We start from the raw sequence: 93,090 nt of genomic DNA on the forward strand, positions 1-93,090 counted from the left end.
TTCATATCAGTACAATATTTCACAAACTTTTTTAAAGTCCCCCATTGCTGAATATTTGAAAAGCCCTTTTAGTTATGATATCTCCCTTGTCAAACCAAAAAATTAATTTTCCATGCAATATTACATAATTGATAAAAAAATACCAATACTTCTTATAGAATATAAAATTAATCTTAAAAAGGAATTGATTATATGGATAATAAAAAGGCTGCAAAGTTAACTGCGGGTGAGTTAGCACACTGTTGGGAACAGTTTATGAATAATAGTATGTTAAATGTTGTTTTGGAGTATCTTACCTTAACATCAGAACTAGAAGAAGTTAAATCTCTTTGTAGTGAGGCGGGTTCTATTTCTAAATCTGCTGTACAATTTTTTGAATCTGTTCTACGAAGTGAAAACTATCCAATCCCCAAAGGCTTTAACATTAAAGATGATTTAAACCCAAATGCCCCTAAGATGTATACGGATGTTTTTATACTATTTTATTTAAATAATATGTCTAAAATTGGAATGTCCTTAACAAGTATGGCACTATCGGATTCAGTAAGGGAGGATGTCCGTAATTTTTTCCACGAACAATTAAAAAACTTTTCAAGTTTATTTGAACGTACAACAACTATTCTATTGGAAAAGGGAGTATTTGTAAGACCTCCTTCAATTACCTCCACTCATGAAACAAACCCAATTGCAGATAAAGGATTTTTGGGTAACTTCTTTAATGATAATAGAGAATTAACGGCAAGAGAAGCAAATGAGCTACACAAAAATGTTTTTATGAATTATATTGGTAAAAACTTATTAATTGGATTTATACAATCTACATCTAATCACAAATTAATGAGTTTATTGCAACATGGAAAAGAATTATCTTTAAATATTATAGACAAATTAGGTGATATTTTAGTTCAAAATGATTTGCCTATTTCAATGACTTGGGATACGAATGTTTTGGATGGTAAAACATCTCCTTTTTCAGATAAATTAATATCTTATCTATTAGACCAACTTAATCGTGATGGTATCGCCAGTTATGGGTATAGTGCAGCAGTAAGTATCCGAAAAGATTTAAAAACTACATATGCAAAGATAATTGCAGATGTGTATCAATTTGAAGAAAATATAAAAACCTTTATGATAAAAAATGAGTGGATGGAGAAACCTCCTGTTGCACTAAATAGGGATAAGCTTGCTCAAGACTAAAGAAAAATAAAGCTACCAAAGTACGGTAGCTTTATTGTTTTTCAAAGGAGTATTCCAAATCTCCTTTAAGAAATGTTGAGTGTACCAGATATATGAAAGCCATTATTTCACTAACCTGCCCCGTTAGCCACCCATGCAGCAGGGATACACCACAAAGAATGAAAATGGTGAAGAACTGTCAATACTGAAACTGATCTTAATCCAGTCACGCCCTCCTCTTTTTTGACGATTGAGCAGGGTCTTCTTAATTATTGCCTTTTTTCATGTCTAAAGGAAATATATTTTCATGGTCGTGGAACAAAAAAGGATCGCCGAAACTATCCCTGTCCTTCAACTCTTGCACTCTTAAGTGAAACAAGGTTAACACTTGCACACCATTAAATGATTCCCATCAGGATCTTTGAATTTAAACCAATGGTTATGCTCAACACCAGTTGTTAATTCGACATTTTTACCCCTCATATACACATATGCTTGTTCAATATTGTTAGTGTTTAAATGAGAAGGTGGAGTTTTGAAAATATTATCCTCTGAATAAATTTTGCTATCTAAAACAATTCCAGTTCCATTCATAGGAATGATATATAAATGACCATATAATATCTCACCATCTGCTGGTAACCCTAATATGTCACAATACCAATTACGTGCTTCTTTCACATTACTTACAGGGATAAAAATGGTTCCGATTTGATTTAATATAGGGTTCATTAAATTCCTCCAAAATGAATTTATTATACATAAATTAATTCGCTCCTAGTCACATATTCCCTTCTTGTTCAATAAAACGACAGATGTTAAAAAAACTCTATTATCTTTAGTTTTTGTACCTAACCAGCGGAAAACAAATTACTGATAATATTATCGTTCTTCAAGAAGCCCGGATAGGGCTTCTTTTTATAATGGAACCATGCTATCGATTTGGTTTGTTGGGAAAGGAAGATTTTCAATTTTTTTCCTTATCACAAAACTTTGGTATAGTGTAAAAAAGGTGGGAGTTGATAGGATGTTTTTCTTGGGACTGTTCCAGCAGTTGCCCGTAAAAATTTTAACGGTGGCACTCCTGATAATACTTATGGTTTATTTGATCCGCAAATCCATCAAGCTTTTATTTGACAAAACGAGCTTCTTGGATGTAAAGCGGGAAGAGACATTGATGCATTTCGCCAACCAAGTGACAAAGGTATTGGGACTTGTATTCTTCTTTATTTATGTGCTTAGCCATTTCTTCGAACTGGGAAAGCTTGTCACTGGTTCGGTAGTAGTGGCCGGTGCCTTGGCATTGATCCTCCAGCATATCATTCGCGATTACATTATGGGGCTGACCTACTTGTTTGAGCGCCAGATCCATCTTGGGGATTATGTCATCATCAATGGAAACCGTCAGGGGAAAATAGAGGAAATCAGTATGCGTCACCTGAAGATCCGCCAGTATGATGGATACCTCTATACGATCTCCTATAGCAGCATCATGGAACTTCAGAACGGGAACCGGGGAAGGCGCCGGGTGAACGAAAGCCTAGTCCTCAACTATAAGCAAAATCCGGACGATGCATTCAAGGTGATGGAGGAAGTGGCACAAACCTGCAACGAGAAATACGGAGAATACTTGTTGAAAGATGAGCACAATATTCCTGTGGAGAGTTTCAAATTCAACCAAATCACAGAACTGAACGTGGATTTCAAGGGTCACAGGTATTCATTATCAGGTCTTGTGAAGGAAGCAGATTTCGTGGAGGCTGGCAAAAAGGTGAGGTATGAACTGGCGGTGGCTGCCTACAAGTACGACTTGAAGATGGCAGAGAGCCTTAACACAAGCGATTAAAGCTCGTAATAAGCAAGAGATTTCATATTTCTTGCTTTTTTTCTACTGTTTTTATGTATACAACAAGTGAAGCTTTGTAAGGTAACTATCCTGTCCTTTAGTAGCAGCTTTTGAGACATCCGTTAATGGATCGCGGGCTTAATCATTTTATTAAGAATAGTGGCAATTTTTTATTAAGAAAATTAAAATTAAAAATAATCATAGCTTTGTTTCAAATATCTACATAAAAGGAGTTAGTATTAATGGATTTACAATTAAAAGGTAAAAATGTACTCATTACTGGGGGTTCCAAGGGAATTGGAAAAGCCATAGCCAGTGCCTTTATTGATGAAGGAGCCAATGTCACCATTGCTGCCCGTGGTCTTGATTTTTTAGAACTGGCAAAAACAGATTTAGGCGGCAAGGTATCTATTTATCAAGCCGATCTTACCAATGAAGACGAACGGGAAAACTTAATTCAAATGTTTATCGAGCAAAACGGTACGATTGATGTCCTCATCAACAATGTCGGTGGAAGCAATGGAGCCAAAGCGACAGAAACCGAAATGGTTCTTTTTTATCAAGCAATGGAGTTGAATTATTTTTCAGCCGTCCATTTAAGTAAATTAGTTGTTGAACATATGAAAAATCAGCGTTCAGGTTCGATTATTAATATTACCTCTGTTTATGGAAGAGAAAGCGGCGGAAAAGTTACCTACAATAATGCAAAATCTGCACTCATCAGCTTTACGAAGTCGATGGCTGACGAAGTGATTCCTTATGGTATCAGAGTCAACAGCATTGCCCCTGGAAGTATTTTGCACGACACTGGTAACTGGATACGGCGTATGAACGAGGATCCTGAGGGAATCAAAGAATTTGTAAAAAAGGATATTCCTGCTGGCCGCTTCGGCACTCCGGAAGAAATCGCGAATGTCGCAGTATTTCTGGCCTCAGAAAAAGCTTCCTGGATTGTCGGAGCCAGCATAAACGTCGATGGCGGACAATCGAAGATGAATTTTTGAGTCAACTCCCCTATTATTCTATTTGAGTGGTGTGTTTAAAAGGAAAGGATAAAAATATTGACAGAATTGCTGAAGAAGTGTTGAAGAAAACTAAGCAGCCTCCCCTTTTTAACTGGGGAGGCTATTAATCATATTCAAAACACTAGTAATAGAAATGCTATACAGAACAGCCTAATTTAGATAGTGACAACCCTCATAACATCTTTATACGAATATATTATCAAGAAACGAAAATGAATAAGGAGGGACAGTATTGTATTATCATCAATCTTCATCATCAAGTCCCTGTCCAAAGTATCATCTCTACTCGCTTCCTAGAACAATATCCGTTATCCCATATTACTATCCTTATACACCATGTTACCTACGTTCAATTGAAGAAATGTGGCTATGTTATAACAATATCCTACAAAGAGGATTTGCAGGATACCCCGAATTACTCAGCCACTCCACACCGCAAACTAATGCTTACGAAAATTATGAAGCAATTCAACCCCACTGGGAATCGTTTAGGTGGTTCCCTCCAATGCATTATATGGAAGATCCGAAAGATACGGCAAAAGCAACCATTGAAGATAAATGGAAATCGTTAAATGGTGCTCCGGGGGCTGCAATTTCTTATGTGGAAGAGATAGAGCCAGGTTATCGAATCCGCTATCAGAATGGTGCTATTTATACTAAGAAAGCAAGAGGACCTGCTTATTGGGTTTATGGTGCAATCAATGAGAAGTATCATGCATTAGGTGGAGTCGGGAGCTGGCTGGGTTGGCCTGTTACTGATGAATTACCAATAAAATATGACGAGGGGAAAGTAAGCGGTTTTGAGCATGGTGAGATCTATTGGTGGCCCGGGACAGGTGCTATCGAAATCGATCAAGTAGTGTTGACTTATAAAGGGATTCATTGCTTTGATCCTACTAGTGGACCTGGTTCTGACGAGGTTTATGCAACCATTAGCGTAGCAGCTCCTACTGGAATGGCCAATGAACCTGTAAATGTTTCAACATCCCTGACTAAACTTTACACAGATGTTGACAAAGGTGAAAGTTTTCCGGATCATATAGAACTCTATCGTGGGAAACCTTATGGTTTAAACATAACATTTGTTTTAATGGAACACGATGAAGGAGATCCAAATAAGTATTATCAGACAGTCCATTCGACTGTTTCTACTGCTGCCGCAGCCGCAACTTCAGGAGTAGCAGCGTTAGGCGGTCCACTTGTCGGAGGCGCTGCAGCCCCTATTTTGAAAGCACTTGTAACACCTGTGGCAAAAGGGATAAACAGTCTACTGGGCACAGGAGACGACTTAATCGGACAGTCAACGATTGTTCTTCCATTAAAGGACCTCGTTCAGCTTTCGGCAAGACCAAACGAATACGTCCTTAAAAATCAAATCCCCTACAAGATAGAGACGCCTCCACTCACCGGTCAAGGTTCTTCGTATAAAGGATATTTTAGTTTAAGTCGCGCTTAAACTTATTCGATTTTTCTTTAAATCTGAAGTGGCTTGGTTATAAAATGGGATTATATGTTACGTAATTAGAAATCCTCTAGAAAAATTCTTTTAAAAAAACAATGCAGCCCTCCCTTTTTAACCGGGAAGGCTTGAATTCTTTAAATATAGAAACTCATGACAACTCCTCCGGGAACCCTGCAAGTCTTTTTGCGTAAAGCATATTTGAGCGTTTTATTTGATAAAACAGCTGCTTGTCATTAATATGAAGAGCAAACAAAGGAGTGGGGTTTAGATTATTTATTTCAATGATCCACACCTTTCTTGAGGTGTCTATACCAATATCAATCCCTAAATTCCCGCAGTGTACACCGCACTCTTCGATACATTGGACGGCCTCATGTGCTATACGAGAAATTTCTTTACGAAATCTAAAAACTTCCTCATCAGAAATATCAAATATTTTTTTCAAGGTTATTTCACCGATTTCTGCAGTACCACCTGCAAACATATTTGTTACGATACTCCCTTGCTGTCCATATTTCGCTACCAAACACATGTCTTCCCAGTTGCCAGACTGGTTTTTGACCATGACAATACGGAAATCAATTTTTTTCCCATTATTTGATATTAGGTCTAGAGACTGCTGCAAAATAATCTTTTTCCCCTTGAATTTGCTTTTTAAAAATGCACCAAGATCATAGACGTTAGAAAACATCATATCATGAGGCACACCTGAATGGTGATATTCTAATTTCAAACCGTTTTCGCCATTTTTCGTAACCTTGTAAATTCGATTCCCCAGACTTCCACTAACCGGTTTTACAAAGATCTCATTGTATAAACTTAAGAGGGTTTCAAGATCTTGCGGTGTATGAAAAATCATGGTCTTAGGCAAATGAGAATCTAACTGTGGTTCATGACTTAACCATTTATACATCTCCCACTTGTTAAATACATAACTATTAAAATAGCGATTACCGAAAACCGTTTGAAAGTGATTTCTCCAATCTTTGTTAAGATAGATGATTTTAAAAACAGAGGCTGGATAGGAAAAAATTCCTGCTTCCCATTTTTTTGTATCAGGATTAAATATATATCCTTCCATTGTATATTGAAGAGGATTGATGCCTTCTAGTGAAAAAGCGATGAAAGCTCCTCCGATGTGGTCGTAATCAAATAAATAGTTGGATAAATACTGTACCCTTTCATCCAAGCTGCTCTTCTTTGCTGTTATAAGGATTCCGATATAAGGACCTATCAATATTTCATTTTGTTCTCGCCTAATTTCAAAATGGCAATTTAAAGGTATTCTTAAGGAATCAATGATGCCAACAGATAATTTTACTTCGTTTTCATTCAACACAGATGATGTTTTTAACTTAATTTCTATCGCTTGAATGCCAAAACGGATAAACCATTTTTTTTCTGCTGATAAGCTTTGATGATTTGCTACATCCGGATGTACGGTCAAACAGTCTTGATCACTTAGGTCTGGTATGATTGTAATTTTTGGATTCAACCCTATCCCCCCAGCCAAAACCTGCAATTGATGCTGAATAAAAAATAAGATCGCATTGGGCTTCCCCAACCGAAATGGGAATTTCTTTCCGACCAACTATCCGGGTCTTTAATTCATTTGTCATTCCAATCGAAGTATAGTGAATATTTTTTGATGTTTCAAAAGATTCCACAGCACCTCGCTCACCTTTCATAAAATTTTTATTGTACAGCCTTTTCCGTGACAAAATTATTCATTAAGTAGTCTGGAAAGCTACAGACATTTCAAAAACGGCAGCTTGTCCTATCGTCAATTCCATGTGTTCAAGAATATCTATGAGAAAAAAACTATTCTTGTAGTCTCCCATTCACGAATCGATAATTTTTTCCTTTAGTTCTTTAAATGTGTCTTGAACCATGACACGGTGAGGGATTTTAAGGAGTAAAATAGAATCCTGGTTTAAATAAGGCAGAAGAATTTGATAGATTTCCGTCCCCGTGTTACAAAAGTAAACTTTACTTGGATCCATTCCAAGTTCCAATGCTCTACTTGCAATTTCCTTTGCTTCTTCTCCTACAACGATTAGTATATCTACTTGCGTTTCCACTGCTTTCTCACCCATCTTGGCGTACTCTTGCTCGGCGTAAGTTCCAATACCCAACTGTGGCATATAGCCCAAAAGGGCAATTTTTCTTTTAGTGCCTGCCATTTCTTTCAGTACTTGAAGGGCTGACACCATCGAAAGAGGAGTTACATTCCAGGTATCATCAATGACAGTAGAACCTCCCATCCCATTTCTAAACTCCAAATGTTCGATTACTTGATTAAATGTGGCTAATTGTTCAATTGCTTCCTTTATATTTACTCCTGCATTCCAAGTTGCAGCAAGAGCGGCAAGAGCATTATACACATTATGTTTGCCGAATCCGGGTAGAAAGACAGGATAGGTTTGATTTTGATGATGGAGTGTGAAACGTATGCCTTTAGAGTCATAAGTAACATTCGATGCACGAAAATGACATCCTTCACCGAAACCAATATATTGAATGATGTTTGCAAACTTACTAATATCTAATTTTTTAATATTCTCATCATCCGCATTTAATATGAGCGTGCCCTTTTCCGGATCCAGATCATGAAGGATTTCTGCTTTGGCTTCCAAATAGCGTTCTGGAGTTTTACAACCTACCAAATGATAAACGTCAATATTTAATAACACTCTAATTTTCGGACGAAAATATTTCAAATAGAAAAGAATATCCCCAGGGTTAACAACCGCCATTTCAATTACAGCTGCACCTGTATTCTCATTAATTTTAAGTAGATAGCGGAGATTTCGATGGCCGCCGTTAAAGCTTTTATAGGTGGATTGAACTTTAAAGCGGTTTTCAAGAATATGTTTGATCATTTCCTTCGTGGTCGTCTTACCGCAAGTCCCCGTTACTCCAATTATGGGAATATCGAAAAGACCTCGGTAATAATCAATGAACTTCCAGAAAGCAGCTTTAATATCTTCTACTTTTACAACAGTAATTCCATCTCCGAGCTGGGTAAAATCGTTTGGTCTTTCTGTTACAACAACAAAAGGCGTGTATTTTTGTAAAAGCTTTGAGCTAATTTTTGATTTTTTATATAAATCGATTAACAGTGTATTAGGACTGACTTTGGAAGGTCTCGTTACAACATTTTTTATGAGAAGATTTCCATCTCCTTGCAGCCATAATCCATCAATATGAGAAATAATCTCTTTTAGATAAAGAGCTTTCATTTCCCGCTCCTTTCTTCTATTAGATACTTTGACAGACCTGTTGATCTATCATTCTATATTAAAGATATTCGAAAAAGATTGATTTTGCTTGGACTATTGGCTTGAAAATTACCCTATTTGTTTTCTTTTACTAGTAATAGAGCAGGCTAGTATTTTTTATTTAATAGAAAATATACAAGCAGCAATTAGAAGAATTGGAGATAGTGAACAAGAACTCGGAGACTATCGAGGCGCTAGTGGCAAATAATAATTATCACACCAGTAATTGGGGGAAGGTTCAGACTCATTTCAAGCGAATATCTTTCAAAAGGGATACTTTTTATGGGCCATGAGAACCGTCCCCACTGTACTACTTTAATTTAATGCCAATAAATTTCAGTTCCGTCATTTCTTCTTTAGCATATTTAATTTCTTCTCTGCCTACACCACTTTGTTTTACACAACGTAAGGCAAGATTATCCTGCCGGTAGGTAGAGATATCGTTAATCCAAACACAGCCAATTTCTAATTGCTCTGCTACCCTGATGGCTCGGTCAATATCCTGGGTGAATACACCAGCTTGCAAACCGTAAATGGAGTAATTGGCATTGAACTAATCCATCCCTACACTCTTGGCTTTTTTAAAGGCTTGAATAATGAGAAAAAATATAAACAATATTGGTATATAAAAATATAGGAAGCCAGAGGTGACAAATGTCATCAAAGTCCCTATATCCTCAACATCCATTTTACTTTTGACATTAATAACCATGAAATGAACGATAATAATTGATATCCATAATGACATTCTAGGTTTAAATTTAAACGATTCTTTCAAAACTCGAATCGCCCCCCACAATGCCATACAACAAGGAGGAAGGATTACTAAAAGCCATAAAAAAATATAGATATATTCAAACCTTTCGATAAATGGTAAGCGGATAATTTTTGACATCATAAGGGTTGGCCAAGTAACATGATCAAGCTGCCCATGACTAAAATAAGCAAATGTTATGATTGTAATAAATAAATATAAAATGGTTGTATACGCTTGGGAAATGTGGGCCCATTTTTGAGAAATTTGATTATTTTTAATAAAAGGAAAATAAATAAGTAAAAATTCTGGTCCTGAGTACATAAGGATACATTCTTTTGCTGATACAAAATAGTCATTTAAGCTGTGATTAAAAACGGGTAATAAATTCGTCCAATAAGCATATTTGATTGGGAAATATAGCGTAAACAGAAGGAGCGAAGGGATTAACATCCCCCAAAAACAAATACCGGTAATAACCCTAAAGCCTCCAATAACTAAATATGAAATCACCAAAATCATAATGAGTGATAAATACCAAATAGGGGTAAAAGGAAAAACCCATGTAACCAGAACTGATAAATAGGACCTAATTATAGTGGAAACAATTAAAAGCATATAGCCATAAAAAAAAATGTTTAATACGTTTCCTAGCCATTTCCCAAATAATTGTTGATGTAAGGACATAATATCTCCATTATTTGATTTCTTTAATAAAAAATACAGCAGCCAAATAATGAGATGTAAACTGATTCCAACCAATACAACAGAAACCCATGAATCTTGTTCTGCTCCTTTTATTATTTTACTTTGAAAATTCAACAAGCCTACACCGGTTTGGGTACTGTGTATGAGAAAAAATAAAAAAAAGGGAGATACTGTTAAACTTGCATTTAATTGTTTACTCATGGTCAATCACCTTTTCTTTTTACTCGCCCATCCCTGCATGAGATAGTTCTATTTTTAAATTGATATCCAATGCAATAGTTGGGTACACCTTTTCATAAAACTCCTTTTCGTTCCATTTTTTTGAATACGCTCTTGCTAAATCACCTATACCTAAAGGATCGACTTGATGTTTTTGAAATTTTACAAATAGCTTTTCAAAATCCTTTTTCATTTGTTTTTCCATTTGTTTTTTTAATAATATGTTATTTTGTTTTTTCCTTAAATCTAACCAGTCTGGAAAATCCTTTACCATTCCGTTTACTGTTATATTGAATGTCACCTTTGATTTCGAATCTTTGTTAATAATTGATTTTTTGTTTTTTCCATATAAAATAGCTAATATTGCTGAATCCTCCGACTGCCCCTTATGTATGTTAAATTCTGTTTGTCCTCTAATAACCCTTCCTCTTAATATTTTATATAAAAAGCTTTCTTTTTGATTTAAGATTAGTCCAAGTCTGTCTTTTTTTAACACGGCCAGCCCGTCTACCTCAATGTCACCCTTTTGATTTATCTTTAAATAGGGTATGGAGGGGTCTCTTCCCGCTCCATAGAAATCAAATAAAAAACTTTGCAAAGTTGGAATGGGTACATTTTGAGTTCGATAATTTTGTTCAATCAATTTATAAGAATAGTCGCTGTTTCTATCTTTATTTTTCATTAAAAATTCTCCTGCTGGTTCTTCTGAAACAGCTATTAACATATTGCTTCCAATCAAAGGATCCCTGCAAACAGTCTTAACAAAATAAGACACCCCATTTTCAGCTAGTTCTTTTCCAAAGATTAAAAGGTTCAACTTTCCAATTTCTATCGGTTTAGGAGATTGTGCATTTATAGATTGTTTTATTAACTGGGATTTCCTTGCTTTCCCCTGTAGAATAGTGCTCCCACCTTTTTTTTCGTCTCCCGTATAATCAGAATAAAGCACAGTTCCAACATACTGGTTATCAACTTTGTCAAAACCTAATACTTTAGGAAGTTGCACATCATCGATAATTTTTTGCCGTGGAAAAGAGCAGCCAGGAATAATCAAAATGAGAGGCAAAAGAGCACAAAAATACCTTATATTTTTTCGCTTTTGACTATTCATTATTAATATCATCCTTATCTTGATTTGGTGTATATCTTTTTAGTGAAAGAGGTCTTAAAAATCTGCTTCGTGTATTTGTAAACTGATATGATGATCGAATAAAACTGTCGCGAAAGTTCTTTATTCTAAAAGGAAATAGAGGGACCATATATGGATTCCCCAAGGATTTAAGCTTTAATAAATGTCCTAACAGAAGAACAAACCCTATGATAATTCCAAAGCCGCCCAAAAATGCTGCAAATAAAATAAGAGGAAACCGGATGAGACGAATTGCATTTGACATTTTAAAGATAGGAGTTGTGAAAGAAGCAAGTGCTGACAATGAAACAATAATAAGTAAAACATTACTTGTTAGAGCAGCTTGGACAGATGCCTGACCGATTACAATACCACCTACAATACCCAGTGTTTGCCCAATTTTTGTCGGCAAGCGTGCCCCCGCCTCTCTCAACAATTCAATGGTAATTTCCAAAAAAATAGCTTCCCATACCGGAGGAAATGGAACATGAGCTCTTGAACTAATAAGGGGTTGCAATAAATCATCAGGTACAACTTCATAATGAAAGGTTAATATTGCAACATATATTGGTGTAGCAAACAACGAGAAAATAACACTTATAATGCGAATGATTCGAAAAAACGACCCAAGTACCCAATTAAGATAATAATCTTCGGGAGAAATGAAAAAATCTAAGATCGTTGTTGGCCCAGTAATAATGTAAGGGGATCCATTCGATAAGATCGCAACTTGCCCTAATACCATCGCATATATAACCCTGTCAATCCGCTCAGTAGATAAAAAAATAGGAAAGGGAGTATTTGAATTGTCTGAAATGATTTGATCAATTTGGGAATTATCGAAAATAACATCAAAATCGATATTCTTCAATCGCTGTCGAACAGTTTGAATATATTCCGGATTGGTAATACCATCCAAATAAGCAATAACTACTTCTGTTTTGGACATTGTACCTATTGTTATTTCCTCAAAAACTAACTCTGGAACTGCTATTTGCTTTCTTAACAGATGAAGATTAATACCAATGTTTTCTACAAACCCAACTTTTGGGCCAATAACACTAAATTCATTTTCAGTATCATTATTTTCTCGATACCCAAGATTCGTATTTTCTATATTTATCGTCAAAAAATCTTCATTGGAACTCTTGAATTGAAGAATAACATAGCCTTTGATTAGCCTTTTCTCAATATCGAGCGGATTACTTGTAACATGAACTTCCTCAAAAGGAATAAATTTTTTTATATCATTAATTTTACTGATTTTCTTTATATGTTCTTGAATTGACGGAAGAAGGAGGTTATTTATTTTCTTTGGATCTACCATACTTTTATAGTAACTAATTGTAATATCCTGTTCTTCAGATAATGTAAATTGATGGAAATCACTCGATTTAGCAGCTTGTTGAAAAATAGTATTTATTGACTTTGTTTCGTTCTCAGACTTTTGACTATTTAAAAACCGATCTATAAACTTGAAAGACATTTGAATCACCAAATTGATTTGTATTTTCAATTTATTGTTATAAGAAGGAGGAAGGTTCAGACTCATTTCAAGCAGATATCTTTCAAAAGGGATACTATTTACGGGTCATGAGAACCTTCCCCACGATCTACTTTAATTTAATGCCAATAAATTTCAGTTCCGTCATTTCTTCTATGGCATATTTAATTCCCTCTCTGCCTACGCCACTTTGTTTTACACCGCCATACGGCAAATTATCCTGTCGGTAGGTAGAGATATCGTTAATCCAAACACCGCCAATTTCTAATTGGTCAGCTACCCTGATGGCTCGGTCAATATCCTGGGTGAAGACACCCGCTTGCAAACCGTAAATCGAGTCATTGGCATATCCGATGACTTCCTCTTCTGTATCAAACGGAATGACTGATACGATCGGTGCAAAAACCTCTTCTGCGATGATTTTCATATTGCGATCAACATTAGTCATGATGGTTGGAGAAAGAATGGTCCCATTTCTTTCACCACCAACTTCTATTTTCGCGCCATTTTTGACTGCGTCATCAATCCACATCTTAGCCCGCTCTGCTTCTTTCTCAGTGATCATGGGCCCGATATCGGTGGCTTCCTCCATTGGATCCCCAATTTTCAATGCCCTTGTTTCATTGATAAACTGATCCAAAAATGACTGATAAACATTTCTTTGTACAAAGATTCGTTGAGCATGGATACAAACTTGTCCTGAAAATGAAAAAGCTCCAGTTACTAATCTTGTTACAGCCGTTTGTAAGTCTCCATCTTCGAAAATGATATTAGGGGAATTGGAGCCTAATTCAAGGGTTACTTTTTTAAAGCCGGCGGTTTCGCGAATTTTCTTTCCGACTCCTAAGCTTCCTGTAAACGAAATTTTATGGACTTTTTCATGTGTGACAAGAGGTGCCCCTACCTCTCCCGTTCCCATTAACAAATTTAAAGCCCCGTTCGGAAGGCCCGCTTCCTGAAATAACTTGACTAATTTATAACCCGACACAGGTGTTTTCTCAGCAGGTTTGAAAACAATCGTATTGCCTGCAGCAATCGCTGGTGCAATTTTATGCAAGGACAGATTCAGCGGAAAGTTAAAGGGAGTAATGGCTCCCACCACACCTAATGGGATTCGTTTCACAAGCCCCATTCGATTTTCCCCGCCAATGGCTGCATCCATTGCCAGAACTTCTCCGGTAATATTTTTGGCAAGTTCCGAAGCAAACCGGAGGACTTGAACGGAACGATTGATCTCATCTTTGCTATATTTGATTGGTTTACCAGCCTCTCGGACAATTGTGTCTATTAAATCCTCCGGCTTTTCCTCTAATAGGTCGGCAGCTTTCCGTAAAATATCACTTCGTTGATGAGCAGGCATTTTCTTCATCGTAGAATGAAAAGTTTCAAAGGCATTTTCTACTGCATCATTCAGATCGGTTTCCGTCGCTAAAGCTAATTCCGCTACTTTTTCTTGGTTGTGGGGATTTTTTACTTCAAGTGTTTCCCGATTAGGTTCATTTCGCTCTTGACCATTAATAATCGAACCGAGCCGCATGTTGATCCTCCCTTTCTTAGCATTGAAGATGACTTAATTTCTCGGTTAATTTCATGTTTTCACTATAATCAACTGGGCAATCAATAAAGACTGGTTTGTTCATGGCAATGGCTTTTTCTAATGCAGGTTTAAGTTCCTCTGCGCTGTTAATTTGCAAAGCTTCAAATCCGTAAGAAGAGGCAAGCTGCACAAAGTCAGGATTTCCAAATTTGATATGGGAAGGACGGTTAAACTTTTTCAACTGATGCCATTCAATTAACCCATACCCTTCATCTCTCCATAATAAAACAATAATAGGGAGATTCAATCGTTTGGCTGTTTCTAACTCCGCGCCGGTCATTTGAAAAGAGCCATCCCCGCAAACCGCTACAACGGTACGATTCGGCTCGGCAAGCTTCGCCCCTATTGCTCCAGGGACAGCAATCCCCATTGATGCCAGACCATTAGAAATAAGACAGGTATTAGGTTGATAGGTATGGAACATTCTCCCGATCCATACTTTATGTGCCCCCACATCTGAAATCACAATATCCTCTTCTTTTAAAACAGCCCGTAAATCGGAAATAATTTTCTGAGGTTTGAGCGGGAAGCTAGTATCGTCACTAAATTGCTTCAGCTCAGTCAGTGCCTTATTCCGAACGTTCAATACCCATGAATTATTCCTTTCTCTTGGGGAAAGAGCCTTATGTAACTTTTCTAAATTCTGTTTGATATCTCCTACTACATTTAGTTTTACAGGATAATGTTGATCAGTCTCTGCTTCTTCTGTATCAATGTGTAAAATGGAGGTGTCGCCATTAGGATTCCATTTAAAAGGAGCATATTCTGCAATATCAAAACCAATCGCGATAATTAAATCGGAATGATTAAATCCACAAGTTATGTAATCATTCCCGCCAATACCTGCTGTAAGTAAACTTAAGTCATGGGTCCAGGGAAGAGCTCCTTTTCCCATGAAAGTATGGACGACAGGGATATTGATTTTTTCCACTAAATCCCGTAATTGATCGGCAGCATTTCCTCTCGTTATCCCGTTCCCAGCTAAAATAATAGGGTGCTCAGCCTGTTCAATAAGTTGGGCTGCCCCATTAATGACCTGATCCCCTGCTTCTGTTAAAGTATGGACTGTTCCCATTAATGGAGTTCCCTGGACCTCCATTCCAGCAACATCATTGGGGAGATCGATGTGGACAGCACCTGGTTTATCTTGAGTCGATACTTGAAATGCTTTACGGACTGCCTCAGGTATGATTCCTCCCTTTTTTATTTGTGCATTCCATTTTGTTACAGGTTCATAGATATGAATTAAATCATAATACTGATGACTAATTTTATGCTGCCGGTCTAAACTAGCTTGGCCGGTAATTGCTACAATCGGATTCAAATCCATGTTGGCATTTGCCACGCCTGTTAAAAGATTTGTTGCGCCAGGCCCTAAGGTGGCTAAGCATACACCCGGTTTTCCCGTTAACCTTCCGTAGGTCCCTGCCATAAAAGCTGCGCTCGTTTCATGTCGGGTTACGATAAATTTAATCGTTGAATCCAGTAGAGCATCCATTAGATCGATGTTTTCCTCGCCTGGTATCCCAAAGATATATTCTACGCCCTCTTCCTCTAAACACTTAACCATTAATTCAGCTACCTTCACTTTTAAACACCCTTTACAATGGATTGATACACTTCTTCTAATGAATAAACATGATCTCTTTCGTCTTTGTAAACGATATGTTCAGGTTTAAAATGCACTGGGGAATCCAAACCAGCTGCGGCAGCCAGGCGGAACAACCCTTTACGCATACTAATTAAATAATTTGCCGTACGAAACTTTTTCTCATCAATGACAAGCGCCTTTTGTAAATCGGGATCGGTTGTTGCTACACCGACCGGGCAAGCATTTGATTGGCATTTTAAGGCTTGGATACAACCTACTGTAATCATAAATCCCCGTGCAATATTGACGAGATCCGCCCCCATCGCAAGAGCAATTGCGACTCTATCTGGTGAAAAAAGTTTACCTGAGGCAATGATTTTCACTCGATCACGGACGCCATATGATAAAAGGGCATTGTTTACTAATGGCAGAGCAGCTTTAATAGGTAATCCAACACTGTCAGCCAGTTCCTGATAAGAAGCACCTGTACCGCCTTCACCACCGTCTACGGTGATAAAATCGGGGCCTTTTCCGGTTTCTTTAATGGCTTTTGCCAATTCATCGGCTTCATGCTTACTTCCTATAACGCATTTCATTCCAACCGGTTTTCCTGTTTCCTCACGAATCCGTTCCATAAAATTAAATAAGGACGGAAAATCACTAAATTCTTTAAAACGATTAGGGCTGTCGATTGATTTAAATGGTTCTACCATCCGGATTCTTGCGATTTCCTCTGTTACTTTTTCGCCATCAATATGACCGCCGCGTGTCTTTGCCCCTTGAGCTAATTTAAGCTCAAACGCTTTAATTTCAGGAATTTTATTTTTCTCTCTTAATGCTTCCCAGCTGAAATTTCCCTCTCTATCTCTTACCCCAAATAATCCGGGTCCGATTTGCATAATGATATCTACGCCGCCTTTTAAATGATGTTCTGAAAGCCCGCCTTCACCTGTATTCATCCATGCCCCCTTCGCTATAGCTAAGCCTTTGGAGAGTGCGGTAATGGCATGATCTCCTAATGAACCATAACTCATGGCGGACATCCCAATTTGTCCTTTTACAATGAAAGGGTGCTTTAAATTTTTTCCAATCACGATCGCATCCTTATCGTCTAATAAATAGGCGGATGATTCATTTTCCTCTAACACTTCTTTTTTCTGTGTAAATAAAGGTTCTTTTATCAAGAGGTAACGATTCGTCGTTACTTTTGTCTCTTGGTCCATTTTTAATTCCTCTGTTAATTTAGGAAACATGGAATTCCGAATATAAAAACCAGCTTCTTCAAAATCCCTTTGTGAACCATATCCAATCACATTACGTTTATACTTTGCTTGTTTTACAATATGTTGAAAATCGGTTCGAGAAAAAGGTTTTCCATCTTTGTTACTATCAAATAAGTACTGACGAAGCTCTGGTCCAATTGTCTCCAAAAAGTATCTTGCACGTCCTAAAAGTGGATAATTACGAAGAATTGGATGCTGTTTTTGCGTTCGGTCGATAAATAATAAATACAATCCTACCACTAGTAAGACCAATACAAACAAAACTAATAAAACAAATACAATGATGATCATAACGTCGGCAATATTCATTATCATTTCCTCCATAAGTAAACACTTAATTAATATTAAAATGGGATTTATAATGATAAGATTCTCTTTATCGGGAAATTTATCCTAAACGATATATGTACATGAGGATTGAACTTGTTTTTCAAAGGGATCTCAACCAGTTAAGAAAATATGAGCTAAATGTAAAGAGCCTGACCTCCAGGTAAAGTATTACCACGCCAGAGTTCAGGCAGTCTTAGGACAGTAGGCCAGTAGAACGGTTCTAGTGGCCTCAACCTGTATTCGGTATCTCACCTAAAAGTCCTAAAAATTCAACTTACACTTCCTTCGAATTGAACATCCCAATCATCGGTTTCATCGTCTGTTTCACAATCATCAACATCTGAATAAAGGATGGAATCAACTGCTATTCTTTTTATTTTCATGTTCTCCAATCACCATCCCCCCTAATTTGTTTATGGTATTCGTATGCATGTCCAACCCATTTTGTAAGGGGCAAGGGTTTAGAAATTATTTAAATATGTTTTCTTTCTTGAATAGATATACTAAAGAAATCATCGATTAAGGAGGAATTTGTCATGTTAATTGAAATGTGGACTGATTTTGCTTGACCATTTTGCTATCTTGGCAAAAAGCGTCTGGATGACGCTATTCAGAAAATCGATTTTCCTGTTGAAGTCGTATATCGCTGCTTTGAATTAGATCCGTCCACTGAACGAGATGTTCCATATAATGTCTACGAAAGTTTGTCAAAAAAATATGGGATGAGTATCAATCAAGCAAAGGCAAGCTGCCGCAATACGGTACGCATGGCTCGGGAAGCTGGATTGGAATATCACTTTGATAAAGTCATTTTAACCAATACCTTTGATGCCCATCGCTTATCGATGTTTGCTAAAAAGCATGGTCAGATGAAGGAAATGACCGAACGTCTCCTGCGTGCTTATTTCACCGAGGGCAAACATATTGGTGACCATGCCACCCTTGTACAGTTGGCGGAAGAAATTGGATTGGACGGCTCGGCCGTAAAAGAAATGCTGGCAGGTAAGGAAATGAGTGATGCTGTTTACGGAGACGAAAATCAAGCACAGCAATACGGGATTCGAAGCGTACCTTTCTTCCTAATTAACAAAAAGTATTCGCTGACCGGGGCTCAGCCTCTCGAAACATTTGTCCAGGCTTTCAAACAAGTCATGCAGCAGGATGGTCCCTTCACAAACTTAGACAGGCAAAGCGGTGCCACTTGTGATGATGACGGTTGCGAGATTCCCGAAAATTAAACCATAAAACTAGAAAGCGCCTCCATCCGGCGCTTTCATTACGAAATCACCATTCGAGCGGTTTTGTTAAGATCCATTTTCCAGGCTGCCTGACGAATCCCATTTTTTTATTTACAGCCAGCATTGGAAAATTAATGGATGAATTATTGGCTCTCATGCGTGTATAGCCCGATTCAATGCAAAGTTTGACGGCTTGTAATTTCAATGCATATGCGATTCCTTGGCCCCGCATATCCGCTACGGTCCCTGTAAAGGAATTATACATCTCCTCATTCTTCACCCGTTCATTCATGAGCGTGATGCCTACGAGACGATCATTTTGCGCTGCTAAAATCACGTTTTCTGAAGGAACTGATTTTAATAATGACGCAACTGTTTCCTTTTCTATTTCTGCCGAATTGCCATAGGAAGCTGGAACTTCTTTTGCTATAGATCGAAACAATTCGCATATTGTTTCAAACCTTTCTTCGCCTGGATAATAATCTATGGATTTAAAGGAAAAACCCTTTTCTTCATATGTTTTTAAAGTTTCCTCCACATCCGAAAGGTCTTGAGAAGTGAGATCCAAAACAGATTCAAAAGCGATTTCCTGCTCAGTAAACCCATGCCGTTCTGCCCATTTTTTCGATTCAGGATTGGTTTCATTCACAAGAGTAGATATACCTTTAGGTTTAATATCTTGTATGTACTGCCATAAAACGGATTCAAGAATCCGGCCAACCCCCTGTTTCTGGCATTGCATATCTACAACGATTCTTTGGAAAAGGAAACCAGCAGGAGCTATAGGTGAGCCACTAAACATAAAAGCAAAACCAGTCAATTTATTATCCCGTTCAAGCACAACTTGTTTTACAACCTTGGCCTGTTTTTGTGCAGTAAGCATTTGTTTGAAAAATTTTAAATCAATCGGTACGCTCTCATATTGGTTATTTAGCTGCAAAACCGTTGGTAAATCTTCTTCAAGATTCAATTCACGGATTACTATTTCCATCCCTCATCACCTACTTAAAAGTTTGTATAATTATAGTTTCAAAGTAATACAAAAAGACCATTATGGGATGATAAAATTAATAGGAAAGGCCTTGGGCGGGTTCTCTTAAGGGGTCATCAGTAGTTTTGCATATGAAAAAGGCCCGACTAATGAATGAGAGCTAGTCGGGCCTTCAGATTTTTTTCGGCAAGAGCTTTTCACTATCCCTTGTATGCTTCCTGTAATTTTACAAGATCAAATTTCTTCATTTCAAGAAATGCTTTCGATACGCGCGCAAGCTGCTCCGGTGTGCCCTTGCTCATCATCTCGTCCATCTCAGTTGGAACAATCTGCCAGGATAGGCCAAACTTATCCTTCAGCCAGCCGCATTGCTCGGCTTCAGGAACTGCAGAGAGCCTTTCCCAGTAGTAATCAATCTCTTCTTGTTTGTCGCAGTACACCATAAAGGAGAGTGCCTCGTTAAAACTAAATTTGTGCTCATGCGCACTATCCATTGCGGAAAACCACTGATTTTCTATGCTAAAATCAGAGAACATGATTGTTCCTTCTTTGTCTGGTGCCATGCCTTTAGGGTAGCGGGCGAGAAGTCCCTGCTTTGAGTTTTTAAATACTGATAAATAAAAATTAATAGCCTCTTCCGCCCTGCCGCATTTATCACCGACAAACAAAAGTGACGGAACGATTGCAGGCCGCTCTTCACCTTCTGGATTGGTTAGGATTAACTGCCAGGACAAACCAAACTTGTCCTGAATCCAGCCAAACTTCTCACTAAACGGATATTTATCAAGCGGCATTAAAGCTGTGCCGCCTTCGGACAATTTGTTCCAAACCTCATCTAGTTTATCGCCCGCGTTTTCTTCTCGCGATGGGTCAAAATTAACAATGAAAGACACCGACGGATTGAGCTTGAAATAAGGCCCTGCACTGATGGCCATGAACTTCTGCCCCCAAAGCTCAAAAGTGACTATATCGGAGTCGCCAGATGGTGTGTCATGGATTGTTGTCTCATTCGTAATTTTAGAGTCCGGGAATATAGAGGCGTAAAACTCGGCAGCTTCTTTTGCCTCCTTGTCATACCATAAATGCGGAACGATTTTTTGAATTGTTTTGGACATAGATATTCCTCCATCATTTTGTTCGATAAGAATGGGACCAACATTCCATTTTTTAACGAAACAAATTATCATTTCATTTTATTTTACCATTTTCATCCACAGAATTCATAGAGACGGTTCCTGTTGCCTAGACGAATCTTATTTAAGCCATGAGAACCTTCCCTGTGGCATTGAAATGCTCACCAAAAAGAGTGTACCAAAAATGGTACACTCAAACGTTTAGAAATATTTTAAATCTCCTATTCGGGGATTCCCACCTTATTTTTCCGTGTCAAATATATATTTTCCTACCCAAGCTGCGATTACACCGCCGACAATTGGGGCGATGATATATACCCACAATTGAGATACAGCATCACCGCCAGCAAATACCGCTGGTGCAAGGCTCCGTGCCGGGTTTACGGACGATCCAGTCAATGGAAGGCCAAATAGGTGAACTAATAACAACGTTAATCCAATGACAAGCCCCGCGAAAGATGCATTTCCTTTTTTACCAGTTACGATCATAATCACTAAAATAAAGACGAAGGTTAAAACAGCTTCCACTAAAAAGGCTCCTGATGATTCAAGATTGGCAAAGCTGGTTTGACCTAGATTATCTATAGACATGTTCGATAATTTTAAAAAGGTTTGTAGTAGTGCTGTTCCTAATATCGCACCAATGACTTGTGCCACAATAAACCATAAAAGTTCCTTGGCATTTATTCGCTTATTGACAAACATAGCAATGGAGACAGCAGGGTTTAAGTGGCATCCAGATATGGTGCCAATGCTGTACGCCATTACGAGTAAGGACAATCCGAAGGCGAGGCCAATACCAAAAATGCCGATTCCATCCACTCCGCCGCCTAAAACAGATGTTCCAGTTCCGAACAAAATCAGTACACATGTGCCAATCAATTCAGCAATCCCCTTTTTAACCATAAAATTTCCCTCCTCACAAGTGGTGAAAACGCAATTTTGCAAAGAATTGGGTCATTTTTCCAGGGTTAGACATGGCCTTACCGGATACTAAAGCCGTATGAAACGTTAAGCTGCCAGCTATTGTTTTTTCCTTAGAGCTCTAAGTTAATATGAATATATGTCAAATATGGGCCAAATAAGACTTTCTAATCAAGATTTAATCCTGATATTAATAACCAGGATAGCGATTCCACCATTCCTCTGTATTTTGATGCCCTGTAAGTAAATCATCAGCAACTTTGAAGATGATATTATTCAATTCAACTTTCTCTACCCAGTCTACTGGAATTTTACTTAGTCCTAAATATGCACCCAGAATATTCCCTGTGATGGCACCGGTACTATCACTGTCCCCATTATGGTTAACTGCAGCTACAATTGCTTTTTTAAAATCATTCTCGTATTTCAAAGCACAATATACTGAAATTGCCAAGGCTTCTTCCCCCACCCAGCCTTCTCCAAGTAGGGTAATAGCCTCAAAATCAGAAAGTTCACTTTTTACAAGATCCAGAGCTTTCTCTAGAATCCTTGTACATTCCTCATGGTGTTCTTTGTTTTTCAGTTCTTTGATTGTTAGTTTGACGGAAGTATGAATATCTGCTCCTTCAATAATTGAAGCGATTATACTGGCAAATGCGCCTGCTGATAAATAACCTGATGGATGTCCATGAGTTAATGCTGCACAATCAGCTGCCATATCGAATGCTCTTTCTTTCAGGCAAAACAGACCGATCGGCGAAACTCTCATGACACCTCCACACCCTTTACTATTATTAATGGGTTCTTCAATGGTCCCATGTTTTCTGCTGGAAAGAGCTGATAAACATGAATTACCAGGTGCTCTCCTTGCATGGAGCTCTTCAACACCAAGAAGCCAGCCATCATAAATCCATTCGTATTCATCAATTCTTGGGTAACCTTGTGTCAAAAGCCACCTTTGATAAGCAAAGAAAACAACAGATGGCGGATGACAGATTCCTTTTCGAATGCCTCTGGTTTCTGCTCTTAAGATTCCTTCCGCAGTGAAAAGTGTCATTTGCGTGTCATCAGTGATTTCGGCTTCCCCAGACGATAATATTTGCAATTCTTGAATCCCTTTAGGTCCATAACGATGCACAATTTGGTCATGTTTATTAAATTCAACTGGCCAGCCTAAAGCGTCACCAATGGCTCCGCCGATTAGACATCCTCTAAAAAATTCTTGCGTTCTTTTCATATAAATCCCTCACTTTCAACCATGCATTTAGTACCGAGTACAATTTTGGAGTCAAATTTCGTAAACTTGGGTAATATTCTTAACCTATTATAAACAAATAAGGTGCACCAAAAATAGCACACCCCTCCTATATAAAAAATATTAAATTTTGATAAATGTTGTAATAAAGGAATTCTGGAATAGCCTTCATAAAATCCAATATACATATGATAATGAACTACCTAAATGACTCGTTCAAAAATTACATCTACTAATTTGCGTGTTTAATATTTTATAGATAAGGAGTGTTCCCAATGAATAATTTTTCACCTGTAAATGGATGGCTGCATTTTACCAATCAACCGAAACAATCTCCCGATATAAAGAATAAAAGACGGTTCGATTTGAGTTATCAAAATGCTATTGAAGAGGATCTTGGCCATGGTTTCAAACGTTATACTTGGAGACCTGGTGTCCAGATAAATAGTCATGAATATCTAGACTTTCGATTAGTAGTTCGAGATTATGAAAACGTTATCACTGCGGGATACTTAACGAATCCAATGGAACATATCTTTTCTTTACAAAATGGCCCAAAAGAGCCGAATGTCATGGTTTTAATCCTCCACAATGCTTCAAACGCAGCTTCAGAAGTTTCCCTTTGGCTCGTGGTTAAGGGCTAGATAGTAACATTTTCAGGTTTAATTTAAACGGACTCCTTTAAATCATTTTTTTCTCTTCTCCATCCCATACAGTGTAAAAAGCAGGAAGGATTTTTTCCTTCCTGCTTTTTATATATTAGAGTAAGCTTTAACCTCTATAAACACTATCACATGTAGCAGGTTTTGGTTCATAAAAACAATGTTCTTTAAATTGTCCAGATTTTGGTTGATCGTACCAAGTTGGAGGACATGGAGCATGTGGATTAAAATACCATAATGCGAATTTCGCTGGGTGATCTCTCCAATAGTCCAGATTCTGTTGTGCTAATCTTTTTTCAGCAGTTCTGGCTCTTTGATAAAATACATTCCCTTTTTGAACAGCTTCAAAGGAAAAATTTCCTCCTTGTACTTGAAAAATAACTTGGTTAACTGTTCTTAACCCTTTAAAGTCTAAACAATTTGCTACAAGACGATTTACAATGACATTTCCAACATATAACATTCCCTGTTTTCCTTCACCTTCGGCCTCTGCTCTCATCATCCGTGCCATTAAGTCAACGTCCGAAGTTCGGTAATTTGCTCTTGGCATTTTATCACCCCAAAAATATTGTATGAAAAATAGCCTACAATGTTGTCATTGTTTAAAAAATAAGAAATGCATAAGGACTTGCGCATTTTTTTATGTAAAGATACACTTTCATTGTTTATGCAGAAATATCAATACAAATTTTGAAAGAGGGTTTGATTATGAGGCAGATTAGAAACATTTATTGTGTTGGCCGAAATTATGTGGCCCATGCAAAAGAATTAAACAATGAAGTTCCCACTTCCCCTTTTCTATTTTCAAAGCCAACTCATGCCTTTATAGAAGCCAATGGCCAGGAAATTTATCTGCCTGGAAATCGCGGATCTATCCATTATGAAACAGAACTTGTGATCTATATTGGAAGAAAACACGATAAAGGCATGAAGGCAGATGAAGTGATCGACAGAATGGGAATTGGCATCGATTTTACCCTACGAGATGTTCAATCTGAATTAAAGAAAAAAGGCTACCCATGGCTGCTTGCCAAAGGGTTTCCTAATTCTGCTGTTGTGAGTAAATTCATTGAATTTCCTGAAATTAATGAATTAAAGGACAAGGACTTTACGCTTATTAAAAATGGCGAAATGGTACAACAAGGAAATATTAAAAATATGATTTTTGATTTGCAGACAATCGTTGATTTCACCTCCGATCATTTTGGCTTGGGTGAAGGTGACATCATCTTTACGGGAACACCAGAAGGAGTCGGCCAAATTTTGGATGGTGATCAACTGTCATTAAAATGGGATAACCAAATTCTTGGGGAATGTGTGATTAAATTAATCCATGGGAACAGTTCTCTCGGCTTCAACTAATCTGATTTAAGCCATTGGAACCGTCCCTGTGGCACCGAAATTTTTCTATCCATCCCCCTACTTTCATGGTAGAATCATAACGTTGTGAAATTTTCTGGCGGTGATTTTCCATGAAAGGTTCTGTTGTTGTAAAACAAAAATATAAGTTATCTGTATCGTTTCGTATTTTAAAAAAAGACCTGGTCTTTACCATTTCCATCATCCTTGCAGCTGCTAGTTGTTTTACTCAGACTCCAAAAATGGAGTATATTAATTTTCATGTTTTGGTCTGTCTTTTCAACTTAATGCTGGTTATTAAGGCGTTGGAAGAGCTTAAGATATTAGATAAATTGGCGATTAGCCTTTTAAATAAATGCAAGAACAGTAAATCTATTTCAGCGATCCTGATTTTGCTGTGTTTTTTTAGTTCAATGATTGTCACAAATGATGTTGCGTTACTGACTTTTGTGCCCTTGACTCTTGTCATCAGCAAAAAGACTAAAATGCCTATGATGGAGACGGTTATCCTCCAAACAGTCGCTGCCAATATCGGCAGCAGCCTGACACCAATGGGAAACCCGCAAAATTTGTTTATCTATTCCTATTTTGGTCTTAAGCCGATACCCTTTTTTTCAACCGTCCTATTCATGGCTATTCTTGGCGTCAGTTCTCTCTATTTTTTTATTCATAGGCTTCAGGGGAATGAGCTAAAAGTAGATCTTACTCCAGTTTCGATAGCTGATTGGAAAAAAGCATTGGTTTGGGGATTGGTACTCGGCGTCATTATTGCCTCTATTTTTGGAATCATCCCTTATCAAATCGCATTCATAATCACATTGTTGATTTCATTTTTATTAAACGCAAAAGTTTTACTTAAAATTGATTATTTGCTGCTAGTAACCTTTATTTGTTTTTTTATTTTTATAGGAAATATCTCTCATTCAGAAGCCGTACAAACATTTGCTGGTGCAAGCTTAAAGAACCCTGCTTCTGTTTATTTCAGTTCGATATTTTTCAGCCAAATGATCAGTAATGTACCTGCCTCCATCCTGCTAGCAAACTTCACAATGGATTGGAAACCTTTGTTACTTGGAGTCAATATTGGCGGGCTTGGAACGATCATTGCTTCTCTCGCTAGTGTCATTTCTTACAAACTGTTTATACAGTCCCATCCAAGCGAGGCCAAGCAATATTTAATCAAATTTAGTATTTATAACTTTTCCTTTTTGGCTATTTTCGCACTTATTCAGTATGTAATCTTGAAATTACTAAACATTATTTAACAAACGGTATCCCCGTAAAATGAAGGGCCGCTATTCCTGATTTAGGATAGCGGCCCTTCATCATTATTGAATATCAGATAAAAAAAATTTACTTTTTTTAGCAATTGGAATATGATATAAATGTGATATCACTTTCATATCACTTTATTTTGGGAGGGAAGCTTATGAGAGAAAAATCCGTTTTTAAAATGAATGGTTTTGCCGCACTAATCCTTGCACTATTGTGTATTATTTTCGGAGTTTATTTACTGGTAACGGGAACAGATATTCCTGGAAAAGTTGGTGGAGTATTTGTCGTTCTTTTAGGTCTCATTATTGCGACAAGTTTAACCGTTGTTCAGCCAAACGAAGCCAAGGTATTAACTTTCTTTGGAACCTATCTGGGTGTCATTAGAGACCAAGGGTTATGGGCAACCATTCCATTCACCTTCAAACGAAGTGTTTCTTTACGTGTTACCAATTTTAACAGTGAGAAGCTTAAGGTCAATGATTTAGAAGGAAATCCAATTGAAATTGCTGCTGTTGTGGTCTATAAAGTGAGAGATGCCGCAAAAGCCCTGTTTGATGTGGAAAACTATAAAAATTTCATTCAAATCCAAAGCGAAACCGGTATTCGTCATATTGCCAGCACCTATGCCTATGATTCGTTCGGAAGTACAGAGAACACGCTGACCCTTCGCCAAAATAGTGATGAAGTCGCAGATGTACTCGTATCGGATTTACAAAAAAGACTAGAGGTTGCGGGTGTCGATGTGATTGAGGCACGGATCATGCATCTTGCGTATTCTTCGGAAATTGCCTCTGCCATGCTTCAACGGCAGCAAGCTCAAGCTGTTTTATCAGCACGAAAAGTCATTGTTGACGGTGCCGTCGGTCTTGTCAAGGCTGCTATTGACCAGCTCGCGGAACAGGAAATTGTAGAGTTGGATGAGGAGAAAAAAGCACAGATGGTGAATAACCTAATGGTCGCCATCGTTTCTGAGAAAGGAACGCAGCCCATAATCAATACAGGAAGCATTTATTAAGGTTGTGTAATAAATGAGCAAAAGAAAATCATTTCCGCTTCGAATCGATCCTAAATTATATGAGGTTCTGGAGAAATGGGCGGAAGATGAAATCAGAAGTGTTAACGCCCAAATCGAAGTCATCTTAAAAGAGGCAGCCAAAAAGGCAGGAAGATTAAAAAAAGAATAACCCTAAGCCAAGGGGACGGTTATTGTGGTCTTAAATAAAAAAATTTAAGCCATGAGAACCGTCCCTTTGGATTTACATAATATGTAATAATCGAGTATTTTTCCTAATTGGAGGGATTCATTTATTAAAAAAATTATTATGAACGAAGCGATTCAATCAAAAGTAGTGAGACTCGTATCAGAAAGCGGTCAACAAGTGTTACCTACCGTTAAAGCGCTTAACATGGCGTTTGAAATGGGATTAGACCTTATCCAAATCAGTGAGGCTGATCCTCCGGTTTGTAAGATTTTAGATGCTGGAAAATACAAATTTGATTTACAGAAAAAAGAAAAGCAAATCAAACAGAATCAGCAAACAATCGAAACAAAAGAAATCCGTATGTCAATAGCGATTGGCGAAAATGACTTTCAAACAAAGGTAAGAAGCGCCATCTCCTTCTTAACAAAAGGTTATCATGTAAAGGTAAGCGTCCGTTTTCGCGGAAGGGAAATCACGCATACAGAAATTGGCGAAGAACTTCTCGCTAATTTTTGCCAAGAGGTCAACCACTTAGTGAATTCAAAAACAAACGCTACATTACAAGGCCGAATATTATCGATTTTGTTAAAACCATAAAACACATGCACAAATTCATAAATCAACAAAAAAATGCGAGAGTCATTTGACCCTTCGCATTTTTGTTTTTTCTTTAGCAATTTCTAGTTTTTATCACTTTAATATTATTACTTAAATATGCCCAATTCTGAGGTGCAGGCAGACTGATTTGCCAATAAGTTGTGCCGGCTAAATGGTAAATATCAATAAGGTTATACTTTTCAATATAGCTTCGAATGTCTTCAAACCAAACGACATGCTCATTCGTGCCGCTCCAATAACGATACCATGGTGATTTAGCCGAATCATCAAATTGAATATGTGCTCCATTTAAGATCGCCTGATTTTGAGCAGCCAGCACTGATAATCCCTTCGTTTCCTTTGTAGTGACCACTTTATCATACCCATATAACGCCATAGCGATTAGCATTTTACCTGGAGTTATTTTGGTTAGCGCGTAGTTAATCACTTGTTCTACCCATCCAACTGGTGAAATCGGATCGGGCGGGCCGCCCGGATAGCCATAATCGAGCGTCATAACCGCCATAAGGTCAACTGCATTTCCAATGGCCGCATAATCATATGCTCCGACAATCCGATTGGTCGGTAAATCCGCTGCTTTGGCGTGAACGTTTACTTGTAAAATTAGTCCGCCCAATTGTTTCTTTAATTCTATTAAGAACAAATTAAAATCGTTGCGATTTGCCGGAGGGATAAATTCAAGGTCAAGGCTTACACCGCCAAACCCTCTAGTTGTTGTTAGATTGACGATGCTTGCCACTAAGTTCTGTCGATAAGTTGAATTTCCCAGTACGATTCCTGCCAGCTCCGCACTAAACCCCTTGGACGTAAAGTTTCGAATCATCAATAATGGAGTAATGTTTACTTGATTGCATTTAGAAATAATGGCAGAATCGTCGGTTTCCAAAAAAGCAAAACCCTTATCAGTAAAAGAATAATTCACAATCGCTAAATAGGTTAACTGACTGGATAATGAATCTAATATCGAAAGGGTTGTCGTCTCTGCTGAAGGTACCAAAAACCCTAGAGTAGTAATTTCCAAATATATGGATGATGGTATGTTTATAATCTGGCCTACCCGTAGGTGATTGAGATCTATTCCCGGATTAGCAGCGCTCATCAATGAAAGATCAGAGTTAAATGCTTTGGCTAATTTCCAAGGGTAATCGCCCGTCTTTATTCGATAAGCACGGATTGGCAACGTACTGTCTGGAATATAAAGAGCAAGACCAGGAACAAGAGCTGTCGATGCTAACCCGTTTACACTAACAATTGAATGAATTGATACATTATACTGCTTGGAAATAGACCACAGATTTTCTCCTGTACCAACAACATGGACAGACATCTAGTCACCCCTCCCCTATATTAAAGAATTTATGCCATTTAATCGTTATTCAGAATTTATTCTAATATTTCCAAGACGCATAGTTTCTTCATGAAGACAAAAATTGATATAAAAAAGTGACGAAATTGCAAAAAACGGCTTCAAAAATCATTTTTGAAGCCAAAAATGAGCGTTTTGGTTCAAAAAGGGCCTCAAAAATGATTTTTAACGATTCGAATTACTTGGACAAACCCGATATCGTAGAAATGCCGGAAATGTTGAATTGCCTCACATTAGACGGCCTAAATCAATGTGGTAAGGGTGACTTAAGACTATGAATTTAAAATCTGGTAACATCAAAGAATTTGAAAAATTTTCGCAGTTCAAAAGTTTGAAGGAGTTTAATCACCAAATGGAAATGTGGCTGCTCGATCATAAGAAAGACTTTTCAAAGGGTGAATTAATAGGATTAAAAAGATTAATACGGTTCTCTGCCAAAATTCCAGGTGTGTGTAATGCAAAAATCGGAACCATTTTAAGGTCGATTAATCAAGAATACAAAGAAAACATCCTTTCTCGTTCGACTTTTAAACGGATGATTCTTAAAGGTAAACAAATCGGGATTTTTACTATTTATGAAACTGAACGGAAAAACGGTTCGCAATCAAGCAACCTCTATGTATTCAATCGTTATCCTGCTTGTGAACCACCTAAACAAGAAACGATGAACCGCCATAAAGAAACTATTAATCTTTTAAAAACTGAAAAAGATCAAAAGATAAATAAACGTATAGAAGGACCGTCTGAATTGGACCACACCTATGTGAGTAACCGTGTTCCACAGCCTTTTGTGCAATTGGTTAAATGCTTCTTTCCAGAGGCAAAGGTAATCGAAGAATATTGGAGGATGGTCCATTTGATTGCTAAAAGCTATGAGCTAGACCATACAACCGATCTAATTGTTGATCTCGCCATCCAATCCTTCAAGCAATTAATCCGAAAACTAAAATTTACAAATGTCGTTAGGAAGCCGATTGCCTACTTCTATGGAATCTTAAACGAGAAGGTCTTTCAGTATTATCATAATAGGCTGAATGAAATGCGCAAAACAGGACTCATCGGAGGAAGACCACTTCGTTTTACTTTAAATGGCGAATTCCTAGAGTATGATTGGTTGAATCAATGACTTTTTGTTAAAAATAAGGCCATGGGGAAGGTTCTAATGTTCCTAAACGAATATCATTTGAACCATGAGAACCGTCCCTCTGGACCCCTGGATCGAAAGGTAGGTTATTCCGATGATGCAAATTGAATTGTATGGTACGGTCTTTTATGATCCTTCAACAAATGAATGGAATGGATCAGGTACTGGTTGGTGGATTGAAAAATCGGAGAAAAATATTGCAAAGATCACGTTTGAGGAAGCGATTACGTTTGATCCGCGAACACCGTCAAAAACGAATAATTACAGTTTGTCCATAAGTAATATCAATGATAATGGAAAGGTAGATTCGTATTGCGTCGATGAGGATGGGTTTATTCTTCGCTGGGAGGATTACTCGAATGACACCTGCATCGCTTCTTTTCAAGTCATAGGAACAAAAGTCAGTTTCGTCCCCAATGACAGGGCTCTTGGAACGGATGAAAGCGTAGCGGATATCTACGCTGCTGAGCTTCTTTTTAGTTATGAAGCGAAATATGGTGTTATTTCACTGATGGGTTCAGGGTCCATTTCCTCTAAGGAGATTGCAGAAAAGAAGTTACATATCTTAAACAGCCATGCTGAAAAATTGCAGACCGCCATTGAAAAGGACCAAGACCCCTTCAATATGAGACTGCTTCAGGGTAAATTGGAAAGAACAAAGATTAAAATAGAACGGCAACATCGAATCGTTGAGAAAAGTGCAAAATATTGGGATTCGGCACTAAAATTCGGAGAATTGTGGGGACATTATTCTGCTAATGAACAAGAAAAAGCTCTTGGGGGCTGTTATATTCCTCTTTGTACTGGGGGCGGCCCTGGTATCATGCGTGCAGCCGCACAAGGGGCACGAAGCCAGCATGCCCATGTGATTGGGATTGACTGTCAGTTCGGTGTTGACAATTTTTTCAATTTAAAGGATACCTATTCTGTCCATTCCAATCAGCGTCTAAGGATGAATAATTTTTCGATTAGAGAAGGAGTTCTAATCAATTACTCTCATGTCATTCTGTTTTGGCCTGGAGGTTTTGGGACTGCCTGGGAAGTATATGAAACTCTATCAAAAATTCAAACAAATCACCTTCGAAGACATCGAACCAAGGCTATTTTTGTCCATCCCGAGTATTGGGAGCCGTTCTTTAAATGTATCGACCATATGCGTGAGTATGGTGCGATTAATACCTATGGAGATCGGATTAAGATACCCGGTGTAGATGACCAGCTGCCCGATGAAGCCTATTTGGCCGAAGTGGCATCCGGCCCAGAGGAAGCTTTTGAAAAAACAAGAGATTATATCGAGCAACTATACCGAAAAAATCAATTAACATTAAAAGCTTGAATATCGAAGATTTCTCGAGGGAATCAGAAAACTTCTATTCTGATTCCCTCGAGGTCCCTTTTATATTGCTCATTTGGCAGACACATACCCAAAATCAAAGTCAAAACAAACCTGATAAAGCTCTTCAATTTCTTCTTTAGCAGGTACCCGTGGATTGTTCCCAGGGCTCCCGCTGGCAATAGCATCGGCTGCCATTTTACTAATGAATCTATCAAATTTCTGTTTATCGATTCCCCACTCTTTCAGGTTAGGAATGTTCAATACCTTGCAAAGTTGCTTAACAGCTGTCACTGCCACCTCAGCTGCAGCTCCATTTGACAGGCTTTTTTCAGGTTCAAAAATCCTGCCCAAATCTGCTAATCTTTCAATACATGATTCCTTGGAAAATTCTAATACAGCAGGCAGGAGCATGGCATTTGAAAAGCCATGGGGAACATGAAATAGTGCACCAATCGGTCTGGACATACCATGGACTAAAGACACCGAAGCATTAGAAAAAGCTATTCCCGCTTGAAGCGCACCTAGTGACATGGCTTCCCTTGCATCAATATTTTCTCCATCCTCATAGGCAGTTACGAGATTATTGACGATTAATTTCATGGCGGATAAAGCCAATACATCCGTCATTGGATGGGACTTCCTTGAAATATATGCCTCGATAGCATGACTAAGAGCATCTACACCCGTTGCCGCCGTTACATGCTGCGGCGACGGAACTGTTAAAATCGGATCTACAATGGCAACCGACGGCATAAACGCCGGCTGTTTTATCATCATTTTGACATCGTTAGAAGTGTTCGTGATAACAGTTACATCTGTCGCCTCCGAACCCGTCCCTGCCGTCGTAGGTATGGCAATATGGGGAACGGGTGCTACATCCGCTGCCATTGCACCGTTCATATAGTCACCAATATACCCATTATTAGTGGCCAGAACTGCAACGGCTTTTGCTGTATCAATACAGCTTCCGCCTCCAAGGGAAATGACCAAATCACAATTTTCCACTCGAAAAAGCTCCAATGACTCTCCTACAAATTTGTCCGTTGGTTCCGATTTAACACCCAGAAAGACTACACTCTCAACATCATTCTCAGAAAGCATTTCCTGGCAAGCATGTACAAATCCAAGTTGATGGATGATCGCATCGCTAACGATAAGAGCCTTTTTCCCTATTTGGGATGCCTGTTTGCCAATCTCTTTAAACGCGTTTCTACCATAAATAATCACATGTGGCGCTCTAAAAAATTTAAAAGTGTCCAATCAAAGTCCCCTCCCAAAGTCAGCCTATTCTATGCAGGCCCGTTTTATGTATGGTACATAATAGAATCATAGAGAAAGAAAATGGCCTGTTTAATACCATATTAATGACCAAAATTACTCGAATCGTTTTTTGTGGCCTTTTCAGGTTAGGCTGTTATTGTCTTTCCTTTTCAAAACATAACTGACTGAATAGTGACCAATAAACACCCCAGTTCCTCCTTAAGAGCAAATTAATTATCACTTTATCCCCATTATATACCAATATGGAAATGTGTTATGATAGTTTTATTAGTAAGATGACGTTAATATTCTAATTAAGGAGTGTTATGTATGGTCATTAATAATAAGGTGCAATTTTTTACTGATATCCTAGAATCTGGGGGTATGTCCATTTATATTTGGGGTGAGGATGACACTCTGATTCCTGACACAATTGAGGTTGGCTGGTCATCGATTGATGACGCATCACAAAAAATCACCTCAGTGATAGGCCATATTTTCTTAGAAGAAGGCGAAACCAAGGAGCAAGTCCTGACAGAGCTCGAAGAAGCATACGATATTGCTTTCTGTTCATTCAACAACATTTAAGGAACTATTTGTCTAATAACTAGCAATCTTTTGGTAGTTAAGGACTAGATATAAAAATCTTTATCCAATTATTAAACCTCGTTGAAAAAAGTTACACTTTCCCAACGAGGTCTCATTTTTGCTCATTACATATTATATAATTACATTGCTATTTCAAAAACTTCCAACTCTTCTTTATGGAGTTTATCTCTTTTCGATTTTCCCATCTTTATCGCGGGCAAACCTTCCAGCACCAAGCTCATTGACAGGATCAAGTCGGCCCCATGGCCAGCCGCCGAACTGTGTTCTTCGAAACTCGCTAAATGCATCACGAATCTCCTGTTCGGTTGTCATGACGAAAGGACCATATTGCACGACCGGTTCTTGGATTGGTTCACCTTCGAGAACCAGGATATATCCCTCAATCGCTCCATTTGTAATCTCGATTTCCTGGTCACCTGCCAGTTTAACACGGTGAGAAAATGGAATAACATTACCGTCTATATTAATTTCATAACCTTGATAAAAATATAAATTTCTGTTTAATGTTTCCGATACAGATGGCAATGTGAAAGTGGCGTTAGGCTCCATATGAATGAGATAAATGCCCACATGGTGGTTAGAGTCTTTAGCCCAAGATGCATCGGTTGGCTCTAAACTACTCTTCCCCTGCAATCTCCCTGCTATCAGTTTCACCGTTGATTTCTTCCCCATTGAATTAACTGACTGGATTTCAGGTATATCCTCTGCCCACAGCATTTTATAATCTGGATCAGCCGACTTATTTTTAGCTGCGAGGTTCAGCCATATCTGAAATAGCTCTAGCGGGTTGCCTTTATCTTGATGAACTAGCGGGAACATTTCCGTATGCTGGCAGCCCTTTCCGGTTGTCAGCCATTGCACATCGCCATCTCCATAACGCCCCGATGCTCCCATGGAATCAAAATGATCGACAAAACCTTCTAAAACTACTGTTACTGTTTCAAATCCGCAATGAGGATGTGCAGGGAACCCTGGAACCGTTTTTCCATGATACATCCGAAAGCCATCACGTAACGTAAAATCTTCACCTAGGTTCCTTCCTTCTAATGAAGTGCTTGGTCCTTGCATGTCGTTTCCTGGCGGATAAGCATCTTTATGATACATCGTTGCGAGGAACGGATCCTCCGTTTGCCATGGAAAACCCAGCTTTTGTATTTTTAAAACATTTTTGTCTGACATACTCTTCCTCCATTTTATATCGTAAAAGTATTACTCCATAAAATGCTGCTTCATGGAGTTCAATTCAGAAGAAAGCTCCATAAACCATTCCTTATCCCCTGTTGCTAATGCCAAGTCGATGAGGAATTGAATTTGAGTCTTATTGGTCACATTGGAAACAGGTAGTGCTTTAAGCTGTTTATTTAAAAAAGGAATTGTTTTTCCTATCTTTTTATTATTATCACTTGTTACCACAGTAACCTTTACTGCCCCGTCCGGAATATCCGGTAACAGTGAATCAATATATCCAATGATTAATTCACCATCCAGTGATTCACCCTTAATCCAATCACCTGGTTTTAAAAACATACCTATTCACCTTCATTTATCTGTAATTTTTTTTATTACATTTGCCATAAAAAAGGATGCAGCCATACTATTCGGTCATAGCCGCTTTCTAACAAGATCAACAACCTCTTTAATTGTATAATTCATTAAATATTCGCCCATATGTTCTTCAGCACCTAAGAAAATGCTGCAGAGGACTCTTTGCATGTTCGCGCCGACAATGCATTGTTCATTTGAATCAGGACATTTAGGCTGCAGAGCACCTTCTGAGGTAATTTTATATATATCCCAAAGATTTACTTCACTTTGATCTAGCGCAAAAATAAAGCCGCCGCCAGTTCCCTCTTTCGATTTAATGAATCCATGTTTTTTTAACAAACTTAACACTTTTCGTATACGAACCGGATGCACTCCGGCACTTTCGGAAATAGCATCACTTGTTGACATTCGGTCCGGCTGAAGCGCAAGATAAGTTAAACTATGAATGGCCAGGGTATAATCACTATTCATGGCTTCCTCCTTAAAATCACTTACATGTATTGTCTGCATCTTATTGAAATATTAGTCAACGACTGTAATACTAAACATTACAGATTAATTAGTCAAGCATTTAGCTCGGTTATACATTCCATTGCTTTTTGACTTGTTCTTCTGCAATGCGTTTAATATTTTTCCAAGTCGTATCTTTTTCCACAATAACGTTGGTTTGATAATTTCGATCTTTATAATGAACTGTAACGAATACTTCAATCATTTCTTACTTCCTCCTTTTAAAAACCAGATTAATTAGCGAGTCTTTGTAATTCCGTATTCAAAAATGTACGAAGCTTACGGGGCAGAAAGCTGCGAATTTCGTCCTCGTTATACCCTACTTGTAATCGTTTTTCATCTAGGATAATAGGCCGGCGCAACATTTTCGGGTTCTCAATGATTAATTGATAAAATTCATTGAGCGGCAGAGATTCCAGATTTACATTTAATTCCTGAAAAGCCTTTGAGTTAGTCGAAACAATTTCACTAGTCCCCTCTTCCGTTAAGCGGAGAATTGATTTTATCTCATCGACTGTGAGCGAATCAGATAAAATGTTTCGTTCGATATATTCAATTTGATGCTCTTCAAGCCAAGCTTTTGCTTTTCGGCATGACCCACAACTTGGTGTTGTATACAGAGTTACCATATTTTAACCACTCCTTAAAAATAATTTGGCAAACACGCGAGACAAAGTCTATTTTCATATATATACCCGAAAATTTAGTGATTAAACCTGATGTTCAATGCAATATTTTATTAATTGTAATAAAAAACCTTACAGTTTCTATACTGTAAATTTAAACGTTACAGTTGAAAAAGTCAACTGTAAATTTTTGTTTTACAGTAAAATTTTGCAGCGAAGCATAAAAAGCAGGTAACTGAGCTCATACGTGCCCAATACCTGCTCTTCTTGAAGCTCACTTTAAGAATCGAAATGTAAAGATTCCGCCCTATTTAATAAAAAGTCTGACGGATCTTTTCCATACAAATACAATCGATGCATCGGTCTTGTCATTGACACATATAGCAATTTGATGTCTAGGTCTACTTGTGAGTATGGTTCTTCCAGGCATACGATTAAAACGGAATCAAACTCCAACCCTTTAGATAAATAAGAAGGTAAAATAACAATATGTCCCTTCTTCATTTCTTCTCTTTCTTCTAATAACTGAATCGGAAGCTGACTATTTTCAAAGAGCTGATGGATTCTTTGACACTCTCTATCAGTACGTCCAATAATCGCAATGGAGTGAAGCTCTTCCTCTTTAAGTGAGGCTATATCTTGTTCGACCTGCAGCCTTATCTGTTCTTGATTCGTGAGGTCCATCTTTTTAAACAGTGGTTTTTGGCCATGACGAATGACGGGTTCGACCTTCGGCAAGTCTTGGTCGATAAGTTTCAAGATATCATTTGCCAAATTCATAATTTCAACGGTTGTTCGGTAGCTTTTTTGTAAGGCTTGATAATTCGCATTCGGGAAGATATCTTTCAAAACTGGTGTCCAGCTATTCATTCCGCGATAGGAATGGATTCCTTGAGCCAAATCCCCGACAATGGTGAACAGGTCTGTATCAAAGCCTTCTTTTAATGCGGCAAATTGAAAATAGCTGTAATCCTGCGCTTCATCAATGAAAATACTGCGCATCTTATATTTTTCATCGATCCCTTCCAATTTTGCCTTCATATAAAAGATCGGGGCTAAATCTTCAAGTTCGTAGGCGTCTCGCACAAAAATCGTCTGACAATATTTACTTAGCAGCTTGCATTCTTGTTCTGTAAGCGTAGTGGAATGCTTGTTGAGCATTTCGGGAGAAGACATTAGTTCCTTATACAAAGTAAAGATATCTTTCATGACAAACGCTTCCATATATTTTTTGACAGCTACCTTTGACTCCTGCTCTACCCTCTTTATCCTTTGTTCTTTCTTATCCATTAGGTTAACCACTTTTTGTTGTCTTATTTCCGGATCTAGTCTCCTGCTATAAACAAACTTCTCAAGTGCTTCTTCATATTTCTTGTTAAGGTTTGATAACATGATGGATTTTTTCTTTTTTAAATCACTTTCTAAAAATGTTTTTATTTTCCCAATCCGTTTATAGATTGGTAAATAAGTATATTCTTTTAAAAATAGTGTTTTGAGCTTTTGAGCCTTCATCAGAACGGATTTTTCAACGATGAAATCCTTGCTTGGAGCAAGATTTAATTCCAATTCATTCACATAATTTTTGATTAATTCCTTAAATTCGAGCGAACCTTTGAAGCTTGAAACCCATTTGATGGACTTATTTTTCCCGGTATCTTCGAGTAGCTTCATCAGCTTAGAATTAGGAGAAAATAGTTTTATTTTCTGGCCAAGGCAGCTTCTCATAAAATCAATAAAGGTGGTTTGATTAATCTTGTTGACTCCGAGTTCCGGCAGGACAGCAGATATATAATTAATAAATAGTCGGTTTGGTGCGAGTATCATTAATTTTTCTGGAGGAAATTGATAACCTAAGGAATAGAGAAAGTAGGATATTCTATGGAGTGCGATTGTTGTTTTCCCGCTTCCGGCGGCCCCCTGCACGATAATCGGGTGTTTCAATGAAGCCCGGATTACTTCATTTTGCTCATTTTGAATGGTCGCCACGATTTCGGTTAATCGATTGTCTGCTTTGCCTGACAAGGATTTCTGCAAAAGTTCATCATGTGTCGTTAAATCGATGTCCCTGATTTCTTTTAATAAACCATTGACAATTTCATACTGCCTCTTTAATGCTAAATAACCAGTTTGCGTCTCCCCATAAGCTTCATAAGACACTTCACCCAGCCGTCCGTCATAGTAGACATTGGCAATCGGCGATCTCCAATCGACGATAATGGGCTGCTGTGTCACTCGGTCGAACAAGGACACCTTACCTATGTACAACGATTCTTCCTTTTTCGTACTATCGCTTGTAAAATCAATCCTTGAAAAATAGGGTTTGCCAATTATGCTTTCTAACCTTTTGAGTTCACTTTCCGCTAATTCAAGGAAACTTGCATTCGCGAGGAGATCGGTATAGCTCGTACTGCTATCCTTAGAATTCAGCTCGGCAAAAGATTGTTTCATATTTTCAACGAAAAATTCCTTATTCCCCTTCGAAATGTCTAAAACAGTTCGGATATACTCCTTAGTAAACTCTAAACGTTCTACTTCTGCTTGATAGTCTTTATGGTCACGGACAGACACATGATCCTGGGCGCTCATCCTATTCACTCCTCACCTCTCAACTCAATTTTACAAGCATGGGATATTAAGATTAAACAAAACTTTTATACTAGTCAAGTTTTAGACAGGGGGACAGTACTTGGGCTTGTGGCCAAGCCTCTCTTGTTGAACCACGAGAACCGTCCCTATAGGATTAGCGTATGTTATTAATGTAAGATAATTAATTAAAATGAAGGAGGAAACATATATGGGAAATAGAATGGGCCATGATTTTGATGGTCACTGTGTGTGTGAGGTCGTTCGGACCATAAATGACATACAAAACAATGCTGTTAGTCCAACGGAATGTACAGGGTGTTCTAGTTGCTTTAATGAGCCGCTTGGTTCATTAGTATCACCAACAGAAACTGAACCGTTCGATACTCGTGTTTTTGTTTTATCAAATGCTGATGGTTCTCCGTTTCATGCATTTTTTAGTGGTGAAAACGAAGCATGTGTATCCATCTTCTTCCGTGTAGAAGAAGTCTTTGATAACTGCTGTGCTACCCTTCGAGTCTTAGTACCTGGTAATGGCGACAAAGGCAGATTTTGTCCAGTCTATCTTGTGTCCAGCAAAGGCAGATGCTGTATCGATCTTAGAAAAGTCTGCGAAGTAGATCAATTCATGGCAAGCAACGACTGTGTTACAGTGGATTTAAAATGCTTCTGCGGTGTCCAATGTATTGCCGATGTTTTTTTAGATATTTGCGGCTAACATTATTATATTTGAAATTTGCCTCAGCATTAAACCTTCATTTTTATACCCCATTTTTAAAAGGTGCGCCATTTTTGGCACACCTTTACACCACACATATATCAGCAGTATCCTCTTTTACATATTTTTCATTTAGTTAAAAACTCCTAGCTAAAACGAGTAAATGGTCGCGGTTTGATTTGGACAAGGCCTGAATATACTCTAAGTGATTCTAAAATTTTCCAAAATGGAACTTTTACCACTATTAGGTTTTAGAACAGGAGGTCATAAATGATTGTATTTGAACGGGTAAATAAGTTTTATGGAGATTTTCACGTCTTAAAAGATATAAATCTTACCATCCATCAAGGTGAAGTAGTTGTCGTAATTGGTCCATCCGGTTCCGGAAAAAGTACGTTGCTGCGCTGTATCAATCATTTGGAAACCATCTCGGAAGGGAAGCTCACCGTAAATGGGATATCTGTAGGAGATAAAAAAACAGATATCAATCAGCTGAGGCGTAATATCGGCATGGTTTTTCAGCATTTTTATTTATATCCCCACAAAACGGTGCTTGAAAATATTACTCTAGCTCCCAAAAAAGTATTGGGTCAATCCGAAAAAGAAGCGAAGGAAACAGCCAAACATTATCTAGATAAGGTTGGGATATTAGGTAAGGCGGAAGCCTACCCATCCCAGCTTTCCGGCGGCCAGCAGCAGCGTGTAGCCATAGCCCGCGGCCTCGCCATGAAACCGCAAATCATGCTTTTCGACGAACCTACCTCGGCACTGGACCCCGAAATGATTGGTGAAGTCCTGGATGTAATGAAAACACTCGCCAAGGAAGGCATGACGATGGTCGTGGTCACTCACGAAATGGGCTTTGCCCGGGAAGTTGCTGATCGAATCGTCTTTATGGATGAAGGGAGAATTTTAGAAGAAGCAGTTCCGGCTGAATTTTATGAGAATCCCCGTGAAGAACGGGCTCGCCTATTTCTCAGCCGTATTTTAAATCATTAATGGGAGGGAAATGAATTGTTCAAAACTAAACATTTCGTAAAATTGGTGTTGGTAACCATTGTGGCTGCCTTATTTCTTGCTGGCTGCGGAAAGGACAAGACCACTTCTGGTTCCAGCAAGGATGTACTTGCCAAGATCAAAGAAGATAAAAAAATCGTGTTTGGCGTTAAATATGACACTCGTTTGTTTGGACTGAAAAATCCAAAGACTGGTGAGGTCGAAGGATTCGATATCGATCTTTCCAAAGCACTGGCAGAGGAAATGTTTGGTAAGGATGTTAAGCCGGAGTACGTTGAAGTGACTTCGAAAACGAGGGTAGGCCTCCTGAATAACGGCAAGGTGGATGCAGTTGTCGCCACGATGACCATTACGGAAGAACGTAAAAAAGAAGTGGATTTCACTGACGTCTATTTTGATGCCGGTCAATCCCTGCTTGTAAAAAAAGGCAGCAAGATTCAAGGCTTGCAAGACTTGAAAAAAGGCACGAAGGTGCTGGCGGTGAAAGGCTCAACTTCTGCAATCAATATTCGTGAGAAGGCTCCTGAAACCACTGTCCTCGAATACGAAAACTATGCTGAAGCTTTTACAGCTTTAAAGGCTGGTAAGGGTGATGCCCTGACTACAGATGATTCCATCCTTTATGGTATGGCCGAAGAAGATCCGTCCTTTGAACTGGTTGGAGGAACTTTCACCGAAGAGCCATACGGGATTGCGGTTAAAAAAGGCAATCAAGAGCTTGTCGATGCGTTGAATAAAGCATTAAAAAGCCTGAAGGACTCTGGAAAATACGATGAAATTAAAAATAAATGGATAAAAAATTAAGAGTCTTTTGCTAAAGTGTGTTCTATTTTATGATTCGCTGATAAACCCTCAAAATCCGCTGATAAAGTGGTTTGATTCGCTGATAAACCCTAAGAATTCGCTGATAAACTTTCAAAATTCGCTGATAAATTAATTTGACGCATCAATAAAGTGTAATTTTAAAGAAGTAATTGCTAATTTTAGGAGATTATTTGCTGTAAAAAACTAATTTCTTTACGAAAATAGCCAAAAAACAATGATTTATACCCGGTTTCTCGTTGGGATGGGGAGTCGTCTGCTTGCAACGGAACTTCCCTTCCTGATTTATGAGGAGGAGATCGATTGCTGGATTTCACGATATTAACGAATCATCTGGATTCCTTTTTGGAAGGCTTAAAAATAACCCTTATTTCTAGTTTAATAGCTTTACTATTCAGCTTTATATTGGGAACCCTTCTGGCGATCATGCGAATTGCCCCCATTAAACCCCTTAACTGGCTGGGGACGGCCTATATTGAATTTATTCGTAATATACCTGTACTGGTTATCGTGTTTTTCACCTATTTAGCCGGAAACTTTGGAGGAATGATTGCAGGAACCATCGGATTAACCGTCTACACGGCCGCTTTCATTGCTGAAGCCATCCGGGCCGGAATTCTGTCAGTACCTAAGGGACAAATGGAAGCCGCCCGATCGACAGGCTTGAGTTATGGTCAGGCCATGAGATGGATTATACTCCCCCAGGCTATAAAAATCGTTATCCCTCCCCTTGGCAACCAATTTATTAATTTAGTAAAAAATTCATCCTTGTTAGCTGTTGTCGCAGGCGGCGATTTAATGTATCAAGGGGATTTAATATCGGCTAAAACATACGTCACCTTTGATACTTATATTTTTGTAGCCTTATTTTATTTAGTTTTAACCATTCCTTTAAGTCTTGGCGTCAGATTTTTAGAAAAGCGCCTGGCTAGAAGTAATTAAGGAGGTTTAGTGATGGATTTTCTAGCCCCTTTCATGGAAGTCTACAGGCTCGATAATTTGAAATTTTTGCTAGAGGGTTTTGGGATCACTTTAAAAGTTGCTGCCATTTCTATTCTGCTCAGCTTCCTTATTGGCGGTCTTATTGGCACGCTTAGGTATATGCAGATTCCAGTCGTTTCTCCTTTATTTGCTGTGGTGGTTGAGACGATTCGAAACCTTCCCTTGCTGCTGATCATATTCTTCACCTATTTTGCCTTGCCTGAAATCGGGATTGAAATGGAAATTTCTACTGCAGCGATCGCAGCATTAACGGTTTTTGAATCAGCCATGCTGTCAGAAATTATCCGAAGCGGATTGAACTCAATAGAAAAAGGCCAGATTGAAGCAGGACGTGCTTCAGGGCTTAGCTACCTCCAGACCTTACGTTATATCATCATGCCCCAAGCTCTGAAAAGAATGGTCCCCCCTATTGTCAGCCAATTTATTTCTCTGCTTAAAGATACATCGTTAGCAGTCGTCATCGCGTTGCCGGATTTATTGCACAACGGACAAATCATTTACGCCCAAAAGGGATCTTATGTAATACCTGTTTTTCTTCTTGTTGCATTTATGTACTTTATTGTAAATTATGGGTTGTCACTTGTTGCGAGAAGGTTAGAATTAAAGCAAACATAACAAGTCCGGCTCCTATATTGGGCTGGATTTTTTCGTATTGCAAAAAATAAATAATCCTTTGAAATCAATCTTAATATACATCTTATACGATGAAGAAAAATAGCAGAAAGGATGAGAAAATGATTATTCGGGAACGGGAACATAGCTTTATCATGATCACCCAACATGACCATGCCAAAATATCAGGGGAAATTGCGCAAAATTGGAAGGATTCTTATTTTAATGGCGTCGAAAGAAAAGCGGAAGTGGTGCTCGGCATTTATGAACATGATCGAGGCTGGATTGAACCAGATGCCGCTCCTTTATGGTATAGCAACAAGCAAAAACCGCACTCATTTATAGATTTCCCCCTTGACTTAAAAGTTTCTTATTACAAAAAAGGGATCAATGAAGTCGAAAAAATGAGCAAATATGCCAGTCTACTTTGCAGTTTACATTATGCCTCGTTTCTTCAATATGAAGAGGATCCAATCGGAGTAAAATTTGTAGAGGACGAAATCACCAGGCAGCTGCACTTATTAAAACATTGTGGGATATTAGGAAAAATGAGTAAGGAAAAGCAGTTACAGTACCATCTAAACATCTTAAAATTCTGTGATAACCTCTCACTATATATTTGCTTAAACGAACCCGGAGCAAAAAAAGAAAAAGAGCATCCCTTTTATCATAACGGCATCTCACCTTCTTTCTCGTTTGCCAAAAATAAGCCTATCCAGGTCAAATGGTCTGATCAAGAAACGGTCTCGCTCTCGGTGTCTCCTTTACAAAAAGAAGTACAAGTGCAATTACTATATAAGGAAGTTAACAAAGAAGATATATTGGCGAACGGACTATTATCAGCCTATTCAAAAACCCCCTTTTCCTATAAAAGTGTGACGTTGGCGGCTGGTGTAAACTAAGAAATGCCGCCCTTAGTTGTGTTGATCAATCACATACTCAGCCTTTTGATGCCGCGAAACAAATTTATTATTCGTAACCCAGAAACGCCAAGGATAATCCCTGGCCTCACCTGAATTATCAATTCCAATCCGTTTCCCAGCGGATATGCTTTCCGGACAAAAGCCTTTGGCAATATATAATGGTGAAATAGTCAATGGGTGTCCATAGTCGGCCATTGTAATTCCCAATGATTTTGTCAGTTTACCGGGCCCGTCCGTCAGTTTTCTCACATCATCAATGCCTCTCCTGTTTTTCATCAGATCGATGCCGTTTACGGGTTCAAGGGCCCGAATCAAAACGGCTTCAGGATTTTCTTCTCCTCCACTGACTACATTGAAAAGGCAATGTGTATGCATTAAATAAGTATAGGCAAGGCCGGAAGGATGGAACATGACCTCCGTTCTTGCAGTCCGTCTGTTATTAAAGCTGTGCGCCGCCCGATCACTTGGACCGATGTAGGCTTCAGATTCTACAATATATCCAGCCGCTATCCCCTCATTCGTTTCTTTCACAAGGAGGCATCCGAGCAATGCCTTTGCCAGTTCAAGTGTAGGCTGTTCAAAAAACGACTGCGGTAATGGAACAATTTCTTTAGCCAAATCTCCCAAATTGGATACCCCCACAAAAATGATTGAACATAGGAAATAAATCGTATGGTATGAATTTACCATTTTATTATTAAATTTCAATTTCTTAGTCGATTGTCAAAAAAATTGTTATAATATAGCACAAATGGAAGATGTTCGATGAACCGTCGATTTCTGTAGAAAAAGGAGAAAAGCAATGATCTGGTTAATTATTTCTACACTATTACTTGCTGCATCGGCTGCCTGGTTATGTTTTACAGTAAAAAAAGAAAAAGCTAAACAAAAAGAATTGAGAAACAACCATTTCGAAGAGCTTACTGCTATGAGGGAGATACAAAAAGCATCTATGGAAACGGCCGCAGCCACCTATGATGAGAAAGTCTTCCTTTTGTCTGAATCCTACCAACGTGAAATGGAAAAGCTGATGATTGAAAATGAAGAGATCCGAAAAAATTATCGAAACCCTGGGGAAATCAAAACCCATCAACTACTAGAAAATTTTAAAAATGATTTAATTCGAAAAAGAATTATTCCGCCAGATGAAATGATTATCATGCCAAATATTTTTATCCCGGAAGGTAACGGAAGTACCAAGCAGATCGATCACCTTATACTTTTATCAACTGGTATCTATTTAATAGAAACCAAACACTGGAAAGGCCATATTGTCATGGGATTAGATCGGATGGGCAGCCACAAGTTTTCTTTCTTAACAGATTTAGTAGACCGTGAAAAAGAGGAGACGCTCATCTTTGATAAAGGTGATTCGGGAGAATTAACCGTAAGAACATTAGATAACCCCATTTGTCAGATTCAACAGACAGCCGTCCTCCTATCCAATTATTTACAAAGTCAAGAAATTAAAACATGGATCAACACTTTGGTGTTTTTTAATCACGATGAAAAGGAAGTTCACGATTGGTCCGATAACAGCATCGTAAAGCGGATTACGAATCAAGAGCAATTACAACAGTATTTTATTCATGAACTCACATCCCGAGATAGAATATACGGAGCTTTTCAACTTAAAAACATAAAGGATATTCTCGAAAAAGCAAATTATATTTAACTGGTAACCCACTAGTGTCTGGTCATAAAACTTGTTTTAAAGAATATCTATGTTAATAGGAAACGTAAGTCTTAACTTTTACATGGAGAAGCCAGAGGAATGAAACTCACTTAGGTTAGGAGGGGAGCTAGGATAAGCCTTGAGGTTATGATCCAGTTGCTGACACTTATAGTGATGATCATTGGGCTGGCTGTAAAAGACAACAATTAAGACTTGACACCGCAAAAAACGAACCACTGTAATGGTGAGTTCGTTTTTTGTTTTTAAACTAACTAATAACTATTTAAGAAAATAACAAATGAGCAGAAAAAATAACTGTGGTTACTGTCATCATACTGAATACTGTAGATAATAATACGGTTTGTGCTGCATATTCAGGATGATTTCCATACTCCAGTGCAAACAACGAACTATTTCTTGAAGTTGGAAAAGAGCTCGCTATCAACAATGACTGTGCAGTAGTCCCCTCCAGATGTAATGTTAAAATAATGATGAACGCAATACATGGTGACAAGATTAACCGTCCAATAAGGCTAAGGACTAAAGGGAGCGAAAAATTCCTTATTTTTAGGAAAGCACTTTGTGCCCCAAGCGTAATTAGTGCGATTGCTAGAAATGCATTTGAAGTATTTTTAATAGGAGTCCAAATGTATTCTGGAATTCTTATTGAAACTGCATGGAGAAAAACTCCGAACAAAAATGCGTAGAAGACAGGATTTTTCAAAAATGCTTTTATCGCTTGAAATTTTGCCTTATCAACCGAAACGGAATTAAATAATCCATATGTATAGGTTAGTAGATTTTGAAAAATCATGACCACTACTTGGATTGATAGTCCAAGAGGATTTTGCTGAAAAACAACCTGACTGACGGGTAATCCAAAGTTCCCCGAATTGCTAAGGACTACACTGTTTTTAAAGGTAGCTGACAGACTGCTCTCTAATTTCGCCATTTTAGATATTCCTGTGCTCACGATCATTAGACAAAGACTTTGTATGATAAGGAAACTAAGAATATCCAGGAGAGTATCTCCTCTTATTTTACTCTGATATACATTGGAAAAACTCACAGCAGGCATAAGTAAATAGGAATTTAATTTAGATAAGGTATTCATGTCTAATTTAAATTTTCTATGAAGAAAAGCTCCAACTCCAATAAGAGCAAATATGGGTAAAATAACATTTAAAGTTATATGAAATAAAAGGCTCATAAAATCATCCTCTCCATTTTAAGAATAATAAGGGTCAAATATTTGAATAAAGATGCAATAGTCATTGTTATATTTTATGGTAAATGCTATGTCATACTGTCCACTGGTTTCTCCGGAAATCTGTTTGATGCCGCAAAGCGGCAGACAAAAGTATTTTCCTGTTTTCGGTTCGCTGAATGTTATTCTCCCAGCCTGGATATGAATTTTTGCTTTTTTAATGTAGCTCGTAAAACTAAATCCTACGGTCCCTTCAATTTCATCCTTTAGGATGGCATCGAAATCTTTCCCTTCATGTTTCATTAAAAATGAAATCAATTTCTTTGAATTGCCCTCCAATACCTCTCACCTCTCATCCATTTCATTTTAAAAACAATATCCAAACAGTTGAAATACCAATAAATTATCGATATCTATTCAAAAAAGGAATGACAACTTTTCTGGATTTGCTCAAAGAAAAAAAGCCTGAGCATTTGCCCACGCTTTCTTAAATAGTAGATTTAAAATCCATTTTTTTCACAAATTCTACAAACTCATTTATTACCTTAGTCTCAAGCGATTTCTCATGATAGAACATCCATGTTCTTCTTACAATAGGATTTCCTTTTTTATCTTTTAGAATGATCCGATTAAGGTTTTGAAGATCCTGTACAAGAACACTAGGAAGTATTCCATATCCCAAACCGTTCACTACCATTTCCTTGCATGTATCGGCTTTATCCACTTCCATGCCAATAAAAGGTGTCTTTGAAAATTGCCCCCTCCACCAATTATCAATCATGGTCTTTAATAAAGCATCTGTTTCATATTCAATTCTCGGTAATGAAGGCAGGTCACGCAGTTCAATTTTTTCTAAAGATACGATACAGAGATTTTCTTCAAAGAGTAGAATTTTTGAATCTAACCACTGATAGTCACCACGGACCATCCCAATATGAACATCTCCATTATAAACAAGATTAAACACATCCCTGCTCCATCCAGTTGTAACTTTATAATTTACTTTTGGGAACTGTTCACGAAAAAGCTTTAAAAGGTGTGGCAGCTTGTGCCTTGTTATGTAATTTGATACCCCTAATCGTAAGGTTCCGCTAACCTCTTCATCCATATTAGATACTGTATCCTTAATTTGTTGGAGACGATACAGCATTTCCTCCGCACATTGAGCTAAATATTCTCCTTGGGGTGTAAAGTGAACACCTTTTGTTCCCCGTTTGACAATTTCTGCTTGATATTCCTTCTCTATTTGTTGAATTTTTTTCGTTAATGATGGTTGGGATATATATAAACTCTCAGCCGTTTTCGTGATATTCTTTTTTTCATATAGCACCTTTAAGATTATCCAATCCTGTTCATCCATTTGTTTTATCCCCTTCATTACTTTTGAATTAACAATTATCATTAAATTACTAATAGATTAACATATAATAAACAAGAATAAGGATTAATAACCCTAATGGTAAATTGGAAATAGATTTATGTTTTACGTACCAAATTAGCTTGTTATAATGGTGTCTATGAAATACATAGGAGGATACCGCAATGACCACATTTGAAAAGTTAAAGCCCATTATCGCAGACCAACTGGGTGTGAATATGGAGGAAATCAAACCAGAATCATCATTCAAAAATGATTTCGTAGCTGATTCGCTTGATATGGTGAATCTGACAATGGAAATTGAAGATGAATTCGCGATCGAAATAAGTGACAAAGTTGCGAAGACGCTTCAAACGGTTGGAGATGTCGTAAACTTTATTAATAACCGTAAGTAAAATAATGAAGGCGGATAGTCCCATGTACTGTAGACAAATGTAGTGCAGAAGGCATCCGCTGAATCCTTTTACACAAACTTCTACTATCACCACATTAACCCCTTCGATATTTTTTCTATCCATTAAGCTATATCTTAACCCAATAATAAAAAGAGAAAAAGTTAAGAAATCCGTAATACCGTTCTCTTTTTTTTGCATAAGATAATATTAAATATAAAAACTATTAAATTCTTTACGTGAAATTTAGGACAACCTCTTTTCAACTTCTGCTATTAAATTATCATTTTGGAGGTGTTAGGTTGGACGAGGAATGCATTCTCCCTTATGAAGACACCATTTTTTGTATACACTGTGGACTTCCAATTGACTTTGGTGAACCTTATTTCATCTATGTAGAAAAGGATGTAAAAGGTCATAAGGTTTATTGCTGCGATGAATGCTCATAATAAAAATGCTTTACCTTAATAAAGTGGCTTTACGTCACTTTTTTTATTTGAGGCTAGAATTGTACAAAATATATTGAAGATAATTTTTTAAAAATGAGGGAATGAATTTGAATGAAAAACAATTAGCTGGCGAAGAAGCAGTTCGCTACATTAAAGATGGAATGACTGTGGGATTGGGTACTGGTTCTACAGTTTATTACAGTTTGATGAAGTTGGGAGAGCTAGTAAAGAATGGGTTAAAAATCAAGGGTGTTTCTACCTCCAAATCGACAACAACATTGTGTGAACAGCTAGGAATTCCCTTATTATCGATAAATGAGATCGACAGAATTGATTTAACTATCGATGGAGTAGATGAAGTAGACCACAAATTTAATGGAATTAAGGGCGGCGGCGGCGCACTGCTGTTTGAAAAAGTTGTTGCTTCTATTTCAGATAAGGTGATTTGGGTTGCTGATTCAAGTAAGGTATCACAAAGTATCGGACATTTTCCTTTGCCCGTTGAAATCGTTCCCTTTGGATATGTTCATGTACTACAAACGCTGGAAAGTCATCAACTTCATCCTCAATTAAGAATGAAGCAAAATGAAATCTACAAAACGGATAGCGGGAATTATATTGCAGACCTGCACTTGAAGGCAATAGAAAATATGGAACAATTAAGTTCATTTTTAAAAAATATGACTGGAGTAGTTGAACACGGTTTGTTTCTAAATGTTGTTGATACATTAATTGTCGGGGATCATGATCATGTAAACATAACCAGTGTAAAATAGAAATTTCGTTATCCAACTTCAATGAGTTTTGAAATATTTGAAACTCCTTTGTATTTTATACGTATACTAATAAAATCTATTTTTTAAAAACATATGGAGTTGGTTTATGTTGGAAACGACTGATTTTTTAAAGGCAGAATTAAAGAAGATTGAGGATTGGGAGAACGAGCAAAAGGATTTATGGTTTTGGGAGAAAATTGGCCGTCTGCCCTTTAAGCTGCTGGATAAAATTACGCCAAAATTCATACAAGAAAAAATTGGATTGGCGATTGATGAATTAGGAAATTACATACAAACGGGCGGACAATATTTAGTCAAGGAAGAAAGCATTCTAAAGAAGTTCTCCCCAAAAGAATCTTTACCTGGGCAGGAGCTGCTGCGAATTGAGGACCTGGACCAGGTTTCCCTCAGCAAAATGGATGAGGTTGCAAATGAAATCAAAAATTCACGGACAAAATTTGCAACCATCCAAGGAGCAACAACAGGGATTGGCGGGCTTTTTACTTTAGCGATTGATGTTCCTGTCCTTTTAGGATTATCCCTTAAAGTATTGCAGGAGATGGCCATTAGTTACGGATTTGATCCTAAAGATAAGGCGGAAAGGATCTTTATTGTAAAATGTCTGCAATTTTCGTCCTCCGATATTGTTGGGAAAAAGGCTATTTTAGAGGACCTTTCTTCCTTTCAGGAAGAGAACCGGAACAATCAAATGATTTCACAATTACAGGGATGGCGCGAAGTTGTGACTACCTATCGCGATAATTTTGGCTGGAAAAAGCTTTTTCAAATGATCCCGATTGCCGGGATGGTATTTGGTGCCTTTATTAATCGCTCTTCCATTGGTGATGTTGCCGAGGCTGGTCAGATGTTATTCAGAAAGCGAAGAATATTGGAACGGATTAACCAATTAGAAAAAGTCTAATGATAAAAAGGGTCAATTCTATCAAATGAATTGCACCCTTTTTATTTATCCAATATTGATTCATTCGGATTTTTCGTTTGGATCCTCCTGATAATGCTCATTTAAATAAGAGTTCTCTCCAGTTGCAAAATTCACCGAAAGTAAACTCATTTCCGGATCAATTCCATATAGTCCTTTAAACTCTTTATTGACCATTTCACCACTTTGAAATTGTGGGTATTTTTCATTATCCTTCATTTGTTCACCTCTTTTGATTATTTTTATACTATTGTCTGCGTTTGTTGGAATAACATTCTTCTAAAGTGATATTTGGGATTTTTTATAGCCATTAACAAAATCTTCTACGGTTTCGATTTCGTCTTCAGTTAGCACACGTCCCACATCATTTCTTTACGCTTCCAATATTCTCTGTTTAACTCCTTCAAAATTATCTGTGTACCTTGCAATCGTTCTGAGCATTCGGACCTCTTGATCGAACTCTTCCTTTGAAAGCGGCTTCCAATGGGAAAGAATATACGTTTCAGCATCAAATGTCTCCAGCTTATCTAACAGCTCAAGCGTTCCTTGAACCGTATAGTTTCGTTTTGGTGAAAAAATATCAGGATAAATGGAGTCTCCGAGAAATAAGATTTTCTCTTCTTTTATATAAGCGACAACAGAATCTTGAGCATGATTCCCGCCGACATGCTGCAAAATGCAGGTCACATCGCCAAGGTCTACTTCCATTGTGCCTTCAAAGGCTACAACTGGCAGGGTAATCACGATATTACGATGCTCAGGAAACTCCTTCTTTATAGCCGACGCACAAAATTCAATTTCAGTACCCTTTTTTACCCTTTCATCTATAGCATCATCAGACCAGCTAAGTGGAAGCAACTTCTCAATCTCCCCTTTCGTTTGCCTCGAAGCAATCGAAACAGCCCCATTTAAAGCCGAAAGACCAAAAATATGATCCCAATGCCAATGAGTCAGAACTACCATGTTCGGTTTCGAAACCTGCTTTTTATAAAGCTCCTTTAAAAAATAATCAGCGTGCGCTTCTGAATTTCCGGCATCAATCATTAAATTTTTATGTTTTCCGACGACCATCCCAAGAATTGGCCGATCTGTCTCGGAAACTGGAGTCATATACCAAAATCTCTCGCCAATTTTCTTAATCGATTGCATGATATGGTCCCTCCCTTATTTTTTCATTCTCCGTAAGTAAGATCGTATGATTACAATTGCTGCTAAAGGAAGGATCAGCCAGAGCCAATTAAAGGATGGGTTATTCTCTTCTTCATATGTGTCGTCATCAAAACTTGTATAATCCTCATTAGAAGATGCTGTTTCGATTACTTCTGTCGCACCTGTATTCGGTTGATCTTCATTAAAAGTAACGGTTTCTGAATTTGAATCTTGAACTGGCTCCTCATCTGGTATTTGTACGTCCATACCTTCTAAATCCGCTAACGTATAAACGTTCCCTTGTTCATCTTCATATGTTGGTTCATCATCGTATGAATCATTTAAAAGTAATACAGTCGATCCGAAAAGAAGCGTTTTGGATAGCACATCTCCAGAAAAATACCGTGTTGCTTTTGGATATTTTGTCGTGAGTGAAGAATAAGATGGCGGATTTGTTGTTGTGTTCTTTGTACTGCTGCTTGAGGTCTGCTTTGTAGGTGAAGAAGGCGGAGCAGAAATAGACGGTTTGGAAACACTTGAACCGGATCGACTAGTACCGCCTGAACGTGTTTTTGCTTCCGGAAAGGTATTGCCAAGTATAAAACTCAAGAAAATGGCCGCAAGTAAACTAACTATAACTTTTTTCATAAATTTTCCCCCAGTTACTAATATTTACAATATTTAATACCTTATTTTAACATTTCATTAATTTAGTAGATATATTTAATTATTAATAAGGAAACAATTTTAATATATAAATTGAGCCTTCACGGACACTCTAAATAGCGCTCCTTCGGGCAATGAAACCACCTTTCATTTACCTTAAAGATAAAAATTGTCCTCCCTCGGGCAATGAAACCGCCTTTCATTTACCTTAAGGACAAAAATTATCCTCACTCGGGCAATGAAACCGCCTTTCATTTACCTTAAGGACAAAAATTATCCTCCCTCGGGCAATGAAACCGCCTTTCATTTACCTTAAAGACGAAAATTCCTCACTTGCGGGCAATGACCCATAGACAGAGCCCTTGCTACTCATTTTTCCTTCGTTAACGGCACTCTGAACTCACCACACTGCCCTTCTCCCTTTTTTTACAGCCATCTCGGACACTCTAAAGTTCCCCCATCGCCAAGAACAAATAGAAAACCATAATATAGATGAAGGCTCTATTTCTAAGGAGGAAAAATTCTATTTAAAAAGAAATAGATATAAAGAAGTCATATTAATAAGGAGTGTTTTACATTGGATCAAGCAATTCTTACATATCTATCGGAAAACAGAGAAAAGCATTTAGCGGAATTGAAGGAGTTTTTGGCAATTCCGAGTATTAGCTCGCTTCCTGAACATAAGGATGATGTTCAGAAAGCAGCCAATTGGGTTGCGAAGTCACTTCAAGAAATCGGGATGGAAAAGGTTGAAGTCCATCAAACGAATGGCCACCCTGTAGTCTATGGTGAATGGTTAAACGCTGAAGGAAAACCGACCGTTCTGATTTATGGCCACTACGATGTTCAGCCTGTTGACCCGCTTCATTTATGGGACAGCCCGCCATTTGAGGCGGATATTCGCGATGAGAAGCTCTATGCGCGCGGGGCTAGTGATGACAAAGGCCAGGTGTTCATGCATCTCAAAGTGTTGCAAGCTATTTTTAAAACAACAGGAACCCTGCCAATCAATGTTAAATTCCTAATTGAAGGTGAAGAAGAAATCGGCAGCCCTAACCTGCCTTTATTCGTTGAGGAAAATAAGGAATTATTATCGTCCGATGTGATTGTTATTTCTGATACGAGCATGTTGGAGCGCGGCAAGCCAGCTATTTGCTATGGATTAAGAGGCTTATGTGGAATACAAATTGATGTAAAAGGTCCAAAAAGCGACCTCCATTCTGGATTATACGGGGGCATGATTCAAAATCCTATCCATGCTCTAGTGGGGATTGTGAATTCGTTCCGCAACGAGAAAGGACAAATCACAGTGGAAGGCTTTTACGATAAAGTGGCGAACTTAACCCCTGCCGAAAAAGCGGCTTATGAATCACTCGGGATTACCGATCAGTCTTTTATTGATCAACTAGGTGTTCCTGCAATGTTTGGAGAAGAAGGCTATACCACCTTGGAAAGAACTTGGGTCCGGCCGACACTAGAAGTGAACGGCATTTATGGCGGCTTTCAAGGTGAAGGCATTAAAACTGTTCTCCCAGCGGAAGCACATGCCAAAATCACCTGCCGACTCGTACCTGATCAAGATCCTGATGAGATTGTCGAACTCCTGCAAAAGCATGTACAATCCCATACCCCACCGGGAGTAACGGTCAATGTGTCTCTTTTTGACAAAGGCGCCGCATATGTTACACCATTTGATCATCCGGCCATTCAAGCTGCCAAAAGAGCTTATGAAAAGGTGTATACAGTTCCCACCTCCTTTACACGTGGAGGAGGATCGATTCCAATTGTGGCCGCTTTCGATCAAATTTTAGAAAAACCAGTAGTGTTGATGGGATTCGGATTGCCAGACGAAAATTTCCATGCACCGAACGAGCATTTCAACTTAGAGAATTTCGATAAAGGAATGGAAACACTATCTTATTATTGGTATGAGCTTGAACAATCACTATAAAAAGCAAAAGGGCTGCTCCATGGGAGATGGCCCCTTTTTTATCAAAACTATCAAAATAAAAAAAAGCCAACCCTATGGTTGACCCTTGTGCAAAATTAAAAGGTATGTGCTAAATCCTTTGCCCGAGCAATCGCATTTGCTTTAATTTCTTGTGCTTTATCCGGCATAGCATTTTGTCCCTCTACAAAGATTCCTTCAAAGGATGGAACTCCAAAGAATTGCATTATCACATTTAGGTAACGGTGTCCCATTTCCAATTCAGCAGCAGGACCTTCAGAATAAAATCCGCCGCGAGCTTGAATATGGAGCGCCTTTTTATCTGTCAATAAACCAACTGGACCTTGTTCTGTGTATTTAAACGTTTTACCAGCAACAGCTACTGCATCAAGATACGCTTTCATGACTGGCGGGAATGAAAAATTCCAAAGCGGGGTTACAAATACATATTTATCGGCTGCAATAAATTGCTCCGATAATTCAGAGAGTCGGCCCACTTTTGCTTTCTCCTCTGAAGAAAGTTCCTCGAAGCCTTGCCCTGATCGAAGTTTCCCCCATCCGCTGAACACGTCAGCATCAATATGTGGAATATTTTCTTTAAAAAGGTCAATATGCACAATTTCATCAGTTGGATTTACTTCTTTATATGTTTCAATAAATGAGTTTCCAACTGCCATACTATATGACTGAGCGTGATCATGCGGATGAGCCGTGATGTACAATACTTTTGTCATTTCTATCCAATCCCTTCATAATTAAATAACTATCATATTAGTTGCTATAGCAACTACAAGACCTGCTCATTCTAACAAAAAAATAGTTGCATGCGCAACTATTTTGGCTCAATACATTTCATTTCCACATTTTGTCTCATTTTTAACAATACTTGTTTAACAATTTGTTGTTCTTCATCTGAAATACCTGCACACACGGTACGGTTGAATTCTTCCGCCAGCGGTTTGATGATTTCACCAAGTTTTTTGCCGTTTTCAGTGAGAAATACATGAAACGAACGATTGTCAATTTCATTTATATGTCTAGTGATAAACCCTTTTCTTTCAAGATTGCATATCATACGGGCAACATTGGTTTTATCTTTTTCGAGCTTTTTGGCAATTTCATTTTGTGTCAACCCATCCTGTTTCCAGAGGAGCAGCAAAATTAAATTTTGTTCAGGCGCAATATTTAACGGTGCTAACTTGGCTTTGATATAACTAGTTAGGGACAGGTCTGTTTGATGAATCAAAATACTTAAAAAATCATTAAATACAACTTTCATGTAAAAGCCCCTATCATTCCATATGAACTAATTTTATTGAAATGAAAATATCCTGTCAATAATTGGAACAATTTTTTTTAAAAAAACGCCCCTTACATAATGTAAAAAACGTTGATCAATTGATTTTTGGAAACCTTTACATTTTCCGCAGTTTTTCAAGTATCTCTTGAGCTCTGTAGCCCACTTCAAAATCATAAAGCTCTGCTTCCTGGCCATTTACTGCTTTTACTAACTCGTCAATTAAGCGATTGGGTTTTGTTTCAACAAACGAAATGGCATTAAGTTCTCCTCCATTTTTTCCCCCACTTAATTCACCCCAGTTTTCTAGTGACAATATTCCTTCTGATCCAAAGGCAGTAAACCCGATATGTTCCTTACCGGCAATGTGACTTAAGCCTTCGATTAAAACCGGAGTTCCATCTTCAAGCTCACCCGTTGCGATCACACCAGTCTCACATTTTTGCGGATCTTCTGGCAATTCTAAGCGGGTTTGGATTTTTTTGATTCCGCCAAATAACTTTAAGGTTTGTTGGATAAAATGGACACCGACCTCTAGAACAAATCCCCCTTGCTCTCTCTCGCCTACCCAGTCATTTTTTTGCCACAAACGCGGCCATTCTGGAAAATGCATGGTGAGTTGTAATCGGCGCAGCTTGCCAACGTAATTTTGGCCGATAAGTTCCGCAAATTTAGAGGCGGCTTGCTCATAATTAAGCGGGAAGTTCATCGCATGGATGACACCTGCTTCTTTTGCAGCTTGAGCCATCTCTTTTGCTTCATCCAATGAGTTTGCTAAAGGCTTCTCACATAAGATGTGCTTTTTCGCTTTTAGGACATCCATCACAATGGGATGATGAAATTTCGGAGGTACCGCAATATAAATAAGGTCCACTCTTTGATCAGCAATTAAGCCCTGGTAGTCAGTATAAGCTTGAACTCCACCAAGCGCATTAGATGTTTCTCTAACTAGGGATTCTAACCGATCACAAACAGCTGTAATTTCAACGTCGGGATGTTCCTTGAATTTTTTAATTAAGCGTTGACCAATGGCTCCTAAGCCAATAATTCCGATATGTAACATGAAAATTCCTCCCTTTTTATCCTACATTATACATTATTATCAATTATAAAATCGCTTTCTCGTGAGTAATTGCCTTTTTTAAAACAACAATTATTGCAGAGTACAATAAAACATTTATTCTGCCGTACAAACATTTCTAGCATTCTCTAATATCATATATTAATAATTTATAAAGGTGGTGATGAAAGTGTGGGATCGAAATTGGAAGAAATCAACAGCGGCATATGGATATGTTACACTTACAGGTTCTGAACCGATATTAGTAAGACCAGGTGAAAATATCCGCTTTAATCAACATGGCGCATTGGAAAATATAAGATTTTCCGAACAAAAAGGTTCTTTAACCGTCTTGGAATCTGGAGACTATAAGATAGAGTATACTTTACTATTAGATGGTCCCGCTTCCACTTCGGTTTATGGTATTTTCCTGAATCATCCATTGGTCCAAGAAAATCTTACTAACTTTGGCATTACAAGACAAGTAGATAATGCTACTTTAATGCTTGTAGGACAAGCGATTATCCATATTCCCCAAAATTCAACCCTCCAGCTTAGAAATATAGGTTCCTCAACAGATACCCTCTTAACTATGCTTGCTGGCCAAAGTATAAATGCGGCTTCCTTATCGATTGTGAAGCTAAGTTGAAAAACACCTCGCCACTTTCATGATGGCGAGGTTATTAAATTAAAAAAATTGTAATCAGAATTTCAAGGAAATGTAACCTAAATATGGGATAATCACTATTTCAAGGGGGTTTTTATCTTTAATTCAACCTAGGTGGTGCAAAGTTTGGAACGGACGAGAAAGAAAAGAAAAAGAGTTAAATGGGGTAGAGTGTTTGGTGCCCTGCTTTTATTAGGGATCCTTGCAGCCGGTATTTTTCAAGTATTTCAATACATTGAGGGAACCATGCAGGTGATGAACCAACCACTTCAAAAAAAGGAGGAAAAACCTTCAATTCAAGCAGAGAAAAAGAATTTAAGTTCCATAAATGTTCTATTATTAGGAAGTGACTCACGGGGTGAAGATCATGCCCGAACGGATACCATTATGGTTGCCCATTATGATCCACAAACCCATAAAATGAAACTTATTTCTCTTATGCGTGATATGTTAGTCACTATTCCTGAACATGGACAGCAAAAATTAAATGCGGCTTATGCTTTTGGAGGTCCTGAGTTATTAAGCGAAACCATTAAAGAAAATTTAGGGTTAGAAATTCAATATTATGCGATGGTCGACTTTAAAGGATTTGAAAAAGCAGTCGATCTCCTTGTTCCCGATGGGATTGAAGTAGACGTACCGCATGAGATGTCTGATGGTATAGGAATGACGTTAAAAGAAGGTAAACAAACACTACATGGTAAAGAATTGCTTGGATATGTCCGTTTCCGGCATGACAGTTTAAGTGATTTCGGACGGATTCAAAGACAGCAGGAAGTGGTCTCAAAATTGACTGAACAAGCTGTCGGTCTCCATAGTATTCTAAAACTACCTGAACTCATAGGACTTTTGAATAAATACATAGATACAAATATTGATAGCTCCACTCTCCTGTCGATGGGGAAAGACTTGTTCACGAAGAAAGGCAGAAATATAGAAACTTTGCGCATCCCTGAAGAGGGCAGTTTTCAAAATAAAACTATTGATGATCTTGGTGAAGTATTAGACGTGGACTTCCAGCAAAATATAGAAGCTCTTACCAAATTTTTAGAAGTTGATAATAGTGTTGTTTCTCAATGAATCACATCAAAAGACGGCACCCGATTCACGGGATGCCGTCTTTTGATGTGATTCGAGATGAATTCTTAATAAAAGTGTTCTCCTTGGGATATATGAAGAATGTTATAAATTACTCCATCAATTTTTGTTAACCCGCCTAAATCACTCAAAAAGTAAAAGACATCATACTCCCACTTATCCGGGTTATAGATAACTAAATATTCTGCATGGTCCATTTTTGGGATACTTTCTCCGATCGTTTCTATTAAGTTATTTAAACTTTCTTGTGGCTGGATTTTTCTTGTGATTTGAAATAGATACTTATTTTCTATGATGTTTGACGTAGTCGTATTTATTAGTGGAATTCCCACATTTACGTTCTGCCAGCCAAATGATCTTAAAATATTGTCATAATAGCCTTTAAACAAAAACTTGTTTAGGCCGTTGCTGCTATTCCATAGATATAATGGACAATAACTATTTTGAATATTATTATTGGTCCCCTTTTCTGTGACCAAATACAATTTAAATTTGAGATCTTCAAATCCGTCTGTTTTATGACCATTATCTCTTACTCTGTTTCTGATAATATTCATATCATAATCACTTGGCAATATAATCTTATATTGTGTTGCAATCATTTAACTTTTGCCTCCTTTTTCTTCTTTACTTTAATGCTATTTTACCAAATATTCTCAGACAAAAAACAAAAAAAGCTAGTCCCTTTTCAAAAAGGCGACAAGCTTTTTTAACAAAATTTATAATTTTTTAACTTTAATGGGACTTACCATTAAAAGGGCCAGGAACATGGTAATCCATGCATTGCTGTATAGAAATAATCCCATTCCGGCTAAGGGTAGTCCAGCAGCGGGAATAGGCAGCCCCTTAAAGTATCCAATGGTTGGTTTGATGCTAAACCTAGCCAACCTTAATGCCCCCATCGTAGGAAAAAGAATAAAGGCTAATGAGGTAAAAAAGGATGGCGCTGCCAGCGAATGAAAAAGAAGAGCAGGAGCGACGCCGAAGCTAACAATGTCAGCTAACGAATCCAATTCGACCCCAAATTCACTATTCACCTTTAATTTTCTCGCAATTCGCCCATCCAAAAGATCTAAGACTGCCGATAAGAAAATAAAAATGCAGGCCATTTTCAAATAACCGCTCATATTGAAGGTAATTGAAAATACCCCACATAATAAATTTCCGATTGTAAACAAATTAGGAACAGATTTTACTAGAGGTTGCAACAAGGTAGAATCCCCCTGACTTTTAACAATCCTTCTACCTCTATAGCATTTTCTATCTCTTTTTCCATTATTCATGATTCAAAGTATGTGCTGCTTTTTCTTATTGCATTTTAATTGGAGTCACGACTGCAAATAAATTTTCGGATGGATCAGATACATTAATTTCTATGATCTTATATCCATTCTCACCATTTTTTAACTCGTTTTTCAAAATGAAGTCATTGTTATTCATATCTTTTTCTTCCTCTCAAACAAAATACTCACAGAAGTTACTATATGTGAGAGGTTAAAATATGTGCATGATATTTTTGAAAAATAATTCTAATATCCGCTTTGTTTAGGTTTAAATGTTTTACAACAGGTTTCGGCTGAGTTGACAGCTGTATCTTGATGATTCTTTTCACCTAATTCGGAAGACATTTCCGTATCATATCTCGCATGACTATCTAGTTCAACCATGATTTTTTCAGCTTTACAAACATTTCCTTCCCCATAATACGAGCAGTTAGCGATCGCACAAGAAACTTCAACTTTAGGCATTTTATTACCTCCAAATTTAATGTCCATTGCTTTTTTTATTTTTTACAATAACGATTATTTCATTCAAGGTTGATTTCATTCTCCTAACAACAAATAAAGGAGCCCAAATAGGCTCCTTTAAAGTATTATATTAGAACTTGGAATGATAGTTCTCAATTTCCCACGTATGAACAGCTGTACGGTAGCTATCCCATTCGGATTTCTTCAGGGAAACATATTCGTTGTAAACGTGCTCGCCTAGTGTATTAGCGGCAATTTCTCCTGATTCTAGTTCCTTAATGGCTGCTGCCAGGCTGCCAGGCAGGTTATCGATTCCACGGAATGCTCTCTCTTCTTCATTCATGTGGAAGATATCTTCATTAATTGGCGATGGTGCCTCAAGACCCTTTTCAATTCCATCTAAACCTGCAGAGGCAATAACTGCAAAGGTTAAGTATGGGTTTGAAGATGGATCTGGACAACGTAATTCCACACGTGTCGCCAAACCTTTTTTTGCTGGAATTCGAATCAGAGCTGAACGGTTGGAAGCAGACCATGCAATATAACAAGGCGCTTCATAACCTGGTACTAGACGCTTATAAGAATTGACTAGCGGGTTTGTTACAGCAGTAAAGCTCTTTACATTTTCAAGAACACCTGCAATAAATTGGTAAGCTTTTTCTGATAATTGTAATTCATCAGATGGATCAAAGAAGGCATTTTCACTTCCTTCAAAGAAGGACATATTAACATGCATACCAGAACCATTGATTCCGAATACTGGTTTTGGCATAAATGTTGCATGTAATCCGAATTTCTTTGCTACTGTCTTCACGACCCATTTATATGTAGTTGCAAGGTCTGCAGCTGTTAGGACATCTGCATATTTAAAGTTGATCTCGTGCTGTCCTTCTGCTACTTCGTGGTGTGATGCTTCAATCGTGAAGCCCATTGCCTTTAACGCACGGTAGATTTCTAAACGAACGCGCTCGCCAAGATCATGTGGAGATGGTTCGTAATAGCCTGCTTTATCGCCGAGTTCTTGAGTGGCATAGCCGTTTTCATCTGTTTTAAAAAGGAAAAATTCTAATTCAGGTCCAACTGAAATAGTGTAGCCATTGTCAGCAGCACGATCTACAGTTTTCTTGAGAACGTTTCTAGTATCCCCTTCAAAAAGAGATCCATCAGGATTTTTAACAGAGCATAAGAAACGAGCTTCTGAATAATTAGCCTCAACTGTCCAAGGAAGAACGGCAAATGTATTAAGATCTGGCTGAAGATAAAGGTCCGATTTATTGATTGGAGAAAAGCCTTTAATCGAAGAACCATCAAACATCATTTTACCTTCGACTACATCTTCTAATTGTTCCGTTGTTACCGTAACGTGCTTAAGAATCCCTTCAATATCGACAAATTGTAAGTGTAATAGTTCCACACTTTTTTCTTTAATCGTTTCTTTTATTTGTTCAAGAATGGCAGTATCTACAGGTACATTTGAAATAAGCGTTTCAGTCATGTTACATTACCTCTCTATCTCATGTTATGTTTTCTCACATCAAATTTATAATTTGATTATAGTAAAAAAAAGTTCTTTTGACAATCATTTTTTGCATACTTTTTTGAATATTTATTCTAAATTTTTCGTAAGCGTTTTCATTTATTTGAATAGGACGCTGATTTTTTTGCCATCGATTGAAGTGTTTCTATTTATAAATATACAAATATATGTATTTAAGTTGCATATATAAAAAAATGTCCCAAAAGCTAGACTTTTGGGACACCCTCGAAATAACCTTAAAAATTTATCATTTACTCAACTCACATTGTGCTTATATCAATTACGAAACGATACTTCACATCGGAAGCTAATACGCGTTCGTAGGCTTCGTCAATTTGGTCGGCTGAAATTACTTCAATCTTAGGAACAATGTTGTGATTCGCACAGAATTCCAACATTTCCTGAGTTTCACGGATACCGCCAATCATGGAACCTGCAAATGAACGGCGATGACCGATAAGAGAAAACACATTTACTGATAATGGCTCTGCGGGCGCACCCACGTTTACTAGAGTACCATCCAGAGTTAACAGTGAGAAATAAGCATTAATATCAATTTTTGCACTTACCGTATTAATAATTAAGTCAAAGGTTCTGGCAAGTTTCCTGAAAGTTTCTGGATCGCTTGTGGCATAGTAATGGTCTGCGCCGAATTGCAAGCCGTCGTCCTTTTTACTCAATGATTGTGACATAACGGTGACCTCGGCCCCCATCGCATGTGCAATCTTAACTGCCATATGACCAAGACCGCCCATACCAACAACTGCCACTTTCTTTCCTGGGCCGGCCCCCCAATGGTTAAGTGGAGAATAAGTCGTAATACCCGCACAAAGTAATGGTGCTGCGGCGTCAAGCTCAATGCTATCAGGAATTCTTACTACAAAGTTTTCCGTTACGACAATATGAGTAGAATAGCCACCTTGAGTAGGCTCTCCATATTTATCAACACCAGCGTATGTAGGGACATTTCCATTGAGACAGTATTGTTCTTCCCCTCGGCGACAGTTCTCACAATCGCCGCAGGAGTCCACCATACATCCGACCCCTACTCTGTCACCGACCTTATATTTTGTGACCTCTGCTCCTACTTCCGTGACTATTCCCGCAATCTCGTGTCCAGGTACTAGCGGATAGTTCACGGATCCCCATTCGCCGTGAGCAGTATGGATGTCAGAATGGCAAATACCGGCATACTTAATTTCAATTAGAACATCATGTAAATCAAGATCGCGCCGTTTAATTTCAGCTGCTCGAAAGGATTTGTCTGGACCATCTACAGCTCGTGCTTTTGCAGTTATCATAAAAAAACCTCCAATAATTTATATTTTTCAAGAGAATTCAGTTGTATCGGGCATTAATGAAAAATTCAAGTTAAAATTCCCTTCTTTCACTCTTATCCCTACTCTTTTCTCTTGCAAAATTAATGTTAACCCTTATAGTTAACTCTAAGTCAAGCGATTAATTAAAATTTCATTTGATCTGTCAGACGACTTTGACATTCAGAAAATACCGTGATAAAATCCCATCAACCATTAGAGTTAACTCGAAGTCTATTTCAATCAGAATAGGAGATAATTGATGAAGACATATTCTATCGGAGAAGTTGCAAAAGAATTGAATCTAACACCATATACCCTGCGTTACTACGACAAGGAGGGGCTTATGCCTTTTGTAGAACGGACATCCAGCGGAAAGCGATTGTTTAAAGAAGCTGATATTTCCGCTTTAAAAGTAATTGAATGCCTCAAATTAACCGGGATGCCTATCAAGGAAATTAAATATTTCATTGATTGGTGTTCTGATGGGGATTCCACATTGCAACAAAGATATAATATGTTTATGGAACGAAAAGCTACTGTAGAAGCACAGATGGAAGAATTAAGAAAAACAATGGAAGTCATCCAGCATAAATGCTTATATTACAAAACTGCATTGGATGCGGGAACAGAAGATATTCATAAAAAAACTAAAATAGGAATTTCCGTTACTAATTAACAAGAAGCCACCTGTATTTCATAAATTGTATATGAAATACAGGTGGCTCTATTTCTGAATTTACTGCCGATTCTTTCAAAAAAAGTTGTTAAAGTGTCTTAGTCATTATAAAGTCCGTTTGTTCTTCATCTCCCATATAAAAAGAGTGGGCTCCAGTTTGAACAAACCCCATTTTCATATAAAAAGCAATCGCATTTTCATTTTTTTCCCATACGCCTAGCCAGATTTTCTTTTTATTACTTTCCATCGCAATTTCCATAGCTTTATTTAGCAGATATTTACCAAGCCCATGTTTTTGAAATTTGTTCTTTATATAAATCCTCTCGATTTCAAGTGATTCTTCATCCATTTCTTCAGTCTGGGCATCATTGGTATTGACCTTTAAATATCCAGCGACTTCATTATTAAAATAAACAAAAAAGAATTGCGAAGAAATATTGGATAATTCCTTTTCTAATTGTTTTAGGTTAAAGGCCCTTTCCAAATAAGCTTTCATATTTTCGGGTGAATTCTGATCCTTAAATGTCTCATTAAATGTTTCAAAACTAATTTCTTGAAGGTTGCGTGAATCTTCAAGGGTGCACTGTTTTATTGTCATTTATATATGTCACTCCTTTATATAATCAATAATTTCTCTTGTTTCCCTTTTTTACAAATTCCCAGTCTTTTTCTACATTTTTTCTTACTCTTTGAAGAAGATTGAAAATAGTTTCTACTTCTCCTTCGGAAAACCCCTCTAATGCGACGATATTAGAATAATCATTTTCTCTTTTTATAAAAGGAAAAACATTTTTCCCTTTCTCTGTTGGAAATAGTTTTTTTATTTTTTGGTTATGTTGATCATCTCTCTTTTCAATAAAACCATTCATTTCAAGCTTTTTAATAGCACGAGCTGCTGTTGTTCGATCTACTTTTATCATCTCAGCTAACTTTTCTTGAATGATTCCTGGGTTTTCACATATTCGCACCAAGTATAGATACTGCCCTTTTGTAAGGTCATATTCTTTGAATTCAATATTACTTATAGAATCTAATGCCCTTGCAATCATTCCAATTTCTCGTAAAATTTCTTGCATGATTATCTCCTTAACACGCATTTTTTTGTTGCATTTACTATAAAATTGATATAAATTAAATTTAACCTATTTTTATTGCATTTGCAACAAAATAATTATGTAAAGGACTGAAAAAAATGTTTGTAAAAAGAATAGCGATTTATGAAGATTTAAGGGCAGCATTTGAAATTCGAAAACAAGTATTTGTGAAGGAACAAGGCGTACCACTAGAAGATGAATTTGATCAATTTGATACACTTAATGGACTATGCGAACATATCCTAGTCCATTACAATGAACAACCAGTCGGAACGGGAAGGATAAGGTTTATGGATGGAGTAGGTAAAATGGAGAGAATCTGCATCCTTGAACCTTATCGTAAATTGGGGTTTGGAAAAATCATTATAAAAGAGTTAGAAGAAATCGCGGAAGTCCGGGGAGCATCGCAGGTTAAATTACATGGACAGACGCATGCGGAAGGATTTTATAAAAAACTTGGGTTTAGGACTTCGTCTACAATCTTTATAGAAGATGGAATCCCACATATTCTCATGCTCAAAAAATTACCTACTAAAAAATGATAATAAAGTCGACTAAAGTTAAATATGTTGTCTATGTATTAGGAATTTTATTATTAACCCTTGGTATTTCTTTCACTATACAATCAGACCTTGGAACTTCGCCTTTTGATGCACTTTTGGTCGGTCTATCAATAAACGTGGGGCTTACTGTGGGGAGTTGGGAAATTATCATTGCTTTAATTCTAATATGTTGTAATTCATTTTTAAAAAGACAAAGACCCGAAATTTTGGGGTTGTTGACAGCTTTTATAACGGGTATTGGTATTGATATGTGGCTGTTTTTATTACAAAATCTTATAACCCCCGAATTATTGTTTAGCAAACTTGTTTGTTTTGGAATCGGCTTAGTTGTTATAGGCTTAGGAACAGCAATTTATTTACACACAAAATTGGCACCGATTCCTATTGACCGTTTAACCTTAATCATTCAAGAAATAACGAGGACAAATTTACTGTTATCGAGAACATTCATTTACCTCTTATTCTTGATAATGGCACTGTTATTCAATGGACCGATTGGCATTGGAACTTTATTAACCGTTTGTTTAGGGGGAATAATACTTAATTTCTTTATGCCATTTACTAAAAAAATATTAGACCGCATATTAACACACTCTAGTACATCATCAAATTGTGATAAAGATAAAAACCATTCAATATAGGATGGTTTTTATTGTTCTTACAGCACAAAAAATCCTTAGAAAATTATCTAAGGATTTTGCTGCTACAATAGTAGCTTATTATCTTTTTTTGATGGGGCAATTCCCCAATAGTTTACCATTCATTTGTCAATACGACCTTTCCAATTGCCTTATTTGATTCTAGTAAAGTATGTGCTTCCTTTACTTGATCAAAATTGAAAACTCTTTTATCGACTAACGGCTGAAGTTTCCCTTCCTCTACAAGCTTTGTTACTTCTCGTAATATTTTCCCGTATTCATGCCTTTGCTCCTTATTAATAACTTTTAAAAGCATGAAGGTAATATGTAAGGATAGTGCCTTGGCATGGAGTGGAGACAAATCATGCGTTGAGCGTGCCGCGATTGCTAATACTGTTCCAAATGTGGCAGCAGCTTGGAAAGACCAATCGAGGTTTTCGCCACCAACCGTATCAAATACCACGTCAAACCCTTTTCCATCTGTATGTTCCTTTACGTACTCCGCCACTGTTTGTTCCAGATAATTAATGGAAACATCTGCACCCAATCGCTTTCCTATACTTAACTTTTCCTCAGATGAAGCCGTTGTGAATACTTTCGCACCCGCTAGCTTTGCTAGTTGAATTGCGACATGACCAACCCCGCCTGTGGCAGCATGAACAAGTACCGTTTGTCCCTTTTGCACATTTGCACGATTGTAAAGAGATTCCCATGCTGTAATGGTTACTAAAGGAAGTGCCGCAGCTTGTGCCATCGTTAAATTTTTGGGTTTAGGAGCTAGGAGCTGTACATCCGCCAACATATATTCAGCAAGGGAACCGCCTGTTCCTTTAAAACCGCCTGCGCAGCCAAAGACTTCATCACCGGCCTTAAACTCTGTTACCCCTTCACCTACCTCAACAACAACTCCTGCTACATCGCCGTGTAACACCGCTGGGAACTCTGGTGCAACTGCTGGTACCAACCCACTGCGTACCTTTGTATCAATTGGATTTACACTAGTAGCTTTTACTTGAATAACAACATGTCCAGTAATTACTTCTGGCTTAGGAACCTCTGCAATCTCAAAAACAGAAGGATCTCCAAATTTTTTAATCACCTGTGCTTTCACTTGTTATCACACTCCTTTTCTATCATTTTAAACCAAGATCTATAGCTTTCAAAATAATGTGAATTTTGGAATTATCTTTTTTCAACCAAAATAATGGCCATTTCAATGGAAACCGTCAACATAAGAGAAAATTTAAAAGCGGGGATTAGATAGTGGTCAATGAAAAACTAAAAAAAGACGACTCCACGTCTTCAATAGATTGTAAGGAGATCGTCTTTTTATTTTTGAGAATAATGAAGGACATTTTGTCCTTAAGGACTCACTGCTATTATCCAAGTGTCTCCGATTCCAGTCGGAACCCTTCTACGACCACATCTTCGTCGACCTCGAGCAATAAGCATCGTTTTCCTTCATAAGTAATATATTTTACATATTTCAGGTCTTTCGGGTTGATGGTTACATTGGCCAATTTCGTCTCAATTTTTATAGTTTTGGGAACTAAGCTGCTGGCTTTGAATTCATATTTTTCATCATCTATGATTTTTTTAATGGCATGTTCCACTTTTGCCGTCTCTACATTTTCAACGCCGCTTACGGTTAAAATGCGTTCGATATCCTGAGAATCCAATGTAGGAATTTCACTTTCTTCATTTTCTTGACTCTCTTGAACCAGCTTATCGATTTCTTCATACACATTGGAAATGACCCGGGATTCCACTTCGTCTCCCATCACTTCTTTTAAGATAAAATCGAAGCAGTCTTTATCTTCTTGGGCAGTAATGATTTCTTCACAATTGAGCACTTCTTCAATAAATCTGCCATCCGGTTGATTCGCTTTCCCAGCACAATAGAGGATGTGGTTTACATCTGCCGCATTGTCATTAAAAGCAGGGAACAAAAAGCCTGATAATGGAGAATCTAAATTAATAATCGGATCAAAGAAATTATGCGATTTAAATTCTTTTTCAATATAATCAAACGTCAAGGCTCTCTTCGGCTGATCCGTTTTATTAAGACTGCAAAGGATAAATGGGCTGGAATAGACTTCATCATCCCCACCTTCTTCGGTTTCCGCATTCCGTTTCCGGGTCGCTTTTCGGTATTCTCCCCGGATAAAGGTCACCACTGTATCAAATTCATATTTCGTGTTAGCAAACATTTTCAAGACGATTTCCAGCATGTATTCTTTCCAATCGTCTGTTGTCTCTTGTTGTAATCCTTCGAAAAGGAACATTTGGGTGCTGTCTTCCACGTCCCGAATAAATTTCAGCTCAAACAGTTTAGCATCAAGCTGTCCTGTTAATACCTTCTTAAAGTTTGTTAAAAATAATTCTTGCGCTTCTTGTTCTAACATTTGGAACGGCTGGCTGACATGATGGTAAATCTCGCCTGATTCTTTCTGTACATAGACATTGAAGATTTCTCGAATTTGCAGGTTGTAATTGTCTAATTTAAATTGTTTCCGAATATTAGCGATATCTTTTTTATTCATTTCATTCAACTCCCAACCCTGATTATACTGTTCAGGAGGAAAAATAGAAATACTCTATAATTCCTACTCTCTAATAATTGGGGTTTTTGATAAAAAATGCCAGCACATATATGAGTGACAACGATCATCCTTTATGGGATGTCAATTTGCTTTATTCCCAATAAATGGAATTGGCGTTACAAAAAAAGAACCCTGTCAAACATAAAGGGTTCTTCTTAGCTATTTCCATCTCTCAAACGTGCTTTTCGGTAATATAAACCGTACATGAAAACAGACACCATGATAACAAAAGAATAGCCAATATAAATATTTCGATAAATATTTTCTGAAGATACCCCTTCCTGAAGGGTTAATAATAAGCCAGAAACGGTCACTCCTAACCCCGCACCGAAAAATTGCATTAATTGGACGATTCCTATCCCTGAACCAATTTGAGTCAAAGGCAAAATTCTGGTTATCTCGTTCGAAATGCTCGATGAAATGGCCGTAAAGCCCACACTTGCGAACATATAGGTTAAAAGTATGAAATAGGGATTTAAGGCTGTTAACAACGCAAAAAGGATCGTGGCACTTAATAAAAATAATTGACCAAAAATGATTACCGGTGCATTGCCAAATCGGTCAATTTTTCTTCCAATGATTTGTCCAGCAATCACCGCCAAAATGGCTCCTGGAAAAATGATTATTCCTACCTGTGCTGGTGTTTTTTTAAATACAGTCGTCAGAATAATGGGCATTAAAAACAGATTTGAAAAGTTTATGAAAAAAGCTGAACAACTAATAAATAGAAGTTTTGTAAATTGCTTATTTCTGAGGAGTATTGGTGGAATAAACGGCTCATTAATCTTATTAATATATTTCCAACTTACTGCCAAAAGTACAACCGTACCTAATAAAAAACCATAAGAAAGTGTGGAGAGAGAAAGTAAAAGACCTGTAACACTAAGTCCCGTTAGAATTGCACCATATAGATCGAAATTCCCTTTTTTTATAATCTCCTTAGGCAATAACTTCTGGAAGAAAGGAATAGATAGAATAGAAAATCCAGTGATAGCGAACAGATAATTCCATCCTAAGTATTGAGTAATGACTCCTCCTATTACAGGACCTAATCCAAATGCCAATGAAGCAGCAGAAGCAATAATCGCCATTGCTTTTCCACGCCTTGAAAGAGGTATATAGCGCCCCGCCATAATCATGCTTAATCCCATTACGGCTCCTGCCCCTGCAGCTTGAAGAATACGAGCTCCTAATAATATGAAAAAATGATTGGCAAAGATACCAATGATCGAAGCTAATCCTAAAATGCTAATACCAAAGAGTAGCAGTCTTGAGAGAGGAATGAAATCCGATAGTCTGCCAAAGGTCAACGTCGAAATTGCAAACATGATTGAATAACCGGATACGAGCCAGGAAGCTGTGGATGAGTTTAAGGAAAAGTCCTTAAGGACAACTGGCAATGCAACATTAAACATAGTCGTATTCATTACCACCAGCAAGGTCGTAAAACTCCAAATGAAAATGAGTTTATTCTCTTGAAAGGACACCTTGATTTCAGGTTGGGTAGAATCAATTATAATGGAAGACATTTGTTCCCCGCCTTACTTTTATAATTTTATTATCATTCTAGTAATCTAAAGGTGCATTTGTAACAATGGAAGAAATGATATGCAAGGAGTCCCATTCTCCACTTGAAACTGCCACAATTGGGTACTTTTTCGGGAAAAGCGTTTTATCGATTTCATTAATTGTAAATCCTTTTTCATGTAAATCTTTTACTTCACCGCAAAGGTTTTCAAGATAATTTAACTTTTGCTTCAGCATTACTTTTCCGTCTTTTATGTACCCTGAATGGGAGCAAAATAACGTTTCGAAATCATACGATAACAGCATTCGTATGGAATTCATAATTAAACGGATTGATTCACTTCTCATAATGACTTTTGTTTTCGGTGAAACATATAAGTCACCTGTAAATAACCTGCCTGTGTCTTCATGATAAAGGGAGATATGATCATCTGCATGGCCAGGTGTATAAATCACTTTCCACTCTAGACTTTTAGATTGAATCGTTTCCCCTAGCGGCAAGGCTGTAAACTCTTTACGTACTCCCCAAGCCATCTGGCGATATTTGGGATACGGGCAGGTCTGCGCACAAATGCTAATTCCTTTTTCATGAATAAAGATGGGAACATTTCGGTTTTCTTGGAACCATGAAGCAGTGCCTGTATGATCCTCATGACTATGGGTTAAAGTGACTAGGTCAATCGATTGGCTTTCATAAAATGGAATTAGATCAGCTTCAAGGTGTTTGCACCCGGTATCAATTAACATCCCGTCTACTAAAAATGCATAAACCGTTCTTCCTTTTTGTCCTGCCCTTTCGAAACTCCCCTCAATACAAGTAACGTCTTCTCTTTCGAACACATTTATCATACGTTCACTCCCCCTTTCCTTAGACTCCCATATTCGTGTTACTAATTCCAATTTCAAAAAGGACTTTCTTAAATTGCTTAATTTCCTCTACATCAAAATCGGACATCACTTCTTTATTCATTTCATCCATTTTTTCGCATAATGAAACCTCCATTGATCTGCCTTTCTCAGTCAGAAAAACCAGCTTGTTCCGGCGATCATTAGGATCCACTCGCCGTTCAATAAACCCGTTTTGTTCCAACCGATCGATTACTCCTGTAATCGTTGCACTGTCCATAAGAAGTTGTTCAGCTAAAGCATAACCAAATTGTCCATCCTTTTCCCAAAGCCGACGAAGCAATGCAAATTGTACAGGTGTCACACCATAAGAGGCTAGCTTGGATTTACTCACTTGATTCACTCTTTGTAAAGCTTTCGCTAGTAAAAAATGAACACAGATATCGAATTTTTCCATAATTCTCCCACCACTATTTAAATTTTCTGATTAATAAGAATATATCATGTTCTAAATGATTTGTATACAAGTAATTCGTGTGCAAGTGATTTGCGTAAACAAAACTCACACAACAAAAAAACCTGCTGTTTAATGCAGGTTTTTTTGCTGATATTATTCTCCCACTACTTTCGCGTTCTTTAGCATCTCTTCTGTTAATGTGATTCCTTCTTCTTGAGCAGCTTTTTTATTGATGTATAACTGAAGGTTTTCTGGGAAGCCGACAGGAATTTCGCTTGGTTTTTTACCTTTTAGAATTTCAACAGCCATTTTTCCAGTTGTATAGCCTAGATCGTGGTAGTCGAATCCATAAGATGCGAAGGTTCCCCTTTTTACAGAATCACCTTCACCGACAAAGGTCGGGATATTTTTGTCATTGGCTACTTTAATCACAGATTCCAGTGCAGCAACAACTGTATTATCCTTTGGAATGTATAATACGTCTGCACGCCCAACCATTGACTCGGCTGCCTGCTTTACTTCGGAACTGGCTGTGATAGTCGTTTCAACCGTCTCCAGTCCTGCCGCCTCAAGAGCGCTCTTAGCGTTTTTAACATTGACAACGGAATTTGGTTCACCATTGTTATAAATGATGCCTACCTTCTTGGCATTAGGAATAAATTTTTTAATGGCCTCAATTGTATTCTTTATCGCCTCAGGATGGGTATCAGATGTGCCGGTCACATTCCCGCCTGGCTTGTCCAAGCTTTGCACAAGCTGGGCTCCGACAGGATCCGTTATGGCAGTGAACAATATTGGAATATCTTTCGTAGCGTTGACCACTGCCTGAGCACTTGGTGTTGCAATTGCCAAAATCAGATCATCCTTGTCGGCAACCAGGTTTTTGGCAATGGACATATTATTGTTCATGTCTCCTTGGGCATTTTGGTAATCAAGTTTCAAGTTCTTTCCTTCTACATAGCCGGCATCCTTCAGTGCCGCAATAAAACCTTCTCGAGCCGCATCAAGGGACGGATGCTCGACAATTTGTGAAATCCCTATTTTTACAACTTTCTCGTTTTTCTCCTTTGCTTCTCCGCTAGTTTCCTTACTTCCCGCTCCACATGCAGTTAGTAACATTAACATTACACACACCAAAAGTACTAGACTCTTTTTCACCTATAAATCCCCCTAAATTATGTATTCTACTAATAAAAAAAGGTTAACCTCCTCATTCTAAAAATTTATAATATTCAGATTTTATCACGCATAATATTTCCGGGCAATAGTACCTTTCTATTATATGAGGATTTATTCTAGTACGTTTTACCTACATTCCGTTCCATAAATTTCTGGTTTTAATACTAAATTTCGGAAAATAATAAAAGAAGAGTAAAACAAGATCCACTGCTGGAGGAAGTAGATTTGGAACATACTTGGTTTTCCTTGATACCCTTTCTAATTGTCATTTGCATGTCTATATGGATAAAAAACATTCTGCCTGGTCTGGTAGTCGGTCTTCTTGTTAGTTCCTTCCTTGTGTCTGCCCATTTTTTAGGCGGTGCCCATCAGGCCGTCACCTATATCGTCACAACCTTGTCTAATGAGACGAACATGAAAATTATCGGGTTTCTTTATTTATTTGGCGGTCTTGTGGGGATGATGAATATTTCCGGCGGGATAAAAGGTTTTTCTGAATGGATGGGAACGAAGATTAGAACGGAAAGGGGCCTGCTCGGATTCATCTGGCTTACCCTTCCATTTACCTTTATGATGCCAATGTTTCGAATCATGATGATTGGTCCAGTCGTCAAATCTCTTGCTAAAAAAATAAACATCCCGAAGCATAAGGTAGGGCTGACGATGGATATTTCCACAGAATCCGTTATCGTCCTTTTACCAGTTGCGACGGCCTTTGTGGGATTTATGGTTTCGTTAGTTGAAGGCAGCATAAGAGGACTTCAAATCGGTCAATCAGCGTATCAGATTTTTTTACTGAGTATTTTGTTTGATTTTTTTGCGATTACGATGCTTGTCATTGGACTCTTTCAAACCTTTTGGTCACCTTCTAGAAAATCAAAGGATTCAGGCCTAAATAACGAGCAAGAACTGTTGGAAGAAGAGCATGAATTTCACCGGAAGGGAATTAAAAGAGAATTATCTCTAGTCAAATCACAGCCATGGAATTTGATTTTTCCAGTCTTTTTTCTTTTAGGACTTTCTTTGTTTCTTTTATGGAAGGATGGCATTGCCAAAGGGGCAAAAACCGTTTTCGATGCCTTTTCGAAGGCTGATGCCACCTTTGTCATGCTTCTAGCCGTATTTATTACGCTAGTATTATCCTTTGCTTTCTATATCTTAAGACGGCTTCCTTTAAATGAACTTTTGTACCATTTTTATGATGGCGGCAATCAAATGATGGAGGCCATCAGTTTGCTTGTTTTGATCTGGTCCCTGACTCTTGCGGCCAATGATCTTGGTTTTTCAACTTTTATAAGTTCAACATTAGGATCCTTTTTACCACCTTTTTTGACCCCGGCAACCATTTTTTTGCTTGGTTCCATTACAGGGTATTTTATTGGTTCATCATGGGGAACGTGGGGGCTGTTTATGCCATTAGGAATATCCTTGGCTTCGGCTACCAATGCTTCCATTCCGTTAACCGTCGGTGCAGTGTTTGCCAGTGGCGCATTTGGCGCTTTAGCTTCCCCATTAGGCGATACGACGATTACGACTGCATCGATTCTCGATTTGCCTCTTGTCGATTATGCGCGTTATAAAATGAAGGTATCTGCTTTGGGAGGGATTATTGCTATTGTGCTGTATCTTGTTTGTGGTTTCTTTATTTCTTGAAAATGAACTCCATGCATGAATTGTTCCCCCTGAATAGCTCACACTAATAATTAAAGGATAAATTTAAGGAGTGAGCTTCTTGAAGAAAATTGGTTTGGTTTCTATCGTATTAGCGGCTGCCCTTTTAGGTGTAACCGGCTGTAATAATGATAAAACAATAAATAACAGCAGAAACAATCTAGGAACAAACAATACAAACAATGTTTCCAACCAAAACTTGCGCGTATCAGCACGCGCTAGTGATAATGTGGAAAGCCTAAATGAAGTCGACCAGGCCCATGTCATCCTTCGTAATAATAATGCCTATGTTGCGGTCAGTTTAAAAAATAACACTGGAAATACAGGAACTGATGTAATCGGCACCAATGATGGTACAGCGGGGACGAGAGATACCAGCACAAATAATATCGACCGTACCAAGCTTGGAGGCCGTAAGGTTGGATCTGGCGATAATACCAATTATAAAAAAGCGGCTTCTCCTCTTGATAAAAAAATTGAAAGACAAGTACGTGCTGCTGATCGTTCCATTGACAATGTGTATATTTCTTACGATACCGCTTTCTTTGGCCAAATGACAAATTATACGAACGATTTACGCAACGGAACAAACAGAGACGGTGTTTGGAACGATTTTACGAATACGATTAATGGGGTTTTTAGATAAAGCTGCCGAATTTTATTCGGCAGTTTTACTTGATTTACTTTGTTAGCTCCCTTTTGGCTTTTTGGGCAATAAAATGGTCTTTTCATTTACCAGGGGGCCTCTTTTCCTGGCCTCTTGGGCAATGAAACGCCTTTCATTTACCATGGAACCTCTTTTCCTGGCTTCTCTGGTAATGAAATATCTTTTCATTTACCATGGAACCTCTTTTCCTGGCCTTATGGGCAATGAATCACAGACTATTGCTAGAAAAGATTTGCTTTTCAGAGGAAATTCACCGTAAATGCTTCAAGCGATAAACGCGCCAGTCACCTTCTTTTATTTGCACTATGTTTGGCTGTTCTCGACCTTCAGGAAGAACATAAACAAAAGCCTGATAGTCTGTAATTTCGGTATGTACTGATTGAACAACTCTATCGTAATAATTGTCTTTCCCCGGACCATAGTATTCTTCGAGAAGGTCCAGGTCCTGAAGTTCATCATCATTAACCTGATATAGCTCCCCATATACCCGGTGGCAGCTGGACTGAACTAAATAGGGATATCCACTCCCAGAATCCAATAGGGTACCGTGTGTCCAACAATTATCTGCCAGACATTCAGCATTTTTAAGGAGATGGTGATTCCGTTCATACCTTCTTAACGTGCCATAAACAAATACCAAATGCTTCTCCAACCTCAGCCCTCTCTTCTAACAAAAAAGATTTGATTTCTCCATTATAACTGTTTTAACTTCAAAGCCATTTGGATTTTTAACTATTTCCTCTTTGGTAATAACATAACCAATAGATTCATAAAAACGAACATTATGGGATAAACCCGCCCTTACCTTACATTCTGCCTTATTTTTTCCTTGTTTAGTTGCATAGTTTTCAAGCCACTTTAACATTGACTTCGCAATGCCCTTCCTTCTTGCAAATGGCGGAACCGATACCCTTGAAAAATATATCGAATCGTCTTGTAACCTATATCTTAAAGAACCCACAGGGACCTCGTCTAAAAAACATAAAATGAAACTCTCAGAACCATTTTGAAATGACTTTCTAAGAATATCAATCGGTTCATTAACTGCACTAGAAGGAACATCAAGATAGCGATACTCTTCAAAGGCTTCCTTCATCAGTTGATGGGCAATAACAATTTCATCTTCATTTCCTATTCTAATTTCAATACCCATAATTAACGATTTCCCCCCTAGTAAACTTTAACTCTTCCATCCTGTAAATGAGTTCAAGGAAAAACAATGGAACCGGATAATAGGGACAGACTGACTGTCCCCATTAGCTTCCATTTTATTGGTTACTTGTTTTGGCTTTTTTGTGCTTTTAATGCTTTCTTTGCAAGCCCGCTTTCTCCAGCAAACTCTACATCCGCTTTTGGCATAGCATCATTATTTTTAAATTGCTTATTCTTATTTTTCGCCATTTTTTACCCCCCTTTAATTTTGTTTTTACCTTGGATGCCCGATATTGGGATCCACGATTTTAGTTTGCTTTCTTTTTGGGTTGCTATGCTTAATGATGACTTAGTAAATCAGCTGTGCAAGTCTAAAATATTACGAAAAACCTTCGGCGTAAGACGAAGGTTCAAGAAACTTGTTTATACTGTTTTTCAGTTATCATGTTAAAAGGAATTGGCACTGTTTTTTTTAAATCCATAGTACGTCCCATAAATTTTTCGTTACTTCACTATATTAAGCCGTTGCTGTTGTTAGGTATTTTTCTTCTAATGTCTTCTTTAAGAATAAAGCGACTTCGAGCATTCCGTATTTTCCAGCTTTTGCTTCTGCATCAGAATTATAGTTCGTGTTTGTATTAATATCGTAAGTAAAAATTTCACCTTCACCATTTTTGATGAACTCGATTCCAGCAACTTGAATATTATTACCAACTAGAACCTTTTTATATTTTTCTAAAATATCGTCCGCAAACCCTTCAATGATTTGGAACTTTGGTTTCTCTTCTACCTCTTCTCCTACCGGGCAGAATAAATCGCCAATTTGGCATGCGTCTGCTGGGCAAAGTTCAAATCCTTCTGAAGTATCAACCTTTACAGCATAAACAAAGTTTCCTCCTACAAACTCACAGCGGGTTATGTAGCTTTCAGGAGATTGAATGTATTCTTGAATAAGGGTAATGCCATCGACCGGTTCTTCGAAATTTGGTCCCTCTACATAAGCTTTTAAAGCTTCTACACTATGGAATAATTGAACACCTAAGCCTTTACCGGCACGATTATGCTTCGTAATAAAGGGCTGTCCTGCAAATGCTTCGGCTGATTTTATAATGTTTTGTTTTCCAACCGCTGCAATCGTTTTTGGAGTCTTAACACCATACTTATTTAACTCTAAATATTGTAAAACCTTACTAACTTCTAGCTTTAGAGCGCTCGTTCCATTTAACACCGTACGTCCATGTGCTTCAAGCCAAGCTAATACTTGCCCAGAAAATTCAGCTGCAAAACGATGATCACGTGTATGAGAAGATGCACTCATACGGCTATAGAAGATTCCTTCTGGCGGCTCTTTTGATAAATCTAGCGCTCCTTCGTCTAAATGCCATTCTTCATAAGGAACACCAAGTTCCTCTAACCTTTTTGTTAAATGGACTGTCCACTCACTATTTTCATGTATCACATATACCTTGCTCATCTATAAGTCCCCTCACTAATTCTTTATTAAACTACGTTTTTGTTCAACTAATGGCATAACTTGCTTTGCAAAGCGTTCCATTTCCTCTAGCTGAGGTGAAAATTGTAATAACAATAGGTTTAAGCCAGCTTCTTCATATTGTATAATTCGATCTGCAATTTGCTCAGGTGTTCCAACTAAGTTCGGCCGCAGGCCGCGATTGGATACAGAGTAATCTTGTAATTGGATTTGTTGCTCTAAGTGTGATTTAGTGGTGAAATCCTTAAAGCCAGCATATCCGCTAGTGTCTTTCACAGTCGTGATTTTTTCAAGCTCAGCCAGAGCCTCTTCTTCTGTATCTCGGCAAATAACATAAGCAGCCATTCCGAAAGAACTAAAAGGCTTATTGCCAGTTTGTTCACGGCGTGCCTTCATATCGGCTATTTTTCGATCAATCTCTTCAACTGTTCCACCGTGCATAACATAAGCATCACATTTTTCTGCAATGGTTTGCTTGCCTTTTTCACTTTCACCGCCTGCATAAAGAATCGGATTTGGTCTTTGAACAGGTTTCGGTGCAAGCTTGGTTTCCTTTAAATCGTAAAATTGACCAGAATAATTGAAGGTTTTTTCTGTCCATAAACCTTTTAGTACATCAATAAACTCTTCGGTACGAGCATAACGCTCATCATGTTCTGTAAAAATACCTCCATATTGACGTGCTTCTTCTGCCCACCAAGCTGAAACAACGTTAAGAGTAAAACGGCCGTTACTGATTTGATCAATATTAGCTGCCATTTTTGCTGCTACAGCAGGATTATGAAAACCTGGGCGTATCGCGGTCATTATTTCAATTTTTTCCGTCACCGCCGCAAGTGCTGCTGCTGTAGACCAAGCTTCAAGAGAATCATACTCCGGTCCTTTAATATCATTTAAATATAATTCAGCTATTAAAGTAGTCGAGTATCCCCACTTTTCAGCCGATTGGATGACTTTTTTAGTATACTCAAAGGTTGGAGGCATATTTTCAACTTCCACATTTCGTAACCAGCCTCCAAAAATCGGTAACCAAAAACCAAATTTCATATGTATTCTCTCCTCTACTATTCTAATTCTCTAGTTTTCCTATTATTTAAGTAGGATTTATTTATAAATTAAAAACTCTCCTCCTAAGAAGAGAGTTTTATTACTCTCTTCTCATCTTTCAAGCGATGTGCTTGATGGAATTGGCACAGTATTCATAAGAACCTGCTGCCGAGGCTTCAAAGGGCCAGTCCCTCCACCTCTCTGGATAAGAAGAAAAATGTACATTCAATTTTTAATTAACTAATGTGATAATAGTTTAAATTCTTCGAATTGTCAATAAAATATTTCTAAACCCGAAATGTACAACTTTTAAACACGGTCTATATGAAAAGATAAAAAAACTCCCCCTACTAATAAAGGGAAAGTTGATGAAAATTATTTTTTTATATAATGAAGCATAGCAAGCTGGCCTAATTTTTCTACTTTGGTTAAGGTGTATTTTTGAGTGATATCATCTCCGTTATATAGGGAAATTCCCTTCCCTAAAATAATAGGTGCAATGGCCAGTTGGATTTCATCAATTAAATTTTCTTTGAAAAATTCACGAGCTAAATTTCCTCCACCAATTAACCATATATCTTTACCAGGCTTTTGTTTTATATTATTAATGAAAGTTTTGATATCTTCATCAATAAATGATGCATATTCATCTGAGCCACTTACAGATTTAGAAAACACATAATTTTTATAATCGCTATAAGGATAATCGATATCAAATCCACGTACGACATCATAAGTTCCTTTTCCCATTACAACAGTGTCAATTCTTTCAAGGAGTGAATTGTAGCCAGAATCTCCTTCTACTTCAGTTGATTCTAACCATTCTAATGTACCATCCTCATTTGCAATATAGCCATCAATTGAAGTACCAATGTACAAAATAATGTTTCGCTGTTTTTTCATGTATTATCTCCATTCCTTTGTTTCAGATGAAACATAAGTATCCTTTTATTCGATAATACTTGTCATTATATAAAAAGGATGAAATCATGCAAAAGTGTAAAGACTTTTAGGTATCAGAATGTAAATTAATAAGTTATGTAACTGATGCAACATTACACAGATTGTTGAAAATGGTATTGATATATATAAAAAAGAAAAACATAAAAATTAGAACAACTACCCATGTGAATGGAGGATTAAATATACTTCTCCTAATTTCATCGCTCATAATATTTTACACAATCGCAATCCTTATACCTAAACGTATATCATGGCTGCAAATCTGGTCTACTACGTTATTTTCCCTTGTGCTTGAGAATTTTTCAAATATGATATTAGATTTGAAATTAAACCTGTTCGGCTATATCGGACCAGGTAATCAATGGACTGGATTTCTTCCCATTTTCCTATACCCACCTGTAAATACGATCTATTTAAATTACTTTCCATTCAAAAAAACAAAATTTTACAAGTGGGGGTACATAATTGGCTGGACAGCTTTTTGTCTTGTATATGAAGTTGCTGCACTAAGATCTGGATTTTTTTACTATACAAAATGGAAACTGTGGCACTCGGCTTTGAGCTATCCGGTATTACTTCTAATGCTGCTTGGAAATTATAAATTGACTGAATGGCTGCACCGGCATGCTACCAAATTTTAAGAATGGCTTTACCTACTACGCCAGCCTATTAGAACAAATCTTCAGAAATTTAGTTGGTGGTTATTATGTTCACTATTATAATTGGCTTTATTTCAATTTTATGTGCTTGGAAGTGGGGGGATTGGAAAAACTATAGATTTTATTTACCTACTATCCAGTTTTTCATTATGGGTGACATGCTTTACAACTTGTTTACTTGGAATTATCACTTATGGTCATACCCGCATCCACCCAATTTATTACCCAATCATTTGCTCACTAACCTATTCATAATGTTCGCGATTTATCCAAGCACAATGCTTATCTTTTTATACCGTTTTCCTAATGAAAATTTACTCAAGCGACTGTTCTATATATTCATATGGATTGTGTTATGGTTAAGTTTTGAATTAGTTATGGTTTTAAATGGTTTATGTGTTTATAGTCACGGTTGGACTTACGGCTGTTCGATAGTCTTTGCATGTATTATGGTACCGATATTGATACTACACCATAAACGTCCTATGTGGGCGTATTTGGTGTCAGTCCCAATTACAGTGTTTCTGCTTTTATGGTTCCATGTTCCTGTTTTAAATGATAAATAAACTTATTACATAAGCCGGAGGAACGGTTTTATTAATACTCAAACTTGCTCATCAAGATCGATAAAATAATGGTCCTTACGATAGGACACTGCTTCCATGGTTGCTATTAGATTTTTTTCATGATAAATATCGATTCGATAGAATCCGGTACGATAGTTTCGTTTAATCTCAGTTGCACAGGCCACTATCTTGTCTCCAGGTTTAGCTGCTTCAATAAACTTGATGGTGGTAGAGAGTCCTACCGAGGTTTTTCCATACGCATTACAGGCTACCGAAAATGCATGGTCGGCTAAAGCATAAATAACTGCTCCGTGTACTGTTCCATATGCATTTACCATATGACTTTGCACATCTAGCATTGCTTCTGCAAAACCTGACTCAAATTTTGTTAACTGAATGCCTAAAGACTGAGCAAACGGATCGTTTTTAACTTGCTTATAAATTTGTTCGTAGTGTTGTTCATAAATTTGATACTCATCAATTTTATTCTTCACAATTACCCACCCCTTGAATTTTTTGCATTGGATTAAAAAATCATTTGAACCAAAATCATGTAAATAATTGTTCCCCCTGCTATTGAAAGAAGCATCTGTTTCTTCCATATGTGAAGCAGAGCAACTACCGCTACTCCAATAAATTCAGGAATACCATGGCTTCTAGATAGTAAACTTACATCCTTAAAACAATAAATGACCAAAAGCCCGATGACCGCCGATGGCAGCACTTTTCCGAGATACTGTACATAATTCGGTGTGGGTTTACCTGATGGGAAAACGATGAATGGAAGAAACCTTGTAAGCATTGTCCCTAAAACAACCATGGTAACCATAATAATCTGCTGAATTACATTCATCGTCATATCGCCTTAGCCTCAACTTTCTCCAATGACTTTCTAGACAGGGTAAGGAGCCCTAAAATTGCTATCATAGCAGGGATAAGAAAAGAATTTCCTCCAAAAATAATTAGACAGACAATTGAAGCTCCCAGACCTACGAGTGAACTTATATGTTTTTCTTCCTTCATCCATTGTTCAATAAAGATAACCACAAAAAGAGAAGTCATGACAAAATCGAGCCCTTCTGTATTGAACTTGATAAAAGAACCAAAAATGCCTCCAAGAGTTGCACCCAATACCCAATAGAAATGATTAAGCAGGGTAACAAAGAACATAACCCAGCCTTTATCGACATTCATCGGAACATTAATCGTATTATTGATCGCAAAAGATTCGTCGCAAAGTCCAAAAATCATATACCACTTTTTCTTCCCCACTCCACCATACTTATTAAGCATTGAAATGCCATAAAACAAATGTCGTGCATTCACCATCAAAGTTAGAAAAAGAGCATTAATCGGATTGAATGCTCCAATTAAAAAATTTGCTGCAACAAACTCCATTGAACCTGCAAAAATTGTGAAACTCATCAAAATTGGATAAATTGCACTGAAACCCAATGAATTCATATAGATTCCATAAGCAATTCCTAAGAAAACAAATCCTGCTAAAATGGGGACTGTGTACGGAAAAGCTACACGGAATGCAATCCATAATTGATTTCTTTTTTTCATCCTAATTCACATCCTAGATGTCTAAATTTTCTTTAATTTAACATACAAATTCCATACAAAAAACAAGATAATTGTATGTATTACAATTATCTTAATAAAGAAAAAATCCCCTCATTTTATAAAAATGGGGGCACAGATAGATGTTTTCTCTTTAAATAAAGCAAAGTCGGTTTAAAACACCGTTCTAACAATTCAACATTAGAATTCCATACAAAAAATGATATGATTGTATGGAATATGATATTAGAGGTGTAGTATGCCGGTAAATTCATTTGAAAATTATCCAATGTCTTGGAAACCTGATAAGAAAGCCTTAAAACGTCCTTATTATAAATCTCTTGCATCATTACTTGAACAGGATATAATAAATGGCTATTTAGCACCCGGGACAAAGTTACCTCCGCAACGAGAGTTAGCAGATTTTCTAGACATAAATTTCACCACTATTACCCGTGCCTACAAAATATGTGAGGTAAAGGGATTAATTTATGCCGTTACGGGAAGTGGAACCTTCGTAGCTCCTAATGCCGCCCGTTCCATAACCATTTCCAAGGATAAAACGGCCAACCTCATTGAGCTTGGATTTGTGGCATCTTTTGAGCAAACCAATGCTATTGTAAAAGACATTATCCCAAATGTTGTGGAGAAAAAATATTTGGAACAGCTACTGAATTACAACGATCCAACTGGCATTCCACATCAAAAAACGGCTGCTCTAAACTGGATGGAATCTTTTGGTATTCACACTGACCAAGAGCACACAGCCATTGTTTCTGGTACCCAAAATGCGTTAGCTATTGCCTTGACTGCTTTGTTTGAGCCTGGTAATAGAATTGCAACCGATATTTACACTTTTTCGAATTTTATCGATTTGGCAAAAATGTATCATATTCAATTAGTCCCCATTCTTGGAGACCAGTTTGGTATGCTACCAGGCGAACTAGAGAAGCAGTGCTGCCAAATAAATATTCATGGGATTTTCCTGATGCCCTCTTGCAGTAATCCTACCACAGTTAGGATTACAGAGTTTCGAAAGCAAGAATTAGCTGAGGTCATCCGTAAGCATCGATTAATTTTGATAGAGGATGATATACATGCGTTTCTGACGGCTGGTATTCTTTCCGATTACCAGCAGCCAATGTTCAATATACTTCCAGAACAGACGGTATATATTTGTGGTACCTCTAAGTCCATTTGTTCAGGATTAAGAGTCGCCTATATGGTCTATGGGGATGCCTTACGTGAGAAAATTTTGCGGGCAATTTTTAACATCAATGTGAAAACTTCTTCTTTAGATGCAGAGGTGATCACAGAACTCATTTTGACAGGGAAAGCTCATGAAATTATTACTGAAAAGAAACAGCTGGCACAGTCTGTGAATGATATTTATTCGGAATATTTTCCTTTAGAAAAGAATGTTGGACATCCACTTAGTTTTTATCGTTGGCTTCCAATTCAGGGGCATAACGATGCGTTCCATTTGGAAACGGAATTGAAGAGTTACGGTATTCGAGTTTTTCATTCTGATCGTTTTTTGAGCGGACAGACCACCGTTGAAAAGTATTTACGTATTGCCCTTTCTTCTACAAACTCTTTAGATGAGTTAAAAATGGGATTAAAAATATTAAAACAGTATCTCACAAAAAATGAATCCTCAGTTTATAGCAGAAATTTATAACAAATTATGGCAGATAGAACTATAACTCTTGCATTAAGTTAGTTCACTAAACAATTATTTAGTATAATTGATAATATCAATATGTTAATGGAAATAGGGGGATTATTATGCCATTTTCAAATACAAATTCATACAATTGGAAGCCATTTTCAACTTCACCGCCACCATCGTTTACTCCAGATGTTGAAACCGAACTGTATATGCTTATATTAAAAACAGATTAAGAATCTGCGAAATATAAGCTGTTTCGCAGATTCGAAGGAGTAAACGATGAAATCTAACATTCAGTTTATATTATCAATGATTATTTTCGGTACAATTGGTTTAGTTGTAAGATACATTGATTTATCTTCGAGTGAAACAGCTTTACTAAGTAGTTCAATCGGATGCTTATTTTTAATGTTCGTATTTTTTGTGATGAAAAAATCCATTCCGTGGAAATTAGTGAAAGCCAATGCTTCCGTCTTATTTCTTTCTGGTATTGCATTAGGAGGGAATTGGATTTTCCTGTACCGATCCTACGAATATACAACAGTCACTAATGCAACATTAGCCTATTACTTTGCACCTGTGTTTGTCATGATTCTCTCACCAATTATCCTTAAAGAACAATTACCTATCAAAAAGATTGTTTGTATTGGTGTCGCGATAATAGGTATGTTATTGATTGTTGGAAATGGCATAAGTGCATCTGGAAAAAGTGATCTACTTGGGATCTTTTTTGGGTTAGTTGCAGCTGCATTTTACGCTGCATTACTGTTATTGAATAAATTTATCCAAAACATAGCCAAGTTAGAGATTACAATCATCCAACTTGGAACAACTGCTTTACTTCTCTTGCCCTATGTGCTTTTTACGGAAGGATTCGGTATCTTGGAAGTTTCAGGATCATCCATTCCCTTTATCATACTGTTAGGGATTGTTAACACTGGTATTGGATTTTGGTTATTTTTCTCTGGTATGCAAAAGTTAAAGGGACAAAGTATTGCTATGCTAAGCTATGTAGATCCATTTGTAGCAATACTGATTTCAGGGGTAATCTTACAAGAACAAATGACTATTATTCAAATGTTTGGCGGGGCATTGCTTTTAGGTTCCACATTTGTTAGCGAAAATCAATCAATAAAATTTTCAAAACCATTAATGAAAAAACCAGCTAAATAACGTAATTGTAATAAAAAATGACAGGGTGTAATTTATTTCGTTAGATTTCATACCTGTCATTTTTTATCTTCTTTATTTTATAATCAAATTTCCCCTACTCCGCTAGTCTTATTTTTTAAGATGTAAATCGTACCTTTATCAAATCCTTTATATAGGTAACAGCCTCAAATTGCTAATTGTGGTTACCTACACATCTATTTCTTCATTTACCAATCCGATACAATAGTTTATTTTTGTATGATTCAACAAAAATGCCAAATAATAAATGAGTGCATGGTTTAATTAATTGAGGTGATATTATGCCAATCCTCGAAGTTGATGAAAGCAGCCTTTATTACTCTGTTAAAGGAAATGGGATCCCTATCATTTTTATTCATCCGCCTGTTCTCACTTCCACAAACTTCATATATCAGATAGAAGAACTATCCAGGTATTTCCAGGTCATTACCTTTGATATACGGGGACATGGAAGGAGTCCTTTTTCAATCAAACCCGTTACTTATCCACTCATCGTAGAGGATATAAAAAAACTAATGAACCATTTGGGCATTAAACAAGCATTTTTATGTGGCTATTCAACAGGAGCATCTATCCTATTGGAATTTTTGTTATCAACATTAACAGGGCATATTTTAGGTGGAATCATTATTAGTGGAATGTCTGAAGTTAGTGACTGGCGTCTAAAAAACAGAATCCTTCTTGCTAAAAACCTTTTAAAGATCGGGGCATTGCCCGCTTTGGCTTGGTCAATATCAAAAAGCAATTCAGATACCGAAGAGTTATTCGAGAAGATTTTACTTGAAGCTAAAAAAGGAGATGCAAGGAATATCTTGCAATACTATGATTACAGTTTGGACTATAACAGTTCGAATCAACTTGAAAGAATCAATAAACCTATTTCCCTCATATATGGCGAAAAGGATAAACCATTTTTTCGTTATGCAAAACAATTACATAGTAAACTTCCTCAAAACGAAATAACCTTTGTTGATGGCATTAAACATCAGCTCCCAACAAAAGCAGCGGGTGAATTGAATAAAATTATTTATCAATTTATTGAGAAAAATTCTAGGAAATGGGGTGAATAAGCTTGGATGTCAAACTATTTCGTGTAATAAATTTACTTTCCGGACGTTATTTGGTTATCGATAAATTAATGATACTTATTTCCTACAAGATCAAATTTGTTTACTTATTTATTTTAGTGATTCTGCTTTTTAGAAAAAGGAATTTATTTAATGAAGCAGTAGTGACTATCGTCATTACATTATTCTTGCATTTTATAACTAAGTTATTTTATTTTAAGCCACGTCCAATTACAGACAGGAGAGTACGAATACTTACTCCCTCTAAAGTCGATTCTTCCTTTCCTAGTAAACATACTTTACTAACTTTTGCCGTTTCAACAGTAGTCTTCTTTTATCAACGCACCGTTGGATCCATTTTGTTGGGGTTCTCGGTTTTAACGGGATTGTCACGAATTTGGATAGGACACCATTATCCCTCTGATATTGCAGGAAGTGCAGTTTTAGGTTCTTTTACAAGTACGATTATTCATAAATTATTACAAATTTCAAAAAGAAAATAGTGCGACATCAAATTTATATGAGTATTGTATGCTATTCAAAATTCAGTGGGTCAATAAATTTTGATCCTCTAGTTTTTGTACTTAACAACCGTTCCTGCGATAGTGTCATAAACAGTCTGTTTATTTTTGTTCATCAAGGGGCTTAACAAATTAATGAATACAAGTCCGTATACCGTTATCAATAATATATTAATTAAATAATCAGGGTAATTAGAAGGTAAGACAATGTGCCAAATCGTAAAATGTGACAGCTCCCATGGGGCAAATTTAAGTGCAGAACGGAAAAGCGAGCGCTTCAGACCGATTGATCGACCATGGACGCCCATTACCAAAATCCCCATTTTTCGTTTTCCCCATGTCGCATGGAATTTCCCTCCTTCACTTATGGAAAAATATAGATAAACAGGTAGTGTAATTAATAGAAATCCGGTAATTTCCGCTGACAAAGAATTTGCTGTAAACAATGGTATCAGCAACGGTCTTGCAAAAAAAGATAGTACGAAAAGCAGCAAGAGGTAACCCAAAATAATAACGTAGTCCCATAAAAAAGCGATGATTCGCGTGCCGAGTGATACGTTTTTTAATCTTTCATTTCGGACCTCCGTTGAATTCACCTCCATCTTCATATTCCTGGACAGTAGTTTCATTTAAGACTATTTGGATATGAAGGATTATATGCAATAATTTGACCAAAATAAAAAAACTCCTTCTTTTTGAAAGAATGGCCGCTTCAAGTGAACAGACGAATACTACTTTGTAAATATTCATCAAAAAGGCCATAGATTATATCCATGGCTTTTTTGATTATTCTCTATGCCTCAACCTTATACCTGACCGTCACCAGTTCAACAATTAGCCACGTTTATTGGCACAGGTCCAATCCATGTTATCCAATTCCTTCTTCGCTATGGTATGCTAGCGCTGCTGGATCAGTATTGCCAAACGTTAGATACCATGGCTCTCCTAATGATCCTCCCTCGGAAGCAGGTGGTACTATTTCATCGAACATCTTACTTTCAACGTCGTATCTCCGTACTGAACCTGTTGTTTCTACACTTCCGCCCGTAATGGGGACAAACAGTTTTCCGTCTGGTCCAAACAAGATTGCCTGGGCGAAGGCGCGAGGCTCGTTGACAGAATAGAGGTCAATCCTGTCCTCATCGAGATATTCGCCCGTTTCGCCATCGAAGACTAGGATTTTGTCTGTGTCCATTACTCCTGGGCGAATTTCTTGGAAACTGGTAATATAGAGTTTGCTTCCGTCTGGATTAAAGACCAATCCTTCCGGACGGTGGAGATTGTTTTCGCTGTTACTTTCAATGAACACATCGAGGAAATCCCCTGTATTCGGGTCGAAGCGCAGCACCCAACCGCTATTCGGATTTGAAATGTCAAAGACAGAAACATACAACAAGCCATCCGGACCAATCACTACACCGCGTGGATAGAACGGCTCACCGAAGCCAGAGTGGTCTAGATTACCAAAAAACACCCCGGTGGTGCCATCATACGTCCGTATTTGTCCCTGTTTGTTCCCATGGTCCATAAAGTCTGCGACAAACAAGACGTTGTCGTCAGAGAGAATAATACCTCGCGGTGCAAACGGGGCGCCATCTTTTTCTTTGGAACTGACCAACTCACCCAGAAACTGCCCGGATTGTCCGCTATACTTCAAAATGTTGCCGTTATTCCTTCGGACGTTCTGATTTGCGACAAGAAGATTATCCTCATGGTCGAAGAGAAGTCCTCGAGGACCACGCAACCCGCCGCTTCCAGGTACGACAAAGGCGCCAAGAAACTGCCCTGTTTCTGGATCGAAAGCCTTTACGGTGTTGTCACTGCCGTCACCGATATAAAGTAGGTCTCGCCCAGTGCTAGAAGGACTGAAGCCCGGCAAACCCTTGTAAATTAAATTATCTTTTTTTTGCAAATACTATCTTTCCTTTTATAAAGTATTTTTTTAAGTAAAAAATAAATTTTTACTTAATTTAACTTATGAGGACAAGAACTTTTTCGAAAGGGACAACCTTACTGATAAATTAACACAAATTCTGTATTCAGGGGGACAAATTCAGATGTATTAATGTAAATGCCCTTCTTTGAAACTAGCAACCAGTGATAGCACAGAAACTAAACTCCAGTTTGTTCAAAATTAAAGACCGTCGTAGCGATCAATAGGTTACAAACCCATGGGGATCCCACCTTCAATTGAAGCACCCGTAAGTGGAACAAGAAAAAGAGTTGCTTCAGCAACTCTTTGTTAAACACAAGCACTTGCTAGTTTAATAATTTGACGGATACAGCTGGACAGTTGCCGTTTCTCATTCTTACTTCGAAAATATTATAGTAATGAATTTATTTAAAGGAGATGATTTATATGTCCGATTCACACAAACACCACCACCACGACTGTTTTCAATATACCGCTCTTGGAAATTCCATTGCATTTGGAGTAGGTGCTTCATTTGGAGTTGGTGCTCTTAAGAATTACGGATATGTTAATTACTTTCGTGACTTCTTGGCAACGTTATTCCCATGTGTGAATTTGATTAATAGTGCCCAACCTGGTTTTAGTAGCAGTGATTTGCTTCAGCAGCTGCAACACAATGACCCAGTCACAAGACAAGCAGTAAAAAAAGCAGATTTAATCACTATTAGTATTGGTGGTGGCGATTTATTGGATTGCTTACCTAAACCCCGCACTGAAATTCCTGCCTGTTTATCAAATGCGGTTGCAGCTTTTGCCCAAAACTGGCCACTAATTATGAAAGAAATTCGAAAAAGTATTCAATCAAATGCAGAAATACTCGTAATGACTGTTTACAACCCTTTCATAGGTGGCACCCCATTTTTTATGCTGGCAGAGCCATTTATACAGGAAATTAATGATGTGATTATAGCAAACCGTTTCACTTTTCATTATAAAGTGGTTGATGTACATGCGGATTTTCTGGGACAATTTACCAATACCACCCAACCGAAGGTCTGTATTTGGACCCATTCCTGTCCATCGCTTGATCCACACCCTACCGACGCAGGTCATTTAGAGATTGCTCGCTTGCATGAATTAAAATACCTTAAAAATCATCCGGACAAGCTACATCTTGTAGATGATGATGATCAATGCAGTGACGACAGCAGCAACGAAAGTAGTGACTAACAACTTAAATTAAAAGTAGGATCAGACCGCCTAATTTTTATAGTGCGGTCAATAGTTGGAATAGATCTTAAGGAGCCTTTTAACTTTATCTAACCAATTAAAGGGAATCATGTTTTTGATTATAACGTTTTTTTCAATTTCTGAACTTCAACAAGTTCTATTTTATAATTTTCAATTTGTTGTATTTCACAATATCCACTCTCATAAATCCATTTAATTTTATACATTTCACCAGCAAATATAACAATATCATCAATATACAATTGTGGAACCCCCTGCAAGCACTCTATATTTTCAAATAATTATAACTAAACAGATGGTTTCTGTAATTTGGGGGAATTGCCTACAATTAATCTTAATTCACTAAGCAAACTGTTATTGAATAACAAAAAATCCACAAATAATAAAAACCGTCGCCTACTGCCATGTTAGCACAAGAAGAAAGCTGCCAAAAATGGCAGCTCGTTCTTTAACTCTAGCACCCCTTAGTTTAAGTGCATTTCTTCACAAGTTTTATTGTTTCATACTTTGTTTTGTCTTGAAGAAATCCCCACCCTTTTGTTTTTCATCATCAGTTCCCCAATATATTTTTTTGTTCATTTGTTGTAGTCTCGGGATATGTTTTGAACAGTGAATATACGCTTCATCAACTTTTACCATAACCCACCGTTCAGGTTTGTTTCCTTCTTTTTCTTCAATATCATTTATTATCTCTTCATGAATATTAAATGAGCTTATTTGATTATTTTCTATAATAGCTGCCTTACCATTAACATGTAACCCTATGTTATTCTCAAAAAAATCTATAAACATTAGTCCTATATGGGGATTTTCTATGATGTTACCTAAACTTGCCATAACACCATTCCCTTTATATTCGGGATAAATTATTGTTTTATCATCAATAACACGTACAAAACCTGTTGAGCCAGCCCTAAAAGAGGAGTCACAGTTTCCATTAGAATCAGCCGTTGCTATGAACATCATACCTTGTTTCGATATAAACTCTGTCATCTTATTGTTTAGGTAGTTAAGCATTTGATTTTCATAAAAAGAGGATGCTCTCTTGGTTGTTCCACACTGTTCTTGAAGTAAATTTTCTCCTCTTGACATCGTCCAACATCCTTTTCAATAATTTGTCTATTATTTTAACACATAGTTTAACGAAATTTAGATATTGTTAAATTTCAAAGTATTGTGCTTATTGAAGTAATCTGCCACTTTAGTTGAATAACAAAAAAGCCGCCAGATATAGCAGCTCAATCGAACTTTTGCACCCAATAGGTGAGCAAGATATCCTAATAAAAATATTTTTCAATAATTAACTTCGCTCTTTCATCAATTTGGGAAGGTAACTCGTTGAGGGAAAAATATTTTAAATCCAAACTTTCACCATCATTCATAGCTAACTCACCACTTGTTTCTTCTGCCAAGTAAACACATATAACGTTGTAGACTTCATCACCGTTAGGATATTTAAAATATAGATTACTTCCCGACAAAATATCAATAAACTTTAATCTTATTGCTTTCAAGCCCGTTTCCTCAAAGAGTTCACGCTCAGCGGTCTCCTCTAATGTTTCGCCAATTTCCATTGCCCCACCTGGCAACCCCCATTCTTTTGTGTCGGAACGGTGTTGAAATAAAATCTCTTTTTTATCATTCATAACAATTATAGTAGCACCCACCAAAATTAATGGTCTGTTTCCGATTAGTTCTCGTATTTCCTTTGTGTACTCAGCCATTATTTTCTCACCCCTGTTGATAAAGACTGTTAAATTAATTCTCCTCTTATATACGAATGTCCTTCTTGAATTAACCTGCCCCGATAGTTGAACAGAATCTCCCGTTTCAATTTCGAGAATGAAGTCAATAATTCCTCTAAAAAAGAAAATTTAGGGAGAGATGTATTTTGTTATTATCAAAGGCATGGGAAACATATGAATCGGATAAACGAATTGAAGGATTTTCTCCACAAACATTAAAAGCATATAAACTCCAAGCCACATTACTTATTAGATATTTTAAGGATGTTAAACTTAATACTATAACCACAGCTCAACTTAAAGAATACCTTGCAAAGTCAAGCGAAACCTTAAAACCTTCAAGTTTGGCTCACCGAATACGTTTTATGAAATCATTATTTCGTTGGTCACATGAGGAGGGTCATATTTCAAAAAATCCCGC

Annotated in this window: 98 protein-coding genes, 3 pseudogenes and 1 riboswitch; of the genes and pseudogenes, 39 read left to right on the plus strand and 62 right to left on the minus strand. The window is 37.5% G+C overall.

The window, feature by feature from the left end; all coding sequences use genetic code 11:
* Positions 1-192: 192 nt before the first annotated feature.
* Complete coding sequence (locus ACIFOT_RS27210) at positions 193-1,200, plus strand: DUF3231 family protein (protein ID WP_430070510.1); 1,008 nt, start codon at positions 193-195, stop codon at positions 1,198-1,200.
* Between the two features lie 360 nt (positions 1,201-1,560).
* Here ACIFOT_RS27210 and ACIFOT_RS27215 read toward each other — a convergent pair whose 3' ends face one another.
* Positions 1,561-1,911 carry a VOC family protein gene (locus ACIFOT_RS27215; RefSeq protein ID WP_430070513.1) on the minus strand — a complete coding sequence of 117 codons (351 nt, stop codon included), beginning with the start codon at positions 1,909-1,911 and terminating at the stop codon, positions 1,561-1,563.
* 295 nt (positions 1,912-2,206) lie between these two features.
* Between ACIFOT_RS27215 and ACIFOT_RS27220 the strand changes: the two genes are divergently transcribed.
* The 3 genes from ACIFOT_RS27220 to ACIFOT_RS27230 all read left to right on the plus strand — a co-directional run bounded on the left by ACIFOT_RS27220 (position 2,207) and on the right by ACIFOT_RS27230 (position 5,506).
* Positions 2,207-3,025, plus strand: a complete 819-nt coding sequence (locus tag ACIFOT_RS27220) for a mechanosensitive ion channel family protein (protein ID WP_430070516.1) — start codon at positions 2,207-2,209, stop codon at positions 3,023-3,025.
* 242 nt (positions 3,026-3,267) lie between these two features.
* Positions 3,268-4,029: an SDR family NAD(P)-dependent oxidoreductase gene (locus tag ACIFOT_RS27225; RefSeq protein ID WP_430070519.1), complete on the plus strand. Its 762-nt coding sequence runs from the start codon at positions 3,268-3,270 to the stop codon at positions 4,027-4,029.
* Positions 4,030-4,555: 526 nt separating this feature from the next.
* A complete protein-coding gene (locus ACIFOT_RS27230; RefSeq protein ID WP_430070522.1) occupies positions 4,556-5,506 on the plus strand; it encodes an LGFP repeat-containing protein in 951 nt (316 codons plus the stop codon).
* A gap of 154 nt (positions 5,507-5,660) precedes the next feature.
* Here ACIFOT_RS27230 and ACIFOT_RS27235 read toward each other — a convergent pair whose 3' ends face one another.
* The 10 genes and pseudogenes from ACIFOT_RS27235 to ACIFOT_RS27280 form a co-directional block, all read right to left on the minus strand.
* A complete protein-coding gene (locus ACIFOT_RS27235) occupies positions 5,661-7,007 on the minus strand; it encodes a YheC/YheD family protein (RefSeq protein ID WP_430070524.1) in 1,347 nt (448 codons plus the stop codon).
* Between the two features lie 346 nt (positions 7,008-7,353).
* Positions 7,354-8,754 carry a Mur ligase family protein gene (locus ACIFOT_RS27240; protein WP_430070527.1) on the minus strand — a complete coding sequence of 467 codons (1,401 nt, stop codon included), beginning with the start codon at positions 8,752-8,754 and terminating at the stop codon, positions 7,354-7,356.
* 349 nt (positions 8,755-9,103) lie between these two features.
* Positions 9,104-9,337, minus strand: a pseudogene (locus ACIFOT_RS27245) (aldehyde dehydrogenase family protein); the annotation flags it as partial.
* A 9-nt stretch (positions 9,338-9,346) separates the two neighbouring features.
* Positions 9,347-10,456, minus strand: coding sequence for a GerAB/ArcD/ProY family transporter (locus ACIFOT_RS27250; RefSeq protein ID WP_430070530.1), 1,110 nt, complete (start codon positions 10,454-10,456; stop codon positions 9,347-9,349).
* Positions 10,457-10,475: 19 nt separating this feature from the next.
* Positions 10,476-11,597: a Ger(x)C family spore germination protein gene (locus ACIFOT_RS27255; protein ID WP_430070533.1), complete on the minus strand. Its 1,122-nt coding sequence runs from the start codon at positions 11,595-11,597 to the stop codon at positions 10,476-10,478.
* Entirely contained in the window at positions 11,578-13,089 is a 1,512-nt protein-coding gene (locus ACIFOT_RS27260; RefSeq protein WP_430070775.1) for a spore germination protein, read from the minus strand. The genes ACIFOT_RS27255 and ACIFOT_RS27260 overlap by 20 nt, the downstream gene beginning before the upstream one ends.
* A gap of 127 nt (positions 13,090-13,216) precedes the next feature.
* Entirely contained in the window at positions 13,217-14,644 is a 1,428-nt protein-coding gene (locus tag ACIFOT_RS27265) for an aldehyde dehydrogenase family protein (RefSeq protein WP_430070536.1), read from the minus strand.
* A gap of 16 nt (positions 14,645-14,660) precedes the next feature.
* Positions 14,661-16,292 (minus strand): acetolactate synthase large subunit, encoded by a 1,632-nt coding sequence (locus tag ACIFOT_RS27270; protein WP_430070539.1) that lies wholly within the window; start codon positions 16,290-16,292, stop codon positions 14,661-14,663.
* Positions 16,293-16,294: 2 nt separating this feature from the next.
* Positions 16,295-17,887, minus strand: a complete 1,593-nt coding sequence (locus ACIFOT_RS27275; protein ID WP_430070542.1) for an FMN-binding glutamate synthase family protein — start codon at positions 17,885-17,887, stop codon at positions 16,295-16,297.
* A 290-nt stretch (positions 17,888-18,177) separates the two neighbouring features.
* Complete coding sequence (locus ACIFOT_RS27280) at positions 18,178-18,300, minus strand: hypothetical protein (protein WP_430070545.1); 123 nt, start codon at positions 18,298-18,300, stop codon at positions 18,178-18,180.
* 189 nt (positions 18,301-18,489) lie between these two features.
* Between ACIFOT_RS27280 and ACIFOT_RS27285 the strand changes: the two are divergent.
* A pseudogene (locus ACIFOT_RS27285) lies at positions 18,490-19,146 on the plus strand (DsbA family oxidoreductase); the annotation flags it as partial.
* 46 nt (positions 19,147-19,192) lie between these two features.
* On the opposite strand, the gene ACIFOT_RS27290 reads toward ACIFOT_RS27285, so the two are convergent.
* The 4 genes from ACIFOT_RS27290 to ACIFOT_RS27305 form a co-directional block, all read right to left on the minus strand.
* A complete protein-coding gene (locus tag ACIFOT_RS27290; protein ID WP_430070547.1) occupies positions 19,193-20,137 on the minus strand; it encodes an N-acetyltransferase family protein in 945 nt (314 codons plus the stop codon).
* 200 nt (positions 20,138-20,337) lie between these two features.
* Entirely contained in the window at positions 20,338-21,252 is a 915-nt protein-coding gene (locus tag ACIFOT_RS27295) for a VOC family protein (RefSeq protein WP_430070549.1), read from the minus strand.
* A 258-nt stretch (positions 21,253-21,510) separates the two neighbouring features.
* On the minus strand, positions 21,511-22,176 hold the full coding sequence (locus tag ACIFOT_RS27300; RefSeq protein WP_430070552.1) for an aquaporin: 666 nt from the start codon (positions 22,174-22,176) through the stop codon (positions 21,511-21,513).
* 208 nt (positions 22,177-22,384) lie between these two features.
* A complete protein-coding gene (locus tag ACIFOT_RS27305) occupies positions 22,385-23,431 on the minus strand; it encodes an ADP-ribosylglycohydrolase family protein (RefSeq protein ID WP_430070554.1) in 1,047 nt (348 codons plus the stop codon).
* 293 nt (positions 23,432-23,724) lie between these two features.
* Here ACIFOT_RS27305 and ACIFOT_RS27310 point away from each other — a divergent pair, with 293 nt between their 5' ends.
* Positions 23,725-24,093, plus strand: coding sequence for a hypothetical protein (locus ACIFOT_RS27310; RefSeq protein ID WP_430070557.1), 369 nt, complete (start codon positions 23,725-23,727; stop codon positions 24,091-24,093).
* Positions 24,094-24,220: 127 nt separating this feature from the next.
* On the opposite strand, the gene ACIFOT_RS27315 is transcribed toward ACIFOT_RS27310, so the two are convergent.
* Positions 24,221-24,661, minus strand: coding sequence for a cell wall hydrolase (locus ACIFOT_RS27315; protein ID WP_430070560.1), 441 nt, complete (start codon positions 24,659-24,661; stop codon positions 24,221-24,223).
* A 158-nt stretch (positions 24,662-24,819) separates the two neighbouring features.
* Here ACIFOT_RS27315 and ACIFOT_RS27320 point away from each other — a divergent pair, with 158 nt between their 5' ends.
* From ACIFOT_RS27320 to infC, 5 genes are all read left to right on the plus strand, one after another.
* A complete protein-coding gene (locus ACIFOT_RS27320; protein ID WP_430070563.1) occupies positions 24,820-25,473 on the plus strand; it encodes a fumarylacetoacetate hydrolase family protein in 654 nt (217 codons plus the stop codon).
* Positions 25,474-25,583: 110 nt separating this feature from the next.
* On the plus strand, positions 25,584-26,735 hold the full coding sequence (locus ACIFOT_RS27325; RefSeq protein ID WP_430070565.1) for an SLC13 family permease: 1,152 nt from the start codon (positions 25,584-25,586) through the stop codon (positions 26,733-26,735).
* A gap of 164 nt (positions 26,736-26,899) precedes the next feature.
* Positions 26,900-27,760, plus strand: a complete 861-nt coding sequence (locus ACIFOT_RS27330; protein ID WP_430070568.1) for an SPFH domain-containing protein — start codon at positions 26,900-26,902, stop codon at positions 27,758-27,760.
* A gap of 13 nt (positions 27,761-27,773) precedes the next feature.
* A complete protein-coding gene (locus tag ACIFOT_RS27335; RefSeq protein ID WP_098573206.1) occupies positions 27,774-27,929 on the plus strand; it encodes an Arc family DNA-binding protein in 156 nt (51 codons plus the stop codon).
* Between the two features lie 138 nt (positions 27,930-28,067).
* Complete coding sequence (infC, locus tag ACIFOT_RS27340; RefSeq protein ID WP_430070571.1) at positions 28,068-28,544, plus strand: translation initiation factor IF-3; 477 nt, start codon at positions 28,068-28,070, stop codon at positions 28,542-28,544.
* A 73-nt stretch (positions 28,545-28,617) separates the two neighbouring features.
* Here infC and ACIFOT_RS27345 read toward each other — a convergent pair whose 3' ends face one another.
* Positions 28,618-29,892: a glycosyl hydrolase family 18 protein gene (locus ACIFOT_RS27345; protein WP_430070574.1), complete on the minus strand. Its 1,275-nt coding sequence runs from the start codon at positions 29,890-29,892 to the stop codon at positions 28,618-28,620.
* A gap of 313 nt (positions 29,893-30,205) precedes the next feature.
* Here ACIFOT_RS27345 and ACIFOT_RS27350 point away from each other — a divergent pair, with 313 nt between their 5' ends.
* Together ACIFOT_RS27350 and ACIFOT_RS27355 are read left to right on the plus strand one after the other, a co-directional pair.
* Entirely contained in the window at positions 30,206-31,057 is an 852-nt protein-coding gene (locus ACIFOT_RS27350) for a hypothetical protein (protein WP_430070577.1), read from the plus strand.
* Positions 31,058-31,169: 112 nt separating this feature from the next.
* Positions 31,170-32,411, plus strand: a complete 1,242-nt coding sequence (locus tag ACIFOT_RS27355; protein WP_430070579.1) for an LOG family protein — start codon at positions 31,170-31,172, stop codon at positions 32,409-32,411.
* A gap of 69 nt (positions 32,412-32,480) precedes the next feature.
* Here the strand turns inward: ACIFOT_RS27355 and ACIFOT_RS27360 are convergent, their stop codons facing one another.
* Positions 32,481-33,671 carry an iron-containing alcohol dehydrogenase gene (locus ACIFOT_RS27360; RefSeq protein ID WP_430070582.1) on the minus strand — a complete coding sequence of 397 codons (1,191 nt, stop codon included), beginning with the start codon at positions 33,669-33,671 and terminating at the stop codon, positions 32,481-32,483.
* Between the two features lie 330 nt (positions 33,672-34,001).
* Between ACIFOT_RS27360 and ACIFOT_RS27365 the strand changes: the two genes are divergently transcribed.
* Positions 34,002-34,259: a hypothetical protein gene (locus ACIFOT_RS27365; RefSeq protein WP_430070585.1), complete on the plus strand. Its 258-nt coding sequence runs from the start codon at positions 34,002-34,004 to the stop codon at positions 34,257-34,259.
* A gap of 183 nt (positions 34,260-34,442) precedes the next feature.
* Here ACIFOT_RS27365 and ACIFOT_RS27370 read toward each other — a convergent pair whose 3' ends face one another.
* From ACIFOT_RS27370 to helD, 6 genes are all read right to left on the minus strand, one after another.
* Positions 34,443-35,459 (minus strand): pirin family protein, encoded by a 1,017-nt coding sequence (locus ACIFOT_RS27370; protein ID WP_430070588.1) that lies wholly within the window; start codon positions 35,457-35,459, stop codon positions 34,443-34,445.
* A 30-nt stretch (positions 35,460-35,489) separates the two neighbouring features.
* Complete coding sequence (locus tag ACIFOT_RS27375) at positions 35,490-35,807, minus strand: IDEAL domain-containing protein (RefSeq protein ID WP_430070592.1); 318 nt, start codon at positions 35,805-35,807, stop codon at positions 35,490-35,492.
* Between the two features lie 75 nt (positions 35,808-35,882).
* Positions 35,883-36,296 (minus strand): RrF2 family transcriptional regulator, encoded by a 414-nt coding sequence (locus ACIFOT_RS27380; protein WP_430070595.1) that lies wholly within the window; start codon positions 36,294-36,296, stop codon positions 35,883-35,885.
* Positions 36,297-36,405: 109 nt separating this feature from the next.
* Positions 36,406-36,540 (minus strand): BA3454 family stress response protein, encoded by a 135-nt coding sequence (locus ACIFOT_RS27385; protein WP_430070597.1) that lies wholly within the window; start codon positions 36,538-36,540, stop codon positions 36,406-36,408.
* Positions 36,541-36,568: 28 nt separating this feature from the next.
* Positions 36,569-36,964 (minus strand): transcriptional regulator SpxA, encoded by a 396-nt coding sequence (gene spxA, locus ACIFOT_RS27390; RefSeq protein ID WP_430070599.1) that lies wholly within the window; start codon positions 36,962-36,964, stop codon positions 36,569-36,571.
* A gap of 276 nt (positions 36,965-37,240) precedes the next feature.
* Positions 37,241-39,547 carry an RNA polymerase recycling motor HelD gene (helD, locus tag ACIFOT_RS27395; RefSeq protein WP_430070602.1) on the minus strand — a complete coding sequence of 769 codons (2,307 nt, stop codon included), beginning with the start codon at positions 39,545-39,547 and terminating at the stop codon, positions 37,241-37,243.
* Positions 39,548-39,755: 208 nt separating this feature from the next.
* Between helD and ACIFOT_RS27400 the strand changes: the two genes are divergently transcribed.
* The 6 genes from ACIFOT_RS27400 (at position 39,756) to ACIFOT_RS27425 (ending at position 44,617) form a co-directional block, all read left to right on the plus strand.
* Positions 39,756-40,262, plus strand: coding sequence for a CotY/CotZ family spore coat protein (locus ACIFOT_RS27400; RefSeq protein WP_430070605.1), 507 nt, complete (start codon positions 39,756-39,758; stop codon positions 40,260-40,262).
* Positions 40,263-40,532: 270 nt separating this feature from the next.
* Positions 40,533-41,261 carry an amino acid ABC transporter ATP-binding protein gene (locus ACIFOT_RS27405; RefSeq protein WP_430070608.1) on the plus strand — a complete coding sequence of 243 codons (729 nt, stop codon included), beginning with the start codon at positions 40,533-40,535 and terminating at the stop codon, positions 41,259-41,261.
* Between the two features lie 15 nt (positions 41,262-41,276).
* Positions 41,277-42,083: a transporter substrate-binding domain-containing protein gene (locus ACIFOT_RS27410; RefSeq protein ID WP_430070611.1), complete on the plus strand. Its 807-nt coding sequence runs from the start codon at positions 41,277-41,279 to the stop codon at positions 42,081-42,083.
* 321 nt (positions 42,084-42,404) lie between these two features.
* Positions 42,405-43,043 (plus strand): amino acid ABC transporter permease, encoded by a 639-nt coding sequence (locus ACIFOT_RS27415; protein WP_430070614.1) that lies wholly within the window; start codon positions 42,405-42,407, stop codon positions 43,041-43,043.
* Between the two features lie 12 nt (positions 43,044-43,055).
* Positions 43,056-43,718, plus strand: a complete 663-nt coding sequence (locus tag ACIFOT_RS27420; protein WP_430070617.1) for an amino acid ABC transporter permease — start codon at positions 43,056-43,058, stop codon at positions 43,716-43,718.
* A 119-nt stretch (positions 43,719-43,837) separates the two neighbouring features.
* Entirely contained in the window at positions 43,838-44,617 is a 780-nt protein-coding gene (locus ACIFOT_RS27425; RefSeq protein ID WP_430070620.1) for a DUF3891 family protein, read from the plus strand.
* Between the two features lie 12 nt (positions 44,618-44,629).
* Here the strand turns inward: ACIFOT_RS27425 and ACIFOT_RS27430 are convergent, their stop codons facing one another.
* A complete protein-coding gene (locus ACIFOT_RS27430; RefSeq protein ID WP_430070623.1) occupies positions 44,630-45,265 on the minus strand; it encodes a DNA-3-methyladenine glycosylase in 636 nt (211 codons plus the stop codon).
* Positions 45,266-45,440: 175 nt separating this feature from the next.
* Here ACIFOT_RS27430 and ACIFOT_RS27435 point away from each other — a divergent pair, with 175 nt between their 5' ends.
* Positions 45,441-46,313: a nuclease-related domain-containing protein gene (locus ACIFOT_RS27435; RefSeq protein WP_430070625.1), complete on the plus strand. Its 873-nt coding sequence runs from the start codon at positions 45,441-45,443 to the stop codon at positions 46,311-46,313.
* Positions 46,314-46,596: 283 nt separating this feature from the next.
* Here the strand turns inward: ACIFOT_RS27435 and ACIFOT_RS27440 are convergent, their stop codons facing one another.
* The 3 genes from ACIFOT_RS27440 to ACIFOT_RS27450 form a co-directional block, all read right to left on the minus strand.
* Complete coding sequence (locus ACIFOT_RS27440; protein ID WP_430070628.1) at positions 46,597-47,523, minus strand: AEC family transporter; 927 nt, start codon at positions 47,521-47,523, stop codon at positions 46,597-46,599.
* 18 nt (positions 47,524-47,541) lie between these two features.
* Positions 47,542-47,859, minus strand: coding sequence for a hypothetical protein (locus ACIFOT_RS27445; RefSeq protein WP_430070630.1), 318 nt, complete (start codon positions 47,857-47,859; stop codon positions 47,542-47,544).
* A gap of 148 nt (positions 47,860-48,007) precedes the next feature.
* A complete protein-coding gene (locus ACIFOT_RS27450; protein WP_430070633.1) occupies positions 48,008-48,880 on the minus strand; it encodes a LysR family transcriptional regulator in 873 nt (290 codons plus the stop codon).
* Between the two features lie 182 nt (positions 48,881-49,062).
* On the opposite strand from ACIFOT_RS27450, the gene acpP reads away from it, so the two are divergent.
* From acpP to ACIFOT_RS27465, 3 genes are all read left to right on the plus strand, one after another.
* Positions 49,063-49,293, plus strand: a complete 231-nt coding sequence (acpP, locus tag ACIFOT_RS27455) for an acyl carrier protein (protein ID WP_430070636.1) — start codon at positions 49,063-49,065, stop codon at positions 49,291-49,293.
* Positions 49,294-49,840: 547 nt separating this feature from the next.
* On the plus strand, positions 49,841-50,515 hold the full coding sequence (gene rpiA / locus ACIFOT_RS27460; RefSeq protein ID WP_430070639.1) for a ribose-5-phosphate isomerase RpiA: 675 nt from the start codon (positions 49,841-49,843) through the stop codon (positions 50,513-50,515).
* Between the two features lie 106 nt (positions 50,516-50,621).
* Positions 50,622-51,437, plus strand: a complete 816-nt coding sequence (locus tag ACIFOT_RS27465) for an EcsC family protein (RefSeq protein ID WP_430070642.1) — start codon at positions 50,622-50,624, stop codon at positions 51,435-51,437.
* Positions 51,438-51,497: 60 nt separating this feature from the next.
* Here ACIFOT_RS27465 and ACIFOT_RS27470 read toward each other — a convergent pair whose 3' ends face one another.
* The 3 genes and pseudogenes from ACIFOT_RS27470 to ACIFOT_RS27480 all read right to left on the minus strand — a co-directional run bounded on the left by ACIFOT_RS27470 (position 51,498) and on the right by ACIFOT_RS27480 (position 53,252).
* The gene (locus tag ACIFOT_RS27470; RefSeq protein ID WP_430070645.1) at positions 51,498-51,674 is read right to left on the minus strand and encodes a hypothetical protein; all 177 of its coding nucleotides are present in this window, start codon (positions 51,672-51,674) and stop codon (positions 51,498-51,500) included.
* Positions 51,675-51,734: 60 nt separating this feature from the next.
* Positions 51,735-52,604 (minus strand): annotated as a pseudogene (locus ACIFOT_RS27475) (MBL fold metallo-hydrolase).
* 15 nt (positions 52,605-52,619) lie between these two features.
* On the minus strand, positions 52,620-53,252 hold the full coding sequence (locus ACIFOT_RS27480) for a hypothetical protein (protein WP_430070648.1): 633 nt from the start codon (positions 53,250-53,252) through the stop codon (positions 52,620-52,622).
* Between the two features lie 595 nt (positions 53,253-53,847).
* On the opposite strand from ACIFOT_RS27480, the gene ACIFOT_RS27485 reads away from it, so the two are divergent.
* The gene (locus tag ACIFOT_RS27485; RefSeq protein ID WP_430070651.1) at positions 53,848-55,221 is read left to right on the plus strand and encodes a dipeptidase; all 1,374 of its coding nucleotides are present in this window, start codon (positions 53,848-53,850) and stop codon (positions 55,219-55,221) included.
* A 95-nt stretch (positions 55,222-55,316) separates the two neighbouring features.
* On the opposite strand, the gene ACIFOT_RS27490 is transcribed toward ACIFOT_RS27485, so the two are convergent.
* The 3 genes from ACIFOT_RS27490 to ACIFOT_RS27500 all read right to left on the minus strand — a co-directional run bounded on the left by ACIFOT_RS27490 (position 55,317) and on the right by ACIFOT_RS27500 (position 57,578).
* Complete coding sequence (locus ACIFOT_RS27490) at positions 55,317-55,952, minus strand: FMN-dependent NADH-azoreductase (protein ID WP_430070654.1); 636 nt, start codon at positions 55,950-55,952, stop codon at positions 55,317-55,319.
* Between the two features lie 98 nt (positions 55,953-56,050).
* Positions 56,051-56,497: a MarR family winged helix-turn-helix transcriptional regulator gene (locus tag ACIFOT_RS27495; protein ID WP_430070657.1), complete on the minus strand. Its 447-nt coding sequence runs from the start codon at positions 56,495-56,497 to the stop codon at positions 56,051-56,053.
* 136 nt (positions 56,498-56,633) lie between these two features.
* Positions 56,634-57,578, minus strand: a complete 945-nt coding sequence (locus ACIFOT_RS27500; protein ID WP_430070660.1) for a Gfo/Idh/MocA family protein — start codon at positions 57,576-57,578, stop codon at positions 56,634-56,636.
* Between the two features lie 187 nt (positions 57,579-57,765).
* Between ACIFOT_RS27500 and ACIFOT_RS27505 the strand changes: the two genes are divergently transcribed.
* Both ACIFOT_RS27505 and ACIFOT_RS27510 read left to right on the plus strand, forming a co-directional pair.
* Complete coding sequence (locus tag ACIFOT_RS27505) at positions 57,766-58,224, plus strand: BclA C-terminal domain-containing protein (RefSeq protein ID WP_430070663.1); 459 nt, start codon at positions 57,766-57,768, stop codon at positions 58,222-58,224.
* 144 nt (positions 58,225-58,368) lie between these two features.
* Positions 58,369-59,322: an LCP family protein gene (locus ACIFOT_RS27510; protein ID WP_430070666.1), complete on the plus strand. Its 954-nt coding sequence runs from the start codon at positions 58,369-58,371 to the stop codon at positions 59,320-59,322.
* A 65-nt stretch (positions 59,323-59,387) separates the two neighbouring features.
* Here the strand turns inward: ACIFOT_RS27510 and ACIFOT_RS27515 are convergent, their stop codons facing one another.
* The 6 genes from ACIFOT_RS27515 to ACIFOT_RS27540 all read right to left on the minus strand — a co-directional run bounded on the left by ACIFOT_RS27515 (position 59,388) and on the right by ACIFOT_RS27540 (position 63,926).
* Positions 59,388-59,942 carry a DUF4865 family protein gene (locus tag ACIFOT_RS27515; protein ID WP_430070668.1) on the minus strand — a complete coding sequence of 185 codons (555 nt, stop codon included), beginning with the start codon at positions 59,940-59,942 and terminating at the stop codon, positions 59,388-59,390.
* Positions 59,943-60,059: 117 nt separating this feature from the next.
* The gene (pssA, locus tag ACIFOT_RS27520; RefSeq protein WP_430070670.1) at positions 60,060-60,551 is read right to left on the minus strand and encodes a CDP-diacylglycerol--serine O-phosphatidyltransferase; all 492 of its coding nucleotides are present in this window, start codon (positions 60,549-60,551) and stop codon (positions 60,060-60,062) included.
* Between the two features lie 97 nt (positions 60,552-60,648).
* Positions 60,649-60,780 (minus strand): hypothetical protein, encoded by a 132-nt coding sequence (locus tag ACIFOT_RS27525; protein ID WP_430070673.1) that lies wholly within the window; start codon positions 60,778-60,780, stop codon positions 60,649-60,651.
* A gap of 89 nt (positions 60,781-60,869) precedes the next feature.
* Positions 60,870-61,088, minus strand: coding sequence for a DUF1540 domain-containing protein (locus ACIFOT_RS27530; protein ID WP_430070675.1), 219 nt, complete (start codon positions 61,086-61,088; stop codon positions 60,870-60,872).
* Positions 61,089-61,218: 130 nt separating this feature from the next.
* Positions 61,219-62,583: a type I glutamate--ammonia ligase gene (gene glnA, locus ACIFOT_RS27535; protein WP_430070678.1), complete on the minus strand. Its 1,365-nt coding sequence runs from the start codon at positions 62,581-62,583 to the stop codon at positions 61,219-61,221.
* 302 nt (positions 62,584-62,885) lie between these two features.
* A complete protein-coding gene (locus ACIFOT_RS27540) occupies positions 62,886-63,926 on the minus strand; it encodes an NAD(P)-dependent alcohol dehydrogenase (protein WP_430070681.1) in 1,041 nt (346 codons plus the stop codon).
* A 277-nt stretch (positions 63,927-64,203) separates the two neighbouring features.
* Here ACIFOT_RS27540 and ACIFOT_RS27545 point away from each other — a divergent pair, with 277 nt between their 5' ends.
* Positions 64,204-64,620 (plus strand): MerR family transcriptional regulator, encoded by a 417-nt coding sequence (locus tag ACIFOT_RS27545; protein WP_430070684.1) that lies wholly within the window; start codon positions 64,204-64,206, stop codon positions 64,618-64,620.
* A gap of 88 nt (positions 64,621-64,708) precedes the next feature.
* Here ACIFOT_RS27545 and ACIFOT_RS27550 read toward each other — a convergent pair whose 3' ends face one another.
* On the minus strand, positions 64,709-65,218 hold the full coding sequence (locus ACIFOT_RS27550; RefSeq protein WP_430070687.1) for a GNAT family N-acetyltransferase: 510 nt from the start codon (positions 65,216-65,218) through the stop codon (positions 64,709-64,711).
* Positions 65,219-65,243: 25 nt separating this feature from the next.
* Positions 65,244-65,696 (minus strand): MarR family winged helix-turn-helix transcriptional regulator, encoded by a 453-nt coding sequence (locus ACIFOT_RS27555; RefSeq protein ID WP_430070689.1) that lies wholly within the window; start codon positions 65,694-65,696, stop codon positions 65,244-65,246.
* A gap of 116 nt (positions 65,697-65,812) precedes the next feature.
* Between ACIFOT_RS27555 and ACIFOT_RS27560 the strand changes: the two genes are divergently transcribed.
* Together ACIFOT_RS27560 and ACIFOT_RS27565 are read left to right on the plus strand one after the other, a co-directional pair.
* Positions 65,813-66,256: a GNAT family N-acetyltransferase gene (locus tag ACIFOT_RS27560; RefSeq protein WP_430070691.1), complete on the plus strand. Its 444-nt coding sequence runs from the start codon at positions 65,813-65,815 to the stop codon at positions 66,254-66,256.
* Complete coding sequence (locus tag ACIFOT_RS27565) at positions 66,253-66,918, plus strand: YczE/YyaS/YitT family protein (RefSeq protein WP_430070694.1); 666 nt, start codon at positions 66,253-66,255, stop codon at positions 66,916-66,918. Before ACIFOT_RS27560 ends, ACIFOT_RS27565 begins: the two co-directional genes overlap by 4 nt.
* Positions 66,919-67,030: 112 nt before the next feature.
* On the opposite strand, the gene ACIFOT_RS27570 is transcribed toward ACIFOT_RS27565, so the two are convergent.
* The 6 genes from ACIFOT_RS27570 to ACIFOT_RS27595 all read right to left on the minus strand — a co-directional run bounded on the left by ACIFOT_RS27570 (position 67,031) and on the right by ACIFOT_RS27595 (position 73,473).
* Positions 67,031-68,026 carry a zinc-dependent alcohol dehydrogenase family protein gene (locus ACIFOT_RS27570; RefSeq protein WP_430070697.1) on the minus strand — a complete coding sequence of 332 codons (996 nt, stop codon included), beginning with the start codon at positions 68,024-68,026 and terminating at the stop codon, positions 67,031-67,033.
* 268 nt (positions 68,027-68,294) lie between these two features.
* A complete protein-coding gene (locus ACIFOT_RS27575) occupies positions 68,295-69,458 on the minus strand; it encodes a DUF4317 domain-containing protein (RefSeq protein WP_430070700.1) in 1,164 nt (387 codons plus the stop codon).
* Positions 69,459-69,673: 215 nt separating this feature from the next.
* Positions 69,674-71,047 carry an MFS transporter gene (locus tag ACIFOT_RS27580; RefSeq protein ID WP_430070702.1) on the minus strand — a complete coding sequence of 458 codons (1,374 nt, stop codon included), beginning with the start codon at positions 71,045-71,047 and terminating at the stop codon, positions 69,674-69,676.
* Positions 71,048-71,084: 37 nt separating this feature from the next.
* A complete protein-coding gene (locus ACIFOT_RS27585; protein WP_430070705.1) occupies positions 71,085-71,894 on the minus strand; it encodes an MBL fold metallo-hydrolase in 810 nt (269 codons plus the stop codon).
* Positions 71,895-71,913: 19 nt separating this feature from the next.
* Complete coding sequence (locus ACIFOT_RS27590) at positions 71,914-72,348, minus strand: MarR family winged helix-turn-helix transcriptional regulator (RefSeq protein ID WP_430070708.1); 435 nt, start codon at positions 72,346-72,348, stop codon at positions 71,914-71,916.
* Between the two features lie 153 nt (positions 72,349-72,501).
* Positions 72,502-73,473 (minus strand): ABC transporter substrate-binding protein, encoded by a 972-nt coding sequence (locus ACIFOT_RS27595; protein ID WP_430070779.1) that lies wholly within the window; start codon positions 73,471-73,473, stop codon positions 72,502-72,504.
* 279 nt (positions 73,474-73,752) lie between these two features.
* On the opposite strand from ACIFOT_RS27595, the gene ACIFOT_RS27600 reads away from it, so the two are divergent.
* Both ACIFOT_RS27600 and ACIFOT_RS27605 read left to right on the plus strand, forming a co-directional pair.
* Positions 73,753-75,180, plus strand: coding sequence for a Na+/H+ antiporter NhaC family protein (locus tag ACIFOT_RS27600; protein WP_430070711.1), 1,428 nt, complete (start codon positions 73,753-73,755; stop codon positions 75,178-75,180).
* Between the two features lie 79 nt (positions 75,181-75,259).
* Complete coding sequence (locus ACIFOT_RS27605; RefSeq protein WP_430070714.1) at positions 75,260-75,844, plus strand: YhcN/YlaJ family sporulation lipoprotein; 585 nt, start codon at positions 75,260-75,262, stop codon at positions 75,842-75,844.
* A 271-nt stretch (positions 75,845-76,115) separates the two neighbouring features.
* Here the strand turns inward: ACIFOT_RS27605 and ACIFOT_RS27610 are convergent, their stop codons facing one another.
* From ACIFOT_RS27610 to ACIFOT_RS27635, 6 genes are all read right to left on the minus strand, one after another.
* On the minus strand, positions 76,116-76,517 hold the full coding sequence (locus tag ACIFOT_RS27610; protein ID WP_430070717.1) for a gamma-glutamylcyclotransferase family protein: 402 nt from the start codon (positions 76,515-76,517) through the stop codon (positions 76,116-76,118).
* 15 nt (positions 76,518-76,532) lie between these two features.
* Positions 76,533-77,018 (minus strand): GNAT family N-acetyltransferase, encoded by a 486-nt coding sequence (locus tag ACIFOT_RS27615; RefSeq protein WP_430070719.1) that lies wholly within the window; start codon positions 77,016-77,018, stop codon positions 76,533-76,535.
* A 122-nt stretch (positions 77,019-77,140) separates the two neighbouring features.
* Positions 77,141-77,266, minus strand: coding sequence for a hypothetical protein (locus ACIFOT_RS27620; RefSeq protein ID WP_430070721.1), 126 nt, complete (start codon positions 77,264-77,266; stop codon positions 77,141-77,143).
* 268 nt (positions 77,267-77,534) lie between these two features.
* Positions 77,535-78,491 (minus strand): ATP-grasp domain-containing protein, encoded by a 957-nt coding sequence (locus ACIFOT_RS27625; protein WP_430070723.1) that lies wholly within the window; start codon positions 78,489-78,491, stop codon positions 77,535-77,537.
* A 15-nt stretch (positions 78,492-78,506) separates the two neighbouring features.
* Entirely contained in the window at positions 78,507-79,556 is a 1,050-nt protein-coding gene (locus ACIFOT_RS27630; protein ID WP_430070726.1) for an LLM class flavin-dependent oxidoreductase, read from the minus strand.
* A 108-nt stretch (positions 79,557-79,664) separates the two neighbouring features.
* A riboswitch (SAM riboswitch) is annotated at positions 79,665-79,768 on the minus strand.
* 163 nt (positions 79,769-79,931) lie between these two features.
* Positions 79,932-80,459, minus strand: coding sequence for a dihydrofolate reductase family protein (locus ACIFOT_RS27635; RefSeq protein WP_430070729.1), 528 nt, complete (start codon positions 80,457-80,459; stop codon positions 79,932-79,934).
* A 766-nt stretch (positions 80,460-81,225) separates the two neighbouring features.
* Here ACIFOT_RS27635 and ACIFOT_RS27640 point away from each other — a divergent pair.
* A complete protein-coding gene (locus ACIFOT_RS27640; protein ID WP_430070732.1) occupies positions 81,226-81,744 on the plus strand; it encodes a CBO0543 family protein in 519 nt (172 codons plus the stop codon).
* Positions 81,745-81,782: 38 nt separating this feature from the next.
* On the opposite strand, the gene ACIFOT_RS27645 is transcribed toward ACIFOT_RS27640, so the two are convergent.
* Genes ACIFOT_RS27645 through azlC form a run of 3 tightly spaced genes read right to left on the minus strand, consistent with a single transcriptional unit; the run spans position 81,783 to position 83,313 of the window.
* Complete coding sequence (locus ACIFOT_RS27645; protein WP_430070735.1) at positions 81,783-82,238, minus strand: PaaI family thioesterase; 456 nt, start codon at positions 82,236-82,238, stop codon at positions 81,783-81,785.
* A 32-nt stretch (positions 82,239-82,270) separates the two neighbouring features.
* Complete coding sequence (locus ACIFOT_RS27650; protein ID WP_430070738.1) at positions 82,271-82,603, minus strand: branched-chain amino acid transporter permease; 333 nt, start codon at positions 82,601-82,603, stop codon at positions 82,271-82,273.
* Positions 82,600-83,313 (minus strand): azaleucine resistance protein AzlC, encoded by a 714-nt coding sequence (azlC, locus tag ACIFOT_RS27655; RefSeq protein WP_430070741.1) that lies wholly within the window; start codon positions 83,311-83,313, stop codon positions 82,600-82,602. The genes ACIFOT_RS27650 and azlC overlap by 4 nt, the downstream gene beginning before the upstream one ends.
* A gap of 256 nt (positions 83,314-83,569) precedes the next feature.
* Between azlC and ACIFOT_RS27660 the strand changes: the two genes are divergently transcribed.
* From ACIFOT_RS27660 to ACIFOT_RS27675, 4 genes are all read left to right on the plus strand, one after another.
* Positions 83,570-84,991: a PLP-dependent aminotransferase family protein gene (locus ACIFOT_RS27660; RefSeq protein WP_430070744.1), complete on the plus strand. Its 1,422-nt coding sequence runs from the start codon at positions 83,570-83,572 to the stop codon at positions 84,989-84,991.
* Between the two features lie 270 nt (positions 84,992-85,261).
* Positions 85,262-86,155, plus strand: a complete 894-nt coding sequence (locus tag ACIFOT_RS27665; protein ID WP_430070747.1) for a DMT family transporter — start codon at positions 85,262-85,264, stop codon at positions 86,153-86,155.
* A gap of 299 nt (positions 86,156-86,454) precedes the next feature.
* Complete coding sequence (locus ACIFOT_RS27670; protein ID WP_430070750.1) at positions 86,455-87,243, plus strand: alpha/beta fold hydrolase; 789 nt, start codon at positions 86,455-86,457, stop codon at positions 87,241-87,243.
* 2 nt (positions 87,244-87,245) lie between these two features.
* A complete protein-coding gene (locus ACIFOT_RS27675; protein WP_430070753.1) occupies positions 87,246-87,743 on the plus strand; it encodes a phosphatase PAP2 family protein in 498 nt (165 codons plus the stop codon).
* A gap of 68 nt (positions 87,744-87,811) precedes the next feature.
* Here the strand turns inward: ACIFOT_RS27675 and ACIFOT_RS27680 are convergent, their stop codons facing one another.
* Together ACIFOT_RS27680 and ACIFOT_RS27685 are read right to left on the minus strand one after the other, a co-directional pair.
* Positions 87,812-88,363 (minus strand): RDD family protein, encoded by a 552-nt coding sequence (locus ACIFOT_RS27680; RefSeq protein WP_430070755.1) that lies wholly within the window; start codon positions 88,361-88,363, stop codon positions 87,812-87,814.
* A gap of 266 nt (positions 88,364-88,629) precedes the next feature.
* Complete coding sequence (locus ACIFOT_RS27685; protein WP_430070758.1) at positions 88,630-89,379, minus strand: hypothetical protein; 750 nt, start codon at positions 89,377-89,379, stop codon at positions 88,630-88,632.
* Between the two features lie 741 nt (positions 89,380-90,120).
* Between ACIFOT_RS27685 and ACIFOT_RS27690 the strand changes: the two genes are divergently transcribed.
* Positions 90,121-90,903: a GDSL-type esterase/lipase family protein gene (locus ACIFOT_RS27690; protein ID WP_430070760.1), complete on the plus strand. Its 783-nt coding sequence runs from the start codon at positions 90,121-90,123 to the stop codon at positions 90,901-90,903.
* Between the two features lie 119 nt (positions 90,904-91,022).
* Here the strand turns inward: ACIFOT_RS27690 and ACIFOT_RS27695 are convergent, their stop codons facing one another.
* The 3 genes from ACIFOT_RS27695 to ACIFOT_RS27705 form a co-directional block, all read right to left on the minus strand.
* Positions 91,023-91,166, minus strand: a complete 144-nt coding sequence (locus ACIFOT_RS27695; RefSeq protein WP_430070763.1) for a hypothetical protein — start codon at positions 91,164-91,166, stop codon at positions 91,023-91,025.
* A gap of 250 nt (positions 91,167-91,416) precedes the next feature.
* Positions 91,417-92,016, minus strand: a complete 600-nt coding sequence (locus ACIFOT_RS27700) for a pyridoxamine 5'-phosphate oxidase family protein (protein WP_430070766.1) — start codon at positions 92,014-92,016, stop codon at positions 91,417-91,419.
* A 185-nt stretch (positions 92,017-92,201) separates the two neighbouring features.
* Positions 92,202-92,648 carry an NUDIX hydrolase gene (locus tag ACIFOT_RS27705; RefSeq protein ID WP_430070770.1) on the minus strand — a complete coding sequence of 149 codons (447 nt, stop codon included), beginning with the start codon at positions 92,646-92,648 and terminating at the stop codon, positions 92,202-92,204.
* 167 nt (positions 92,649-92,815) lie between these two features.
* On the opposite strand from ACIFOT_RS27705, the gene ACIFOT_RS27710 reads away from it, so the two are divergent.
* Positions 92,816-93,090: site-specific integrase (locus ACIFOT_RS27710; RefSeq protein WP_430070772.1), on the plus strand; the 275-nt coding region annotated here is incomplete at its 3' end.

This window comes from Neobacillus sp. NRS-1170 (genome assembly GCF_050468025.1).

What these genes read in the sequence shown, in the direction of transcription:
- ACIFOT_RS27210 (WP_430070510.1), top strand. Translation starts at nt 193, where the DNA reads ATGGATAATAAAAAGGCTGCAAAGTTAACTGCGGGTGAGTTAGCACAC.
- ACIFOT_RS27215 (WP_430070513.1), bottom strand. Translation starts at nt 1,911, where the DNA reads ATGAACCCTATATTAAATCAAATCGGAACCATTTTTATCCCTGTAAGT.
- ACIFOT_RS27220 (WP_430070516.1), top strand. Translation starts at nt 2,207, where the DNA reads ATGTTTTTCTTGGGACTGTTCCAGCAGTTGCCCGTAAAAATTTTAACG.
- ACIFOT_RS27225 (WP_430070519.1), top strand. Translation starts at nt 3,268, where the DNA reads ATGGATTTACAATTAAAAGGTAAAAATGTACTCATTACTGGGGGTTCC.
- ACIFOT_RS27230 (WP_430070522.1), top strand. Translation starts at nt 4,556, where the DNA reads ATGCATTATATGGAAGATCCGAAAGATACGGCAAAAGCAACCATTGAA.
- ACIFOT_RS27240 (WP_430070527.1), bottom strand. Translation starts at nt 8,754, where the DNA reads ATGAAAGCTCTTTATCTAAAAGAGATTATTTCTCATATTGATGGATTA.
- ACIFOT_RS27250 (WP_430070530.1), bottom strand. Translation starts at nt 10,456, where the DNA reads ATGAGTAAACAATTAAATGCAAGTTTAACAGTATCTCCCTTTTTTTTA.
- ACIFOT_RS27255 (WP_430070533.1), bottom strand. Translation starts at nt 11,597, where the DNA reads ATGATATTAATAATGAATAGTCAAAAGCGAAAAAATATAAGGTATTTT.
- ACIFOT_RS27260 (WP_430070775.1), bottom strand. Translation starts at nt 13,089, where the DNA reads ATGTCTTTCAAGTTTATAGATCGGTTTTTAAATAGTCAAAAGTCTGAG.
- ACIFOT_RS27265 (WP_430070536.1), bottom strand. Translation starts at nt 14,644, where the DNA reads ATGCGGCTCGGTTCGATTATTAATGGTCAAGAGCGAAATGAACCTAAT.
- ACIFOT_RS27275 (WP_430070542.1), bottom strand. Translation starts at nt 17,887, where the DNA reads ATGAATATTGCCGACGTTATGATCATCATTGTATTTGTTTTATTAGTT.
- ACIFOT_RS27290 (WP_430070547.1), bottom strand. Translation starts at nt 20,137, where the DNA reads ATGGAAATAGTAATCCGTGAATTGAATCTTGAAGAAGATTTACCAACG.
- ACIFOT_RS27295 (WP_430070549.1), bottom strand. Translation starts at nt 21,252, where the DNA reads ATGTCCAAAACAATTCAAAAAATCGTTCCGCATTTATGGTATGACAAG.
- ACIFOT_RS27300 (WP_430070552.1), bottom strand. Translation starts at nt 22,176, where the DNA reads ATGGTTAAAAAGGGGATTGCTGAATTGATTGGCACATGTGTACTGATT.
- ACIFOT_RS27305 (WP_430070554.1), bottom strand. Translation starts at nt 23,431, where the DNA reads ATGAAAAGAACGCAAGAATTTTTTAGAGGATGTCTAATCGGCGGAGCC.
- ACIFOT_RS27310 (WP_430070557.1), top strand. Translation starts at nt 23,725, where the DNA reads ATGAATAATTTTTCACCTGTAAATGGATGGCTGCATTTTACCAATCAA.
- ACIFOT_RS27315 (WP_430070560.1), bottom strand. Translation starts at nt 24,661, where the DNA reads ATGCCAAGAGCAAATTACCGAACTTCGGACGTTGACTTAATGGCACGG.
- ACIFOT_RS27320 (WP_430070563.1), top strand. Translation starts at nt 24,820, where the DNA reads ATGAGGCAGATTAGAAACATTTATTGTGTTGGCCGAAATTATGTGGCC.
- ACIFOT_RS27325 (WP_430070565.1), top strand. Translation starts at nt 25,584, where the DNA reads ATGAAAGGTTCTGTTGTTGTAAAACAAAAATATAAGTTATCTGTATCG.
- ACIFOT_RS27330 (WP_430070568.1), top strand. Translation starts at nt 26,900, where the DNA reads ATGAGAGAAAAATCCGTTTTTAAAATGAATGGTTTTGCCGCACTAATC.
- ACIFOT_RS27335 (WP_098573206.1), top strand. Translation starts at nt 27,774, where the DNA reads ATGAGCAAAAGAAAATCATTTCCGCTTCGAATCGATCCTAAATTATAT.
- infC (WP_430070571.1), top strand. Translation starts at nt 28,068, where the DNA reads ATGAACGAAGCGATTCAATCAAAAGTAGTGAGACTCGTATCAGAAAGC.
- ACIFOT_RS27345 (WP_430070574.1), bottom strand. Translation starts at nt 29,892, where the DNA reads ATGTCTGTCCATGTTGTTGGTACAGGAGAAAATCTGTGGTCTATTTCC.
- ACIFOT_RS27350 (WP_430070577.1), top strand. Translation starts at nt 30,206, where the DNA reads ATGAATTTAAAATCTGGTAACATCAAAGAATTTGAAAAATTTTCGCAG.
- ACIFOT_RS27355 (WP_430070579.1), top strand. Translation starts at nt 31,170, where the DNA reads ATGATGCAAATTGAATTGTATGGTACGGTCTTTTATGATCCTTCAACA.
- ACIFOT_RS27365 (WP_430070585.1), top strand. Translation starts at nt 34,002, where the DNA reads ATGGTCATTAATAATAAGGTGCAATTTTTTACTGATATCCTAGAATCT.
- ACIFOT_RS27370 (WP_430070588.1), bottom strand. Translation starts at nt 35,459, where the DNA reads ATGTCAGACAAAAATGTTTTAAAAATACAAAAGCTGGGTTTTCCATGG.
- ACIFOT_RS27375 (WP_430070592.1), bottom strand. Translation starts at nt 35,807, where the DNA reads ATGTTTTTAAAACCAGGTGATTGGATTAAGGGTGAATCACTGGATGGT.
- ACIFOT_RS27380 (WP_430070595.1), bottom strand. Translation starts at nt 36,296, where the DNA reads ATGAATAGTGATTATACCCTGGCCATTCATAGTTTAACTTATCTTGCG.
- ACIFOT_RS27385 (WP_430070597.1), bottom strand. Translation starts at nt 36,540, where the DNA reads ATGATTGAAGTATTCGTTACAGTTCATTATAAAGATCGAAATTATCAA.
- spxA (WP_430070599.1), bottom strand. Translation starts at nt 36,964, where the DNA reads ATGGTAACTCTGTATACAACACCAAGTTGTGGGTCATGCCGAAAAGCA.
- helD (WP_430070602.1), bottom strand. Translation starts at nt 39,547, where the DNA reads ATGAGCGCCCAGGATCATGTGTCTGTCCGTGACCATAAAGACTATCAA.
- ACIFOT_RS27400 (WP_430070605.1), top strand. Translation starts at nt 39,756, where the DNA reads ATGGGAAATAGAATGGGCCATGATTTTGATGGTCACTGTGTGTGTGAG.
- ACIFOT_RS27405 (WP_430070608.1), top strand. Translation starts at nt 40,533, where the DNA reads ATGATTGTATTTGAACGGGTAAATAAGTTTTATGGAGATTTTCACGTC.
- ACIFOT_RS27420 (WP_430070617.1), top strand. Translation starts at nt 43,056, where the DNA reads ATGGATTTTCTAGCCCCTTTCATGGAAGTCTACAGGCTCGATAATTTG.
- ACIFOT_RS27425 (WP_430070620.1), top strand. Translation starts at nt 43,838, where the DNA reads ATGATTATTCGGGAACGGGAACATAGCTTTATCATGATCACCCAACAT.
- ACIFOT_RS27435 (WP_430070625.1), top strand. Translation starts at nt 45,441, where the DNA reads ATGATCTGGTTAATTATTTCTACACTATTACTTGCTGCATCGGCTGCC.
- ACIFOT_RS27440 (WP_430070628.1), bottom strand. Translation starts at nt 47,523, where the DNA reads ATGAGCCTTTTATTTCATATAACTTTAAATGTTATTTTACCCATATTT.
- ACIFOT_RS27450 (WP_430070633.1), bottom strand. Translation starts at nt 48,880, where the DNA reads ATGGATGAACAGGATTGGATAATCTTAAAGGTGCTATATGAAAAAAAG.
- acpP (WP_430070636.1), top strand. Translation starts at nt 49,063, where the DNA reads ATGACCACATTTGAAAAGTTAAAGCCCATTATCGCAGACCAACTGGGT.
- rpiA (WP_430070639.1), top strand. Translation starts at nt 49,841, where the DNA reads ATGAATTTGAATGAAAAACAATTAGCTGGCGAAGAAGCAGTTCGCTAC.
- ACIFOT_RS27465 (WP_430070642.1), top strand. Translation starts at nt 50,622, where the DNA reads ATGTTGGAAACGACTGATTTTTTAAAGGCAGAATTAAAGAAGATTGAG.
- ACIFOT_RS27470 (WP_430070645.1), bottom strand. Translation starts at nt 51,674, where the DNA reads ATGAAGGATAATGAAAAATACCCACAATTTCAAAGTGGTGAAATGGTC.
- ACIFOT_RS27480 (WP_430070648.1), bottom strand. Translation starts at nt 53,252, where the DNA reads ATGAAAAAAGTTATAGTTAGTTTACTTGCGGCCATTTTCTTGAGTTTT.
- ACIFOT_RS27490 (WP_430070654.1), bottom strand. Translation starts at nt 55,952, where the DNA reads ATGACAAAAGTATTGTACATCACGGCTCATCCGCATGATCACGCTCAG.
- ACIFOT_RS27495 (WP_430070657.1), bottom strand. Translation starts at nt 56,497, where the DNA reads ATGAAAGTTGTATTTAATGATTTTTTAAGTATTTTGATTCATCAAACA.
- ACIFOT_RS27500 (WP_430070660.1), bottom strand. Translation starts at nt 57,578, where the DNA reads ATGTTACATATCGGAATTATTGGCTTAGGAGCCATTGGTCAACGCTTA.
- ACIFOT_RS27515 (WP_430070668.1), bottom strand. Translation starts at nt 59,942, where the DNA reads ATGATTGCAACACAATATAAGATTATATTGCCAAGTGATTATGATATG.
- ACIFOT_RS27525 (WP_430070673.1), bottom strand. Translation starts at nt 60,780, where the DNA reads ATGAATAACAATGACTTCATTTTGAAAAACGAGTTAAAAAATGGTGAG.
- ACIFOT_RS27530 (WP_430070675.1), bottom strand. Translation starts at nt 61,088, where the DNA reads ATGCCTAAAGTTGAAGTTTCTTGTGCGATCGCTAACTGCTCGTATTAT.
- glnA (WP_430070678.1), bottom strand. Translation starts at nt 62,583, where the DNA reads ATGACTGAAACGCTTATTTCAAATGTACCTGTAGATACTGCCATTCTT.
- ACIFOT_RS27540 (WP_430070681.1), bottom strand. Translation starts at nt 63,926, where the DNA reads ATGATAACTGCAAAAGCACGAGCTGTAGATGGTCCAGACAAATCCTTT.
- ACIFOT_RS27545 (WP_430070684.1), top strand. Translation starts at nt 64,204, where the DNA reads ATGAAGACATATTCTATCGGAGAAGTTGCAAAAGAATTGAATCTAACA.
- ACIFOT_RS27550 (WP_430070687.1), bottom strand. Translation starts at nt 65,218, where the DNA reads ATGACAATAAAACAGTGCACCCTTGAAGATTCACGCAACCTTCAAGAA.
- ACIFOT_RS27555 (WP_430070689.1), bottom strand. Translation starts at nt 65,696, where the DNA reads ATGCAAGAAATTTTACGAGAAATTGGAATGATTGCAAGGGCATTAGAT.
- ACIFOT_RS27560 (WP_430070691.1), top strand. Translation starts at nt 65,813, where the DNA reads ATGTTTGTAAAAAGAATAGCGATTTATGAAGATTTAAGGGCAGCATTT.
- ACIFOT_RS27565 (WP_430070694.1), top strand. Translation starts at nt 66,253, where the DNA reads ATGATAATAAAGTCGACTAAAGTTAAATATGTTGTCTATGTATTAGGA.
- ACIFOT_RS27575 (WP_430070700.1), bottom strand. Translation starts at nt 69,458, where the DNA reads ATGAATAAAAAAGATATCGCTAATATTCGGAAACAATTTAAATTAGAC.
- ACIFOT_RS27580 (WP_430070702.1), bottom strand. Translation starts at nt 71,047, where the DNA reads ATGTCTTCCATTATAATTGATTCTACCCAACCTGAAATCAAGGTGTCC.
- ACIFOT_RS27585 (WP_430070705.1), bottom strand. Translation starts at nt 71,894, where the DNA reads ATGATAAATGTGTTCGAAAGAGAAGACGTTACTTGTATTGAGGGGAGT.
- ACIFOT_RS27590 (WP_430070708.1), bottom strand. Translation starts at nt 72,348, where the DNA reads ATGGAAAAATTCGATATCTGTGTTCATTTTTTACTAGCGAAAGCTTTA.
- ACIFOT_RS27595 (WP_430070779.1), bottom strand. Translation starts at nt 73,473, where the DNA reads ATGTTAATGTTACTAACTGCATGTGGAGCGGGAAGTAAGGAAACTAGC.
- ACIFOT_RS27615 (WP_430070719.1), bottom strand. Translation starts at nt 77,018, where the DNA reads ATGGGTATTGAAATTAGAATAGGAAATGAAGATGAAATTGTTATTGCC.
- ACIFOT_RS27620 (WP_430070721.1), bottom strand. Translation starts at nt 77,266, where the DNA reads ATGGCGAAAAATAAGAATAAGCAATTTAAAAATAATGATGCTATGCCA.
- ACIFOT_RS27625 (WP_430070723.1), bottom strand. Translation starts at nt 78,491, where the DNA reads ATGAGCAAGGTATATGTGATACATGAAAATAGTGAGTGGACAGTCCAT.
- ACIFOT_RS27630 (WP_430070726.1), bottom strand. Translation starts at nt 79,556, where the DNA reads ATGAAATTTGGTTTTTGGTTACCGATTTTTGGAGGCTGGTTACGAAAT.
- ACIFOT_RS27635 (WP_430070729.1), bottom strand. Translation starts at nt 80,459, where the DNA reads ATGAAAAAACAGCGAAACATTATTTTGTACATTGGTACTTCAATTGAT.
- ACIFOT_RS27640 (WP_430070732.1), top strand. Translation starts at nt 81,226, where the DNA reads ATGTTCACTATTATAATTGGCTTTATTTCAATTTTATGTGCTTGGAAG.
- ACIFOT_RS27650 (WP_430070738.1), bottom strand. Translation starts at nt 82,603, where the DNA reads ATGACGATGAATGTAATTCAGCAGATTATTATGGTTACCATGGTTGTT.
- azlC (WP_430070741.1), bottom strand. Translation starts at nt 83,313, where the DNA reads ATGAAAAAAAGAAATCAATTATGGATTGCATTCCGTGTAGCTTTTCCG.
- ACIFOT_RS27660 (WP_430070744.1), top strand. Translation starts at nt 83,570, where the DNA reads ATGCCGGTAAATTCATTTGAAAATTATCCAATGTCTTGGAAACCTGAT.
- ACIFOT_RS27665 (WP_430070747.1), top strand. Translation starts at nt 85,262, where the DNA reads ATGAAATCTAACATTCAGTTTATATTATCAATGATTATTTTCGGTACA.
- ACIFOT_RS27670 (WP_430070750.1), top strand. Translation starts at nt 86,455, where the DNA reads ATGCCAATCCTCGAAGTTGATGAAAGCAGCCTTTATTACTCTGTTAAA.
- ACIFOT_RS27680 (WP_430070755.1), bottom strand. Translation starts at nt 88,363, where the DNA reads ATGGAGGTGAATTCAACGGAGGTCCGAAATGAAAGATTAAAAAACGTA.
- ACIFOT_RS27690 (WP_430070760.1), top strand. Translation starts at nt 90,121, where the DNA reads ATGTCCGATTCACACAAACACCACCACCACGACTGTTTTCAATATACC.
- ACIFOT_RS27700 (WP_430070766.1), bottom strand. Translation starts at nt 92,016, where the DNA reads ATGTCAAGAGGAGAAAATTTACTTCAAGAACAGTGTGGAACAACCAAG.
- ACIFOT_RS27705 (WP_430070770.1), bottom strand. Translation starts at nt 92,648, where the DNA reads ATGGCTGAGTACACAAAGGAAATACGAGAACTAATCGGAAACAGACCA.